Origin of the sequence: Actinomadura sp. KC345 (assembly GCF_004348515.1) — a bacterium.
Taxonomy (GTDB): domain Bacteria; phylum Actinomycetota; class Actinomycetes; order Streptosporangiales; family Streptosporangiaceae; genus Spirillospora.
This window is the reverse complement of the sequence record NZ_SMKH01000001.1, coordinates 1-102,297: the sequence shown is the minus strand read 5'-3', so window position 1 is coordinate 102,297 and position 102,297 is coordinate 1. Positions and strand designations below refer to the sequence as shown.

The following is a 102,297-nucleotide window of genomic DNA, read 5'->3' as shown; positions in this document are numbered from 1 at the left end:
ACGAGACAGTCGTTCCCCCATCGTCGTCCGTGCGGTTTGTCCAGTTCTTCGGCGGGCGGCGGCGGATCGGTTGCATCGCGCCGCGGTGAACGGCTCAGCACGTCCGGTGCGGCTCGGGCGCCCGCGGCCGCTCCGCCTCCTCTGCCGCGCGGGCGATACCGCGGCACATCCCGCCGAAGACCCGGTCGTGGAACGGCCGGAACGCCCACCAGTACGCGTGGCCGGCCAGGCCCCGGGGGTGGAACAGCGCCCGCTGCCCCAGCAGGCCGCGGCCGTCCTCCTCGGACACCCTCAGTTCCAGCCAGGCCAGTCCGGGCACCCGCATCTCGGCGCGCAGCCGCAGCAGCCGTCCCGCCTCGATCTCCTCCACCCGCCAGAAGTCCACCGTCTCCCCGATGCGCAGCCGCCGCGGGTCCCGGCGGCCCCGCCGCAGCCCGGCGCCGCCCACCAGCCGGTCGAGGACGCCCCGCGCCCGCCAGGCGAGCGGGAAGGAGTACCAGCCGCGCTCGCCGCCGATCCCCTCGACGACCTCCCACAGCCGGTCCGGCGGGGCGTTCGCCCGGCACGACCGGTCGTCGGTGTAGAGGCTGCCGCCGGCCCAGTCCGGGTCCGTCGGCAGCGGGTCGCTCGGCGCGCCGGGGACGCCGGCCGACGACCAGCGCGTGGCCACATCCGCCGCGCGGACCCGGCGCAGCGCCAGCGCGACCGAACGATCGAACCCGATCGGCCCGCCGGGCGGGGGCGGGACATACTGGGCGACGTCGTTCTCCGTGCACACGACCTCGTTGCGCAGGGATTCGACCAGCGGGCGGGCGATGCTCCCGGGGACCGGGGTGACGACCCCCACCCACAGGCTGGACGGTTCGGTGAGGTAGCGCAGCATCTCGAACGACGCCGAACCCGAGCCGATGATCATCGCCGCGCGCAGCCACACCGCGGGCGCCCCGCCGCCGAGCATGATCTTCCCGACCTCGGCCCGGGACCGCAGATGCGGCGACAGTTCCTCTTCCGGGTCCATGCCGCCGAGGTAGACCAGCCGCCGGACTCCCGCGTCCCGTGCCGCCCACGCGAAGACGCGGGCCGCCCGGCGGTCGTTCTCGGCGAAACCGCCCGGGCCGCCGATCGCGTGGATCAGGTAGTAGGCGACGTCGATGCCTTCCAGTGCGCGCCGGGTCGCCCCCGGATCGGTGGCGTCGGCCTCCGCGATTTCCACCCGTCCCGGCCACGGATGATCGCGCAGCCGCCGCGCCGAACGGGTCATGCACCGCATCCGGTGGCCGGCGTCCAGCAACTCGGGGACCAGCCGTCCCCCGATGTAGCCGCTGGCACCCGTCACCAGGCACGAGTCTTGGCGATCCACGGCCGCTGCCTACCCGGAGCCGACGTGCGCAAGCGCGGGATGCCCCGATTTTGCCGCCCCACGAGAACGATCCGTGCTCCTATCGCCGGGCCGACGCCAGGTCCCGGAGCCGTCCGGCGGCGGCGGGGGAGTCGGCGAGGGTGAGCGTCAGCCCCTTGTGGCGCAGCAGGCCGGTCGGCTCGGAGCCCGGGACCGGGCGGTGGAAGCGGATGCACACGCCCTGCTCGCTGCTGGAGCCGAAGGTCAGCCCGCCGTCGGCCAGCGACAAGCGGACGCCGATGGCCTTCCAGGCGCTGTAGGGGCCGGACACCTCGGCGCCGGCCACGTTCTCCAGGGGCGACCGCACCTTCCACGGCCCGAAGCGCACCAGCAGCTCGTCGGACGTGATCACCAGCCCGCAGGTGTCCGGCCGGATGCCCAGCAGCGCCAGCGGGCGGAGCAAGCGGTGGTCGAAGGCGAAGTTATAGCGCTCGCCATCGGTTTGCGAAGACATGACAACTCCTCGTTGACCAGGTGTTCCGAGGTGCCTACCCGGCCTGGCGGCGGGTATCGCCGACCGTATGAAGAGCAAGCGAGAAGATGATCCCGATATCGGTGACGAGGTCACGTGGAGCAGTCACGGCTCCACGGCGAAGGGAAAGGTGGAGAAGAAGATCACTGACCGGCGGGAGGAGGCGGGGCGCACGGTCGCGGCCTCGCCCGAGGAGCCGCAGTACGCCGTGCGCAGTGCGAAGAGCGGCAAGAAGGCCGTGCACAAAGGCTCGGCCCTGCGAAGGCGCAAGGGCTCGAAATGACCGGCGAGGACAGGGAGACGACGGCGGCGGAGTTCGGCGAGGCCGTCAACATGACCCCGAAGGAGCTGGAGCGCTGGCTGGAGACCGCGGAGTCGCGGTCGGCCGGGCAGAAGGACGGCGGCGGGGAGTCGACGGGCCACGCGTCCGGACGGAAGACCGTCGAGTTGCTGCGTGCGAACCGGTCGGACCTGACCGAGCAGGACTACGCGCACATGAACAAGGTCGTCGGCTACGTGCGGCGGCATCTCGCCCAGCGTCCGTCCGGCGACGTGAAGGAATCCAGGTGGCGCTATTCGCTGATGAACTGGGGCCACGACCCGCTCAAGTGAAACCGGTCATTCGACGTCCGCCGCCACCACCTTCAGTGAGCGCGGACGCCGTCAGCTTCTCCATGCGCCGGCATGCCCGCCGGTAGAACCTGACCTGGGTGGCCCTGCCGAAGAGGATGAAGCCCAGGCGCACGACGGGGTTCGGGATGGCCGCCCGCTGCGAGAATCCGTGGATGTGGAACTCCACATCACCGGTGTCGAGCCATTTGCGGACCTCCTGGTCCATCTGGCCGCGTTCGAGGTGTCCCTCCAACGTCTGGTAGTTCCACCCCCACACCCGGGCCTGGCGTCCGTTCTCCTCGACGACTCCGTCGACGACGTCGCCGACCCGGAGGCCGAGATAGAAGCGCAGGCCGTAGAACCGGCCTTCGAGCAGCATGTTCCGTCCCGGCTCCGGCGGCCCCGACCGGCAGATCTCCCGGATGATGGCCGGATCGGCGTACTCGTAGTCCCGTACGAGATCCCGGGCGGTCTCCCAGCTCCCTCCGGGGACCGGCGGGCCGGGCGGCTCCACCGGGAGCGGCTGCCGGTAGTCGTCGACATGCCAGCCGCGCTCCGGACGGTGCATGTCGTGCCGGTCCGGATCGAAGTTGAGGGGACGCCGGTGCAGGCCGGCGTGAAGCCGCCGCAGGCGCCGCCGGACGCGTGCGCTCCTTCTCACGGAGGCGTCTTCGCCGGATGGCGGCGCCGCTCCGGGCGCGCGGAACCGGCACGGCGGGGCACACGCTGGACGGCGGTGTAGGTCGCGCCGCGCACCTGCTGGAACAGCCCGGCGGGGCGCAGACCCCGGACGGGGTTGCGGGCGGGGTTGAAGCGCGGTGTGCTTCCATCGCCCCGCGCGGGCCCCTGGAGCCGCAGCTCCCCGAACCGCTCCCACGCGCCGAACTCGGTCGCCACCACCAGATCCAATTGCAGCGGCCGCTCCTCCACGGCCTGCGCGAGCGCCGGAAGATCCGCCGGGACGGTCCGGCCCTTCCGCGCCATGGCGCCGAGCAGGATCCGTCGGTCACCGGCCCGGTACGCGAGCAGGGAACCGTAGAAGGCCGGGCTCCATCGGGCCGCGGGCCGGAGCAGATGGCGCCCCAGCCGGGTATGCCCGGTCGTCGCCAGCAGCAACTCCGCCGTGTCCTCGGCCTCCGTGTCGCCGCCCCCTGGCTGGCGCCATCGCAGTGCCAGACCCAGCACGTCCGGCAGCGCGTCCGGCAAGCCCATCGCGCGGGAAAGCCGCACCTGGCCCCCCAGTTCCGTACGGTCGTCCAGAAGGGGGATTCCCCAGTATCGGGACGTCCCATGCAGGTCGAGGGTGGCGTCGAACACCAGGCCCTCCGGGTGCAGGGGCCGGTCGCGCAGCCGTGCGGCCAGCGTGAAGGTTCGCGTGAACGCCGCCGTGAGCGCCCGGGCGGCGAGGCGCCGCCCGCCGCCGGACGCCTCCGCCCGTTCGGTCTGGACCTCCACGTCGCCGACCATCCGTCCACCGGACAGCTCGGCGACCCGCGTGCAGAAATGCGCCCACATGTGCAGCTGCATTTCCTTCGCGATGCCCAGCTTTCCGTAGAGGAGATCCGCGAACCGGTCGCCGCTTCGCGCCCAGGACTCGATCGTGAACACCAGGTCGCCCTCCCGGACCTCGGCCCGGAATTCGATCTCGCCCGCCTCCATGTGGCCGCTCAGCGTCGCGAACCTGAAGGACACCGGGGTCCGTTCCACTACCCGGACCGGGCAGTTCCACGGCCCCGGCATATGGACGACGTACTCGTCTCTCGGCCGAAGGGGATGGGACGTCCCCGAGGTCTTGTCGAAGACGGCGATCTCCACCGGCGAGGCGGCGTTGAGGTCCTCGCCGAGACGCTCGATCAACTGGGCCGCGGTCAGCGGGCTGCCGGAGATGCGGACCGCGTAACGCCGCTGGTAGATCGGCCCGACACCCTGCCGCGGGTCCTGGACCCCGCCCCCGCCTCGGCGCGGGATCCCGCCGATCTCCGAGGCCGCTTCGCTGCCGAGCCGGCGCCGCGTCACCCGGCGGGACCGCCGCAGCCACCGCCACGTGGCGACGCCCATCCCCGCCGGCCAGCGCAGCGCACGCGCCCGCCGCCGCCACCTCACTCGCACGACGCCCCCCGAAGTCGGCTCGTCCTCCGCCGCCTTGTCGGCCGACAAGCCGCCCATACCCCCTCTGACCAGCCCGAACCCCGCTCCCCGGCGCGGGGCCGCGGTCCGCGCGGTGATCGGAGCCGCCCCTACGCGCGGGCGGTCACCTCCGGAACGGCCACGTTCAGCGCGGGGCGAAGCGCTGGCCGGCGTCCAGGCGGAGGCACTGGCCGTTGAGCATCGGGTTGTCGACGATGGCCAGGGCGAACCTGGCGTATTCCTCGGGGCGGCCCATGCGCTTGGGGAAGGCGGCGTCCTTGGTGAGGGCCGTGGCGAACTCGTCGGGGATGCCCTGGGTGATGCCGGTGGCGAAGAGGCTGGGCGCGATGGCCAGGACGCGGATGCCCAGCGAGCCGAGGTCGCGGGCCATGGTCAGGCACATCCCGGCGATGCCGGCCTTGGCGGCGGTGTAGGCGACCTGGCCGATCTGCCCCTCGAAGGCGGCGATGGAGGAGGTGTTGATGATGACGCCGCGCTCGTCGTCCTCGGGCTCGTTCCCCCTCATGTGGGCGGCGGCGAGCCGGGAGATGTTGAAGGACGCGACCACGTTGAGGTCGATGATCCGCCGGAAGTCGTCCAGGTCGTGGGGCCCCTGTTTGGACAGCGTGCGCTGGGCGATGCCCCCGCCCGCCGTGGTGACGACGGCGTGCAGCCCGCCGAGGGCGGCGACGGCGGCGTCGATCGCGGTCTCGGTCCCGGCGAAGTCGGTGACGTCGACCTCGTGGAACGTCCCGCCCAGGCCCTTGGCCACCTCGCCGCCACCGGATCCGGGACGGTCGAGCACCGCCACGGACGCGCCGCGCGCCGCGAACAACTCGGCGGTGGCGCGCCCCATCCCCGACGCCCCGCCGACCACGATCGCCTTCTTACCGCCGACTTCCATGCTTCCTCCATCCGCCCGCGGACGCGGACCGGCACGACACCGCTGTGACTGGTTCGGGTCAGTATGGGGGCGCCCTACCGCAGCGTCCACCGGCGAAGGCCGCGGCAGACGGCGGCCCGCGGTGGGCCGGGCGCTAGCCTTGGTGGGTGTCGCTGGCCGCTGCCGATGGGTTCGTCGCGTTCGGGGTGTCGCACTGGGCGGTGCTCGGGGTGTTCGCGGTGGGCTGCGCCGGCCTGGTGCTGCTCGGGCGTTCGCAGCGCGTCGTGGAGCCCGGCGGCGGGTTCGGCGGCGAGGCGAGGGGCTTCGGCAAGGCGTACGCCCTGGCGATCGTGTACGTGGTGGTCGGTACCCATGTGTCCGCGTTCCTGCCCGGGGAGTGGAACACCGGTTCGTCACTGCCGCTGCATCTGTGCGACCTGGCGTGGCCGGCCGCCGTCGTCGCGCTGTGGACGCTCGGGCGGCGCGGGTTCGCGCTGACGTACTACTGGGGCCTCACACTGTCGGTGCAGGGGCTCCTGACGCCGACGCTGAGCGGTGGGGACTACCCCGACGTCGAGTACCTGGCCTTCTTCGGGATGCACCTGTTGATCGTGTGGGCCGCGGTGTACCTGACCTGGGGCCTGGGGATGCGGCCGGACTGGCGCGGCTACCGGTTCGCGATCGCGGCCACGCTGGCGTGGGCCGTCGCCGCCTTCGTCTTCAATCTGGTCGCCGGGACCAACTACGGATACCTCAACGACAAGCCCGGCGAGGCCTCGGTGCTGGACCTGCTGGGCCCCTGGCCCTGGTACGTGCTGGCCGAGGCCCTGATCATCCTGCTCGGCTGGGCCCTGATCACCTGGCCGTGGACCCGGACGCCCCCGTCCGCACCCCCTTCCGGCCCGCCCTGAGTACGGCAGCGGGTGTGACCGGTCGCGCCGTCAGGCGTCCTGGCGCGGGAGTCCGAGGACGCGCTGGGCGATGACGTTGAGCTGGATCTCGATCGTTCCGCCGCCGAACAGGACGGACGGGAGACCGAGGTGGTCGACGACGTGACCGCCGCCGGAGACGGTCCCGGCGGGCCCGAGCAGGGAGACCAGCGCCCGGGAGCCGTCCCGCTGCGCGATCGCGTTGAACACCTTCTGCACGCTGATCTCGGCGCCGGGGTCGTGGTCGGACAGCCGGGCCAGGACGCCGCGCAGCGCGAGGGCCGACAGCGCCATCTCGCGGGCGGTGTTGCGGCCCAGCACCCGCACGACCTCCTCGCGGGACGCCGCGTGGCCGCCGCGTTCGAGCAGTTCGCGCACGCTCCGGGCGGAGCCGTGGGTCAGCATGCCGCCCATGCTCAGCCGCTCGTTGGACAGCGTCGTCGTGGCTAGCCGCCAGCCCTTGCCGGGCTCGGAGACGAGGCACTCGTCGGGGACGAAGACGTCGTCGAGGAACACCTCGTTGAACTCGGCGCGTCCCGTCGCCTGCCTCAGCGGGCGGATGTCGACGCCGGGCGTCCTCATGTCGACCAGGAAGTACGACAGGCCGCGGTGCTTGGGCGCGTCCGGGTCGGTGCGGGCCAGGCAGACGCCCCAGTCGGACTCGTGCGCCCCGGACGTCCACACCTTCTGGCCCGTGATCGACCAGCCGCCCTCGACCTTCCTCGCCCGCGTGGACAGCGCCGCCAGGTCCGAACCCGCGCCGGGTTCGCTGAACAGCTGGCACCAGACGATCTCGCCGCGCAGCGACGGCAGGACGAAGCGCTCCTGCTGCTCGGGGCTGCCGTGGGCCAGCAGCGTGGGCAGCACCCATTCGCCGATGACGGTCGTGGGCGGCAGGAGCCCGCGCCGCGCGAACTCCTCGGCGATCACGGACTGCTCGCGGGGACCGGCGGCCAGCCCGTACGGCCGCGGGTAGTGCGGCGCCACCAGCCCGGCCTCGGCCAGGCGGACCCGGCGCGGCCCGCCGCGGGTGGCGTACCGCTCGTTCTCCCCGGGGGTGGCGGGCAGCGTCTCGATCTCGTCGAGGACGCGGCGCACGTCGGCGCGCAGCTCGGGGAACTCGTCCCCGGCCACGAACGTGAAGTCGCGGGCGCCGGTGCGGGCGGCCTCGCCGAGCCGGCGGGCCCACTCCTCCTCGGCGCCGCCGGCGGAGGCGATGCTGAGCGCGCGGCGCTGGTACAGGTGCGCGTCGTGTTCCCAGGTGAAGCCGACGCCGCCGTGCAGCATGACGCACTCGAAGGCCGCGTCGACCCCGGCGGGCAGGGCGGTCACCGCCGCCGCGGCGGCCGCCAGCCGCTGCTGCTCCGCCGGCTGGTGCTCGGCGCGTGCCGCGTCCCACGCCGCGGCACAGGCCGTCTCGGTGCGGACGAGCGTCAGGGCGGCCTTGTGCTGGACGGCCTGGAACGCGCCCACCGGGCGCCCGAACTGCTCGCGGGTCCGGACGTACTCCACGGCCGTGGCCAGGCACCACGCGGCGATCCCGGCCGCCTCGGCGGCCAGCACGGTGGTGACGATCAGGTCGGCACGCGCCTGTTCCGGCGGTTCCAGGACGTCCTCAGGGGACACCCGGTGCGCCGCGAGTTCGAGGCGCCCGACCGACCGGGTCAGGTCGGTCCCCTCGTCGGCGTGCACGACGGCGGTCTCTCCGGGAGCGCACCGGAACCACAGTGCGCCGTGGGCGTCGTCCGCCACGCAGGCCCGGACGACGACCTCCTCGGCCCAGGGCAGGCCCAGCACCGGCAGGGAGGTGCCGTCCACGCGCCAGACGCCCTCCTCCCGCACGGCGACCAGGCCGGGCGTCGTCACCAGCGCGCCCGTGGCGCCGCCCGCGAACGCCTCGACGAGCCGGCTCCGGACCGCCGACTCCGGGGACGCGGCGGCGACGGCGCCGGCGATCGCGGTCGGCAGGAACGGGCCCGGCACCAGCGCCCGGCCGAGCTGCTCGGCCACGACGGCCAGTTCCACGAGCCCGGCGCCCGCACCGCCGTGCTCTTCGGGGAGGTGCACCGCGTGGAGTCCCTGCCGGACGAGGGCGTCCCAGCAGGCGGGGCGTTCGCCCGCCTGTAGCTCGGCCAGAGCGTCGCGGGTCGCCGTCAGGGGGGCGTGGCGGCGGGCGAAGGCCGCCGCCGAGTCGGCCAGTGCGCGGTGATCGTCCTCAATGGGGAGCGGCATGGTCGTAGCTTGCCGAGCGGCCTTCCGGTACTGGGCGCGAGTCCCGGTGAGTGGTCAGGCCGCCGGCCCGCCCAGCCGGGGGCCGAGCAGCATCTCGCAGGAGACGCGGATGTCGACGTCCGCCTCGGTGGGGGAGATCCGCTCGTTGAGGCAGGACAGCAGCACACCGAACCAGCACGATTCGAGGAGCCGCATGAGGCGCTCGTCGGCGGGCGCCGGATCGTCGATGCCGGCGACGTCGAGCAGCATGTCGCGGAACGTGCGGTCCGACGTCAAGGGGCCGCTCGTGGCCGCCTGCGCGGTCTGGTCGGCCTGGAGCACCGCGCGGGTCAGCCGCGGGCGCCGCATCATCTGCTCCCTGGCCCGCACCAGGACCCGGACCACCGCGTCGATCGGGGCCTCCGACGCCGACCGGTTCCGGGACGTCTCCTCCGCGAGCCGTTCGACCTGCCTGCGCTTCACGGCCGTGAAGAGATGGACCTTGGACGGGAAGTAGCGGTACAGGGTGGCGATCGCGACGCCGGCCTCGTTCGCCACATCCTGCATCTGGACCCGTTCGAGGTCGTGCGCGGACCCGAGCTTCCTCGCCGCCCGCAGGATGCGCTCGTAGCGGTCCTTCTGGTTGTCGGAACTGGGTTCCGCCGGTGGCCGGGCATCGGCGATGCGTGGCACTGCGTCTCCTTCGGTCGGTGCCGTCGATTCTGCCGCGCGCACCGGAGCGCGGCGTACTCCCGGCCCGTCCCGGCCCGTCCCGCCCGGCTCCCGTCCGACCCGTCGCCGGTCAGATCCAGCCGCCGTTCTGGCCGATCGCGGCGAGCCGGGCCAGCGTCCCGGCCGACCACGTCTCCGCGGGAGCCTCGGCGGGACGGCCGTCGACCTGCGAGACGAGCTGCTGGGAGATCGTCCGGGCCGCGGCCGCCACCAGCGGCGCGGCGGCCTCCAGCCTGGACTCGGCGTTCCCGGCGAGCGAGACGGCCGCGAGCGGACGGTCCGGGGCGCGCACGGCCGCGGCGACGCAGGAGATGCCGGGACTGTGCTCGCCGCACTCGAAGGCGATGCCGCGGCGGTCGCGGATCCGGGCCAGCTCGTCGTGGAGGGTTCCCAGGTCGCCGATCGTGCGCTGGGTCAGCCGGCGCGGCGAGTCACCGATCCGCGCGCCGACCTCCTCGGCCGGCAGCCAGGCCAGGATCGCCTTGCCGAGCGCGGTGGCGTGGGCCGGGGCGCCGGCGCCCACCTGGGAGGGCACCCTGGCGGCGGACCGGCCGCCCATCTTGTCGAGGTAGCGGACGTGGCCGTGGTCCGGCACGGCGAGATGCACGACGAGCCCGGTCTTGAGCAGCAGCGCGTGCAGCACCGGGGCGGCGGCCGAGCGCAGGTCGACGAACCCCTGCGCGCCGCCGAGCCGCAGCGAGCGCCGCCCGAGCAGGTAGCCGTAGGGCGAGTGCTCCAGCCAGGCCGTTCTCACCAGCTGTTCGAGGATCCGGTGCGTCGTGGATCTCGGCAGGCCCGTCGCGTGGACGACCTCTTCGAGCGTCAGCCGCATCGCCGAGCCCCGGAACGCGTCCAGGATCAGCGTCATCCGCTCGACCATGGACGGAGGGGTCTCCCGCAGGGGCCGCACCGGTCGCCCGGTGGTGGCGGCTGACGCCAACCCGACCACCTCCAAAACTGAAGTGAATTCTGGTTTCTACCTCGTAACGTAGCGCTGACATGCGAGAAAGGGAAGGGGGTCGCGTTGACGTGACCCGTTGACGTGACCCGTTGACGTGACCCGTTGACGTGGCTAGGGGCGGCGGAGGAGGTAGGTGTCCATGATCCAGCCCTTGCGGGCGCGGGCCTCGGCTCGGGCGGTGCGGATCTCGTCGGCGACGGCCCCGACCGGGCCGGAGATGAGGATCTCGTCGGGCGTGCCCAGGTAGGCGCCCCAATAGATGTGGAAGTCGTCGCCGGCCTCGGCGAACGAGCACGCGGCGTCCAGCATCACCAGGACGTCGTCGGCGGTCGCGCCTTCGGCGGCCAGGCGGCGGCCCGTGGTGACGTGCACGGGGCGGCCCACACGGGTGAGGCCGACGCGGTGCCGGGCGGTGAGAGCGGAGATGCTGCTGATCCCGGGGATCACCTCGTAGTCGAACTCGGCGTCGACCTCCTCCAGGCCGGCGAGCGTGCTGTCGTAGACGCCGGGGTCGCCCCAGACGAGGAGCGCGCCGGTCTGTCCGTCGGCGAGCTCGCCGGTGATGAACGACTCGTAGATCCGGGCGCGGCGGGAGCGCCAGTCCTCGACGGCGGCCGTGTAGGCCGGGGAGGTGCGGTCGCGCTCGGGGTCGCGGACCTCGACGATCCGGTGCGAGGGGCGCGCGTGCGCGGCGATGAGGTCGTGCCGCAACCGGGCCAGGTCGTGCTTGGCCTCGCCCTTGTCGACGAGGAGGAACACGTCGGCGGCGGCGATCGCCTTCGCCGCCTGGAAGGTCAGGTGGTCGGGGTCACCCGCGCCGATGCCGATGATCAAAAGCCGCTTCACCTCGACAAGTGTGCCAGAACGGCTGATATAGGCTTGGCGCCGCATTCATCCGAGGAGGCCAGTGGACGCACGTGTCATCACCGTCGTGGGGATCGGCGCCGATGGGTGGGACGGGCTTCCGGAGTCCTCCCGCGCGGCGTTGCGGGCGTCGGGCGTGCTGATGGGCGGGCGCCGCCAGCTCGACCTGGTTCCGGAGGGCGGGGCCGAGAGGGTCGCGTGGCCGTCCCCGCTTCTCCCGGCGCTTCCCGGACTGATCCGGCGGTACGAGGGACGCGCGGTCGCCGTCCTGGCGAGCGGCGATCCGATGTTCTACGGGATCGGCTCCACGCTGGCGGGGATGGTCGGCGCGCACCGGCTGCGGGTCCTGCCGCATCCGTCGTCGATGTCGCTGGCGTGCGCGCGGCTCGGCTGGCCGCTGGAGCTGGTGGACGTCCACAGCCTCGTGGGCCGCCCCGCCGAGACGCTGCACTCGTCCATCGCTCCCGGGCGCCGCCTGCTGGTCCTTGGCGCGGGACGCGACGCCCCACTGGTCGTTGCGGAGCTGCTCACCGGGCGCGGCTTCGCGCCCAGCCGGATGACCGTCCTGTGCGACCTGGGCGCGGAGGGCGAGTCCGCGAGGGGCGGTGTCGCGGGGGAATGGGACGAGCCCGCCGGGTCCGCGCTGAACATCGTCGCCGTCGAATGCGTGCCCGGCCCGGACGCCGCGCCCTTGCCCCGGGCGGCGGGACTGCCCGACGACGCCTTCGAGCATGACGGGCAGATCACCAAGAGCGAGATCCGCGCGATCACCCTGTCGCGGCTCGGGCCGCTGCCCGGCGAGCTGCTCTGGGACGTCGGCGCCGGGGCCGGCAGCGTCGCGATCGAGTGGGCGCGGGCGCATCCGGCGTGCGAGTCGGTCGCGATCGAGCGGGACGCGGAGCGGGCCGCCCGGATCGGCCGCAACGCCAGGACGCTCGGCGTTCCCGGTGTGCGCGTCGTGGAAGGGCGGGCACCGGACGCCCTGGACGGTCTCCCGGCGCCCGACGCGGTGTTCGTCGGCGGTGGTCTCACCGTCCCCGGACTGCTGGAACGCTGCCTGGACGCGCTGAGGCCGGGCGGACGGATCGTCGCCAACGCCGTCACGCTCGAATCGGAGGTCCGGGTCGCCGAGGCCCGCCGCGCCCACGGCGGCGAACTGATCCGCGTCGGCGTCGAGCGGGCCGCGCCGCTCGGCGGGTTCACCGGCTGGCGGCCGGCGATGCCCGTCACCCTCTGGACGACATGGAAGGACGACACATGACCGTGTACTTCATCGGAGCGGGTCCGGGTGCCGCCGACCTCATCACCGTGCGCGGGCTGCGGACCCTGGAATCGACCCCGGTGTGCCTGTACGCCGGGTCGCTCGTGCCGCGCGAGCTGCTGGACGCGTGCCCGCCCGGGGCGCGGCTGATCGACACCGCGAACCTGACCCTGGACGAGATCATCGCCGAGCTGACCGCCGCGCACCGCGACGGCCTGGACGTCGCGCGCCTGCACTCGGGCGACCCGTCGGTGCTCAGCGCGGTCGCCGAGCAGATGCGCCGGCTGGACGCGGAGGGCGTCCCGTACGAGGTCGTTCCGGGGGTGCCGGCGTTCGCCGCGGCCGCGGCGTCGCTGAAGCGGGAGCTGACGGTCCCCGGTGTCGGGCAGACGGTGATCCTCACCCGCACGGCGGCGCGCGCCACGGCGATGCCCGACGGCGAGGACCTCGCCACGCTCGGCCAGAGCGGCGCCACGATGGTGCTGCACCTGGCCGTTCAGCGCATCGAGCAGGTGGTGGCCGAGCTGCTGCCGAACTACGGCGCTGACTGCCCGGTCGCGGTCGTGGCCCGCGCCAGCCGCCCCGACGAGGTGATCCTGCGCGGCACGCTCGCCGACATCGCGGACCTGGTGGCCGAGGCCGGGGTGAAGCGCACGGCGGTGATCGTCGTCGGGCGGGTGCTGACGGCGTCGGCGTTCCCCGGCAGCCACCTGTACTCCGCCGAGCGGGACCGGGGATGCGCCGCGTCCTGATCCTCGGCGGGACGGCGGAGGCGCGGGCGCTCGCCGCCCGGCTCGCGGACGTGCCCGGCGTCCACGTGGTGTCGTCGCTGGCCGGGCGGGTCAGCGAGCCGCGGCTGCCCGCCGGGGAGGTGCACGTCGGCGGGTTCGGCGGCCCGGAAGGACTGGCCGTGTGGCTGCGCGAGCACCGCATCGACCGTCTTGTGGACGCCACGCATCCGTTCGCGGAGCGGATGAGCGCCTCGGCCGCGCACGCGTCGCGGACGGCGGGCGTGCCGCTGATCGCGCTGCGGCGGCAGGGCTGGGACGAGGGTGACGGCGACGACTGGCAACGCGTCCCGTCCCTGGCCGAGGCCGCCGCCCGCCTGCCCGAGGGCGCCCGCGTGTTCCTCACCACCGGGCGGCGCAGCATCCCGCTGTTCGCCGCCCGGACCGACGCGTGGTTCCTCGCGCGGTCCGTCGACCCGCCGGACCCGCCCGTCCCGCCGAACGTGCGGGTGCTGGTCGCGCGCGGACCCTACACGGTGGACGGCGAGCGCGCCCTGGTCCGCGACCACCGGATCGGCGTGCTCGTCACCAAGGACAGCGGCGGCGCGCTGACCCGGGCGAAGCTCACCGCGGCCCGGGAGGCGCGGATACCCGTGGTCATGGTCGACCGCCCGCCCCAGCCCCCCGGCGTGCGGACGGTCAGTGACGCCGCCGGGGCCGCCGCCTGGGTTCAGGGATAGCGGCGGGGCGTGTAGACCATGCCCTGGCCGGTCACGCGGGTCGCGGACGATCCGACGATGACCAGGCAGCGCATGTCGACCTGTTCGGGGTCGAGCTTGCCGAGCGTGGTCACGGTGACGCTCTCGTCGTCGCCGCCGACATCGCGCCCGATCACCACCGGTGTCTCGGGGGAGCGGTGTTCCAGCAGCAGGTCACGCGCCGCTGGAAGTTGGTGCCTGCGGCGGCTCGACGACGGGTTGTACAAGGCCAGCACCAGGTCGGCCTCGGCCGCGGCGGAGAGCCGCCGGGCCACCACGTCCCACGGCTTGAGGATGTCCGACAGCGACATCACGCAGAAGTCGTGGCCGAGCGGCGCGCCCACCCGGCTCGCCACGGCCTGCGCGGCGGTCAGCCCGGGGGCGACCCGCACGGGGACGTCCGCGAACTCGTCCTCGCCCGCGACCTCCAGCACCGCCGCCGCCATGGCGAACACGCCGGGGTCGCCGGAGGAGACGACGGCGACCCGGGCCCCGTCGCGCGCGAGCCGCAGCGCGTGCCGGGCGCGGTCGGCCTCCACCCGGTTGCCGGACGCGTGCCGACGCTGCCGCGCGTTCGCCGGCACCCGGTCCAGGTACGGGCCGTAGCCGACGAGGTCGGTGGCCGACGCCAGGACGTCCTGTGCCTCCGGGGTGAGCCACGGACGGCCTGCCGGGCCGAGGCCGACGACCGTGACGCCTCGGGCGTCCTGCGGCCGGGCCGGGACGGGCGCCGTGAACGACCTGCCCGCCGGGCTGGTCAGCAGCGCGAGCGACATGTACGGGACGTCGGCCGGGTCGACCTCGGCGAGCGGCTCGACCCGCTGCCGGTCGGTGGTGGCGCGCTCCGCGTACCAGGCGTCGCCGAGCCGCCCCGCGTCCTCGAACGCCTGCCTGACCTTGCCGAAGGTACGGCCCAGCTTGAGCACCGCCGCCGCGTCCGTGCCGCGCAGCCGCGCGGCCAGCTCGTCGCCGGGCAGCGTGCCCGGCAGCACGGTGAGCGTCTCCTCGCCTTCCACGAGCGGCCGCCCGGCCGCGGCCGAGGCCCCGCTCAGCGACGTGACCCCGGGCACCACCTCGGTCGGGTAGTGCGGGGCGAGCCGCTTGTGCAGGTGCATGTACGAGCCGTAGAAGAACGGGTCGCCCTCGCTCAGCACGACGACGGTCCGGCCGGCGTTCAGGTGCTCGGCGAGCCGGGCCGCGCAGTCGGCGTAGAACTCCTCCATTGCGCCCCGGTAGCCGCCGGGATGGCCGGTCGTCTCGGTCGTCACCGGGTAGACGAGCTGCTCCTCCACTTGCCCTTCGCGCAGGTGCGGGGCGGCGATCGAGCGGGCGACGCTGCGGCCGTGGCGGGCGGAGTGGTAGGCGACCACGTCCGCCGCGCCGATCAGCCGCGCCGCCTTCACGGTGACCAGCTCGGGGTCCCCGGGCCCGACGCCGACGCCGTACAGCCGTCCGGTCGTGCCTCCGGTCGTCATTCCGCCTCCTGGGCGACGGCGTTGACCGCCGCCGCGGTGATCGCGCTGCCGCCGCGCCGCCCCCGCACCGTCAGGTGCTCCAGGCCGCTCGCGGCGAGCGCGTCCTTGGATTCGGCCGCGCCGATGAAGCCGACCGGGATCCCGATGACGGCCGCCGGGCGCCCCGCGCCCTCCTCCAGCAGTTCGAGCAGCCGGAACAGCGCGGTCGGCGCGTTGCCGACCGCCACCACCGACCCCTCCAGCCGGTCGCGCCACAGCTCCAGCGCCGCCGCGCTCCGCGTGGTGCCGAGCCGCGCCGCGAGCCCCGGCACCTCCGGCTCGCCCAGCGTGCACACGACCTCGTTCGCCGCGGGGAGCCGCGCCCGGGTGATCCCGGACGCGACCATCCGCGCGTCGCACAGGATGGGTGCCCCGTTCAGCAGCGCCGCCCGTGCCCGCTCCACGACGTCCGGCGACCATGCCAGGTCGTCCACGAGGTCTGTCATCCCGCAGGCGTGGATCATCCGGACGGCTGCCCGCGCCACGTCGGCCGGCAGGCCCGACAGGTCGGCCTCCGCGCGGATGGTCGCGAACGACCGCCGGTAGATCTCGGCGCCGTCCCGGACGTAGTCGATCACCGCTGTTCCTCCCCTGGTCCCGCCATCTTCAGGACGACCGGGCCGCGGGGCATCCCGCAGCGCCTTTCGCATCCCGCCCAGTGGACGGGTGTCTCGGGGGCCCGGTCCAAGCCGGACGCCCAGCGCCGGGCCTCACCCTGGACGTCGCCGCGCGACTTCGCGCAGCCGGGGCTTCCCGTGCACGCGGTCACCCCGACCCAGGGCGACGTGGGAACGACCGCGAAGCCCGCCGCAGCGAGCTTCGCCGCGATCACCCGGGCCCCATCAGGGTCCAGGTCGCGTAGCACGACGCTCCGCCACGGCGTCACCCGGACCTCGCCGGTCGCTAAGGCGAGCGCCTCTGCCTGTGCTCCGGACAGCCGTCCGAGCGGCGGGACGACCTCCAGCGCGACCATCCCGTCCCGCTGCTCGGTGATCCCGGCGTACGCGGTCACGGGAGCGGGACGTTCCGGACCCTCCCCGGGTGTCGCGCCCAGCTGTGCGGCGACGAGCCGCACCCCGTCCGGCACTTCCGACAGCCGCCAGGCATCCCCCCGGACATCGAGGAACGCCTCCGCCGCCGCGAGCATCGTCACGATCGGGTCGTCGCCGGACGCGAGGTCAAGCCGGGTGCCTGCCAGCCGGAAGCCGCCGGGACCGAACGTTACATCGGCGTCCGACGCGACGATGTCGCCGGTGCCGTCGTCGAACGCGAACAGGAACCTCCCCGGCAGACCGGCCAGCCGCGGGGTGCCGCAGAGGGCGCGGTCGAGCGCCGTCACCAGCGGGTCCGTGGCGAGGGCGCCGCGCGGCCCGCGCCCGCCGAGCGGGGACGCGACGATGTTGCGCACCCGCTCATGGGACGGCGAGGGCAACAGCCCGGCGTCGGCGAGCAGTGCCGCGAACCGCGCCGGGTCGCGGACCCCGCGCACCTGGAGGTTCCCTCGGGAGGTCAGCTCGATCACATCGGTACCCAGGTCGCGGGCGGCCGGGCCGAGGATGCCGAACTGCGCGCAGGACACCGCACCGCCCGGCGTGCGGACCCGCGCCAGCGGCCCGTCGGCGGCCTCGTGGGTCTGCAGCGCCCCTGGGCAGGCGTCGGCGCGCGGTCTCTCCGCCCGGTTGACGTGCGGCACGTTGACATTCGGCACGTGGAGGATGTTAACCACAGTTTGCAGACGCTCCGCTCTCCCGTACTCTTCTCACCAGGCGATGGCAATGGGAGGAAGCCGGTGTGAATCCGGCGCGGTCCCGCCACTGTGACCGGGGAGCGAACCCCGCTTGAGGCCACTGTCCACACGGATGGGAAGGCCGGGGCGAGCACTGATCCGGGAGCCAGGAGACTCCTGCCGTCGCGACACCCGCAACCGGGGCGAGGACCCCAGGGGGAGGATCAGCCGTGTCCGCTGGCACGCAAGCGCAGGAACACACCGTCCTGCTGCTGTCGACGTCCGACACCGACCTGCTGAGCGCCCGCGCGTCCGGCGCCGCCTACCGGCTCGGCAACCCCGCGCGGCTCGCCGTGGACGACCTGCCCGCTCTGGTGGAGGGCACCGGCCTCGTCGTCGTCCGGCTCCTCGGCGGGCGCCGCGCCTGGGAGGACGGGCTCGACGCGCTGCTCGCGGGGCCCCGGCCCGTGGTGGTCCTCGGCGGCGAGCAGGCCCCCGACGCCGAGCTGATGGAACTGTCGACGGTCAGCGGCGGAGTTTGCGCTGACGCGCACGCCTATCTCGCGCACGGAGGGCCCGGCAACCTGGCCGAGATGCACGCCTTCCTGTCGGACACGGTGCTGCTGACCGGCCGCGGATTCGAGCCGCCGCGCCCCACCCCGACCTGGGGACGGCTGGAGCGCGACTCCCTCGCCGTGGAGGGACCCGTCGTCGGGGTGCTCTACTACCGCGCCCACCACATGGCCGGGAACACCGCGTTCGCCGAGACGCTGTGCGCCGCGATCGAGGAGGCGGGCGGCCGTCCGCTGCCGGTGTTCTGCTCGTCGCTGCGCACCGCGGAGCCCGGGTTGCTCGACACGCTCCGCGCGGTCGACGCGCTGGTGGTGACCGTCCTCGCGGCGGGCGGGTCGCGGCCCGCGACGGCCGGCGCGGGCGGCGACGACGAGGCGTGGGACGTCGGCGCCCTCGCCGAGCTGGACGTCCCGATCCTCCAGGGCCTCTGCCTCACCACCTCCCGCGCCGACTGGGAGGCGAGCGACGACGGGCTGTCGCCGCTGGACGCCGCGTCGCAGGTCGCGATCCCCGAGTTCGACGGGCGGATCATCACGGTCCCGTTCTCGTTCAAGGAGACCGACGAGGACGGACTCACGTTCTACGCCGCCGACCCGGAGCGGGCCGCTCGGGTCGCGGGGATCGCCGTCCGGCACGGCCGCCTGCGGCGCACGCCGCCCTCCGGGCGCCGCCTCGCCGTGATGCTGTCGGCGTATCCGACCAAGCACTCCCGGGTCGGCAACGCCGTCGGGCTGGACACTCCGGCGAGCACCGTCCGGCTGTTGTCCCGGCTGGCGGAGGCGGGCTACGACCTCGGTGAGACCTTCCCCGGCGTGGCCGAGCAGGACGGCGACGCGCTCATCCACGCGCTGATCGCGGCGGGCGGGCAGGACGAGGACTGGCTCACCGAGGAGCAGCTCGCGGGCAACCCCGTCCGCATCTCCGCCGCGTCCTACGAGCGCTGGTACCGCACCCTCCCGGCCGACCTGCGGGACGCGATGGAGCGCCACTGGGGCCCGCCGCCCGGCGAGCTGTTCGTCCAGGACGGCGACATCGTGCTCGCCGCCCTCCGCGCCGGCAACGTCGCCGTCATGGTGCAGCCGCCGCGCGGCTTCGGCCAGAACCCCATCGCGATCTACCACGACCCCGACCTGCCGCCCAGCCACCACTACCTGGCCGCCTACCGGTGGCTGTCGGACGAGTTCGGCGCGCACGCGATCGTCCACGTCGGCAAGCACGGCAACCTGGAGTGGCTGCCCGGCAAGGCGGCGGGCATGTCGGCGTCGTGCGGCACCGACGCCGCCCTCGCGGACGTGCCGCTGATCTACCCGTTCCTGGTCAACGACCCCGGCGAGGGCACGCAGGCCAAGCGCCGGGCGCACGCCGTCCTCGTGGACCACATGGTCCCGCCCATGGCGCGTGCGGAGACCTACGGCGACATCGCCCGCCTGGAGCAGCTCCTCGACGAGCACGCGGCGATCGCCGCGATGGACCCCGCGAAGCTCCCGGCGATCCGCGCGCAGATCTGGACGCTGATCCAGGCCGCGAAACTCGACCACGACCTCGGCCTGGACGACCGCCCCCACGACACCGAGTTCGACGACTTCCTCCTGCACGTGGACGGCTGGCTGTGCGAGGTGAAGGACGCGCAGATCCGCGACGGGCTGCACGTCCTCGGGGAGGCGCCGACCGGGGAGACGAGGGTCGGCCTGGTGCTGGCGATGCTGCGCGCCCGGCAGATGTGGTCGGGACGCGAGACGCTGCCCGGCCTGCGGGAGGCGCTCGGCCTCGCCGAGGACGGCACCGCCGGGCTCACCGAGGTGGACGCGGCCGAGGCCACCGCCCGCGCACTCGTCCAGTCCATGGAGGAGGCGGGATGGGCGGCGGAGGAGGCCGGCCGCATCGCCGCCGAGCACGTTCCCCGGGAACGCCGTGACCTCGTGGCGCGGGTCCTGACGTTCGCCGCGACCGAGGTCGTCCCGCGCCTGGCCCGCACCACCGACGAGGTCGACCACATCCTGCACGCCCTGGACGGCGGATACGTCCCGGCGGGCCCGAGCGGGTCGCCGCTGCGCGGCCTCATCAACGTCCTGCCGACCGGACGCAACTTCTACTCGGTGGACCCGCGCGCCATCCCCAGCCGGCTCGCCTGGGAGACCGGGCAGGCGATGGCGGACTCCCTGCTGGAGCGCTACCGCGCCGACCACGGCGAATGGCCGCGCTCGGTGGGCCTGTCGGTGTGGGGCACGAGCGCGATGCGCACCGCCGGGGACGACGTCGCCGAGGTGCTGGCGCTGCTCGGCGTCCGCCCCCGCTGGGACGAGGCGTCCCGCCGCGTCACCGCGCTGGAGCCGATCCCCACCGGGGAGCTGGGCCGTCCGCGCATCGACGTGACCGTGCGCATCAGCGGCTTCTTCCGGGACGCGTTCCCCCACGTCGTCGCCATGCTGGACGACGCCGTCCGGCTGGTCGCGGGACTCGACGAGCCCGACGGCGACAACCACGTCCGCGCCCACGTCCGTGCCGACACGCGCGAGCACGGCGACGAGCGGCGCGCCACCCTGCGCGTGTTCGGGTCGGCGCCGGGCGCCTACGGGGCCGGGCTGCTCCCGCTCATCGACAGCCGAACCTGGCGCGACGACTCCGACCTCGCCGAGGTGTACGCGGTGTGGGGCGGCCACGCCTACGGCCGCGACCTCGACGGCGTCCCCGCCCGCGCCGACATGGAGAGCGCCTACCGGCGCATCGCGGTGGCCGCCAAGAACGTCGACACCCGCGAGCACGACATCGCCGACTCCGACGACTACTTCCAGTACCACGGCGGCATGGTCGCGACCGTCCGGGCGCTGACCGGCAGGGCGCCCGAGGCCTACGTCGGCGACAGCACCCGCCCCGACGCCGTCCGCACCCGCACCCTCTCGGAGGAGACCGCGCGCGTCTTCCGCGCCCGCGTCGTCAACCCGCAGTGGCTCGCCGCGATGCGCCGGCACGGCTACAAGGGCGCGTTCGAGCTGGCCGCGACCGTCGACTACCTGTTCGGGTACGACGCCACCACCGGCGTCATGGCCGACTGGATGTACGACCGGCTCACCGCCGCCTACGTCCTGGACGAGGAGAACCGCGCGTTCATGGAGGAGTCGAACCCGTGGGCGCTGCACGGCATCGCCGAACGGCTCCTGGAGGCGGCCGAACGCGGCATGTGGGAGCACCCCGACCCGGAGATCCTCCAGGGCCTCCAGGAGGCCTACCTCAAGGCGGAGGGCGACCTGGAGGACGACACCAGCCGCTGAGCCGCCTCCGGATGCCCGGCCCAGTGCAGGTGCAGGTAGGACGCGGTGATCCGGTCGTCGCCGAACCCGTCCGCGCCGTCCCGCCACCGGAACAGCGGCTCCACAGGGCAGTTCCGGGGGGTGTGGGGGGGCGTCCCCCCACAAGGAAACGCCCCCCGGGTCACGGCGGTGCGGTGGAACTCGTGGCCGTGGAACCGTTCCCCGGGGCGGGTGAGCAGCGAGGACGCGACGGCGACCGCCTCCCGGTAGCCGAGCGTCAGCCGGGACGTCATGCGGGCCGCCCCCGGAACGAGCCCGCACATCCGCCGCCCGTCGAGTTCCTCGCACAGGTAGAGGAGCCCGGCGCATTCGGCGGCGACCGGCCCGGCGAACGCGGCCACGGCGTCGCGCATCGGCGCGTTGGCGGCCAGCTCGGCGGCGTGCGCCTCCGGGAACCCGCCGCCGATGACGAGCGCGGCCGTCCCGTCCGGCAGGGCCTCGTCCCGGAGCGGATCGAACACCGCCACGTCGGCTCCCGCGGCGCGCAGCAGCTCCACGTGCTCCGCATAGGAGAAGGTGAAGGCGGGCCCGCCCGCCACGGCGACGACCGGGCGACCGTCCACCGGCACGACGTGATCGGCCGGGTCCCACACCGGGCCCGGCAGCGGGGGAGCGGTGGCCGCGAGCCGCAGCAGCGCGTCCAGGTCGCACGACCGCGCGACCAGCTCGCCGAGCCGCTCCACCGCCCGCACGGCGTCCGGGCCGCGCTCCGCCGCCGGGACCAGCCCCAGGTGCCGGGACGGATTCACCACGGAGTCGTCGCGGCGGACCGCCCCCAGCACCGGCACGCCCGCCGACTCCAGCGCGCTCCGGCACAGCTCCTCGTGCCGGTCCGAGCCGACCCGGTTGAGGACGACGCCGCCGAGCCGCACCCCCGGCTCGAACGTCGCGAACCCGTGCACGAGCGCCGCCACCGACCGGCTCTGCCGCGCCGCGTCCACGACCAGCACGACCGGGGCCGCGAGCAGGTCCGCGACATGCGCCGTGGAGGCGAAGCCCGTGTCGCCCCGCCCGTCGAAGAGCCCCATCACCCCCTCGACCACGGCCACGTCGCAGCCCGCCGCACCGTGCCGGAACAGCGGCGCGACTTTCTCCTCCCCGACGAGCCACGGATCGAGGTTGCGGCCCGGCCGTCCCGCCGCGAGCGCGTGGTAGCCGGGGTCGATGTAGTCGGGCCCGGCCTTGTGCGGGGACACCTTCAGGCCCCGCGACCGCAAGGCCGCGATCAGGCCGGTCGCGACCGTCGTCTTCCCGCTCCCGGACGACGGCGCCGCGATCACCAGCCGGGGGACCGGCCGGGGCGTCACCACTCGATGCCCCGCTGGCCCTTCTGCCCCGCGTCCATCGGGTGGCGGACCTTCCCCATCTCGGTCACCAGGTCGGCGGCCTCGACGAGCCGGTCGGGCGCGTCCCGGCCGGTGATGACGACGTGCTGGTCACCGGGACGGCCGGTGAGGGCGTCGACGACGTCGTCCAGATCCAGCCAGCCCCACTTGAGCGGGTAGGTGAACTCGTCCAGGACGTAGAAGCGGTGCGTCCCGGCGGCCAGGTCGCGCTTGATCTGCGCCCAGCCCTCCCGCGCGTCCGCCGCGTGGTCGTCCTCGGTGCCCGGCCGCTGGATCCACGACCAGCCCTCACCCATCTTGTGCCAGGCGACGGGCCCGCCCTCGCCGCTCTCGCCCAGCACCCGCAGCGCCCGCTCCTCGCCGATGCGCCACTTCGCCGACTTCACGAACTGGAACACCCCGATCGGCCAGCCCTGGTTCCACGCCCGCAGCGCCATCCCGAACGCGGCGGTCGACTTGCCCTTGCCGGGGCCGGTGTGGACGATCAGCAGCGGCCGGTTGCGGCGCTGCCTGGTGGTCAGGCCGTCGTCGGGAACGGACGCGGGCTTGCCCTGCGGCATGTCAGGCCGCCTTTCTGCGGTCGTGCGCGCGGTCGAGGTCGCGGTGCCGCCGGACGATCCCGTCGAGATCGCCGAGCGGGACGAGCCGGGCGCCGAGGCGCCCGGCGAGCCGCCCCGCCAGGCCGAGCCGGACCGGGCCGTCCTCGCAGTCCACGACGATTCCGGCGGTGCCGGTGAGCAGGCCGGCGGCCCGCTCGGCATCGCCTCCGGCGGTGGCGCGGCCGTCCGTGACGACCACGAGCAGCGGGCGCCGCGCCGGGTCGCGCAGCCGCTCCGCGCGCAGCACCTCGGCGGCCCGGACCAGCCCCGCGGCCAGCGGGGTGCGGCCACCGGTCGGCAGCGCCCGCAGCCGCGCCGCCCCGGCCTCCACCGACGACGTCGGCGGCAGCACCAGGTCGGCGTCCCGCCCGCGGAACGTGATCAGCCCGATCTTGTCGCGGCGCTGGTAGGCGTCCAGGAGGAGGCTCAGCACGGCCGTCTTCACCGTGGTCATGCGGCGGCGCGCGGCCATCGAGCCGCTGGCGTCCACGACGAACAGCACCAGGTTGCCCTCGCGTCCCTCGCGGACCGCCTCGCGCAGATCGTCCGGCCGCAGCACCAGACCCGGGCCGGTACGGTCGCGCGCCCGCTGCCGCGGGGCCGCGGCCAGCAGGGTCGCCGTCAGGTGCGGATCGCGGAGCCGCCCGGCCGGACGGCGCGCTCCGGTGACCTTGCCCCGCGTCGTCCGCGCCCGCGACCTGCGTCCCGCCGCGCCGTCCCCGACGCCCGGGACCTCCAGCAGCGGCACCGCGTGCGCCGCGGCCGCCGCCGCGACCGTCCCGCCGTCCGCGTTCCCGGGCCCGTCCGCGCTCCCGGACCCCGGTTCCGCCTCGTTCCGCCCGGTGGGCGGGTCCGTGGGCGGCGCACCGGAGTGGTCACCCCGCTCGTCCGACCCGCCGGAAGGCGGCGGCCCGTCCCCGCCGTCCGGCGGTGCGCCGTCCGGCGGTGCGCCGCCGGGCGGGGTGCCGTCGGGGCCGTCGCCGGGGGAGTCGCCTTCCAGAAGCTCGTCGAGCAGCGACTCGTCCAGCCCCGGCGCGTCGAACGGGTCCCGGCGGCGGCGATGGGGCAGCGACAGGCGGGCGGCGGCACGGACGTCCTCGGCCGTCACCTCGTCCCGCCCCCGCCAGGCCGCGTGCGCCAGGGCCGCGTTCGCCGTGACCAGGTCGGCGCGCAGGCCGTCCACCTCGAAACCGGCGCACACCGCCGCGATCTGCTCCAGCCGCTCGTCGGGCAGCCGCACCGCCTCCAGCCGCTCCCGGGCGAGGCGGATGTCGCCGGCGAGACCGGCCTCGGCGTCGGCCCACCGCGCGGCGAACGCATCGGGATCCGCCTCGAACGCCAGCCGCCGCCGGACGACCTCCGCCCGCTCCTTCGGCTCGCGCGTGGCCTGCACCTCGACCGTCAGCCCGAACCGGTCGAGGAGCTGCGGGCGCAGCTCGCCCTCCTCGGGGTTCATCGTCCCGACGAGCAGGAACCGCGCCGCGTGCCGGACCGACAGCGACTCCCGCTCGACGTAGCAGGTGCCGAGCGCGGCGGCGTCCAGCAGCAGGTCCACGAGGTGGTCGTGCAGGAGGTTCACCTCGTCGACGTACAGGACGCCGCGGTGCGCGGCGGCCAGCAGGCCCGGCTCGAACGCCTTGACCCCCTCGGTCAGCGCCCGCTCGACGTCCAGCGACCCCGCGAGCCGGTCCTCGGACGCGCCGACCGGCAGCTCCACCAGAGCCGCCGGCCGCCGCCCGGACGGTCCGCCAGGATCGTGCGGACCGTCCGGGCAGGACGCGTCGGGCGCGGCCGGGTCGCACGCGAACCGGCAGGCCGCCACGACGTCCACCGCGGGCAGCTGCGCGGCCAGCGCGCGGACGATCGTCGACTTCGCGGTGCCCTTCTCACCGCGCACCAGCACCCCGCCGACGCGGGGCGAGACGGCGTTCAGCAGCAGCGCCAGCTTCAGATCGTCCATGCCGACGACGGCGCTGAACGGATAGGCGGAGTTCAATCAGAAACCTTCCGGTTGACGTGGCGAACGCGCCCGCGGACGAGCCCGGTGGCAGGCCGAGAAGAGGCCCCTGGCCAGGAGCGTTCGTATGACGGAAGCGTGGTGGCAGGGCACGCCGAGGAGGTGCCGTCAGTCGTGCGTCAGCTCGTGCGGGCGGTCGAGCCGCCCGGCGGCGGCACGGGGACCGTGAGCAGCCATGGAACGAAACGGGGAAGGGGGATGTCGCCTGGAGTCGACGGCGTGCTCACGGTGCCTCCACAGGGGATCTAGCGCGTCCCGGACATGAGGTCGCGGCTGCCCGAGTGACCTGGCTCCCGGGATCGTCGTCCCGGATACAGTGGCGCGTCCGCACCGGCATCTCACCGGATTTCCCTCGGTCAACCGTGAAATCAGGCGAACCGTACGATCTCGCTCTCCCGGATGTCAACCCGCGGACCAGCTCAGGAGCCGGAGGCGGCCCCGCCCCGGCGCGCGGGAAACGAGGCCTGGACGGTGAGGCCGCCGTCCGGGCGCGGGAGGGCGGTCAGGGTTCCGCCGTGGGCGAGCACGATCGCGTGCGCTATGGACAGGCCGAGTCCGTGGTGCCCGTCGCCGCGCGCGGAACGGTCCAGCCGCTGGAACGGTTCGAGCAGCCGGGCCACCTGCTCGGGCGGGACGACCGGCCCGGTGTTGCCCACGCTGAGCACGGCCTGCCCGTCCCGCGACCCGGTCGCCACGTCGATGCTCCCTCCGGGCACGTTGTACCGCGTGGCGTTGTCGACGAGGTTGGCCACGAGGCGCTCCAGCAGTGCGGGATCGCCGTCGGTCGCGGCTGGTTCGATCCGCGGGTACAGGCGCGGCCCGTCGGCGGACGCCCCCGGCCGGGCCGCCAGCACCCCTTCGGTGATCGCGGCGAGATCCACCGAGACGCGGCCGTCCAGTCCCCGCTCGCTGATCGCCAGCGTGAGCAGGGACTCCAGCAGCCGTCCCTGCTGGTCGCTGATCGTCAGGATCCGCTCGAACGTCGCACGGAACGCTTCCAGGGTCGGCCGACGGTCGGTGAGCGTCTCCTCCAGCAGCGCGCGTTCGAGCGTGAGCGGGGTGCGGAGTTCGTGCGCGGCGTTGGCGACGAAGCGCTTCTGCGCGTCGAGCGCGGCCTCCAGGCGCCCGAGCAGGCCGTCCACGGTGCCGGCGAGGTCCGTGAGCTCGTCGCGGGGGCCGGTGAAGGCCAGCCGCTCGTTGACGTTGCGCGCCGAGATTTGCTGGACGGTGGTCGTCATCGTGCGCAGCGGACGCAGCACCCGCCCCGCGACGAACCAGCCGAGCGCCAGGGAGACCACCAGCATGATCGCCAAGGCGATCCCGGCCTGGGTGAGGAACTCCTGCGCCTGCGTCTGCTGCTGCCGCTCCCTCCATGCGTTCACCGAATCGGCGGTCGTGGGGGACGTGCCGGGCAGCCGGTACGCGCACTCCGCCGCCTTCATGTCGAAGCACGGCACCCTCACCTTGAAGACCGCGTTCCGCTGGAGGAGCAGGAACGTGATCCCCAGCAGGGCCGCGCCGGAGACGGTGAACAACGTCCCGTACAGCAGCGTGAGGCGCATCCGTACCGTCCGCGGCACCCCGCGCACGAGCGGCCTCATATCCGGTAGCCGCTCTGCGGGACGGTCTCGATCACCGGCGGGGATCCCAGCTTGGCCCGGAGGCGGTTGATCGTCGCCTTGACCGTGGTGGTGAACGGGTCCGCCGCCTCGTCCCAGACGCGTTCCAGCAGTTCTTCGGCGGAGACGACGCGTCCTTCCGCCGCGAGCAGGTATTCGAGCACCGCCAGCTCCTTCGGGCTCAGCGCCAGGCGCAGCCCGGAGCGGGTGGCGACCCGCCGGCCCGGATCGAGGCTCAGGTCGCCGTGCTCCAGGATCGGCGGCAGCGCCGGCTGCGCCCGCCGCCCCAGCGCGCGGATCCGCGCGACCAGCTCGGCGTACGCGAACGGCTTCGGCAGGTAGTCGTCGGCGCCCAGGCTGAGCCCCTCGACCCGGTCGGCGATCGTGCCCGACGCGGTGAGCATCAGGACCCGGGTCCGGCGGTGGGGGCCGGCCACCAGCGCGCGGCAGACGTCGTCGCCGTGCACGCCGGGGAGGTCACGGTCCAGCACGACCACGTCGTAGTCGGTCAGCGCCGTCCGGTCGAGCGCGGCTTGCCCGTCGTGGGCGACGTCCACCGCCATCCCCTCGCGGTGCAGGACCCGGACCACCGATTCCGCCAGCTCCGCGTGATCCTCCGCTACCAGCACTCTCATCACCGGTCAGCGTGCCCGGTTCGCGGTCACAACCGGGTCACAGCCTCTCGCACCGTCACGTGACCGTCCGCTCCCTAAAAATACCCCAGGCAACAGATACCCCTCGGAAAGGGGAACGATGAACAGGCCCTCCATGTGCCTGGCCGCCTCCGCCACCGTCCTCGCCCTGACCGCCGCGGGATGCGGCGGCACCGGCGGCTCCGGGGACACGGCGTCCGGCTCGTCCGGGACGAAGGCGGCCGTCACGGCGGACCAGGGAGTGAAGCACGCGCAGTGCATGCGCGAGAACGGCCTCCCCGGCTACCCCGACCCCGGCCAGGACGGCGGGGCCACGGCGGACCTCCCGGAGCGCGACTCCCCGGAGTTCACGAAGGCGCGGCAGGCGTGCCAGTCGCTGGAGCCGCCCGAGAAGCGGCCCGGAACGCCGGAGAACGCCGAGCTCCAGCGCAAGATGCTCATGTGGGCCCAGTGCATGCGCAAGAACGGCGTCCCGAACTTCCCCGACCCGCAGGACGGGCGCATCCGTGTGAACCGGGGCACTATCGACGCCGACTCACCGCAGTTCGAGAGGGCCGTGCGGGCATGCCGCCCCCTCGAAGCCGGCGGTGCCGAGGGCACCGGCGGCTGAGGGAGGGACCGGATGAGCACAGGGGTGACCGAGCCGGGTCCGGATACGCGTGACGCGCCCGCCCGGCCACGGCGGCGCGGCCGTCGCGGAATGCTCCACGGCGGTGTCGCGCTCGCGGTCGTGGCCGCCGCCGGCGGGGCGGTGCTCGCCGTGGCGGGCCCGTCCGGCGGCGGCGAACCCGCCGCGACCGCCGGCGAAGGAACGTCGTTCGTGGCGGTCCAGGAGGGCCCGCTCTCCTCGCAGGTCGAACAGAGCGGGACGCTCTCGTACGCGGGCGGCGCGGACGGCGCCCCCTACCCGGTGGTCAACCGGGCGAAGGGGACCTACACCTGGGTCCCGGCGTCGGGCACCGGGGTCGGCTGCGCCGAGACGCTGTACAAGGTCGGCCAGAAGCCGGTGGTCCTGATCTGCGGCCGCACGCCCGCGTACCGGAACCTGGCCGTGGGCGACGACGGCAAGGACGTCCGGGCGCTGAACAAGACACTCGTTGACGAGGGCTACGCCGGCGGGTCCGGGCTCGATCCCGGTTCTGGCCACTTCGGCTGGGCGACCGCGACCGCCCTGGAGAAGCTCCAGGGCGAACGCGGCGCCGACGTGACGGGCAGGTTGGACCTCGGCCAGGCGGTGTTCCTGCCCGGTCCGCTGCGCATCGGCGAGGTGACGGCCAAGAACGGCACGGCCGCCGTTCCGGGGCGTCCGATCATGGAGGCGCTGTCGAACCGGCACATGGTGACCGTGGAACTCGATGCCTCCCAGCAGTCCGAGGTCGAGAGGGGCGACCCCGCGCAGATCACGCTGCCGGACAACCGGACCACGCCCGGCGTCGTCAGCCGGATCGGCACGGTCGCGGAGTCCCCGGGTGAGGACGACTCCGGTTCGGAGGCCGCCACGCTCCCGGTCTACATCACGCTCAAGGACCCGGAGGACGCCGGAACCCTCCAGCGGGCACCGGTCCAGGTGCGGATCACCACGGACGGCGTCGACCACGCGCTGATCGTGCCGGTGACCGCGCTCATCGGCCAGGCGGGCGGGGGGTACGCGGTCGAGGCCGCGGCGGGCGACGGCGGCCGGACCCGGATCGTGCCCGTCACGCTCGGCCTGTTCGACGGCGCCAACGGGCGGGTGCAGGTGTCCGGCGGCCTGAAGGCCGGCGACCGAGTGGTGGTGCCGTCGACGTGAGACCGAACGTCCTCGAACTCGAGCGGGTCACCAAGACCTACGGCACGCAGCCGCCCGTCCACGCGCTGCGCGGTGTGAGCTTCACCGTGCGCAGAGGGGAACTGGTCGCGATCGTCGGCCCGTCGGGGTCGGGCAAGTCCACGCTGCTGCACATCCTCGGCACGCTCGACCGGCCGAGCGGGGGCACGCTCCGGATCGACGGGGAGGACGTCGCGGGACTCGGCGACCGGCAGCTCGCCTCGCTCCGCGCGCGCAGCATCGGGTTCGTCTTCCAGCAGTTCTTCCTGTCCGAGCACACCACCGTCCTGGAGAACGTCGCCGACGGCCTGCTGTACCGGGGCGCGGGCCCCGCCGAGCGGCGCGAGCGCGCCGCCGAGGCGCTCTACCGGGTCGGGCTGGAGGACCGGGCGGGCTTCCGGCCGGGCCGGCTCTCGGGCGGGCAGCGCCAGCGCGTGGCGATCGCCCGCGCCCTGGTCGGCCGCCCGGCCCTCGTGCTCGCCGACGAGCCCACCGGCAACCTCGACAGCGGGACGGGCGCGGCCATCATCGAGCTGCTGCACGAGCTCAACGCCGGCGGGGCGACCATCCTCATGATCACGCACGATGGCGGGCTGGCCACCCGGATGCCCCGGCGGCTGCACGTCCTCGACGGGCGGATCGTCGCCGACAGCGCGGCGCGGGCGATGGAGGGCGCATGAGGCTCTCCGACCAGATGCGCGTGGCCGGGGCCGGGATCCGCGCCCGCCGCCTGCGCGCCGCGCTGTCCGCGCTCGGGATAGCGATCGGCACCGCGGCGATCGTCGCGGTCCTCGGGCTGTCCGCGTCCTCGCAGGCCGGGCTCCTCGCCCAGATCGACGAGCTGGGGACGAACATGCTGACCGCCGGCTCCGGCCAGTCGGTCACCGGCGGGAACGCGCGGCTCCCGGTCGCCGCTCCGCAGCGGATCTCCCACCTGCCGGACGCCGAGCGGGTGGCGCACGTCGCCGCCGTCGACGGCGCGAACGTCTACCGCAACCCGCTGATCCCGGAGATCAACACGAACTCACTGCGGGTGCGGGCGGCGAGCCTCAACCTCCCCGGAGTGATCGGGACCGGGGTGGCGGAGGGCCGCTGGCTGAACCCGGCGACCGAGCAGCGGCCGGTCGCGGTGCTCGGCGCGCTCGCCGCGCGGCGCCTCGGGATCGACCGCGTCTACCCCGAGCAGCGGATCTGGCTGAAGGACCAGTGGTTCTACGTCGCGGGGATCCTCAAGCCCGCGACGCTGTCGACCGAGATCGACACCAGCGCCCTGATCGGCTACCCCGCCGCGCAGCGTTACCTCGGCTACGCGACGGTCGACCGGGGGAAGACGGTGGCCGGCCCTCCCACCACGGTCTATGTGCGGGCCCGCACCGGCAAGGTGGAGTCGGTGCAGGGGGTGCTCGCCCAGACGGCGAACCCGGAGTCTCCCAGCGACGTCGACGTCAGCCAGCCGTCCGACGCGCTCACCGCGCGGGCGGCCGCGGAGGGCGCGTTCAACAGCCTGTTCCTCGGGCTCGGGCTGGTGGCGCTGATCGTGGGCGCGGTCGGCGTCGCCAACATCATGATCATCTCGGTGCTGGAGCGGAGATCGGAGATCGGGCTGCGCCGGGCGCTCGGCGCGACCCGGGGCCACATCCGCACCCAGTTCCTGTCCGAGGCGATCATGCTCGCGCTGCTCGGCGGGGTGGCCGGAGTCGCGGCCGGCGCGCTGACCACCGCGGTCTACGCGGGTGCGAAGGGCTGGGCGGTGGTCATCCCGGCCCAGGCGTGGGCCGGCGGCATCGGCGCCGCGATCGTGATCGGCGCGATCGCCGGCCTGCTACCCGCCCTCCGCGCCGCCCGCCTCTCGCCGACCGAGGCGCTGCGGTCGCTGTGAGCGCCCGCCGCACGGCAGAACCCACGGAAAGTCATCACGAGGAGAAGGAGAAGACCATGGCAGGAAACGTGCGATGGGACAGGCGTTCGCTGCTCAGGGGCGGTGCGCTGGTGGCGGGTGCCGCCGCGGCGTCGCCGCTCCTGGGCCGGGCGGCCGCGGCCCAGGACGGCGGTGACGCGGACGCGCTGTTCAAGGCCGGGAAGTTCGAGCAGGCCGGCCGCGCCTACGAGGAGATCCTCAAGCACGACCCCGGGAACGTCCACGCGGCAAGCCGGCGGGGCTACGTCGGGCTGCTGAGCAACAGGTTCTCCGAGGCCGAGAAGTATCTCAAGACGGCCCTCAAGCTGGCGCCCGGCGACAAGGACACCAACCGGCTCATGGCCGACTGCTACTTGCGGCAGGACCGGCTCTCCCTCTCCGCTTCCCACTGGCGGGCGGCGGGCATGGACGTCTTCGCCACCTGGTTCGGGGCGGTCCGCGGCGAGCCGTACCAGGTCCACGGCGACATCGCGCGGCTGCCGTTCCAGCAGCTCGACCCGACTCCGCTGGTCGAGGGCTCGGTCAACGGCGGACCGCCGAAGCCCTACGTGCCCTACACCGGCGCCCCGTGGCTCGGCCTTTCCAAGGAAACGGCCGAGGAGGCCGGGCTGACCCCTGTGGCCAAGCAGCAGATCGACTACCTGGACGGCAAGTCGTGGCAGTACTTCGGGGTGCTGGACTCCTTCGCCCTGGACGGCATCGAACTGCGCAACGTCCCCGTCGTGTGGACGGAGACCGACCAGCCCTCGCCCGGAGGGGCCGACGGCGGCCTGATCGGCACGTGGGTCTTCTACCACCTGCTGACGACCTTCGACTACGCGGGCCGGTCGCTGACCCTCCGGCGCCGCACCCCCGAGACGGCCCGTAGGGCACGCGCCGACGCCGCCCGCGCGGGCGCCGCGCCCCTGCCGCTGTGGCTGGCCCGCGAGCACATGACGCACAGCGTGGGAAGCGTCGCGGGCTCCGGTGACCGGGTGGTGGGCCTGTCCGTCGGCGGAACCGGCGAGAGCGCCGTGGCCATGTCCGAGGAGACGGCCAAGCGGTGGGGGGTCCGCATCGACCACGACCGCCCGCTGGAGACCTTCGCCCACAGCCGCCCGGTCGTCACCTACCCCTGCTACCCGGAGGAGGTCCGCCTCGGCGACGCCTCCGCCGAGGACGTCTACAGCGTGGCGAACCCCGGCCAGGCGCCCGCCCGCAACGGATTCGACGTCCTGACCACGTTCTTCCACTCCTTCTACAAGCCGTACAACATCACGCTCGACTTTACCGGCATGAAGGTCTACGTCGCGCGCGGCAAGGCCGCATGAAGCCGGGCGAGTGGTTGTCACACTGCGGTCTTGCTTGACAGGGCATCCTGCATGATCCTAGTTGTTGCGTATTAACTGCAATAACTGAGGGGATGCATGAGTTCGTCATCGGTGGTCCCGGCGGTCGTGGAGCCGGGGCCCGACCTCGACGATCTGGGAGCGTCCTCCCGCCGGCGCCGGTACCTGCTTCTCCTGCTGGGGCTCCTGGCGGTCTTCTGCGCCACGGTCTTCGCGGCGGTCGGCTTGGGTGCGGTGTCGGTGCCGCCGACGACCGTCCTCAAGGTCGTCGGCCACCATCTGGCCGGCAGCCCCGCCGAGGTGACCTGGGAGCAGGCGCACGACTCGATCGTGTGGCGGGTCCGGTTGCCGCGGGTGCTGCTCGGCGCGGCGGTCGGCGCCGGGCTCGCCGTCACCGGCATGGCGTTGCAGGCGATGGTGCGCAACATGCTCGCCGACCCGTACCTGCTGGGGGTCAACTCCGGCGGCTCGACGGGCGCGGCGGCCGCGATCCTGTTCGGGTTCGGGATCGGGTGGGGCGAGCACGCGCTGCAGATCGCCGCCTTCCTGGGCGCGCTCGCCGCCTCGCTGCTGGTCTTCGTGATCGCGCGCACGGCCGGGCGGATCACCTCGACCCGGCTGCTGATGACCGGGGTGGCCGTCGGCTACGCGCTCTACGCGCTGACCAGCTTCCTGATCTTCGCCTCCGACTCGGCCGAGGGCTCCCGGTCGGTGCTGTTCTGGCTGCTGGGCACCCTGGCGCTCGCGCACTGGTCGGTGCCGCTGGTCGTGGTGCTGGTCGCCGTGGCTCTGGTGACCACCATGCTCACGCTGTGGGGACGCCGCCTGGACGCGCTGGCGATCGGTGACGAGACCGCGCACACCCTGGGCATCTCGCCGACGCGGTTCCGGCTGGTGCTGCTGGTTCTGGTGTCCCTGGCCGTGGGGGTGCTGGTGGCCGCGTCCGGCAGCATCGGGTTCGTCGGGCTGGTGATCCCGCACCTGGCCCGGCGCGTGGTGGGGGCGACGCACCGCCGGGCCGTCCCCGTCGCCGCGCTGATCGGCGCGATCTTCCTGCTGTGGGCGGACATGGCCGCCCGCATGCTGCTGAGCCCGCAGGAACTGCCGATCGGCATCATCACCGCGCTGGTCGGCGCGCCGTTCCTGCTCATCCTGGTCCGCCGCCTGCACGGCGGAAGCGAGTGAGGCGGTCATGATCGAAGGACGCGGGCTCAGCTACGCCTACGGCGCGACGACCGTGGTGCGCGACATCGACGTCCGGGCGGAGTCGGGCCGGATCCTCGGCTTGCTCGGCCCCAACGGCAGCGGCAAGACCACGGTGGTGCGGATGCTCACCGGGATCGTGACGCCGCGCGGCGGCCGGGTCCTGCTGGACGGGCGCCCGCTGGACTCCATCCCGCACCGTGCCCTCGCCCGGCGGATCGCCGTCGTCATGCAGGAGTCGTCCGGCGACCTGCCGATGACCGTGGCCGACATGGTCATGCTCGGACGGGCGCCGCACCAGTCGACGTTCTCCCGCAACAGCGGGGAGGACCACCGGATCGCGGCCGCCGCGCTGCGCAGGGTCGGCGCCCGCCACCTCGCGGACCGGATCTTCGTCCGGCTGTCCGGCGGCGAGAAGCAGCGCGTGATGATCGCCCGTGCGCTGGCGCAGCAGCCCGACCACCTGGTGCTCGACGAGCCGACCAACCACCTCGACATCCGGTTCCAGCACGAGCTGCTCACCATGATCCGAGGGCTCGGCATCACCACGGTCATCGTCCTGCACGACCTCAATCTGGCCGCCCGCTACTGCGACGACGTGCTGATGCTCGACGAGGAAGGTGACGTCGTCGCGCACGGCCCCTGCGCCGACGTCCTGACACCCGGGCTCCTCCAAGGCGTCTACGGCGTCGGCGTCGAGCGCCTTGAGACCACCCGCGGCCTCCAGTTCCTCTTCCACCCGCTCGACGCCGAACCGGCCGACCGCGGCGCCATGCCGATCAACGCACGGAGTGATCTGTCCAGATGAAGCGATACCTCGCCTGGTTCTCGGCCGGCCTGCTGGCCGTCACGCTGACCGCCTGCGGTTCGGCCGGCTCCGGGGACGGCGACCGGTCGAACGCGTCGGGGAGCTTTCCTCTCACGGTCGAGAACTGCGGGGTGGACGTCACGCTGGACGAGCCGCCCTCCCGCGTCCTGATCGTCAACAGCGCTCCGCTGCAGTACCTGTCCACGCTCGGCGTCCTCGACCGGCTCACCTCGCGGGCCGGGAAGTTCCCGCCGGAGTACTACTCCAAGGAGACCCTCGACGCCCTCAACAAGGTCCCCTCCCTCACCGACCGCCTCGGCTCCGACGGGCACCTGAAGATCTCCACCGAGGCGATCATCGCGGAAGAGCCCGACCTCATGCTCGGCCTGCCGGACGGGGTCTCGCGCGAGTCCCTGTCCGCCGTCGGCGTCTCGGTGCTCGACGAGCCGAGCTTCTGCCCCGACGGGATCAAGGACCCCGGCTACGAGACGATCTACGAGCAGATGCGCCTGTACGGCAGGGTCTTCGACCGGCAGGACAAGGCCGAGCAGGCCGTCAGGGACCTCCAGAAGCGCATCGAAACCGTCCAAGCGGACCTGCCCGACCAGAAGGGTCGCAAGGTGGCGGTGCTGTGGCCCTACCGGGGCGAGGGGACGGTCGGGGCCTACGGCGGTCAGAGCATGGCCACCCCGCAGCTCGAGACCCTCGGCGCCCAGAACGTGTTCGCCGCCACCGACAAGCGCGTCTTCGAGGTCTCCATGGAGGAACTGCTGGGCCGCGACCCCGACACCATCATCCTGCTGCACACCGACGGAACCCAGCAGGAGATCAGGCAGGCCCTGCTCGACATCCCCGGCGCCAAGGACCTCCGCGCGGTCAAGAACGACGCGCTCCACGTGCAGTTGTTCAACTTCACCGAGCCGCCCACGCCCCTCGTCCTCGACGGTCTGGAACGCCTCGCGACCTACTTCAAGGGAGAATGACCGGCCCGCTCGACGAGCGGCCCGACAGGGCCGGAGCCCGGCCGGCACCGGGGAAGGCGGGAACCGGCCGGCAGGCGACTGCCGGCCGATCCCCTAATCGATTGATGTCACCTGCGGCTTGCGCCGTCGATGCGCATGAACTGTTCGATATCCCGCAGGTCCGCCTCGGCCATCTCGATGAGACCGGCCTCGGCGAACCACTGGACCCAGGTCGGCGTGATGCCGGGCTCTTCGGCCCAGGCTTCGGCGCTGACCGTGTGCTGCGCGCGGCCCAGCGTGCGCTGGGCCAGCCTCTGCAGTTCCACCCTGGAGACCCAACGCGGCCTCAGGAGGGACTTCGGGTCCACGTTCAGTCGCCCGTCGACCTCGGCGATGTAGACCTGCCAGTAGTGACCGAGCCCGTACGGGCCGTCCCCGCGCTTGCACGGGTTGAGGCGCCGCACCGGCTTCTCGAACACGGGCATCAGTGCCGTGACGGTCAGGCCCGTTTCCTCTAGGACCTCCCCGCAGGCGGCCGCCTTGTAGCTCCAGTGGACGTCGAAGACGTGCCCGCCCACGCTGGACGCGCCGGCGCCGTCCGGGACGTCGCCGATCAGCACGCCCTTGCTCGGGTCGATGACGATGACCGCGACGGAGTGCCCGTCGCACGGTTTCTCGTCGGGGTCGTTCAGTGCAGCAGTGCGCACTGCTACCACTCCCTTTGTCTTGTTTGTTGGGGTTTCTCGCGGCACGGTGCCGCAATGACGACGGTCCGAGGCTGATCATCTTTGGCAAGGGGAAGCGCTCACGCCCGCCCGGTCGAGAACTCGTCGATCATGAGCGGTGGCGCGTCGCGACCGTCCCTGGACGGTCGTGGATGGTGCCCGACAGACGGGTTGCCCTCGCGGCGTCTCAGACGCCGCTAGTGACCAAAAGAGGTGTCAAAAATGCACAAGCCAGTTTCCTTGCCCTCTGGGCCGGGGGAGGGGATCGGCGACGTCCGCCGAGCCCAGCGAATGCACGACGAGCTCAGCACGGGCTTCGCCAACCTCGCCGGCGTCCGGCGGGCGGTCACCGTGTTCGGAAGTGCCCGGACGCGGCCCGGAACGAAGGAGTACGACCTCGCCTTCGACATCGGCGCTCGGCTGGCCGAGGCCGGATACCCGGTGATCACGGGTGGCGGCCCCGGCGTGATGGAGGGCTCCAACAAGGGCGCCAAGCTCGCCGGCGGTACGTCGATCGGCGTGGGCATCGTGCTCCCGATGGAGCAGCGGCTCAACGACCACCTCACGAACGGGTGGACGTGCCGCTACTTCTTCACCCGCAAGGTGTTCTTCGTCAAGAACTCGCAGGCGTTCATCGTCCTGCCGGGCGGGTTCGGCAGCCTCGACGAGCTGTTCGAGGTCCTGACCCTCGTCCAGACCCGCAAGCTCGACAAGCGGCCGATCATCCTCGCCGGTGTGGAGTTCTGGGGCGGCCTGGTCGCCTGGATCAACGAGAAGCTCCTAGCCGAGGGGAAGGTCTCCCCCGGGGACCCCGACCTGCTGCACGTCGTCGACACGGCGGAAGAGGCCGTGGAGATCGTGAAGGCGCACGTCCCTGCCTCCTAGGACGCGGCGTAACGCCAGGGCCCGCCATCCGGGCGGGCCCTGAGTGACTCCGGACTCCCGGTCGGGCGGCATCCGCCGCCCGACCGGGAGTTTCTCGTGTGGAGCCGCGGGTCAGCGTGCCGCCCAGGCTGTGGCGAACAGCTCGTGAAGTGGTGCGGGCGGCAGCAGGCGGAAGAACGGGCCTTCGAGTTCCTTGGTGGCGTTGACGGTGGCCAGGTGGGTCTCCAGCTTGGCCGATTCCAGGGGCAGCTCCGGGGCCTTGATCTCGGTCCAGGCGCCGGGGACGAAGGCCGTGCGGCCGGCGCGGGGCCGCTTGTCCTGCTGGACGACCCCGCGTTCGACGAGCTTCGCCTGGGCCGCCTTGTGTCTGGCGGCGCCCCAACCGTTCCACTTGCGGACGTTCCTGTCGGTGGGACGGGCCAGCGTGAGCAACTGGAGGTAGAGCGCGGCGGCGTCGCGGTCGGTGCCGAGTTCGCCGGCGGCCTCGTCCACCAGCTCGGGAACGCTCAGCAGCGGATCGGCCTCGTAGCCGCCGGCCGGGACGGGGGTGGCCAGCGACCGTTCCACCATGCGCGCCAGCCCGCCGCCGTGCAGCACCCTGACGTGGCGCAGGGCCCACAGGAGGCCCGGCAGGTCGTGGTCCTCGCACAGCCGGACGGCCTGCTCGTACCGGCCGGGGTCGCCGAGCGCGGAGGGACGCAGCGCGGGCACCTGGCGGTCGCTGCGGGCGTCCACGATGAACAGCCCGTCGTCGTAGGCGACCGGGCCGGTCGCGGCGTCGTTGAACGGGTCGTCGCCCTGGTAGGGAAGAGCGGGATGGGTGCCGGGGCCGAACAGGTGCTCCCGGGCGGCCCGGTTGCCCCCCAGGTGCTGGGTGCCGAGCGGGAGGAGCAGGCCCGGCGCGTCCATCCGGGCTCGGAGGCGGCGGTGCAGCTCGGGCACGCCCGCCGTGGCGGGCGTACCCACGGGACGCTCGGTCAGTGCCCAGACCAGTAGCGTGGCCAGAGTGGTGTACGGGTTGCCGCGGACGCGCCGGCCTGGGGAGCCGTCATCGTCGAGGTGGTGGACGCCCAGGGAGCCGTACCGGTTCGCGGCCACCACCATCCGCATGTCGGACGTCGCCATGACCGAACCGGACGGATCGGCCAGATCGGCGGCCCTGGCCGCGTCCAGGGACAGCTCGCGCTCCAGTTCGGCGGCGGTGTCCTCGTCCACCGCGACACCGGCGCCGAGCAGCTCCACCCATACTCCGGCCATCCGCTCGGCCGCCGCGACGGTTCCGCCGTCCGCCCACAGCTCAGCGGGGTCGTCGGGCATCGCCGCGGCGACCAGGCGCCTCCGGCCGTCCGTGCCGAGCTTGTACGACAGGTCCTCGTACGCGCGTGCGATGGCCTTGCTCGCCTGGTAGGGCTTGCCCCGCAGCATCTTCGTGTGGTTCTCGTCCTCGGGCACGTAGTCGGTGCCCAGCAGCCGCTTGCGCGGCAGGCCGTCGAACGCGAGGACGGCCATGGCGCGGCGGACGCCTGCTCGCTCGCTGAACGCCGCGATGGCGGCGGGGTCGAGCGGGAGCGGCCCCTTCTCGTCCAGGAGCTCCAGGAGGCGGTGGATGCGGGCGGAGTCGTCGCGGGTGACGGTGCGGAGGTCGATGTCCGCGGCGTTCTCGGGCTCGGGCGCTTCCGCGGGCTGCACGAAGCGGTACTTCGCGCCGGGGTCGATCCGCTGGTCGGCGGCCGGAGCGGCCGCGACGATCATGGCCTGGCCCGCCGCGCACAGCGGCTCCAGGGCCGCGCCCTCGGCCGTGCCGCGCCGCCACCGGCCGGGCGCCGCGAACGGCTGCTCGGACCAGACGTGCAGGAGCGCGGCGAGCGTGGCCCGCTCGGCGTTCGGGGTGGAGGGCGCGACCAGCCGCCAGGCGGCCGCGTCGATCCGGCCGAGCAGCCCGGTCCAGTCCTGCGGCCGGGCCGGCGGGCTGACCCGCCGGAGCAGCTCGCCGATCTCGCCGCGCAGGAATCGGCCGTCGGCGGCGACGGCGGTGACGGTCGCGGGCTGCCGGGCCGACTCCTCCCGGAAGGCGGTGTGCGGTACGTCCAGCAGCCCGCGCAGCGCGACGAGGAGGTCGGCGTCCGTGGCCTCGGCGGACGGCCGGACCCGTTCGCCCGAGCGGACGGCCGCGATCCGCCGCGAGGCGGCCTCCCGCTTCCACCGCGCCCGCGCGGCGGCCACGGTGACCGCCACGACGTCCTCGACGATCTCGGGTTCGGTGACGCCGGGGAGCACGCGGGCCAGCGCCGCGCGGACGCTCTCCCGTACCGTCGCGTCGTCCTGGCCGTCGCCGTCGCCCGCCGCCTCCAGCAGCGCCCGCGCGGCGGACTCGCCGGCATCGCGCAGCGCACGCGAGGAGCCCGGGTCGCGCGGGAGGAGGAAGTGCCAGAACGCGGGCGGCGGGAACATCCGCCGGTTCTGCGGGTCCGGCTGGATCGTCCCCCCGAGCGCGGAGTGGAGCCACTCCTTGCGGCTGGGGTAGGACCGCACCTCCCACAGCACCGTGCCGTCCTCGGCGTCATGGGAGCGCATCGGCCCGTAGCGGTCGAGGGTCCCGTGGGTGACGACCAGATCGGCGCCGCCCTCGGGCATCCGGACGATCCCCCACGGGTAGCCGCCCCTGCGCCGGCCGCGCGGCAGCGTGCCCCGGCGGCCGTCCGCGCCCTCCACCACGTGGTGGGACGCCTCGGCGCGCCGTTCCGAATCCGGATGCGTGACGCGGAAGCCGGACAGCCCGCCCGCCTGCCCCAGGGGCGAGTCCACCCCGTCGGGGAGCCGGACGAGCGACAGCCGCTCGTAGTCCCACACCATGCCCTCGGGCGGCGGCGCGCTGGCGAAGAACGCCGGGAGGGAGCCGGTCGCGGCCCTTGCGCCGGTCACCGGGTCCACGGCCGCCCACGGGTCCTTCTCGCGGGACTGGACCCGGTTGCTCCACACCGTGTCGCCGTCGGTCATCTGGAACTCGTGGTCGCCGATGCCCTCGCGGCCGCCGCGCCGCAGGACCCGCTGCCCGTCGTGGCGGCCCCCGTCGGCGGTCTCGAACTGGTAGCCCTGCGCGCCGCTCAGGATGTCGAAGCAGGCGTCGAGGCCGAGCGTCTCCTCGGGAGCGAAGACCGCGCCCGGCTCGCTCGCCCAGAACGCGTGGCCGGGTTGGTGGTACCGGTCGCCGGTGGACCAGGCGACCAGGAAGTCGCCGCCCACGTAGTGCACGCTGTGGCGCGTCGCGTCCTCGGGGATCGTGAACGCGCAGGCGGCGCGCCGCCCCCGGTGGTCGACGGCGATCGCGCGGGTCCGGGTGAAGGCGGTGAGCACCGGCCAGGTCGAGGTGACGCCCTCGACGGCGCCCCCGGACGCGGTCAGCTCGGCCACCGCCTCCTCAAGCCCCGGCCAGCCGAGTTCGGCGGGCAGCCCGGCACGCAGCGTCCGCGCAAGCGGACCGGCGAGATCCAGCGCCTCCAGCGCCTCCTCGATCCCGTCGAGCGCCGCGGCGGTGGGCGGGTCCAGCCGCGCGTCCAGATCGTCCATCGCCGCGCCCGCCGTCTCCAGACCCGCGGTGGCGACCTCCTCGATCAGGCGGGAGATCCGCTCGTGGACGCTCTTCTCGACGGCGGCGGTGCCGGGCAGCCGCGTGATGGCCGTGCCGCGCCGGTGCGAGGAGCCGACCGTGCGTTCCAGCACCTTGCCCAGGGTCGGATGGGCGGCGAGCGCGTTCAGGTCGCGGCGCGACTCGCCGGTACGGACGGTCAGCCTCGCCCTGCCCGCCGGATCCTCCACCGGAACCCCCTCGGCCAGGCAGGCGTCCGCCAGATCCGCGTCGAGGTTGGTCGTACGGAAGCGCGACTCCCACAGCCGGACCGGCACACCCTCGGCGCGAAGGCGGGGTGCCAGCCTCGGTACCAGACCGAGCAGCTCGGCGGGCATCGGCTGGACGGCGATGCCGCCGTAGGCGACTTCCACGTGGTTGTAGGTGTGGGTGAACCTCCCGAGCCATCCCGCGAGGCCGCCGGTGGGCGTGACCGTGCCGTCCGCCATCGCGGCGGCGGCACCGGAGGCGTCCAGCACGCGCAGCCAGGCCGAGCCGTCGGTCTTGCCGGTCGGGAACATCGCGGCGAGACCGGCGAGCGCCTCCGGCGCGGGCGGGTGCGTGGCGAACAGCTTGGCCGCCCCGTCCAGCAGGCCGCCGGGGACGGCCTTGCCGCGCGCCTCCGCCAGCACGTCGCCCAGGAGCCGCGCGACCTCGTCCATGGCGACCCCCGCGTCCTTCGCCGAAGCGCGCAGCCGGGTGAGGAGATCGGCCGCCGGGACGCCGCCGCCCCGGTTCCAGGCCAGCACGAACCGGACGAACTCCTCGTGCGCCCGTCCGGCGGGGAAGGCGGCCGCGAGCCACTGCCGGTGATCGCGCAGTTCCCTGGCCGTCAGCGCGCCCGCCTCGGCGAACAGCAGCGCGTTCCGGAGCCGGTACGCCTTGTCGACGGGCAGCGCGTGTTCCGTCTCGGCCGCTCGCGCCCGCCCGTACGCGGTGGCCGCGTGCCGGGGGACGGGCGCGCTCAGCCGCTGCGCCACGGTGTCCCAGAACCAGGGCAGGTGTTCGGGCGGCAGCTCCCTGGCCCGGCGCCCCAGCTCGTCCAGGAACCGGCCCGGCTTGCCGTACGTCCGGCCGATCCCCTTGTCCAGCGCGTCGACGAGCCCCAGCGCGGCCGGTTCCCAGTCGGGCGCGTTGAGCCGCGTCCACTCCAGGTAAAGCACTGAGCCCTTCAGGTCTTGGGGAGGCATGGGAGCTTTGGGAGGCATTCGCGGGATTATGCCAGCACCCTCCGAAACCGGGCGACCACCCGACGCCGGGCCCCGCCACCGTTTTGTATCGGGCGGAACAGAACTTGCGAGACCCGTGTTCATGCCCACACCGAGACGCTCTTCCACCGGTGGTACCGCCAAAGGAGCGGCTCGGGGCGGCTCCCGCCGGCAGGCCGATCGAGATCGTCGAGTACGCGATATACCCGGTCCGCGGTGGGAAGTTCCTGCACGTATCGGCCGTTCACCATCACCTCGAAGGGAAGAGACCATGGGAAACATCGTCGTCGGGAACGAGAACAGCACCCCGATCGAGCTCTACTACGAGGACCAGGGCGCGGGACAGCCCGTGGTCCTCATCCACGGGTATCCGCTGAACGGTCACAGCTGGGAGCGGCAGACGCGCAGCCTGCTCGCCGCCGGGTATCGCGTCATCACCTATGACCGTCGCGGGTTCGGCCGGTCGTCGAAGGTCGGGTCCGGGTACGACTACGACACGTTCGCCGCCGACCTGAACGTCCTGCTGGAGACCCTCGACCTCAGCGACGTCGTCCTGGTCGGTTTCTCGATGGGCACGGGCGAGCTCGCCCGCTACGTCTCGCGGTACGGCCACCAGCGGGTCGCCAAGCTCGCCTTCCTCGCCTCGTTGGAGCCCTTCCTGGTCGCCCGCGACGACAACCCCGAGGGCGTGCCGCAGAAGGTCTTCGACGGAATCGCGGCCGCGGCCAAGGGGGACCGCTACGCCTGGTACACGCAGTTCTTCTCCGACTTCTACAACCTCGACGAGAACCTCGGCGTCCGGATCAGCCAGGAGGTGGTCACCGCCAACTGGAACGTCGCCGTCTCCAGCGCGCCGGTGGCGGCCTACGCGGTCGTGTCCGCGTGGATCGAGGACTTCCGCGCCGACGTCGAGGCGGTCCGCGCGAGCGGCAAGCCGGTCCTGATCCTGCACGGCACCGCCGACAACATCCTGCCCATCGACGCCACGGCCCGCCGCTTCCGCCAAGCCCTGCCCGAGGCGCGGTACGTGGAGATCGAGGGCGCCCCGCACGGGCTGCTCTGGACCCACGCCGACGACGTCAACGCCGCACTGCGCTCCTTCCTCGGCTGAGCCGGCGGGACGGGCGGCCACCCCGATCGCCCGGTCATCGGCCGTCCCCCGTGGCGCGGGTCTCGGGGAGGACGGTGACCTGGGTGAGGCCCGTGCGGGGATGGGGGTGGACGTCGGCGTCCACCCGGTAGACCTCGGCGAGCAGGTCGGGGGTGAGCACTTCGGCGGGTGCTCCGGCCGCGACCAGGCGTCCGTCATGCAGGACGCAGAGGCGGTCGCAGTGCGCGGCGGCGAGGTTGAGGTCGTGCAGGGCGATGACGGCGGTCACGCCGAGGCGGCGGACGAGGCGCAGCGCGTCGATCTGGTGGCGGAGGTCCAGGTGGTTGGTGGGCTCGTCCAGGACGAGCGTCCCGGTCCGCTGGGCAAGGGCCCGAGCTATCAGCACGCGCTGCTTCTCGCCGCCCGAGAGCCGGTTGAAGGGCGCGTCGGCGAGATGCGCGGCCTCCAGTTCGGCCAGTGCTCCGGTGATGACGGCGCGGTCGGTGGCGTCGTCGCCCTGGAACGCGCGCTTGTGCGGGGTGCGTCCCATGGCGACGACGTCGTGGACGGTCAGCTCGAAATCGTCGGGGGTCTCCTGGAGGACGGCCGCCAGCCGTCTGGCCAGGTGCTTGCCGGGGAGCCGCCAGACGTCGTCGCCGTCCAGCAGGACCCGCCCGGAGGTGGGGCGCAGCGCGCGGTAGAAGGTGCGCAGGAGCGTCGACTTGCCGGCGCCGTTGGGGCCGACGAGGCCCACGACCTCCGCCGGGGCCACGGTCAACCGGATCCGGTCCACCAGGGGGCGCCCGCCGATCACGACGGAGACCTCTTCGGCGCGCAGGGTTCCGGGTTCGGCGGGCCGGGGGATCGGCTCGGTGGTCGTCATGCCGCTTTGCGCTTCATGAGGTACAGGAAGAACGGGCCGCCGACCAGGGCCGTGAGGATGCCGACCGGGATCTCCTCGGGGCTGATCAGCGTGCGTGCGGCCAGGTCGGCGGCGATGAGGAAGGCCGCGCCCAGCAGCGCGACCGCGGGCAGTGCGCGGCGGTGGTCGGAGCCGGCCAGCAGCCGGACCATGTGCGGCATGATCAGCCCGACGAAGCCGATCGAGCCGCTGACCGCCACGACCGTTCCGATCATCAGGGCGACCAGGACGAACAGCGCGGCGCGGAACCGGTGCACGTCCAGCCCGAGCGACGCGGCGGCCTCCTCCCCGGCCAGCAGCAGGTTGAGCGGGCGCGACAGGCCCAGCAGGACCGCGGTCCCGGCGAGCACCGCGGCCGCCGGGATCCACAGCACGGTCCAGGTGGTGCCGCCCAGGCCGCCGAGCATCCAGCGCATCGCGGCCTCGGCGCTGCGCGGGTCGTCGGAGGTGAGGACCAGGTAGCCGGCCACCGCCGAGAGCACCTCGGCGGTGGCGACGCCGGCCAGCACCAGCCGGACCGTGGTCATCCGCCCGCCGGAGCGGGCCAGGGAGTAGACCAGGACCAGCGCGAGCAGTGCGCCGCCGAAGGCGGCGAGCGGCAGCGAGAACATGCCGAACCAGGACACGTGGAAGACGACCACCAGCACCGCGCCGACGGTCGCGCCCGACGACACCCCCAGCAGCATCGGATCGGCCAGGGGGTTGCGCACCAGTGCCTGCAAGGCCATCCCGCATACCGACAGCCCCGCTCCCACCACGCCGCACAGCAGCACCCGGGGGAGGCGGACGTCCAGCACGATCGTCTCGCGCACCGGGCTCCAGTCCGGGACGGCCAGCGCCGGATGCACGGTGTGCAGCAGGATGCCCCAGACCTGACCGGGCGGCAGGCTCACCGACCCGGCCGCGATCCCGGCCGTCGCCGCCGCCAGCACCAGTCCCGCCAGCAGCGCCAGCACGAGCGCGTAGGGGATCCCGGGCCGGCGGCGATACGCGCGGCCGGTGACCGCCCCCCGGTCGCCGGAGACGCGAGGCTCGGCCAGGCCGGTCACGCGAAGCGGTCCGGATGCAGTTGCCGGGCCAGCGACTCGACCGCGTCCGCCACCCTCACGCCGGTCACCGTGGACGACAGCGGCAGCACCGCGAACCGCTCGTTCTCGATGGCCGGGACGTCCTTGAGCGCCGGATGCCCCAGCAGGAACGCCTTCTTGTCCTCGGCCGACCGCTCACCGTAGTCGTAGATCAGGACGACGTCGGGAGCGCGCTCGGCGAACTGCTCGAACGAGACGTCCCCGTAGGGCTTGTCCACGTCGGCGAACAGGTTGCCGCCGCCCGCCAGCCGGATCATCTCGTCGCCGATTCCGGCGCCGCCGGCGGTGAAGACGGTCTTGTCGCCGCTGTCGTAGACGGCGACCTTGAGCGGCGCGACACCGGCCAGCCCGCGCTCGACCCCGTCCAGGACGGCGCGCATCGAGGCGATCCGCCTCTCCGCCCGGCCGGGCACCCCGAAGATCTTGGCGACGGTGCGGATCTCCTCCTCGACCGTGGCCATCGTCACCGGCCCCTCCGGGCACTCCTCGATGTTGAGGTGAGAGTCGATCCCCGCCTTCTTCAGCGCCGCCCGGCCGCGGCCCTCCTTCTCCTCGAAGGCGCTCCGCCAGCCGCCGTAGACCAGGTCCGGCTCAGCCGCCAGCAGCCTCTCGTAGGACGGGTACTCCTTGGAGATGACCTCGACGCCGTCGTAGGCGGCCTGGAACTCCGGCAGCACCTCGTCGTCGAGGTAGCCGGTGCCGGCCATCGACTTCTCCAGGCCGAGCGCCAGCATCACCTCGGTCGCGTGCTGGTTCAGCGACACCGCGCGCCGCGGCGGCCGCTGGTAGGTCGTCGTCACCCCGCAGTTGGACACCGTCACGGGGAACCCGGAAGGCACCGGACCGGTCCCGCCTCCGGCGGCGCGCTCCGAAACGCCACCGCATCCGGACACCAGCAGCACCACCGCCACCAGCACCGCCACCACGGGCACCGCCGCCACCGGTGAGGCCAACGCCGCCCGGCACGGTGCCGGGCCCGACGAGCCAATGGGCATACGAGCCCTCCTCTCTGGGGAGATCCGCCCCAGTCCATCGAGGAGGCGACCGCGTGAGTCTCCTGGCTCTCGGGTCAACGCTCGTCCCGGCCTTCCCACCCGCGTTCGCGGGCAGTGGCATGGGTTCGGGATCCGCTCGCCGATCACAGTGGCGGTACCGCGCCGGATTCACACCGGCTTCCTCGTTCCGCCGTCGCCTACACCGCACATCGTGACACATCCGGCATCTCTCCGGGGAGAGACCGGAGCCCACGCCCCCGTCGTCACGGTTAGTGATCATGCGGTCACTAGACTGCCCCCTGTCGGCCGCTCACGGACGAGTCGCCCTCGGCCAGGCCGGAGGGCGGCCCGGACTCGGCGGCGCCGGGCCGTCCCGGGCCGCAGGGAGCAGGGGAAATGGTGTGACAGCGAACGATCCGGACGGTTCCAGCGCCCGCCCGGGGCCAGGCGGGCGCGCCGCTCCTCTCACGTGGCGAGTCGTGATCCTGTGGCTGCTGGGCATCGCGGCGGCCCTCGCGGTGACCGGCATCGTCCTCGACCGGGAGATCGGGCTGGCGCCCTTCCTGGTCTTCCTTCCCACCCTGATCGCCGGACGCGGGACGGTCCGGCAGACCGTCGTCACATCGGTGTGTTCGACCCTGCTCATCTTCGGCGCCCTGCTCCTCAGCCCCCTGGACGCAGCGACCGCGGCGAGCGTGATCGTATTCGCCGTCGTGCTGAACGGCCTGGCCGTGGGCCAGGTCGTTCAGCGCGTCCGCCAGGAGGAAGAGATCCTCCGGCTGCGTTCGGCGGCGGCCGCCCTGCAGCGCCAGATCCTCAACCCGTTCCCGCTCGTCACCGACGAGCTGGTCGTCCACGGCCTGTACGAGCCCGTCGAGGAGGACAGCCGGGTAGGAGGCGACATCTACGAGGTGATGGCCACCCCGTACGGAAGCCGCGTGCTCATCGCCGACGTCCAGGGCAAGGGCCTGCCCTCCATCAGCACGGCCTTCGCCGTGCTCAATTCCTTCCGTGAGGCGGCCCTGACGGAGCTCACCCTCACGGCCGTCGTGGAGGCGCTGGAGAACTCGGTGCTCCGGCGCAACTCGTTCGCCGCCCAGCGGGACGAGATGGAACGTTTCGTCACCGCACTCGTCCTGGAAGTCGGTCCCGAGACGCAGGCCGAGGCCATCAACTGCGGACACGTGCCGCCCTACCTGCTGCAGGACGGCCGTTCCGGGCGGGTCCCCCTTGGCAAGACCTCCCTCCCGCTCGGGCTGGGTTCCCTGGATCCCGAACCGCGGGCCGCCGAGCGGTTCGACTTCCCCCGCGGTTCCACGCTGCTGCTGTTCACGGACGGCGTCACCGAGGCGCGAAATCCGTCCGGGGCGTTCTATCCGCTACGCGAGCGCATGGCCGACCGGGGCGACCTCCGCGCGGCCGACATCGCACCGGCCATCTACCGCGATCTGCAGCAGCACACCCAGGGCAGGCTGGCCGACGACACGGCGCTCCTGGTCCTGCGCAGAAGCGGCTGACCGCCGCGGAGCGGGCGCCTCGCGAGAGCGGATCGGCGACGCCGGTTGGTACCGTGCGAAGTGCCGATGCAACGCCCCTCGACCTGCCGGAGCGCCGCCCCATGACCATGTCCGAATCCCCTCGTCCGCCGCAGCGGACCGTCCCCGGGCGGGGAACACGGGTACGGGCGACGCGTCAGGCGGAGGCGGTCAGCCAGGCGCTGGCCGAACTGCCGGAGTTCCGCAGCGCCCAGGAGATCCACGCCGAGCTGAGACGCCGCGGCGAGCGGGTCGGGCTGGCCACGGTGTACCGGCATCTGCAGGCGCTCCACCAGGACGGCGGGGTCGACGCCCTTCGCGACGAGCGCGGCGAAGTCCTGTACCGGCGCTGCGACACCGGCGCCCATCACCACCACCTGACCTGCCGCTCCTGCGGGCGCAGCGTGGAGGTCGAGGCGGCCGCGATCGAGCGGTGGGCCGAGCAGGTCGCCGCCGAGCACGGGTTCACCGAGATCGACCACACCGTGGAGATCTTCGGACTCTGCCCGGACTGCGCACGCCGGAACGGCTGACCCCCCGGTCTCGCCCCGCGTCAGCGGTCGAGCGTCCGCAGGTACTCGCCGAACTTCTCCAGCCCGTCGATGTTGCGCGGGCCGCTGATGCCCTCGTTGTAGTCGAGGATGAAGATGTTGTCCTTCTCGACCGCGGGCAGGCCGCGGGTGTGCGGCGACTCCTTGAGGAAGTCGATCTTCTCGGCGGCGGGCTGGTCGCCGTAGTCGAGGACCATGATGACCTCGGGCCGGGCCTCGGCGACCGCCTCCCAGCCGACCTGCGTCCAGCGCTCCTGGAGATCGTCGAAGATGTTGCGGCCCCCGGCGGTCTTGATGATGTCGTTGGGGGGCACCTGGCTGCCGGCGGTGAGCGGCTGGTCGGTGCCGGAGTCGTAGAGGAACACCGGTACCGGGTCGTCCTTCGGGGCGGCCCGCTGGACCGCCTCGGCCCGCCCCTTCAGGTCGGCGACGAGCTTGGCCGCCCGGTCCTCGACCCCGAAGATCTGTCCGAGCCGCTGGAGGTCGGTGTACAGCGCGTCGAAGGGCGCGAGCCGTTCGGGGTGTCCCGGGTAGTTGAAGCAGCTCTCGGCGTGCATGAAGCTCTGGATGCCCAGCCGGTCGAGGATCTCCGGCGTGATGCCGCGCTGCGGGCTGAATCCGGAGTTCCAGCCGGCCACGACGAAGTCCGACTTGGCCTGGACGACGATCTCCTTGTTGAGCAGGTCGTCGCCCAGCATCTCGACCTTGGCGTACTCGGCCGCCCACGGGGACTCGCTGACCGGGGGATTGGCGGGCGGCATCACGTAGCCGTGGACGTGCTCGGTGAGCCCGAGGCTGAACAGCTTGTCGGCGCTGCCGCCCTCGTAGGCGACGGCCCGCTGCGGCACGGAGTACTCGACCGTCTCCCCGCACCTCTTCACCTTCCGCTTCGCGGAGGCCGGGTCCGCTTCGACTTCCGCGCCGCAGGCGCTGAGGACGACCATGGCGCCGGCGGCGGCCGCGAGGGCTCGTTTCATGACGTGGACCTTTCGGGAGGAAGGGAGTACAACAGTTGCGGGGAGCCCGACAGCGGGTGCGGGACGACGGTGACCTCGACGCCGAAGACGCCGCCGACGATGTCGGGGGTGAGAACGTCCCAGGGCGTCCCGGCCTTGACGAGCCGTCCCCCGGACAGGACGCCGATCCGGTCGCACACCGCGGCGGCGAGGTTGAGGTCGTGCAGGACGATCAGCACGGTGAGCCCGAGTTCCCTCAGCAGCGACAGCATCTCGACCTGGTGGCGGACGTCGAGATGGTTGGTCGGCTCGTCCAGCACCAGGACCCGCGGTTCCTGGACCAGCGTCCGTGCCAGCAGGACGCGCTGCCGTTCGCCGCCGGACAGGCTGAGGATGCCGCGCCGGGCCAGATGGGAGATGTCGAGCCGCTCCATCGCCGTCTCGCACAGCTCCCGCTCCCGGCGGGTGAGGGGGGCGTTGCCCCGTCCATGCGGTGTCCGGCCCAGGGCCACGACCTCCTCGACGGTGTAGTCCAGATCGACCGCGCCGTCCTGGGTCATCGCCGCGACGAGCCGCGCGCTCCGCCGCAGTGGCAGGTCCGAGAGTTCGTCGCGGCCCAGGAAGACGGTGCCGGAACTGGGGCGCAGGGCGCGGTAGACGCATCGGAGCGCGGTCGACTTGCCGCTTCCGTTCGGCCCGACGAGCCCGACGATCCGCCCGCTCGGCACTTCCAGCGACAGGGCGTCCACCAGGCTGCGGCCGCCGGCCGCGACCGTCAGCCCGACCAGTGCGAGGTCCATCGTCAGCGCCCTCCGAACGCGTAGGCCCGGCGGCGCATCAGCCCGATGAACACCGGTACCCCGACCAGCGCCGTGATGGCGCCCAGCGGCAGTTCGCGCGGGGCCGCCAGCGTCCGGGCCGCCAGATCGACCCACACCATGAAGATCGCCCCCAGCAGCGGGGCCACCGCGAGCACGCGGGCATGGACGGCGCCGACGACCATCCGGACCAGGTGCGGCATGACCAGCCCGACGAAGCCGATGGCGCCGCTCACCGCGACCATCGCCCCGGTGGTCAGCGAGACGAGCACCAGCAGGATCCGGCGGTGCCGGTCGGGGTCGATCCCGAGGCTGGCGGCGGTCTCGTCGCCGAGCGCCAGCGCGTCCAGCACCCGCCCGTACCGGTACAGCGCGAGCACGCCCGGCAGGACGACCGCGGCCACCACGGGCAGCGCGCCCCAGGACGCGGCGCCGAAGCCGCCCATCGTCCAGTACAGGATCATGCTGCTCGCCTCGCCGTCCGGCGCGAAGTAGACGATCACGCTCATCAGCGCCTGGAACCCGAGGGACATCGCCACGCCCGTGAGCACGAGCCGCAGCGGTGAGAGCGTGCCGCGGCCGAACGCGGCGAGGTAGACCAGCACTGAGGCGGCCAGGGCGCCGGCGAACGCACCGGCGGACATCGCGTACACGCCGAGCCCGGCGAGGCCGCCGGTGACGCTGACGCCGACCGCGCCCACGGACGCTCCGGAGGAGACGCCGAGCACGAACGGGTCGGCGAGCGCGTTGCGGACGATCGCCTGGATCGCGACGCCCACCGCGCTCAGCCCCGCGCCCACGAGCGCCGCCAGCAGGACCCGCGGCGTCCGGATCTGCCAGACGATCTGGTACGTCGACGCCTCCCCGGCCTCGACCGTTCCGCCGGTGAGGGCCGCCCACAGGTAACGCGCCGTGTCCGCGGGACCGACCACCGCCGCGCCGAGCCCGATGGCGACCACGATCGACGCCGCCAGGATCAGCGCCAGGACGCCGCACAGCGCCGCCAGCCCCGGGCGTGACGCGATCCGTTCGCGCATCCCGGTACGCGTCGCGGCCGGGGAGAGAGCGGTCGAGGACATGGCACCCATTCGATAATGAAAACGATTTTCAGCGCAGAACGTACCATGCCCCGATCGTCCGGGGGCAAGAGGTGCGACCCTGTGATAGCTATAACGGTAATCATTGTCAGACGCTCCTTCGCCCTCGGGGCGGAGCGCGGGCCGTGCGGCAGGAGACAGCACCCGTGACGACAGCACCGCCCCCGCAGGCCCCCGGCGGGGACGCGCCCGACCGCTCCGTGCTGCGGGACGTGGCGTTCCTGCGCCTCTGGTCCGGGAACACGGCGTCCGGCCTCGCGACCTGGGCGTTGCCGTTCGTCCTCGGGCTCGCGGTGCTGGAGCGTTCCCTGTCCCCGTCCGCGCTGGGTCTCGTGCTCGCCGCCCGCACGGTCGGGTTCCTGGCGGCGGTGCCGGTCGGCGGCGTGCTCGCCGACCGCCGGTCGCGCCGCGAGATGGTGCGGTGGGCGGGGGCGTCCGCCGCCGTCGCGACACCGCTGATCGCACTGGGGCTGGGGCGCTCGGTGCCGCTCATGGCCGTGGCCGCCGCGCTCGCGGGGGCCGGTCAGGGCGCCTGCCGTCCGGCGTTCCAGGCGCTCACCGCCGAGGTGGTGGAGGCCGCGCGGCGGCAACGGGCCAACGCCGCCATGACCCTGGCCGTGCGGGTGACCACGCTCGTCGCCCCCGCCATGGCGGCCCTGCTCGCGGTGGTCCTGGACGCCCGCGGCCTGCTGCTCGGCATCGCCCTGCTCTGGGTGGTGGCCGCGCTGGCGCCCCCGCCGGGCGGTCCGGCACAGGCCGCGGCCGGGCGGTCCCGGCCCGGTTTCCCCGCCGAGTTCGCCGAGGGCGTCGCCGAGGCGCGGCGGCATACGTGGTTCCTGGCCGGCCTGGCCGCGCTGACGGCGGTCATCGCCACCGGCTACTCGGCCACCGCCGTGGCGCTGCCGCTGGTCAGCCGCGACCGGTACGGCAGCGAAGCGGTGCTGGCCGGTGCCGCGACCGCCTACATCGCCGGCGCGCTGATCGGCGCCCTGCTCATCGCGCGCTGGCGCCCCCGGGCCCAGGGCTGGAACGCGTTGGCCGGCCTCGCCCTCTACGCCCTCGCGCCGCTCAGCCTGCTGCTACCCGTGCACCCGTGGGTGGTCATCGCCGCCTACGTCGTCACCGGCATCGGCATCGAGTTGTTCAACGTGCCCTGGTTCACCGCCACGCAGCGGGAGATCGAGCCGGGAAAGCTGGCCCGCGTCTCGTCCCTCGACTTCCTCCTGTCGTACGGGCTCGCCCCGCTCGGGCTCGCCCTCATCGCCCCCGCCATGGACGCCTTCGGCCCCGAACCCGTCCTCGGCGCGTGCGCCGCCGTCTGCCTCCTGGCCCCCGCCGCCGCGGCACTCGTCCCCGGCACCCGCCGCTTCTCCGGCACGCGGCCGGAGTAGACGACGTTTCCTCGGCGGTAATCTTCCCGGAAGCTCCGCAAACGCCCGGCGCTCTGCCGGAACTTCCGCAAAGAGGATCGAATCTGCCATGGGCGCCTTCCACTCGCACGAGTCCGGCGGCGGGTCCGCCTCGCAACGCACCGTCCGGGTGATGCTCGTCGTGATCGTGCTGCTCGCGGTCGTCACGATCGCCGCGCTGGCGTGGATGTGGCCGAGCGGCTCCGATGCCTCGCAGGGGGCGTCCGCGCAGCAGGCCAGGGAGACCGGGACGGTGCTCCGGATCAACCTCAAGCCCTGCCCCAAGCAGGTCGTTCCAGAGGCGGCACCGGAGGGCCAGGCGGCCGGCCGGGCACCGACCGACCCCAGGAGGTGCGGCGAGGCCGTCGTCCAGTTGACGTCAGGGCCGCAGGACGGGCGCGCGGTCAGGACGGAACTGCCCAGCGGCCCCGGCGACCGGGTCTTCGAGGCGGGGGACGAGGTGGTGCTCGTCAGCCTTCCCGGTGTCGGCGAGGGCCCCGCGTACCAGCTGTCCGACCACGACCGGTCCACCGCGCTGTGGGTGGTCGCGGCCGCGTTCGTGCTCGCGGTGGTCGCCTTCGGACGCTGGCGCGGCCTGACGGCGCTGGTCGGGCTGGCCGTCACCTTCGCCCTGCTCGTGCTGTTCCTGATCCCGGCGATCATCGAGGGAAGCCCGCCGATGCCGGTGGCGATCGTCTGCGCGTCGGCGATCATGCTGGCGGTCCTCTATCTCACCCACGGGATCAGCGTGGCGACGTCGGTCGCCGTGATGGGGACGCTCGGCTGCCTCACGCTGACCGGTGTCCTGGCCGCGGTGGCGATCGACCTGACCCGGCTCACCGGCATCATCGACGACAACTCGCTGTTCCTGGACATGGACTACGGCATCAACACGCAGGGGCTGCTGCTGGCCAGCATCATCATCGGCTCGCTGGGGGTGCTCGACGACGTCACCGTGACGCAGTCCATGACCGTCCAGGAACTCGCGCGGGCCAACCCCTCGTACTCCTTCATGCAGGTGTACCGCGCCGCCGCCCGTGTCGGGCGCTCGCACATCGCGTCGGTGATCAACACGATCGTCCTCGCCTACGCCGGGGCGTCGCTTCCGCTCCTGCTGCTGTTCAGCATCGGCGGCCGGTCCGCCGGTGAGGTGCTCACCAACCCCGCCGTGGCCCAGGAGATCGTCCGCAGCGTCGCGGGCACCCTCGGCCTCATCGCGGCCGTCCCGCTCACCACGGCCCTCGCCGCCCTGGCCGCCGTCCACCAGGGCCCCGGCGCCCGGGACGCGTCGTCCCCGACCGAGGCCCGCCCGTCGCCGGACGCCGCGGGCGTGCAGGCCGAGAGCATCTGACGGCATACGGCCGCGCCATCGACATCATCGCCGCGCGGACTGACCATGCGTTCGATAGCCTGCGGTTCCGGCTCGCGCACGCGGTCAGTCGCCGGTTCGTTCCCGAACAGTTCCCCCGCGACGCGCGGTACGTCCCGGAATGGCTCGACCGGGACGCTGCCGGATCGGTTGGCGGACCTGGGCAGGCCACTACTGGTGATCTTCGGCGAGGACGACCGCAGATGGCGATCCTCCTCCGCCTACGACTACCGCGCCGTTCCGGGCGCGAAGGTCGAGATGCTGCCCGGTCTCGGGCACTCGCCCGTGCTGGAGGACCCGCCGGCCACCGCCACCGGGCCGCCACGGCAACCTCCTTCGCCTCCTGCGGCGAGACCGGCGGGATCGGCCCGCCCCTCTCAGGAGGCGGTGGTACGGCGGGCGCCGTGCAGGTGGCGGAGGAGGCCGATCTCGGCGACGTTCTTGGTCAGCTCGATGTTGACCCAGGCCGCCACGTCGCCCATCGTCAGCTCCGCCGCCCACGGCAGCCCGGAGGTCCGGTCGGCGGAGTCGAGGTCGGCGTCGGTGAGCTGCGCCAAGCCGGTCCGCCACTCCTCATGCAGCCCGCGCAGCCAGCCGACCGCCGCCTCGGCACCGCCCGGCCAGGTGATCTGCTCGCGCTCGGGTGCGCCGCCCTTGAAGCAGTGGCCGAGCGTGGTGGTCCACCAGTAGCCGATGTGCCAGGTCACCCACCCGATCGTGACCGCGGGCACGGGATCGGGCTCGGGCACTTGAAAGTCGGCGATCCAGCGCCCCTGCCCGTCCGGCCGGACCGTCCAGCAGTACGGCTCGGGCTCCCAGAGGCAAAGCGCGTCGTCGAGGCCCGGGAGATGGTGTTCGAACAGCGCCCAGGGGATCTCGAGTTGCCGGATCAGCATCTCAGCACGTTCCACGGTCATCCAGCGATCTTGACACGACGCAAGACCCCGGATGACCGCCGCCGGCCCCACCCACCTCGCGGGCCGGCAAGACCGAAGCCCTCCACGCCGGAAACGGCCCCCGGCGACCACCTCAGCCCGCTGGGCGGTGTTCGCGCAGTTCCGCGGAGAGTTCGGCGGAGAACCGTTCGGCGTCCGCCAGGCGGGCACGGATCTTCGCGCAGCGTTCCTCGACCAGGGAGCGGTGGACGGCCAGGCGTTCGGCGAGGCCGGCGCGGGCGGCGTCGCCGGTGCCGGGGGACTGGAGCCGATCCAGGATGTCCAGCAGGTCGCGCATCTCTTCGAGGGTGAAGTCCAGCGGCTTCATGCGCTTGATGACCAGGAGCCGGGTCACGTCGTCGTCGGTGTAGAGGCGGAAACCGCCTTGGGAGCGCGCCGTGGGCAGGGCGAGGCCGACCTCCTCGTAGTGGCGGATGGTGCGCAGGCTCAGGCCCGTCCGGTCGGCGACCTCGCCGATCTGCATGTGCCTGCCGTCCATCGGGGTCCTCCTCGCGCCGCCGGCCTGCCTCGCCGGGGCGGATGATCGTATCGTCGGTCAAGCTTGCCATCATCTGTCTCGTGGTACGGCCGGGCTGCGCGGCGCCGCCGGTGTGCCGGTTCGGACGCGACCGCCCGCGACGATCACCGTGACAGGTCCGGCGGGTCGTGCGTGACGTCCCACCAGGCGGCCGTGTCGGGCGGAAGGACCGCGTTGTGGTTCTCCGTACGGATCGGCCGGCTGCTCAGCAGGAGCGGGCCGCGGGCCGGGATCCGGACGCTCTGGTCACCGGTGTTCACCGCGCACAGCAATCGGGGGCCGTCGCGATGGCCGCTGCGCTCGAAGACATGGCCGCTGCGCTCGAAGACCAGGCAACCGGGCGGCTGGTCCAGCCAGCGCAGCTCACCGTCGCCCAACGCCGGATGCTCGCGCCGGATCCGGAGGGCCTGGCGGTAGAGGTTCAGCATCGAGAAGTCGTCGTCCTGCTGCACCTCGACGGTGAGTGACTTCCACTCGGGCGGCGACGGCAGCCAGCCACCGCCCGGCCCGAACCCGAAAGGCGGCTCGTTGCCGGACCACGGCAGCGGGACCCGGCAACCGTCCCGGCCGCCCTTGATGCTTTCGAGCTGCGGGTCGCGCAGCAGTTCGGCCGGGATGTCGAGCACCTCGGGCAGGCCGAGCTCCTCTCCCTGATAGAGGTACGCCGAGCCGGGCAACGCCAGCGTGAGCAGCGCCGCCGCTCGGGCCCTCCGCCACCCGCGTTCGCCGTCGCCATAGCGGGTGACGTGCCGCTGGACGTCGTGGTTGGACAGCACCCAGGTGGTGGGTGCGCCGACGGAGCCGGTCGATGCCAGGGAGTTCTCGATCACCGAGCGCAGCGCGCCGGCGTCCCAGCCGGTTCTCATGTAGTCGAAGTTGAAAACCTGGTGCAACTCGTCCGGCCGCACGTAGTTGGCCAGCCGTTCGAGCGAGGGCGCCCACGCCTCCGCGACCCCGATCCGCTCGCCCGGGTAGGAGTCGAGCAGCCGCCGCCAGCCTCGATGGATGTCGTGCACGCCGTCCTGGTCGAAGTACGGGACCTTGCCCCGTCCCAGCAGCCGCGACTGCGGCGCGTCACCGACGTCGGGGAGCCCGGCCGCCTTGACCATGCCGTGCGCCACGTCGACGCGGAATCCGTCGGCCCCCAGGTCCAGCCAGAATCGCAGGACATCGTCGAACTCGGCGCGCACATCCGGATGCTCCCAGTTCAGGTCGGGCTGCTGAGGAGCGAACAGGTGCAGGTACCACTGCCCGTCGGGCAGCCGGGTCCAGGCGGGACCACCGAAGACCGACTCCCAGTCGTTGGGCGGCAGTTCGCCGTCGGCTCCCCGCCCCGGCCGGAAGACGTAGCGCTCCCGCGCCTGTCCGGAGACGCCGGCCGCCAGCGCCTCCTGGAACCAGACATGCTGGTCGGAGGTGTGGTTGGGCACGATGTCGACGATGACCCGCAGCCCCAGGCCGTGCGCGTCCCCGATCAGGCCGGCGGCGTCGGCGAGCGTGCCGAACGCCGGATCCACCGAGCGGTAGTCCGTGACGTCGTAGCCGCCATCGACCATCGGCGATGCGTAGAACGGCGTGAGCCACACGGCGTCCGCGCCGAGTGCGGCCAGATAGGGGAGCCGGCTGCGGACCCCCGCCAGGTCGCCGATGCCGTCCCCATCGGCATCGGCGAAGCTGCGCACGTAGACCTGGTAGATGACCGCGTCACGCCACCAGCGCGTGGCGCCCGCGGACTCCGCGGAGCGACGTGTCTCCAGGCCCGTCGGTGAATGAGATCTCGATGGCGGCTCCATAGGAGCGACTGTCTGGAGATCCTTTTGACGCGCAATCGAGGTGACGCAACTCCGGCGCGCAGGCGGGTCCGGGTGCGTGGAGTTGCGTTACGCGGTTCCGTGGTGTGCGCTCACTGTGTGACTCAGGAGACGTTTGATGTTGTGGTCATCGGTGGTGGCCCGGTGGGGGAGAACGCGGCCGCGCGTGCGGTTCGCGGCGGTCTGAGCGTGGCGCTGGTGGAGCACGAGCGGTACGGCGGCGAGTGCTCGTACTGGGCGTGTATGCCGAGCAAGGCCCTGCTGCGACCGGGGAACGCGCTCGCCGCGGCCCGGAGGGTACCCGGGGTGCCGGTCGGTGATCGCCTGGATCCCGGCCCGGTGTTCCAGCGGCGTGACGCGTTCGCCGAGCACTGGGACGACGGCGGGCAGGAACGGTGGGTCCGGGAGACCGGGATCCACCCTGTGCGGGGGCACGGCAGGATCACCGGAGAAGGCGAGGTCACGGTAGGCGATCGGGTGCTGCGGGCCGAGCACGCCGTCGTGGTGTGCACCGGCAGCGTGGCCAGGCTGCCCGAACTGCCGGGCCTGGCGGACGCGCGCCCCTGGACGTCGCGAGAAGCGACGGCGGCGAGCACGGTTCCCGGCCGGCTGGCCGTGCTCGGCGGCGGGGTGGTCGGGGTGGAGATGGCCCAGGCGTGGGCCCGGCTCGGCGCCCGCGTCGAGCTGATCATTCGCGGTGACCGCCCGCTGCCCGCCTTTCCCGAGTTCGCCGGGGACGCGGTCGCCGACGGACTGCGGGCCGACGGGGTGACCCTCCATCTGGGAGCGGACGCCGCGGACGTGTCGCGCGTGGACGGCGAGGTGCGGGTCGGGCTGGCGGACGGGCGGCGCGTGGCCGCCGACGAGCTGCTGGTGGCCACCGGGCGCAGGCCGGCCACCGACGAACTCGGCATGGAGACGCTCGGGCTGGTCTCCGGCGATCGGCTCGACGTGGACGATTCCGGGCTGGTGCGGGCCGTCCCCGGCGGCTGGCTCTACGCGGCCGGCGACGTCACGGGGCGCGCACCGCTGACCCATCAGGGCAAGTACGCCGCCCGCGTGGTCGGCGACGTGATCGCCGCCCGCGCGTCGGGCGCCGATGTCCGGCCGCGGCCGTGGACCGCGTATGCGGCCACCGCCGACCACCATGCCGTGCCGCAGGTGGTGTTCACCGACCCGGAGGTGGCCGCCGTCGGGGTCACCGGTGCGCGGCGGCCGGAGCACCGGGAGGTGGAGATCGACCTCGCCGTCGCGGGTTCGGCGCTCCAGGCGGACGGCTACACGGGCCGGGTACGGATCGTCGTGGACGGCGAACGCGACGTGCTGGTCGGTGCGACGCTCGTCGGCCAGGACGTCGCCGAGATGGTGCACGCCGCCACGGTCGCCATCGTCGGCGAAGTCCCGCTGCAACGCCTCTGGCACGCCGTACCGGTCTTCCCCTCGATGAACGAGGTGTGGCTGCGCCTGCTGGAGGAACTCGGACTCTGACCAGGCGGTCGTCCCGCCGACCGGCCCCCCGACCTCGATCAGCCGGGGGGCCGGGGCCCGCCACCGCGCGCCGGGTGGCCGGATGTCAGGAGCTCTTCGACATGAAGCGTTCGATCTGCTGCACGCCGGCCTCCAGCCTGTCCTTCGGTAGTCCCTCCTTCATCGTTTCGACGAAGTGGAAGGTCAGGGCCGCGGTGCACAGGGAGGCCCTACTCTTCGGCTGGACGCACAGGATCGCCGGGTTCTCGGGGCCGGGCCGGTCCACGGCGAGGGCGACCTCGATCGACCCGGGCACGCGCTGCCAGTTCCCGATGCCCGGTTCCCGCGACAGGGCGGCCTTGTACCGCGGGTTCCCGGTGGTCACCTCCTCGCGGTCGGCGAGCCACATCGCGGCCGCGACCGTCTCGCAGTTCGCCGCGACGTAACCGGGCTGGGGGGCAGGGTTCTTCGGGAACAGATAGCAGGAGGCGTCGGGGTCCTCAACGGTGAGGCCGACCCAGCTCATCTGGGCGGGGTCGTTGAATTCGGGCCCTTCCGGGTAGAGCTTCTGGACTCTGGCGCCGATGTAGTGCCCTTCGCTCGGCTCGCCGGGTGGTCCGCTGGAGCAGGTCGCCTTTCCGGCTTCCGCGACGAAGCGGGAGGCACCCGAACCGGACGGGTGGTGCGGGACCTCGTACACGGCCGCTCCGGCCGGGAGCCTCACCTGTTCGGGGAGCTCGAACCTCGATGGCCGCGAGGTCTTCTTCCACCCGCGCTGCCTGTGCTCCAACGTGCATGGCCGCGTGGTGACGGGCTTGGCCGGGAGGGTGATCTGCTTGGGGTCGGTGGAGGTGGGGACGGTGTACCTCTTCAGTGTCGCGGCGAGTTCGGTGCCGTCCTGGGGGAAGTCCGGTGCGGGCTGCCCGGCCGTCGTGGCGAGCCGACCGAGAACCGAGCGGCCCGCGGCGGGGACCTTGTAGCCGACGAACCGCATGTCGATCTCCACACCGACCTCCCCGGCCCGGCTCCTGATGCGGCGGCCCAGCTCGGCGGGGTCGCCGTCGCAGGCGTCGGTGCCGTGCCCGGTGACCACGATGATGCGGTTGCCCTCCCTGCCGCGGAACGGGTGCCGGCCGGCGAAGTCGTCGATCGCCGCCAGCACTCCGCTGCCCAGCGTGGCCTTGCCCCGTGCCGTGAGCGCCCGGGCCGCCGCGCCGATCTCCTCGCCGTTGCCGATTCCGCTGCCCACCAGAGACCGGGTGTTGTCCGCGTTCCCGCACTCGCCGCCGAACCGGCGCAGGGCCATGGCGTCACGCTCGCCCGCGTTCTGCGCGGCCGAGACGACCGAACGGCGGACCGCCTGGAAGTCGGCCTGCTCGGTGACGGATGCATCGACCAGGAAAGTCGTCCGGTACTGCGGGATCGACTTGACGACGTAGACGGCCACGCCCGCCGCGACCGCCAGAACCCCGGTCACGGCCAGCCCCCACAGCAGCCGGCGCCGGCGCGAGGACGTCATGACCGTCCCCCCGGTCCGGTGGCCCGCAGCGCGTCCAGAGCCTTCTTCAACCCTTCAGCCTGCTGGTTGTAGGTCACGACCGCCGCGCGGTAGGCGGTGAACTCGGCGTCGCGGGATCCGCCGTCCTGGGTGGCCTCCAGCAGACCCCGCCCGGACTGGACGACGCGCCGCTGCTGCGAGGACAGCCGCCGCGCCTTGAGGTGGACGTCCCGCGCCTGCGGCGTTCTCGCCCGGTTCTCCAGCGACTCCAGCGTCGCGCCGACGTCCGCCGATTCGGCCCGGTCGAGCTGGTCGCCGGCGGAGTCGAACCGCCCTCGTCAATGGCGGTCCGGGCGTCCTCCACACGGCCCACCGCGAGGTTCAGCACGTCGGTGACCTTCCTCGCCTCCCGCAGGACGGGCTGGGTGTTGGTGAACCACTCCATGGCGGCGGCCAGCCGGGACGGGTCGGACGCGAAGATCGGAGCGTCACCGCGGATGCCCGCCGAGATCTGCCTGAGCCGTTCACGCTCGCCCTCGGGAACCTGGTAGCCGATCACCTTGAACTCCACTTTCAGGCCGGCCGACTCGAGACGGTCGTGGATCTCACGCTGGACGACCGCGGGGTCGTCCTCGCACGCGTCGGTCCCGTGCCGCGTGACCACGATGAGGCGGTTGACGCGCGTCCCGTGCTGGTCGGCGCCCCAGGCCAGCCGCTTGGAGAAGTCGTCCACCGCTTCGACGACCCCGCGCACCAGCGTCGGCTTCCCGCCCCAGCTCACCTCACCGGTGGCCCGGGCGACCTCTTCGCGGTTGCCGGTGCCGAACCCCACCAGCTGCTCGGTGTTGTCGCCGAAACCGCACTCGCCCCCGAAGGTCCGCAATGCCAGCGCGTCGTCGGCGGCGGCGTTGCCGACCGCCTTGCGAAGGGACGCGGTGACCGCCTCCGGTCCACCCGAGGTCATGGTCCCGTCGATGAGGAACTGCGTCTTGTACGCCGGCGCGAACAACGGCCGCACCCACGTCACCAGCACCCATCCGCCACCGACCAGCAAGACCAGCACGAGCACGACGAGCACCGGGGTGCGGGCACCGGGAGGGACGACGTTGAACACGCGCATGTCGCCGAACGATTGATAGAGCCGGCTATTACCGGAGGACTTCGCCTTCAGCTGCACCGACGGAATTCCGACACCGGGTTCCGGCGTTCGTGAACCGCTCATCGGTCATTGATCTTCTGGTCGCCGCCGGCCTGGTATGTCCGGCCCTTGCCGGACGTCCGGGCCTTCATCCGCACGTTCGCGGGCCTCTCCGCCGAGCCGCCCTGGCCACTGCCGGCCATTCCGTAAACGGCCAGCAGCAGACCGGCGGTACCCACCGCGGCGCCGGCCCATCCCAAGGCGTCCGCTAGCCGGAATCCGACCTGGCTCCAGTACACGGCCAGCCCTAGCAACGCGGCCAGCGCGACACCGGCCCCTAAAAGAACACACAGACGAGTACCCATATCTGCATTGTCGCGTCAGTGACCGTTCTCGTCCCTCACGGCATCAGTGAAAAGGCTCGCTAGAACTGACCAGAAACGGCCACTGTAAGCACTTTTGAGCTTACGCGCGCCCCATTCTCGCGGTTGTCGTCGCCGTGGAAGGTTCGTGCCGTTTCGCCCCGTCGGTGCGGCCGGTGGAAGGCGGAGAACCGCCGGTGGCTACAACGACTCCGGCTGCTCCTCCATGTGGTCGGAGACACGCTGGGAGAGCCGGGCGAATGTGCTGAGTTGGTCTGGGGTCAGGGCGTCGATGAACAGGCGGCGGACGTGCTCGACGTGTAGGGGGGCGGCCTCTTCGATCGCCCGGTACCCGGCCGGAGTGGCGACGATGAATGCTCCGCGCGCGTCCTCGGGGCACTCCTCCCTGGCCACGAGCCCGCGCTTCGTCATCCGCGTGGTCTGGTGGGACATCCGGCTCTTCTCCCACTCCAGGAGTCTGGCCAGTTTCAGAATGCGCATCCGCCCGCCGTCCGTTTCGGTGAGCTTGGCGAGCACGAGGTAGTCGGAGGCGGACATTTTGGAGTCGGCCTGGACGAGGCGGGACAGCCGTCCGATGAGCGTTTCCTGCATGCGGATGAAGCTGTCCCAGGCGGCCTTCTCCTCCGGATCGAGCCAGCGCGGTGTCGCGTTCATGGGCGCAGTGTAACGAATAGTTGACACCTCACCTACTGTGCGGAGCCCGCGAACTCCTCCACCGTGAAGGCGGACGGCCGGTCCCCGGTCAGCCGTCGAACCGCGCGTGGGGCGGGGGGTTCTTCCTCGGCCGCATCCGGACCTGCGGCAGTTCCGGGGCCGGTATTCTCGCCATCCCGTCGCGGTTCCTTCCCGGGCCGCCGTGTCCCACGTAACCGTCGACGCGCCCGAACCGCTCGCCGTGGTTCTCCCACTCCTCCCGGTACTGCCTGATCTCCTCCGTCGATCGGCCCAGGAAGTTCCACCACATGACGACCTCCTCGCCGAAGGGGGCGCCTCCCAGGAGCACGAGCCTGGCCGGTTCGCCGCCACCGTTGGCGATGCGCAGCGTCTCCGACCCCACCCCGGTGTAGCCCATGGCGTCCTTGGGCACGTGGACGCCTTCGAGCGTGACGGACTCTCCCGTGTCCACCAGGAGACCGTGTTCGAACCCGGGATCGACCTCGAGATCGATCTCAGCACCGGGGGACAACCGGAGTTCGGCCCCCACCAGCGGCGTGTACGTGGTCACGGGTGACCGCGAACCCAGAAGCGAACCGAGGAAGACCAGCGCGGACCCTCCGGCGAATTCGACGGGCTCTGGCACGAAACGCTCGAACCCGCGCCCCAGGCTGTGGCGGACCTCCTCCGGCAGGGCGAGCCAGAGCTGGACCCCGTGGAGCCGGCCGGTGGCCGGGTCCGAGGTCTCGGAGTGGCAGATGCCGGCCCCGGCCGTCATCAGATTCATCTCCCCGGGGAGGACGTCCGCGCTGTTGCCGCCGGAGTCGATGTGGGCGATGGCCCCTTCGAACAACCAGCTGACCGTCTGCAGCCCGGTGTGCGGATGCGGCGCCATGTCCATCCCGCCGGTGGCCGCCACGTCGTCCGGCCCGTAATGGTCGACGAAGCACCACGCTCCGATCAACGAACGCTGCCGTTGCGGCAGTGTGCGGCGCACGTTCATCGCGCGCGGTCCGCCCAGCGGCACGGCACGGGCGCCGACGATCTCGACGGGGGCCCCGCCCTCGCGTTCCGCCCTCAACCCGGGCAGGCCGCCCTCGGTGCACAGATGGGGAGCCGGGCGCGCCTCCGGGTTGGTCATCACGATCCCCTGCCTTCCTCGTCGGCACACGGCCCTCGACCGGCATGAACGATCAACCCATAGTAGATGACGCGTCAACTTTCAAGGTCACCTCCGGCACGCTACGGCGGCTGCTCGCCGTGCTGGACGCTCCAGAGCCCGACTGCCCCATCGTCACGCCCTGACCGCCATCGCGGTCGTCGGTCGCCGGGCATGGTCCCATCACCCGGCACTCGTCCGAAGGACGCTGGTTCCAGGAGTTCGCCGCCGCCCCACGGCTTCCACGAAGCGGTCAAGTGCCGCGACTCGGGCCGCTGGATCCCCGAGGGCGGCGGCCCCGTTCGCACCGAGGACGAACTGCGGGGCTGAGCACCGTGACCTCCCACCACGCGTGAGATCTGGCCTCGGGTGGGCGGCGGTCGCCGGTCACTGGATGCCGGCTTCCTTGCATTTGGCCGCGTAGGCGCCCTTGCACAGTTCGGCTGCCTTGACGAAGCCGTCGGCGACGACCTGCTTGACGTTGTCCTTGAAGATTCCGATCGGGGTCAGCAGTACGGAGGGCACGTCCCGCTTGCCCTGGGGGTCGTTCACGGTGGCGCTCGTTTGGCCCTTCTGCCCCTTCATCAGGGCGATGGCGAGCTTGGCGGCGGCGTCGGCCTCCTGCTTGACGGGCTTGTAGACGGTCATGCACTGCGTGCCGTCCAGGATGTTCTGCAGCCCTTGCGGGGTCGCGTCCTGGCCGGTGATGGCGACCTCTCCGCCCCGCTGGTTCTTCTTGACCACCGCGGCCGCGGCGTTGCCGAGGTTGTCGTTGGCGGCCAGGACGCCGTCGATCCGACCCTGCTGCTCGGTCCACATCTGCTCGAAGATGGTCGCCGCCTTCTCCGGGCTCCAGTCCGGGACCGCCTGCTCGGCGACCTTCTTGTACGTGGAGACCGGGTCAAGGATCTTGTGCGCGCCCTGGGAGAACAGCGTGGCGTTGTTGTCGGTCGGTGAACCGTTGAGGTAGACGATGTTGGCCGCCTTGTCCCCCAGGCACTTCTGCAGGCCTTTGCCCAGTTCCTCGCCGACGCGGACGTTGTCGAAGGAGACGTAGTAGTCCGACACTCCGCCCAGCGTCAGCCGGTCGTAGTCGATCGTCTTGACGCCCTGCGCCTGGGCCTTGCGCTGCACCGCCGCCGCGGAGCTGGAGTCGAGGCCGGTCATGAGCAGGACGCCGGCCCCGCTGGTGAGCATCTGGTCGGCGATGGTCTGGAACCGCTGGGTCGAGCCCTCGGCGTTCTGGATGTCGTACTGGACGCCCGCCGCTTTGAACGCCTGTTCCAGGTAGGGCCGGTCGAAGCTCTCCCACCGGGTGGAGGAGGCGGTGTCGGGCAGGATCACACCGACCATGCCCTTGGCCGCCGCGCCCGACGAGGAGTCGCTCGAACCATCGGATCCGTCTCCGCACGCCGTCATGGTGAGGGCCGCCGCCGTCAACGCGGCGGTCAGGCCGGCGACTCTCTTGCGGCGGGCGACGGCCCGGAGGATCAGCGCCGGTGCGTTGCTTGACATGTCAGCTCCAAGGGGTGGAGGCCAGCCCCATCTGGCCGCGAGCCGTCGACGTTCGCTGAACTGTAAGAACCCCGGTTAATCAGCGTCAAGGACAAATACGGCCACATAAGGCCGCTATTAATACGGAGGCCGAACAAATTGCCTAGACTGTCGGCATGGACGAGGCTCCGGGGTCCCTCACTTCGTTGCGGTCTCGCAACCGGCTGCTGGTTCTGGACACCGTCCGGCAGCACGGCCGGATCAGCAGGGTCGGCATCGCCCGGGCGACGGGCCTGTCGCGGACGACCGTCTCCGGCCTGGCCGCCGATCTGCTGGGTGAGGGCATCCTGATCGAGGCGGCCGAGGTGGCACTTCCGTCGGCGGCCCGCGGCGGCCGGCCCGCGACCCCGCTCACGCTCAACCCCGAGGGCGGCGCGCTGCTCGGTGTCCATCTGCGTCACACCGACATCCGCGTGCTGCTGGCCGATCTCTCCGGCGGCATGCTGGGCGAGCGGTACCACCAGGTCGACGTGGACCATCAGCCGGACGAGGCCCTCGACTTCATCGCCGACACCGCCCTCGACCTGGTCACGACGGCGGGACGGGACACGGGGCGCGTCTTCGGCATGGGGGTCGCGGTGTCGGCGCCCGTCCGGTCGCGGTCGCACGCGCTGAGCCTGCCGTCCATGCTGTCGGGCTGGACCGATGCCGACGTCGCCGCGCGTCTGAGCAAGCGCATCGGGCTGCCCGTCCATGTCGGGAACGACGCCAACCTGGGCGCCCTCGCCGAGTGGACCTACGGCGCGGGACGCGGAGTCGACGACCTGATCTACATCATGCTGGCGGACGGGGTCGGCGCAGGGCTGATCATGGACGGCCGCCTCTACCAGGGCGCCACGGGAATGGCGGGCGAACTCGGCCACATCGCCGTGGTCGACCGCGGTTACGTGTGCCGCTGCGGAAACCGCGGCTGCCTGGAGACCGCCGTCGGGGCGCAAGCGCTCACGGCCGCGTTCGCGCACACCCGCGGCCCCGGCACCACCATCACCGACCTGATCGCCCTGCTCGCGGCCGACGATCCGGGCGCGCGGCGAGTGATCACCGACGCCGGTCGCATGATCGGACGCGCGCTGGCGGGAATCTGCGCGATGCTCGAACCGCGGAGGGTCATCGTCGGCGGCGAGGTCGCGGCCGTCGGCCGCCCCCTGCTCGACGGGATCCGCGACGAGCTGATCCACGGCCTGCCCGCGGCCCTCACCCAGGGCATCACCATCAGCGGCAGTCACCTCGGCGACCGCGCCGAGGTCTTCGGCGCGATCGTCCTGGCGACCCGCCGGACCTCCGCCCACCTCCTGGCGCCGCATTTCGACCGGCTGCCCCGTGCTTCGGAAGACCTGCCACCCGCGTGAGGCCGGCCGGTCCCTGATCGCCGCCGTGCGGCCGGGGGATCGCCCTTCGCCCGGTCGACGGGGATGAGCGAGTCGGCCGCGACCAGGCAGAGCAGCCCGCCCGCGATCACGTCGTGATCGCCCGTCCGCCGACGCCGGTGAAGACCCCGTCTATTGCACCTGGGACATCATCCCCGGTGCGGTCGCTCATCACCACCGGCGGCACCGACGCCCGCGTGGTCGGCGCGATGGTCGAACACGACGGCCGCACGGTCCGCGTCATGGCCCGAGGCGGAGTCGTTCTCGCGTCGGGCGGGTTCGACCACGACGCCCCGCTCCGCGAGGAGCACCACCCCTACCTGGACGCCGACTGGAGTTTTGGCGCTGCGGACAACACCGGCGACGGCCTGCGCGCGGGCCGGGACGCCGGGGCGGCCGTCGAGCACATGGACGAGGCATGGTGGTTCCCCACCCTCGCCTGGCCGGACGGGCGCAAGCAGATGCTGCTCAACGAGCGGATGATGCCCGCCCAGTTCATCGTCAACGGCGCCGGCCGGCGCTTCATCAACGAGGCGAGCCCGTACACCGACTTCGGGCATGCGATGATCGCCGGCCGGGAGAGCGGCGTCGAGCACATCCCCTGCTGGCTGATCACCGACATCCGGTCCTGGCGGCGGTACGTGATCGCCGGCCACCTGCCGCTGCCCCGCATCCCGTTCGCCCCGGCTCCGACCGGCCACTCGGTACCGAAGGCGTGGCTGGACAGCGGCGCGGTCAAGCAGGCCGGCAATTGGCCGGAGCTCGCCGCGCGGATCGGCGTCCCGGCCGACGCCCTGGCCGAGACCGCGCGCCGGTACAACAAGCTCGCGGCGCAGGGGCACGACGACGAATTCGGCCGCGGCGACAGCGCCTACGACCACCACTACGGCGACCCGACGCTGCCCAACCCGAACCTCGCGCCGCTGGGCGGCCCGCCGCTCCTCGCGTTCCGGATCGTGCTCGGCGACCTCGGCACGAACGGCGGACTGCGCACCGACGAGCACGCCCGCGTCCTGCGCGAGGACGGCAGCGCCATCGGCGGCCTCTACGCCGTCGGCAACGTGTCCGCGGCCGTGATGGGGCGGACCTACGCCGGAGCCGGCGCCACCATCGGCCCGGCGATGACCTTCGGATATGTGGCGGCCGAGCACATCGCCGGGCGACTCCGGCGCCCGGGCGGCGGCACACCTGCGCGAGAGGAAGAATCCGCATGACCGACCCCGTCAGCGAGATCTACGACGTCGTCGTCCTGGGCACCGGAGCCGCCGGGCTGTCCGCGGCGGTGACCGCCGCCGCGCAGGGAGCGTCGGTGGCCGTGCTGGAGAAGGCGCCGAAGATCGGCGGGACGACCGCGGTGTCCGGCGGCGTCGTGTGGGTGCCCGCCCACGAACGTCCGGACGCACCGGTACCGCTGCCGGTCGAGGACGCGACGGCCCACCTGCGGGCCCTGGCGAACGGCCAGATCGACGAGCACCTGGCCGAGGTGTTCGTCCGCTCGGCCGCCCCGGCGGTCGAGTTCCTCGAAGCGCACACGTCGCTGCGCCTCTCGGTCGCCGACGGGTTTCCCGACTACAAGCCGGAGCACGAGGGCGGCAAACGGGAGGGCGGCCGGTCGCTGAACCCGGCCCCGTTCGACTTCGCCGCCCTCGGCGACTGGGCCGACCGGGTGACAACGTTCCCCGACGACTACAGCAACGTCGGGTTCGACGCCGAGACCCGGGATCGGCTCTGGGGCGGGCGCGGCGGCGCGGACGGGTCCGGCGGGGGCGACATGCGGGTGACGGGCCAGGCCCTGGTCGGGGCGCTGCTGCGCGGCCTGCTCGACCTCGGAGTCGAGCCGCGGACGTCCGCACGCGCCGTCGAGCTGACCGTCGACGACGGCGCGGTCACCGGTGTCGTGGTGGCGGCTCCCGAAGGCAGGCGGACGGTGCGCGCCCGGCGCGGCGTCGTGATCGCGACCGGCGGGTTCGAGTGGGACGCGGAGCTGGTCCGGACCTTCCTGCGCGGCCCGATGAACGGGCCGACATCGCCGCCGAACAACATGGGCGACGGACTGCGGATGTCGATGAAGGCCGGTGCCGCGCTGGGCAACATGCCCCAGGCATGGTGGGTGCCGATCGTCCAGATCGCCGGTGACACGCTCGGCGGCCACCAGCGCAGCCGCAGTGTGCGGCTGGAACGCACCCGGCCGCGCAGCATCATGGTCAACCGGTACGGCCGCCGGTTCACCAACGAGGCCGGCGACTACAACAGCATGGGCGGCGCGTTCCACCAGTTCGACCCGGCGCGGTTCGAGTACCCGAACCTCCCGGCATGGATCGTGTTCGACCACGAGCACCTGGCCGGTACGGCTTCCTCGGCGTCACCGCCGGCGAGGCGGTCCCGGGATGGTTCCACCGGTCCGCCACCATCGCCGAACTCGCGGCCTCCGCCGGGATCGACGCGTCGGCCCTCGTGGACACCATCGGCATCTGGAACTGTGACGTCGCCGAGCTGTACGACCCGGACTTCCACCGGGGCGAGAGCGCCTACGACGGTCACTGGGGCGACACCACGGCGCACCGAGGCGCTTCTGCCGCGGATGCCGGCCGGCGCCGCCGTCGCGAACACCGGCTCGATCGCCGGCTCGCACCACCGAAGGCGCCGCGATCTCGTCGCCGGGCTGCTGGCCACCGCCGGCCGCGACGATGCGCGGCGCTGGTGCGACGAGCACGCCGCCGAGCTCGGCACGGGGTACGCGGTCTCGAAGGACGCGATCATCTGGTACACGCTGCACCGGTCGGTCGAGCTGGCGGAGCGCGGCATCAGGATGAACTGCGTCTGCCCCGGTCTCACCGAGACCCCGATCCTCGCCGATTCGCGACGTGCGCGCGGCGACGCGTTCCTCGACGGGATCCCGATGCCGCTGGGAAGGGTCGCCGAGCCGTCGGAGCAGGCCTCGGTTCTCGCGTTCGTCGGCAGTCCGGACGCGAGCTACCTCAACGGCCAGGTGCTGTGGGTCGACGGCGGCTACATGGCCGGTGTCCAGACCGGGCGGTTCGCCGACACCACCGGCGCGGCGGGCAGGGGCGACGGCTCGTGACCGGCCGCCAGGACCTCGACTACGCCGGACTTCTCCGTCTTGACGGCCGGACACATGTCGTCGTCGGCGTCGGGCCCGGAATCGGCCGCGAGACCGCGTGCGCGCTGGCCGCAGCCGGAGCACACGTCGTCTGCGTCGACGTCGATCCGGCACAGGCGTCCGCGGTCGCCGAGGCGACCGGTGGAACGGCGGCGACCTGCGACGTCACGGAGCCCGGCCGGTTCGATCGGGTCCTGTCGGACACCGCCCGCCGGACCGGCCGCATCGACGGCGTCACCGACGTCGTCGGGCTCGTCCGCTGGACGCCGCTGGCGGGGACCGGCGACGACGACTGGGCCTGGCAGGACGGGATCGTCGCCGGGCAGGCCGTTCGCGTACTGCGGACCGCGGTACCGTACCTGCGCGCCGGCGGCGGTGGATCGCTCACCTTCATCGCGTCGGTATCGGCCCTGGCCAGCGCACCCGGACACGGCCTCTACGGCATGTCCAAGGCGGCGCTGCTGTCGATGGTCCGCACCGCCGCGGTCGAGCTCGGCCCGGAGAGCATCCGTGTCAACGCGGTGTCGCCGGGGGCGACCCTGACGCCGCGCATGGTGGCCGACCCGCGGTTCACGGAGGCGATACGTGACAACTCGGCACGAACCCCGCTGGGGCGACTGGCGTCCCCGGCCCATATCGCCGCCGCCGTGCTGTTCCTGTCCAGCGGCCTCGCCGCCCACGTGACCGGACACAACCTCGTCGTCGACGGTGGGCTGAGCATCACGTGGCCTCTCGCACGCCCCGACCATTCGACCGTCTGACACTGCCGCACATCGACCGGAGCCGAAGCCGGCCACGCCGAAAGGTGTTGAGCTCAGCCGAGGTGGAAGGCGAGCAGCGCGTTGCCGTGCGCGGCGGCGAGGATGGGGCCGTGGGTGCTGAGTTCCCATTGCTTGGTGGAGACAGGGGTTGTTACGGGGTAATTCCAGATGATTTGCCCTGTTCCGGCGTCCCAGGCGTAGAGCCCCGAGCCCTTGGTGCCTGCCACGCCGAGGCAGATCAGCCCGCCGGCGACGATCAGTGGGGCGGTGTCGGGCGCGGGGGTGTTGGCGGACCAGAGACGCCTGCCGGTGCGGGCATCGAGGGCGACCAGTCGTGGGCTGTCCAGGACGTAGGCGTAGCTCCCGTCGACCAGGAAGCCTCCTGCCCGGCCGCCGGGCGAGGTCGGCGTGTAGGTCCATCGCTGCCGGCCGGTGGCCGCGTCCAGGGCGTAGATGGTGGGCCCGTTCAGGTAGACCAGTCCATTGGCCACGCTCACGTTGAGCAAGAGCGCGCCCTTGCCGTCAGGGTCCCTTGCGGCGTTGGGGAGGTCGGCGCTCCAGACCTTCCGGCCGGTGTCGACCGACAGCGCGTCGAGAGTGGTGGGAGAGGGACTGCTGAAGACCAGGTCACCGCTTCCCGGCACCATGAGCATCGTCTCGCGCGGGCTGGTCCACCGGTCCGCGCCCGTCGTGATGTCGAGCGCGACGTGCCGGCTCTCGCCCTTCTTCTCCTGGGCGGCCTCGCCAAGGAGGGTGCGGCCCTGGATGCCGTTGACGACGGTGTACGACGCTTGCGGCCACCGGCGGATCCAGAGCCGGCGGCCGGTGGCGGGATCCAGGCCGGTGATCGTTTGATCCCCGCTGAGGGCCAGCAGTTCGTTGGCCGAGATCATGAGTTCGGGGTACTGGTATTTCTCCGGTGCGTCGTAGGTCCACTTGACCGCCTGGGACTCGTCCATGGCGACGACCGTGCCTTCGGAGTCGGCCGTCGTATAGATGAGCGTCGGCCCGGCGGCCATCTCGCCGGTTTGAGACCAGATCTGCCGTCCGGTGGCCAGCGAGTAGCCGCGGAAATCGTCCTCGAAGACCTTGCGGGCGACCGAGATGATCGATCGAGAGCGGACCACGAGAGTGATGTCGTCCTCGTCTTGGATCGAAATTCGCCACAGCAGCTTCGGCGGAGCGATCCGGTGCCCCTTCGCGCCCTGGGTCGCGGCCAGTGCCGCGGCGGTTCCGCCGCCGATGGCGGCGAGTCCGGCGATGGCGGCCCCGCCGGCCAGCAGCCGTCGCCGGGTGCGGACGCCGGCGACCGTTCGCAGATCCAGGACGAGGGTGTCCTCCCGCCGCCGCAACTCGTCGCCCATGTCATCCGGGAGCCAGCCGGGCGTGACCGGCCGGGCGGCCAGCAGCGCCGGGAGCAGCTTCGCGGGCGGACGCCGGTCGGGATCCCGGCTGAGGCAGGCGCTCACCAGCTGCGCCAGGGAAGCCGGGACGCCGCGCAGGTCGGGTTCCTCGTGCAGGGTCCGATGGATGATCGTAGGGACCGCGTCCTTGCCGAACGGCGGGCGCCCGGTGGCGGCGAAGGCCAGTACGGCGCCGTAGGCGAACACGTCGGCGGCCGGGGTGAGTCGCGTTCCGTGGATCTGCTCGGGGGACATGTAGCCGGGGGAGCCGATGAACTGGCCCTCTTCGGTGAGTGTGGCGGTGTCGGCGGCCTTGCTGATGCCGAAGTCGATGACCTTGGGGCCTTCCTTGGCGAGCAGGATGTTGGCCGGTTTGAGGTCGCGGTGCAGCAGGCCCGCCTCGTGGATGGAGATCAGGGCCTCGCCCAGTCCGGTGCCGAGGGTGCGCAGCGGCGCCTCGGGCATGGGTCCGTACCGCTCGATCGTCTCCTTCAGGCTGAGGCCGTTGACGTACGCGATCGCCAGCCACGGGACGGTGCCGTCGGGTTCGGCCTCGACGACCGGGCTGGTGAACGCGCCGCTGACCTTCTGGGCGGTCTCGACCTCGCCCCGGAACCTGGCGCGGAAAGCAAGGTCTCCGGCGAGCTCGGGCCGCAGGACCTTGATGGCCACCGCCCGTCCCGCCGGGGACGCGCCCAGGTAGACCACGCCCATGCCGCCCTCGCCCAGGCGCCGCAGCAGACGGTACCGCCCGATGCGATCGGGATCGCCGGGCTCCAGCCCCGCCGCCGTCATCGCCCCGCCTGGAAGCGGTAGAGCCGCTTGTGGTCGGTCGCGAAGACCGACGACCCGGACACCGCGACTTCCCAGCCGCGCTGCGTGTCCGCCGGCCCCCGGTGCGCCCACAGTGCCCGGCCATCGGTCCCGGCGACGAGAACGCCCTGGGACGGGCCTGTCGGGTCGTTGAAGGCGGCCGCGACGAGGTCGCCGGTCGCCGCGATGTGTCCCCGGTCGTCGGCGAACGGTTCTGGACCGGCCAGCGTCCACCGGGGGGCGCCGGTCGCCTGGTCGTAGGCCTGGAGAACCTCTTTTTTGAAGATCACGTTGGCGCCTGCGGGAATGACGGTGTCGAATTGCCTGTCGGTGTCCCGCGACCAGACGGGCGTCCCGGCGGCGGCGTCGATCGCCTGGACGGTGTCGCCGAAGTTGCCGAACACCCGACCGCCGGCGACCGCGATGTCAAGGCTCGCCCTTTTCCGGGTGCCGCCCTCGGGCCAGGTGTGGACCCAGCGCTTGCGGCCGGTGACGGGGTCGAGGGCGGCGAGGGAGGGGTCCGTGCTGACGTAGAAGCCGGTCTGGTCGGCGGCTCCGGAAGCGACCAGGCCCTCGACCGGGACCTCCCACTGGATCTCGCCGCTGGTCAGGTCCAGCGCGCAGAGGTTCTTCATCGAACGCACGAGCATCGTGTCGTCGACCACGCCGAGGACGGACCTGGGGGAGACGCCGCGGGGCTTGGGCACGTTCGTGGTCCTGCCGGTCGGGGCGTGGACCATGGTGATCGTCTGGTCCTCGATGTCGCCGACCACACCGCCGAGGACGACGAACGTCGATCCGTGGGCGACAGTGCCCGAGTACAGGGTATTGGCCTTGTCCTCCGTCCAGAGCTGCCGCCCCGAGTCGGCGTCCACTCCGTACATCTCCTGTTCGCCGCCCCACAACACGACACCGTCCGCCACCAGCACCACCGACGCCCCGCTGATGGGCCGCGGCGGGGTGAACGTCCACGCGAGCGGGGGCGCCGCGGCGAGGGGGGTTCCTCGGGGTGCGGGCTTGGCGGGCTTGGAGCCCCCGCGGGTCAACGTCCAGCCGGTCGTCCCCGCGCCGATGCCGACCACGGCGACCGCGGCGGCCAGTCCCAGGATCCGGCGTCGTCCGGTCTTGCCCGCCTCCGCGTCATCGACCCGCAGCGGCGGTGGGGGCGCCGTGACCGGCTCCGACGCCACCCTGTTCGCCTCGGCCTCCCTGGCCGCCACCTCCTGGCGCAGCGCGGGTGAGCCCAACGCCCGGGGATCGGCCGGGGTCGTCGCGGCGAGCACGGACTCCAGCGTGGGGCGTCCGGCCGGGTCCTTGGCCAAGCAGGCGGCCAGCAGTCCACGCAGTGACGCGGGCACGCCGTCGAGGCAGGGTTCTTCGTACATGACCTCATAGAGGACCGCGGCCGAGTCCCGCTCGCCGAACGGCTTGGCGCCCGTGGCCGCGTAGACCAGCACACCCGCCAGCGAGAACACGTCCGCCGGGGGCCCGGCGTCCTTGCTTCCGGCGATCTGCTCGGGAGCCATGTAGGCCAGCGTGCCGATCATGGCGCCGGTGCCGGTGAGCTGCGTGGCGTCGGCGACCTTGGCGATCCCGAAGTCGATGATCTTGGGGCCGTCCTCGGCCAGCAGGATGTTGCCGGGCTTGAGATCGCGGTGCACCAGGCCGGCTCCGTGGATCGCCTGCAGCGCCTCTGCCAGTCCCGCGCCCAGCGCCCGGACGGCGGACTCCGGCAGCGTTCCGACGCTTGCGAGGGCCTCGCTCAGCGTGGGCGCGGGGACGTAGCCGGCGGCGAACCAGGGCTGTGGCGCGTCGGCGTCGGAGTCCAGCACCGGGGCCGTGTAAAGCCCGCTCACCTTCCTCGCGGCGGTGACCTCGCGGCGAAACCGCTCCCGGAAGTCCGCGCTGTCGGCGAACTCCCGCCGGACGAGCTTGAGCGCGGCCAGCCGGGCGCCCGGCGACCGGGCGAGATAGACGATCCCCATCCCGCCCGCGCCGAGCCGGGCGAGAATCCGGTACGGGCCGATCCACGCAGGGTCCCCCGGCTGCAGTGACCGCACGTCCATCTCCACCTCAAATGAACATGTATATCTGTTCAACGAAGGGGACGCCTACAACCCGGCGCGGCTCGACTCCACTGTGAAAGGAACCGGTCCAGCTCCTTCACGCTGGTCGCTTCGTCCTCACGCAGGGGCGCCGAGCGGCGGGTGCTCGAGCACGCTGGGCTTGTACTCGACCAGCTGGATGCGGCCGTCGAAGGTGCGGTGCTCGATCATCTCCAGGGCGACGTCCGGATAGCCGTCGTAGATGCGTTCCGCGCCCGTGGCCCCGGTGATCACCGGGAACATCACGACCCGGAAGCGGTCGACGAGTCCGGCCCGTAGCAGGGACCGGCACAGGCTCAGGCTGCCGATCGTGCTGAGGAGCCCCGAGCCACTCGACTTCATGGCCCGGACGGCCTCGACGGCGTCGTCGCGGACGAGCGTGGAGTTGGCCCACGTCAGCGGCTCTTCGAGTGAGGAGGAGAACACCACCTTGGACGCTTGCGTGAGCTCGTCGACGGACGCCTCTTCTTCGGGCCTGAACTCGTCCTGGCCACTCGGGACCTCGCCGGCGGCGAAGCCCGACATCAGGCGGTAGGTGTTCGCTCCCATCAGGTGGGTCGACTCGGGCTGCTCGCCGAGCCATGCGAGGTACTCCGGGCCCTCAAGGCCCCAGAACCCGGGCCATCCCTCTCCCGACGCGTAGCCGTCGAGGGAGGTGATGAAGTCGACGAGAAGCTCCGACATGGCGGTCTCCTTACGGTTGTGGGTGTACGAGGTTGACCGGCCGGGAGCCGCGAACTCATCGGCCGCGCCGTGGGGTAAATGGGTGCGAGCGCACGACGTTCGCGTCCCGGTCCGGGAGCCCGGCGCGGACCAGAGCGATCGAGACGCCGGGCCCGTTGCTCACATGCCGCCGCCGCTCGTGTCCGACTCGTACGGTCGGTTGTCCGGGTGATACTCCAGCAGACGGTCCGGATCGATCTCGACCAGCAGATCACCGGCGCTGTCGGTGAACACGATCACGAGGCCGATCCGGAGCGACCGCAGCGGCCCGGGCGCACAACCGCCGCGCCTCATCGCCGCCGACGTCACCGGCCTGGAAACCGCGATCGACCGACTCGAAGCCGACCTTCCCGACCTGCGCAACTTCATCCCCCCCCGGGGCGTACTGGCCGCAGCCCACCTGCACTTGGCCCGCACCCTCTGCCGCCGCGCCGAACGCCGCGTCACCACCCTGCGCCGCCAGGACCAGGCCGCCCCGCACCTTGCCGCCTACCTCAACCGGCTATCCGACCTGCTGTTCGTACTGGCCCGCCACGTCAACCGAACCGCAGGCACAGACGACATCGTGTGGGCCCCCCGCTCCTGACGGCACGACTCCCGCACCGGCAACTCCGCGACCGGTGCGCTATTCGTCCTGTCTCGCCTGCTTGGTATCAGAAGGGCTCGCTCGTCCCTTGTGTCACAGCAGTCCGACAGAGAGGGGAACGAGGCTCCGCCGCAGTGTGCAGCGGCCGTAGCCGGTCTCTTCCGCTGTCAATGTCCGGGTGCGGGGGGCGAGCCGAACTCCGCTTCGAGGATCTCGCCGAAGAGATCGAAATGCTTCCAGTCGTTGTTGGTGTGGATGGAAATCGTGTGGTCCCCGCAAGGAGTGCCCATCACGTAGGTGAAGGAGCCGTGATGGCCGCCGCCGACACCGCGCAGAAGCAGCCCGCTCGCGAGCTTCTGTTCGAAGACGCCCAGCCCGTACCGCAGGTCCCAGTGAGTGATCCACGCACTTCCCTTGTTGGAGCGCGTGGTCCACATCTTCTGGTGCTGTGGGGAGGGAAGCAGGCTTCCGGAGGCGAGTGCGCGGTAGCCGCGAATGACGTCGCCGGTGGTCGAGATGATGTTGCCGGCCGCCCAGTAGTGGGATGTGTTGAAATCGGTGGCGTCGAAGGGGGCGAGCGCGGGGTCCTCCATCGGCAGCGAGGTCGCGTTCTCGGCCGTGACCTCGGCCGGATCGGCGTCGAAGAACCACTTGGTGTACGCCTTGGGGTGGAGCCCCTGGATCCTGATCTCCTCCGGGGGCCGCACGTAGGTGTCGGTGAGTCCGAGGGGCCGCAGGACGGTCCGCTCGACCTCGTCGGCGTAGCTGTTTCCCGTGGCCCTTTCGATGATGGCGCCCGCGAGGTGGAAACCGCCGTTGTTGTAAATGAACTTCTCTCCGGGAGCCGCCTCGGGTGGCCGGGCGACCGCCATCGCCAGTAGTTCCTCGATCTGCCACGGGTCGAGGATGTGCTCGGTGAGCCCGGAACGGGTGTGGTAGCGGGAGATCAGTTCTGGATGGATGTTGACGGTGTGCAGTCCACTGGTGGCGTTGAGCAGGTGCCGGACGGTGATGGCACCGCCGTCGTACGCCGTGCCCTCGGTGAGGCCGGGAAGCCACTGGTCCAGGGTGTCCTCGATGCTCAGCTTTCCCTCGGCCTCCAGTTGCAGCATGGTTGCGGCGGTGAACGCCTTGCCGCTGCTACCGGTGTGGAACCGGTCCTCGGGTGTGCGGCGACGCCCCGTCCGGAGGTCGGCGAACCCGGCGGAACCGAACCAAGTGCCGCTCTCGTCGTGCACCTCGGCCACGATGCCGGGGACGCCTTCCTCGGCCACCGCTCGGTTCAGCACCTCCTGCACCTTTGCGTGCTCGGGGTCTGCGGAGTGGGTCATGTGTGTCCTTCCAGGCGCGGGACCGCCGGATCGGCCGGCCCGGTGCTCGTCGTTCCGTCCGTCCACACGATCTCGATCGGACCTGTCGGCGAACTGACGCCGCCCTGATCGGGGCGGGCCCGGTCGTGTCAGGGGGAGATCAGGTGGCGCGGGCACCATCGGGCACCGTCACCTACCGCGACCGCGACGGAGATTCCCGTGCCCGACGTCCATCCACGCCGGTGGCTGATCCTGGGCGCCCTCTGCCTGGGCATGCTGGTGATCGGCATCGACAACATGATCTTGACGCTGGCGATCCCCGCCCTCATGCGGGACGTCGGCGCGAGCCCGGCGGCGGTCCAATGGATCCTGGACGCCTACATCCTCGTGTACGCGGGCCTGGTCCTGACCGCCGGGAGCCTGTCCGACCGCCTCGGGCGAAAGCGGTTCCTCCTGCTGGGGCTGGGGTCGTTGGGTTTCGGCTCGCTGCTGGCGACATTCGCGGCGGAACCCTGGCAACTCGTCGTGTGCCGCGCGGTCATGGGGGCGGGCGCGGCCCTCGCGATGCCCAGCACCCTGTCGATAATGATCAGTATCTTCGGCGCGGACGAGCGCCGGAAGGCGATGGCGATCTGGCAGGCCGTCAACATGCTCGGTCTCGTGGCCGGGCCGATGCTGGGCGGTCTGCTGCTGGAGTACTTCTGGTGGGGCGCGGCGTTCTTCATCAACGTTCCGCTCGCGCTGGTCGGCATCCTCGTAGTGGCGCTCGTCGCACCGGAATCGCGCGGCCCCGCCCGTCCCATGGACGTGCCGGGCGTGGTGCTGTCGATCGCCGGGATGACGACGCTGATCTGGGCGCTGATCTCGCTGCCGCACGAGGGCTGGTCGGTGACGGTGGTCGCCGCCCTGGTCGCCGCGGGCGTCGTCCTCGCGGTCTTCGCGTGGTGGGAGACCCACCGGGTGTATCCGTTGCTGCCCTTGACGGTGTTCAAGGATCGCGACTTCTCCGGTGCGGCCCTGGCCATGGTCCTGGTGGTCTTCACCAACGGTGCGGTGCAACTGGCGTTGACACAGTTCCTCCAGGGTGTGCTGGGATACGGCGCTGTCACCGCCGCGTTCGCGCTGGCGCCGCTCGCCTTGACGATCGCGGTCGGCAACCTGCTGGGCATCAGGCTGGTCGGGCACATCGGCAACAAGCCGTTGATCGTGACCGGTCTGCTGACGCTCGCGGTCGCGTTCGCGGTGCTCGGGATGATCCGCGCGGATGACGGATACCTGCTCGTGGCTCTGGGGCTGGGGCTGATGGGGCTGGGAACCAGCCTCGCCCAACCGGCGATGTACGCCGTTCTGCTGAGCGCCATCCCGCCGAAGCACGCAGGTGTGGGGTCGGGAGTGCTGGACACGCTCAAGCAAGGCGGGATGGCACTGGGAGTCGCTGCCCTGGGCAGCGTGCTGAGCACTGCCTACACCGCGAACCTTCCCGGCGACGTGAGAGGAGCCCCGAGGTCGTCGCTGACCGCGGCGCTCGACCAGGCCGGCCGGACCGGGTCTGCCGAGCTCGCGGCGCAGGCGAGGGCGGCGTTCACGGCGTCCATGTCCACGGTGTTCGTGATCGCCTGCCTGCTCACGATCGCCGGGGCGATCTCCGCCCTGGTGATCCTGCGCGGCGCCTCCCGCCCGGGAGGCGGGGATGGCGAGCCCCGCGACCAGAAGGGCCGGCCCTCCGCGGCGCCGTTGTCATCGGCCAGGCCCAGGGCCGGTTGAAAGGCGGCGGCGCTGGGCCGCCGAGGGCGGTCAGCCGCTCGTCAGGCGGTCGACGGCATCGTGCCGTGGCATCCGGGCGCCCTGGTGAAACGCCTCCTCGTACGCGTCGCGGCCGAGCCGGCCGGCCAGATCGGCGGCGATCTCGCGAAGCTCGGCGTCGCCATGGTCGAAGGCGCCGCGTACGGCCTGGCTCATGCCGAGCGCGATGGCCGCCCCCGTGAGGTCGCCCTCCAGCCGGCGCATCCTGGCCGTCAGCTCGGCGACGGGTGGGACGTGGCGGGACGCGATGGCCGCGCGGACCACCCTCGGCAGGAGCTCCCGTGCCCGCGCCGGGTCGTCCGCCGTCAGCCGGTTCGCCATCCTGGCCGGGGCGAACCAGTCCCCGATCGCCTCATCGGGAAGTGACCCGGCGGCCAGCGCCTCCCCTCGATCGAGCTCCCGATCGGCCTGCCCGGCCTCGCCGCGGCGGCGGTGGAGCTCGGCCAGGCCGGCGTGGACCTCGACCTCCAGAAGCCGCAGGCCACGGTCGTGGGCCCGCCGTCCTGCCAGGCCGAGGTCATGGCGGGCGCCGGCGAGGTCCCCCATGCGCATCCTCTCGGTGGCGAGGCCGACCCGATAGCCGATCTCGTCCTGCGCGCCGAGTTTGGCGGCCAGTGCGATGCTCCGCTCATAGGCGGCGATCGCCTCGGGGTGTTCGCCGCGGATCGAGTGGAGCTGGGCTATCGCGGTCGACGCCAGGGCCGTCATCAGCCGATCCCCCGCCTTCTGGAAACCGCGCAGCGCTGCGGCACGCGCGGTGGCGCCGCCCTCCCAGTCCCCGGTGTCGGCGTGGTGGAACGCCTCCATGAGGTAGGTGCAGGCGCATGACCAGGGGTCGCCGCCGGCCCGGGCCCGGGCCGTCACGCGCTCGGCCGTGGCGGCCCCCTCGCTTCCGAGGATGTGGGCCGCAGGCAACGTCACGAGCAGCAGCATCGGATGACGCTCCAGGGCACCACTGCGCGCACAGTCGTCGATCACGGCGCGGATCCGCGCGCCGTCGGCAGCGGCTTCGCCGCCGCCCGCGAGCACATGGAGCGCGGTGAAGGCCGCCCGGTCGGGCTCGGGGAGTTCGTCCTCCGACCTCAGCACCCTGGCCACGAAGATGTCCGCCCGTGGGTCATGGCGCAGGACGGTGCCGTACCAGTACAGCGGGCCGAGGAGCCGTGCCGCGGCATCCGTCCGCCCGGCGTCGTCCGCGGCGGTGAGCGCGGCGGTGAGGTTGCCGTACTCCGCCTCGAACAGCCGCAGCGAGCCGGTCTGCTCGGCGGACCGCAGCCGTTGCCCGTGCTCATCGGCAAGTCCGGCGAAGTAGCCGACGAACCGGTCCCGCGTCGTCTCCCGCTCACCGGCCGCCGTCAGCTGCTCGGCCGCGTAGGCGCGGATGGTCTCGAGCATCCGGTAGCGGGTGCCGGCCTTCTCGACCATGGATTTGTCCACCAGGGCGCCGAGGAGGTAAATGATCTCATCGTCCGGCAGCGTCCCGTCGCCGCAGACCCCTTCGATGGCGGCGATGCCGGTCTCCGCGCGGAACACCGCCATCCTCCGTGCCAGGATCCGTTCCCGTTCGGTCAGTAGGTCCCAACTCCAGCCGATGACGGCGTGCAGCGTCCGCTTCCGGGCGGTCCGATCGCCGGAGCCGAGCAGCCGGAACCGGTCGCCCAGCCGTTCGGCGATCTGCCCGGCGGTCATCGAACGGAGCCGGGCGGCGGCCAGTTCGAGGGCGAGCGGGAGGCCGTCGAGGCGGCGGGCGATGTCCACCACGGCGGGGGTCGTGGCGCGGTCGAGCTCGAACCCCGGGGAGGCGGCCCTGCCACGGTCGAGGAACAGCCGGACCGCGGCCGACTCGGCGGCGGTGTCGGCGTCGGCGTGCGCGGCAGGGGGGTCCAGGGGTCCGAGACGGCAGAGGGACTCTCCCATGACGTCGAGCGGTTCGCGGCTGGTGGCCAGAATGGTCAGGTTCGGTCGGCCCTGCAGCAGCCGAGCCGCGAATTCCGCGACGGTGCCGATGACGTGTTCGCAGTTGTCCAGGATCAGGAGGGCCCTGCCGTCGCCGAGCAGCTCGGCCACCTGGTCCTCCGGCCGCGCCGCTCGTGCGGTGAACGCGGGACGCGTGGCCGGGGAGCCGAGCGCGCCCAGGACCGCCTCGGCCACCCCGTCCCGCCCGTCCACATCGGCGAGCCGGACGAGCCACACCCGATCGCGCCCGTGCGGCCAGTGCCGAACGGCCGCTTCGAGAGCCAGGCGGGTCTTGCCCACGCCCCCGGGACCGGCCACGGTGATCAGCCGGGCGGCACCGTCCAGCAGTCCCGACAGCAGCTCCAGCTCCTCGTTGCGGCCGACGAAGCCGGTAAGCGGAGCGGGCAGACGTCCGGGCGCCGGCTCCGGCACACGTCGCGGGGCCGGCTCGCCACGCAGTACCGCCAGATGCGCGTGCCGCAGCTCCTGGGACGGGTCGACGCCGAGTTCGTCGGCGAGCGTCCGGCGGACCTGCTCGAACACCGCCAGGGCGTCCGGTCGGCGTCCGACCGCGTGCAGGGCCCTCATCCGCAGCGCGGCGAGCCGCTCGCGCAACGGATGATCGGCTGCGACCGCCTCCAGGTCGGCCAGGATCTCCTGGGGACGACCGAGCCTCAGCTCCGCCTCGAAGCGGTCCTCGACGGCCGCGACGCGCAGCTCCTCCAGGCGCACGCGGGCCGTATCGGCGAAGGGCGCGTCGGGCACATCGGCGAGCGCGCCTCCTCGCCAGAGCCCCAGCGCCTCCTCCAGGGACGCGGCCGCCGCCTGCGAGGCGCCCGCGGCCAGTTCCCGTCGTCCGCGCGCCGCCAGCGCCTCGAACCGGTGCGCGTCCACATCCTCCGCGCGTACCGCCAGCCGATAACCCATCGTCACCGACTCCACGGCCTCGGGGTCGCGCAGTGCCCGCCGCAGCCGGTACACCAGTGCGTACAACGAGCCGTGGGAGTCGACCGGCGCATCCTCGCCCCAGAGGCCGTCGATGAGCGAGTCCCCATGCACGGCCTCACCCGCGGCCAAGGCGAGACGCGCCAGTGTCGCACGCAGCCTTCCGCCGTTGATCTCAAGGACGGATCCATCGTCGGCGAGTGCCTGGACCGGCCCAAGCAGCATTACGCGCACGCTTCCCCCTGACAACGATCCGGACCCTACATCCCCGACGAACCCGTCACAGACCGCTTCACCAACGGACTGGTCTCCGACCTCCTCGACGGCGTCGCACCACGAGACGGCCCAAGTTGGCGGTGTGGCTCTCCGTTTGGCGGACGGGGAGTCGGGCCCGTCCTGCCGGGCGGCCGCGATTGTCTCGCGCTTCGGCGCTACCGAAATTCGCGCTTGAGATGGAGCACCGTTGGGCCGGGCGTCGCGAAGGGCGAGGTGATGGGCATCGCGGTGGGGACGCGGACTGTGATCTCAGATGCCGACCGCCATTGGCGATCGCTGATATCGAACCACCGCACGCGGTAGGTGCCTGGAGTGAGGGCTACCGTGATCTCGGCCGACTTCTCTGGTTGCAGGGCCAGGTACTCCCGGCCGGGAGTGGCGAGTGCGTAGCCGGTGGAGGAGAGGTCGCCCCGGGGCCTCATGGCGAGGAGGTTCATCCTGGCCGCCTGGCGCACGGTGTCGCCCTGGGCGTACCTCGCCGGCTCTAGGAAGTCGAAGGCGGGGTCGGGTCGTGCCGGGTCGCCGATTCCGCAATCGAGCTGGCTTGAGTTCAGGCCGCGGGTGAACGATTTCCAGGCCCATACGGCATCGACGTCACACGGTGCGTAGTGATCGGTGTCGGAGATGACCACCTTGGCTCCGGTCGCGGCCGGTGGGTCGTGGCGGTAGTGACCTGCCGCGGGAAAGCCTGGCATGATCCAGTCCGCCGGTGACGCGAACAGCCAGTCATCGTTTCCTTCGGGCCAGATGGCGGACATTCCGACCGGGTGTTCGGGGTGGCGTTCGGCGGCTTCGTGCCGCTTCACGTACCTGATCACGTTGTACTGCCAGGAGACCGAGCCGCGCCAAGACTCGTTGGCCACCTCGTACAGGACGTTGTCGAGGTCGCCCACGGTGTCGATCACCTTGCGGATGTAGGCCCGCTGCAACGCCCGAACCGCTGGAGAAACGGAACCGGACTGGTAGTCCGCGATGGAATCGATGTCGATCCCGTTGACGTTGTTCTGGCCGTCGAAGGGGTGGCCCGCCATCATCGTGTCGCTGTCGCACACATGCGCGCAGAAACCCTCGAAGAGCATGACGGAGACATACATGCCCCGCTCACGTGCTTCGATGACGCGCGCCCTGAGGCGGTCGAAGTAGGTCTGATCGAACCGGGCGAGGTCGAACTTCGCTCCGCCGTCGTAGGCTTTGCCGCCACCCGTACGAGGCCATGGCTGAGGGGCCACGCAATAAGGGCCGTTGGTGTCCAGGTCAGGGGGGAGCTTGAACTTGAAATGCTCCCATCGCCAGGCGCGGATGAAGTTCAGTCGGCGAGATTGCAGAAAGTCCAGGTACGCCGTCCAGTCGAAAGCTGGACCGGGCCGCGCGCAGGTCTGGAAGCCCGCCCCGTCCTGCACGTTGTTCCACAGGTTCGTCCCGGCGAGATAGACGGGCCTCTCCCGCCCGCCCCTGTTGACCGAAAAGTACCGCGGGTTCGTGCGAGAAACGGTCAGTGGTCCGCCCGCGGAACCGACTCCCGCGCCCGCCTCAGCGGAACCCGCCCGGGCGGTCGGCGTGACGCCGGTGAAGCAGAAGGCGACCAGTGCCGCCAGGGCCGCGATCCGGGCGGGACGACCGGCAACCACGGATGAAACGGAGTTCATGGGGCCTCTTCTCTCGATGGGAACACCATCGGGAACAGCATTTGACGGCTCAAGACTGCCCCTTCGCGTTCCGATCGCGACAGCAACATAAGTAGGTAATGAGACCAGACGAAAGTATCAACGAATGGCGATGAGGTTTTAGGGCGTGATCGCGACGCAGGCCACAAGACCTCAATGGCCAAGGAGTTGTGGCAGATCGAGGCCGCCCTGGCCCTCTTGAGAAAATGTGTCGTGCTCTGGGGGCGATATCTGAGAGTGCGGCCAGCGAGAATTCGTGACCTGCTGCAACCGCATGTACCGGGAGTCGCGGGTACGTGGGGCTGCTCCCGATGACTTCGGAGCGGCCCGGGTGCTTCATACGCGGTTCGAACCGCGAACCGCGCGCCACCGCGCTCGGTCCTGCGGACGTGGAGCGGCGCCCGGTCGCCGGGCCTCCTGCGCCCGGCGGCCCCAGCGGGTGCGCCCCCACGGCTTGAACGTCGACAGCAGTGTGGTCGTCATCAGCAGCATCAGCATGCCGGCCGATCCGGCGATCACACCGTCCTCCAGGAAGCCGATGTCCGCGGCGGAGTCCGCCTCCGTACGCGCCAGCGCCTCTTTGACGGTCTGCGCGATGTAGAGGTAGGCGAAGACGGTCGCGCCGACCGTGAGCACCAGCTTGTCCAGGACCCACCAGTGGTGCAGAACCCGCCATTTGCCGTACAGACCGGTGACCAGGCCGGTGATCAGGGTGCCCAGGGCACACGGGATCATGATCACCGTGTCGCTGAGGTGCATCAGCGCGTAGGCGGCGGGCCGCATAGGCTCCCCGGCGGATGTGCGCGCCGCGATCGCCATCATGAGCATCGTGTACGCGCCGCCGAGCCATCCCACGGAGATCACCACGTGGCAGAACAGCCATGTCTTCCGGGTGCGCGGGCGCATACGCCAGGTCAGCCCGCGCTTGTCGGGGGGTGAGTGGTCGGTCACCGTGTCCTCCTCGGAACGGACGCGCCTGGCTGCCGTCGGCTGTTCCGAGCAGACCACGCGGCGCGATTACGGCGAATCAGAGCTGTCTGGAGGACCGGGGTAGAGGTAGCTCTACTGCCCCTGGCGGCGCCCCGCTTCTACACTGAACGGATCATGGACGACGTCCGAGCCGACGGCGGGCACGGCACGGCCACGGCCCGCACCGCGGCGGTCGCGGCGGCCGCGCTGCGCCGCGCCATGGCCGAGCGTCCGCACCGCTTCCTCCGCTCCTCGGTTCCCTGGCGCTGTGCGTTCTACGCCGCCTCCGGCGTCGTCTCGGGCGCGTGCACGTTGCTGGCGGTGACGGTCACCGTGCCGCTCGGCGTCCTGCTCAGCCCGGTGCTGCTCGGGCTGGTGCTGCTGGCCGGGCTGAGCGTGTCCGGCGTCGCCGTCGGGATGGCCGAACGGCACCGGGTGCGACTGCTCGGCGTCCAGGCGGTCCGATCTCCGCACCGCGTTCTGGGCGATGTGGGGCTGCGCACCTGGCTGCGGGTGCGCTGGCGGGAGCCGGTGACCTGGCGCGAGCTGCGGTACGCGCTGTTGTCGGCCACCGTCCTGTGGCTGCTGGACTTCCTGGCCGTCGCCGCGCTCATCGCGGCTGCCACGCTGCTCCCCGCTCCGCTCTGGTACGCGCTGTTCGCGGACGGCGGCGCCGTGACCGTCCTGAACGTCGTGATCGGCTCCTCCGCCTCCGCGCTGACCGTCACCGGCTTCGCCGCCCTCGTACTGGTGACGAGCGGCTACGTGCTGACCGCATCGGCCGCCGTACGGCTGATGCTCGTACACCGGCTCCTGGCACCCGCGCCGTCACCCGGTGCCGGTGACATGGAGCCGGTGCAGGCGAGCGGCAGGCTGGTGGACGCGTTCGACGCCGAGCGCCGACGAATCGAACGCAACCTGCACGACGGCACACAGCAACGCCTGATCGGGCTGACCATGACGCTCGACATGGCCCGTATGCGGCTGGAGGAAATGTCCCCCGACGGCGCCGGACGCCCGCTCGGCGCGTACCTGGACAAGGCTCAGCACGAGGCCGCCCAGACCCTCGCCGAACTGCGTGAGCTGGTGCACGGCATCCACCCGCACGTGCTGACGGAACGCGGCCTCACGGTGGCCGTGGAAGAGTTGGCGAGCCGCCACACCTTCGCCGTGGACGTCGACCTGCGGATCGCGGGCCGGCTGCCGGACCGCACGGAGAGCACCGGGTACTTCGTGATCAGCGAGGCGCTGGCGAACGTCGCCAAGCACAGCGGCTGCGATCGGGCCCAGGTACGAGGCTGGGTGGCCGGGGGCGACCTGGTGCTGGAGATCGAGGACGCCGGCACCGGCGGTGCCGCGCCGGAGCGCGGCAGCGGGCTGCGCGGCCTGGCGGAACGAGTCGCCGGAGTGGGCGGACGGCTTCTGTTGGCGAGCCCGAGGGGCGGGCCGACGGTGCTGCGTACGGAGATCCCCTGCGTGGCGGCACAGCGGCCGGCGGCGGAACACCCGAACGACAGAACGGCATCCGCAACAGAAGACGACGGCACAACAGACGAGGGAGCGCGATGCGGATCGTCCTGGCGGAGGACTCGGGACTGATCCGAGAGAGCCTCGTGGGGCTCATCGGCCAACTCGGGCACGAGGTGGTGGCGGCCGTCGACAATGTGGACGCCATGACCGCAGCCGTGCACGGCTATGCGCCCGACCTGCTCGTCACCGACGTGCGGATGCCGCCCCGGTTCTCCGACGAAGGGCTGCGGGCCGCGGTCGGCCTGCGCGCCCGACTGGACCGGCTGCCCATCGTGGTGCTGAGCCAGTACGTGGAGACGGTGTACGTCGCCGAACTGCTCGAAGCCGGAGACGCCGGCACCGGCTATCTGCTCAAGGACCGGGTGTCGAACGGCCGGGAGTTCGTCGCCGCGCTGGAGAAGGTGGCCGCCGGGGGCACCCTCGTCGACCCGGAAGTGGTCCGCAGGCTGGTGGCGCGGCGCCGCGATCCGCTCGGTCGGTTGTCGGCGCGCGAACGCGAGGTGCTGGAGCTGATCGCGCAGGGGCGTTCCAACACCGCGATCGGCCGGAAGCTCTCGCTCACCGACGCCACCGTCTCCAAGCACATCGGCGCGATCTTCACGAAGCTCTCCCTGGACCCGAGCGCGGCCGACCACCGCCGCGTGCTCGCCGTACTGAGGTACCTGCGCGGCGGGCCGACACTCTGAACCACCGCCTTCCGTCCACCTTGGGATTCCTGGGTAACGCAGAGCTCCACCGGGTGATGCGGCCCGCCACATCGACGACCCGACGGGGGCTCTTCGACGGCGTCCGCCACGAGCGCGCGTCGGTTCAGGAAGAACAGCCGCAGCTGGATGCGCCATCTTCGAAGGGGAATGCGGTTGCTGGCCATCGCTGTGATCGGTGGCGGGCTCGGCGGGCAGGCGCCGACCCCGACAAGATCGCGCGAGGCAGGCTCCCCCTTCCTTCCGATCCGCCACCGGGCGAGCCCTCAGCAAGCCGCGGGGTGCTCTGTCAGGAGTTCTCGTACGAGAAGACCTGAGTGAGCATCTCCGGGTCATGGCCATCGAGATAGAACCACGCCTCCGCCACCTGTCCGTGACGAATGCGGTAGACAGCGATCTCGTTGCCCGTCACGTGGGCATCACCGCGGCGCGCGGACCAGCGGATCTTGGCCACCACGTGCTCGGCGGTCACCAGAAGGTCGGTGGGCTCCAGCGTGAACGTCCCGTCGGTCACCTCGCGGAGACGGGCGAGGAGCGCCAGCACCGTGTCACGGCCGCGATGGTGACCCGAATAGTCCTCCTCGCCGGGCTCATGCCAACCGACGTCCTCGGCCAGCAAGGAACCCACGGCGTCTAGATCCCACCGCGCGCGGGCCTCGTACAAGTCTCGGACCACCCGCTCGATCTCGCTCCCCATAATCGATCACCATACCGGCACTACCGGGACGCCCCGTTCGTCATTCGACGGCGACCGAGAGCGTGAACGTGACGAACGCCAGATCGCCGCCGGTGGTCGTGATGGCCGGACGGTCGGCCTCGACGCGCAGCCGCAGCGGCCCCTCGGCGGTGCGCAGGAGGTGGCGGCCGGTTTCGGCGCCGTCCCGGTAGGCGATCGCCACCAGTTCGCCCGGTGCGTAGACCGTTTCGAACCCGGCGCGGAAACGCTGCCCGGCCCCCGCCGGTCGCCGTCCGAGCGAGCGTCCATTGACGAGCAACTCCACCTCGTCGGCGTCGCTGTAGACCTCGACGGTAATGGGCGAGGCTTCGAAGCCGGGCCAGGTCCAGCTGGAGACGGTGTCGCTCCACGCCCACGGGCTTCCGCCCCAGGTCTTGGCCCCGGCACCGGCCAGAACTCCATCTGCACTGGTCACGCCGGCGACGCCGCCACCAAGCCCGCGCCCGAAGGTGCCACTACCAGCGGCAACGACGACTCATCGATCAATAAGTGCGGCTGGAGTGCTGAACGGTCACTCTCAACCTGCCGTCCCGTGAAAGCCCGAGGCTAACGGGACTCACGGAGTCTGCGAGGCGTTCTGGAGGCGGTCCAGGGTTGACTCGCCACCCTTCGAATCATACATTCATCCGTCATATGTATGAATGAAAGTAGGTCCGGATGCGGAGCAGGACGGCCGTGGTACTCGGCGGCAGCGTGGCGGGACTGTGCTCGGCCGGAGTGCTTGCGGAGCACTTCGACGAGGTGGTCGTCCTGGAGCGGGACGAGCTTCCGCCGGGCGCGGAGCACCGCCGGGGGGTGCCGCAGAGCAAGCATCCGCATTTCCTCCTCAATTCCGGCCGCCGTGCGATCGGCGAGATCTTCCCCGGGTTCGAGGAGGCGCTGATCGCCGGCGGCGGGATGCATCTGATGCCGTCGATGGACGCGGCCTACTGCGAGAACGACGGCTGGGCCCCGCGCAAGTCCGGATCGATGACGATGGTCTACAGCTCCCGGGTGCTCATCGAACGGGTCCTGCGTGACAAGGTTCGTGAACTGCCGGCCATCGAGATCCGGGAGGGCGTGACCGTCACCGGCCTGCGGTCCACCGGGGGCGGCACCTCGCACGGGCGCGTCGAGGGAGTCGAATACCGCGCCGCCGACGGCGAAGAGGGCTACATGGCCGCCGACCTGGTCGTCGACGCGCTGGGGCGCGGGTCCTCGGTCATCGACTGGCTCGGCGCGGCCGGCTGGTCCGTGCCGCCGGAAAAGACCCTCGACGCCAAAGTCACCTACATCTCGCGGTGGTACGACCTGCCTCCCGCCGGCCGGCGTCCCGGATCGTGGTGGTGGAAGCACCTGGTCATCACTCCGACGCAGGACACCGGCGACCACCCCGAGGAGCACGAATTCCTCAGCAACTTCTTCCCGATCGAGGGCGACCGCGCCATCGTGTGCATGGGGTCGTGGGGCATCCGGATGCCGCGCAAGACCGACGCATTCGAGGCCGCGCTGACCCGTGTGAGGGCCACGGCCTTCGGCCAGGCGGCGCGTGCGTGCACACCGACCTCCGACGTGCATCTGACTCGTGCGACCGGCAACAAGTGGCGCCGCTTCGACCTGGTCGACGTGCCCCCGATCGGGCTGGTCTGCGTCGGTGACTCGATCTGCGCGTTCAACCCGTTCTACGCCCAGGGGATGAGTTCGGCAGCCCGCTCCGCGCTCATCCTCGGTGAGATGCTGCGCGGCCGCGACGCGGTGGATCTGGCCTTCTTCCGCGAGTTCCTCGACCGGCAGAAGAAATCCCTCGACGTGCCCTGGATGCTCGCGATGGCGCGTGACCAGGCCTACGGCTTCGCGACCGGGACCGAGGTCGCCGCCCCCTGGCGGCGCAGGCTGGCCGCGCGCCTCAGCTGGCCGATCTTCAACGCCATCAACGCCACCAGCCGCGAGGACGCCTACGTCGAGGAGACCTTCGCCCAGGTGTTCAACCTCGACAAGTCGCTCAAGGAGATGCTCACCGACCCGAGGTTCTGGTTCGGCCTCGCGCGCTACAAGGCGCGCCAGCGGATCGGCCGCACGGTGGTGCCCGGCGGGTTCGACGCCCGGCGCGACCCGCCGGGCACCGACTTCACCGGCTACCGCGGACCGGGGCGTGCGTCGTCCAGTGGAGCCCGCCGCGGTGACGACCGCGTCGGTACCTGACCCCGGAGGCGAGGAATGGACCACACCTGTGACGCGGCGGCCGCGCGTGTCGCCGAGAGACTCGGCTTCTCCTGCCACGACGCCGATCCCGTGATCGACTTCCGCAACCCGCTCGGCCTCGAGAACGGCACCATGCCGGTTCTTGAGCTGCTCGTCATCGGCGGGGCCGTGTTCGCGCTCGTCCACGCGTGGCGGCGGTGGCGGCGCGACGGCGATCCGGTCAACATCTCGCTGTGGTTCGCCTCGGTCGTGTACCTGGCCGTGATCGAGCCGCCGCTCTACTTCCCCGGCTGGTTCGGCCTGGAGGAGCACGTCGGGTTCATCTTCTCCCACAACGTGTTCACCGTGCAATTCATGTACGACCGGCTGCCGCTCTACATCGTGGCCTTCTACCCCGCACTGTCGCAGCTCGCCTACGAGCTGGTCCGGACCCTGGGCGTCTTCGCGCGGCGCGGCCCGCTGCTCGGCTCGATGGCGGTCGCGTTCGCCTGCCAGGTCTTCTACGAGATCTTCGACCACCTGGGGCCCCAGCTGAAGTGGTGGGCCTGGAACACCGACAACGAGACGATCAACCAGCCGGCGCTCGCCTCGGTGCCGATGAACAGCATGCTCCTGTTCGCCTCCGTCTCCTTCGGCGCCCTGACCTACCTCGTCTTCCGCCTGGTCGGGGAGAAGGACGGCCGCGGCACGCTCACCGGACGGCGGATCGGCCGGCGTACCGTCGTCGCCGGCGCCCTGACCCCGCTGGCGATGATCATCGTGAGCGCGCCCAGCGGGGCCTTCCGCGGTGAGGACCGGCTCGGGATCCAGCGGGCCATCCTCGGCGCCGAACTCGCCGCGGTCTGGATCGTCGGCCTCTTCCTGCTGGTGGACGCCTGGCGCGCGGTGCGCGCCGACACGGTGACCCCGGTGGCGTCGCCGCTGTTCGCGCGGACCTATCCGGCGCTGTACCTGGGCGTCCACGTCGTCCTGTGGCTGATCGCACTGCCGGCGTACTTCGCGGCGACCAACGGCGTCACCGAGCAGGGCACGCCGACCGGCAGCCTGTGGTACGCCGCGTTGTGCACCGTCGCCGCAACCGGATTCATTCTGGTCGCTCTCCGTGCGACCAGGGCACGATCGGTCGCGGCGCCTGTGCGATCCTAGGGTCATGGCGCGCCACGGCTGGGGAGGCCGGCCTCCCGCATCAGATGTCGAGGCCCGGCAGCGCATCATCGACGCGACCGCCCGCTGCGTCGACAGGCACGGCGTCATCAAGACGACCCTCTCCGACGTCGCGAACGAGCTCGGTGTCACCCGCCAGACCGTCTACCGGCACTTCGACCGGATCAGCGACATCATCGGTGAGGTCGCGGCCCAGGGCGCGGAGTCGTTCGTCGATCAGCTGATCGCCCACCTCCAAGGGATCGGCGATCCGGCCGAGGCCGTGGTCGAGGGCATGGTCTTCTGCGTGCGGACCATCCCGACCGAGCCACGGCTGAGCCTGCTGCTGCAACTCGGGGACTCAAGCGCCTTCGGCCGCGGCGCCACCACCGCGGACACCATCGCCTACGGCGCCAAGATGCTGCGGCGCTTCCCCGTCGACTGGGCGGCCGCCGGCATCGGCGAAGACGACCTCTACGGTCTCGCCGAGATCATCATGCGACTCCTGACATCGCTGTTGCAGCACCCGAGTCAGCTGCCGCAGGACGAAGCCCGGCTCCGCGCCCTCCTCGACCGCTGGCTGGCTCCCGCGATCAACACGGGCATGAGGTTCCCCCGGAGCACGGACTGCTGACCCGAGGTCACCGGCGATCATCAGGAAGGATGTTCGCCATGCCGTCACTACACCCGCCCGAGTTCCGCCACCCCGCGGTCGAGCTGGCCCGACCGTCTACGCGGTCACCAGCCTGCACCCCGCCACGCCGCACCCGATGAGCTCGCGCCTGGATCCGGCAGCACATCGCGACGATCGCCTGCGGGTACACCTCGATCCGCTCGCGACCCGCCAGTTCCAGCCCCTCGGCCACGGCCGGGAGAGTGCGCTCGCGGAAATGCCGGTGGCTGTGGAACGGCATCACCAGGAGCCCGTCGGCGACCTCGGGTCATCACCGGTCCCAGCGCGCCGAGCAGGACCGGCGGGAGGCCGTAGGGGTTCGGTCCGGGGACGAACGTCGGGGGCATCAGGGTGTGCTTGGTGAACTCGCCGCGAAAGTCGAGCGGGGTGCCGTCCTGCCAGGAGTTCAGTCCCGCACGCCATCCGCGGCCACCGTCTCTACGCCGCCGACCATGTGATCGCGCTGCGGCGCGGTGAGGCGGCCGGGCTGCGCTGGGTGGATGTGGACCTGGAGCACGGCACCGCGACCATCTGCCGGCAGCTGCGGCGGCGGAACGGCCGCCTGGAGGTGTGCCCGGCCCAAGACCGCGCACAGCGCCCGCGTCATCGCGCTGGACCGCACCACGACCGCGGCGCTGCGGATGCACCGGGATCGGCAGCGTGCGGAGGTCGCGGCCTACGGGGGACGGTACCGCGACAGCGGGTATGTGTTCACCAACCTCAACGGTGACCCGGTCTCCCCAGGGAGGCTCACGACGGCAAACATGCGCCGCCATCCAGGCGGTCAGCCTGTAGGAGGGCGGCCTGGCGTCGGGTGTCGGCATTACTTCCCGGCAGACCGGCGCGGTCCTCGGCGTGGCGGTGCTCAGAGCCGTCGTCCGCACCCGGTAGCCCGGTAGCGCCTCCTTCGAGGAGGGAATCAACAGCGCCCTCGTGGTGGCCGGCGCCGTCACCTTTGGCCACAGCCGTGTGGACCGGCCTGTGGCTGGTCAGGAGCTCACTCCGGTAAGGCTCACGCTCCACCAGCCCATCATGGCGCACGGCATTCCAGCATCACACCAGGCCCCGGCTGCGCCCCTTCAGGAGGAGCCATCACCCGACTGAAAAGGTTCAGTGTCCGCGCGTCCGGACGCGGGGGCCGGAAGAGAAGTCCGAACCCGCCCGTGCAACAAGCCACACCCAACCGACTGACACCCGGCCGTCCCGTCACTTGGCCTCCCCCGCAGTCGGGCATCGACGCTTGCCATTTCTCGCCGGACGGCCACCCTCCGCCAGCGCCAACACCGCCTCATCTGCTGAGATCCATCAGAAGGATGCCGTTGCCCTCGCCCTCGGCACCGCCCTCCACTTTCAGTCCGAAGGCCATTTGCGTGCCGTCGGGAGACACGACCGGGTTGTTGGCCCCGAAGCCCTTGTAGTGGTTGAACGTGGTCATCCGCTCGAACGTTCCGGAGCCATCCAACGGAAGGCGCCAGATGTCGACCAGGCCGGGGAACAAGGTGATCGCGAGGTCTCGCTCGACCATCAGGTAACGGCCGGACGGGTCGATGCCTTCCGCTTCCTCGTAGAACAGCGACCACGACGTGTGATCAGCGACGGCGCCGGTGTCGAGGTTGACACCCATGGCCTGTCCGCCCTTATGGAAGTAGGCGCTGAAGATCAGTTCGTCGTCGGAGTCGGCGTCCCCATCGGGCAGGGATCGGAAGTCCTGCGCCTCGACGGCGGGCGTGTCCAGGGAGACATCGCGCTTGTCGAGAGCGATCCGCCGATCGGCGATCCGCGGCCGGCCGTTGCGGTAGACGATTCGACCCGTCAGGATCTTCGACTTGCCCACCAGGGCTTCGATTATCACGTTCGGTTTAGTGAAGTCGATGGTCGACTGGTTCCACGCGATGCGGGTGGAACCCGGTTGCTTGGATACCGCGATGCCTTCCCAGCAGCTCTCGCCGAGACGGACCGGGGCACGTGTGCCCAAGGGCCGCTGGAGCACCCACAGTTCACCGCGGAAGCGGTCGCCCTCGGGACCGTCGGCGCTGCGCTCAGTCACCGCGCACAGGGCGACGTCGCCGTTAATCAGGTGGTGCGCCCGTAGCACCCCCTTGTGAAGCACAGACGTCTCAGTCAGATTGCGGCTCGCACCGGTCGCCAGGTCGTACTCCCAAAGGTCACCGAACGGAGCATCGAGGAAAACCAGGCGCTTCCCGTCGGGAGACCAGTCGGCCCGCTGCGGTGCGCCGTCGTCCGGCAGCTGGATGTCGAGCAGCCGGATGTGGTCGGGCAGGTGATCGACCGGCGAGCCATCAAGGGTGCCCTTGTTCGGATCGAAGTTCACCCCCGACAGCCGACCCACAGCCGTGACAGGCGACGTGTCCGTGTCCGCTGCCGCCATGACCGGCAGTACGTGAACCTGAACCAGCAGGCACGTCAGGACGACCGCTCCCGCGAGCGTGGTTAAGTGACGAATCCTCATGTTCGCCAGCCTGGCGGTTCGACGGCGTCGCGGCAAGAAGCTTCTTGCGTCTCGCAATAGGGTCACGCTGGCCCTCGGCCGCTGTTGCCGCTGAGTGTGGACGGCATGATCGCAGCGTCCGGGGTCGGCGGTGCGTGGCTTGGTCATTCAGCCGGGCGGGAGCGATGCCTGGATCTTTGCTGACGGTTCCTATTTCCGGGGTCCCGACGCGTCATGACCGCCGTCGATGTCCTGGTCCGGTCGGTGTCGGCGTGTGCAGGAAGGAACCCGCGGTGAGATCGGCGCACTCGGTGGACGCCACGCGCGGTGGGGAGGTTCACGGCCCGGCGGTCGAGCCGAGCCTGGCGCCAGGCGCTGAGAGTCGGCTCGATCAGGGTCCAGCAGGGCGTCGGAGACATCGGATGGGTATTGGCGGCTCCACGAAGAGGCCGAATACTCCCGGCAGGGCGCGGCCGATGTGGCGGGCTGGGTCTATCCGGAGTTGGTGGCGCGTTGGACGGCCCGCTACTACGCGACGGAACGCGAAACCGTCGAGCAGGTGGTGACCGACCTCGACGACCTCACCACCCGGCGACTGACCGATCCGGTCAGTCGGCGGGCCCCGGACCCTTGCCCGCGTCGGTCGAGGGAGTGCCCGGTTTCGTGGGCGTCCCGGGCGTCGTGGGCCGGCCGGAGTCGGGCTGGTCGAAGGCTTTACGGACGGTCTCCATGGCGGAGGTGAGCTCACTCGGGATCACAAGGAACGTGTTCCCCTCGCGGGCGAGCTGCGGGAGGGTCTGCAGATACTGGTAGGCGAGGATGGCCGGGCTCGGATTGCCGGCGTGGACGGCGGCGAAGACGGTCTCGATCGCGCCCGCCTGCCCCGCCGCGGTGAGAATACGAGACTCCCGGTCGCCCTCGGCTCGCAGGATGGAGCTCTGCTTCTCGCCCTCGGCGGTGAGGATGGCCGATTGGCGGGCACCTTCGGCGGTGAGAATCGCGGCCCGCTTGTCACGTTCGGCGCGCATCTGCTTCTCCATCGCCTCCCGGATGGTCGGTGGCGGGTCGATGGCCTTGACCTCGACCCGGTTGACGCGGATCCCCCACTTACCGGTGGCCTCGTCGAGCACGCCGCGCAGCCCCGCGTTGATGGTGTCACGGGAAGTCAGCGTCATCTCCAGGGCCATCCCGCCGATGACGTTGCGCAGCGTGGTGGTCGTGAGCTGCTCGATCGCCTTGATATAGCTGGCGATCTCGTACTGCGCCGCCTGCGGGTCGGTGACCTGGAAGTAGATGACGGTGTCGATATAGACCACGAGGTTGTCCTCGGTGATCACCGACTGTGGGTCGAACGACACGACCTGCTCGCGCAGGTCGATGCGCGGCCGCACCTTGTCCACGAAGGGGATCACCACGTGGATGCCCGCGCCCAGGGTGCGCTGGAAACGGCCCAGCCGTTCCACGTTGGACGCGTGCGACTGCGGCACGATCCGCACGGCGCGCACGATCAGCAATACGATCAGCACCGCGGCCACGGCGCCCACGATGAACCCGGTCATGTCAAACTGCCTCCCTGCGGATGGACGAGCGCGGTCGCACCTTCGATCGCCAGTACCTCGACGCGTGTTCCCTCGGCGATGGTCAGGTCGGGGACGTACGGGCGGGCCGTCCATTCCTCGCCGCCCAGGCGTACCAGCCCGCTGTCACGGTCGATGGGCGAGAGGGCTACCGCCTCCTGGCCGATCAGAGCCGCGGTCCCGCTGCGCAGCGCGGGCGCCCGGTTGACCAGCCTCTTGGCGTACGGCCGCACGAGCCCCAGCCCGGCCGCGGCGACCAGCGCGAATACGCCGAACTGCCAGAGCGGCCCAAGTCCCAGCCCCGCGGCACCGGCCCCCGCCAGCGCGGCCAGCGCGATCAACCCCAGGTCGATCGTCACGGTGAGCAATTCCAGGACGCCGAGCACGGCGGCGACCGCCAGCCAAATCAACCACGCGTATTGCGCCAACGCAAACCCCCTCATGCCGCCCTTTCCCCATATCGCCCCGTGAAACACAAAGCTCAACCAGGGGCAGATGATCGACAAGAGAAGGGTCAAATCGACCGCCCTCCGGGAGGCGGCTGCTCACCTCGCTCGCTTTGATGGCCTCGGCATGGCGGCGATGCCAGGCCGCCTGCGTGTGATGCCACCGCCGCGCCGTTGCGGTGCACCACGGCGCGCAACGTTCGTGGGTCAGGGGGCCTGCTCATGCCGGTGCGCAGCCGACCAGGCCGCCACAGCCCGCAACTCCTCGGCCCGGCGCCTGCAGGACAGCGCCTGCTTACAAATGCGGCCGGGTCAGGCCGATGGCGGCGCGGCGGCCGCGCCTTCACCGCCGCCTGCAGCGCCGCTCGCCGGTCCCCGATCTGCGCGGCGCGCACCTGGCCTGCTCCGCGCGCTCGCGTCCCCAGTTGCGCAAGGTCTCGGGCGAGCGAATGCCCAGCTTCACCGCCACCGCCCGCAAGGCCGCGGTCTCGTTGTCGTAGTCCGCACGGACCTCGTGACCATCCGCACCGCACGGTGACGCAACTCAGGGGGATAAGGGGACAGACGTGCCATGACTCGATCCTCTCCAGGCAATCGAGCCTCCAGCAAACCCGGGGCGCTTCATACCGGGCCGCATAGTGCGCGGCCATGCGGGCCGCCGGGCGCGAAATGCGCGCGTATCTCCTCGTGCTGCCGCTGCGGTCGAGTATCCCGGGCGCTCCGGTGACTGGCGCGGCGTGGTGGCGCGCCCCTCGTGCAACTGATCACACCGCGGGCACTGCCCGTAGGGCAGCCGACGCCCGAACGGCAACGGCTCGTGAGCGTGATCGACCAGCCCGCGTGCGGCGCGGTCGGCGCGCCGTGCATCACAGCGCGGGCACTGGCCGGGCGGCCGCAATGGGCTGGAGTGCTCCCGACATCGACGGGCGCCGCTTCACGTGTTTCGTCACCAACACCCGGCGCGGGTAGCTCGCCCATCTGGAGTTGCGTCACCGTCGCCAGGCCCGGGCCGAGGACCGCATACGCTGCGCCAAGGACACCGGCCTGCGCAACCTGCCCCTGCACGGCTTCGCCGCCAACCAACTCTGGCCTCGTGGCGCTGGCCGCCGACTCCGGCTCCGGCCGACCCGCCACTGACCCTAGACCGACCCAACCCACCTCATGGAAGATCGAGGTTAGTTCGACACCGGGATGTAGAAGTCACTTTCCCGTTTACTCGCAAACCCGCGTCCACCCCACACCTCATCATGCGTTTCGGCCTCCTGCTTTCGGCCGGTACACGAAACTTGTGTTGCAAGCGGGCGTGCCGACGTATGAGGGCGCCTACGGCCACACCGTCACGCAACGTGAAACCCCCCAGAGAAGCCCAACCGACGAGCAGCCCGCGACGGTTCTTACTATCCGCTGCAGTGGGTCGATGATGTTGTACTTGAGCATGGTTTTCAGACTTTCGGTCATGGTGTCACTTCTCGCCGCTGTGATTGTTCATGCCCCGTCTTCAGGTGCGCGAGTCGCCCCTTCTGTGATCCTCATCGGAACGTGTTCTGACCGTGAACGGTGTCGATGTGGGGATGGTGCAGGTCGAAGGCGGGCCGTTCTGAACGAATAAGTGGAATGGACGCGAAGTTGTGGCGTGGTGGCGGACAGGAGGTGGCCCATTCCAAGGAGTTGCCGTAACCCCAGGGGTCGTCGACGTGCACGTCCTGGCCTTTGCGAGCGGTGCGCCAGACGTTCCACAAGAACGGGAAGGTTGACAGTCCCAGCAGCGCAGCGCCAGCCGAGGACACCAGATTGAGTGTGGAAAACTCGTCCGGATAGTCGGCGTAGCGGCGAGGCATACCGTTGGCGCCGAGCATGTGTTGCACAAGGAAAGTGGCGTGGAAGCCGATGAATAGCATCCAAAAGTGAATCTTTGACAGTCGTTCGTCGAGCATTTTGCCGGTCATCTTGGGCCACCAGAACGAGAACCCGGCGAACATCGCGAACACCACGGTGCCGAACAATACGTAATGAAAATGCGCGACGACAAAGTATGAGTCGTGAACATGGAAGTCCAAGGGCGGTGAGGCCAAGATCACGCCGGTCAGGCCGCCGAACAGGAACGTCACCATGAACCCGATCGCCCACAACATCGGGGCCTCAAGGACGATCTGCCCGCGCCACATGGTGCCGACCCAGTTGAAGAACTTGATGCCAGTAGGCACGGCGATCAGGAAGGACATAAAGGAGAAGAACGGCAACAGCACCCGCCCCGTGGCGAACATGTGGTGGGCCCAGACCGTCATCGACAGCCCGGTGATCGTAATGCTGGCGAAGATCATGCCGATGTAGCCGAACAGGGGTTTGCGGCTGAAGACGGGGATTACCTCAGTGACGATGCCGAAGAACGGCAGTGCCACGATGTAGACCTCGGGGTGGCCGAAGAACCAGAACAGGTGCTGCCACAGCAGTGCGCCACCGTTGGCTGGGTCGTAGATGTGCGCGTCGAGGTTGCGATCAGCCCACAGTGCCGCAAGCGCGGCGGCGAGTACCGGAAAGGCCATGAGCACCAGGATCGAGGTGAACAGCACGTTCCAGGTGAAGATCGGCATCCGGAACATGGTCATACCGGGGGCACGCATGCCGATGATGGTGGTAATGAAGTTGACCGCACCGAGGATCGTGCCGAAACCTGACATGATCAGGCCCGCCGTCCACAGGTCGCCGCCCACCTCAGGGGAGCGCGTCTCATCGGACAGCGGTGGGTAGCCGGTCCACCCGAAACTGGCGGCTCCCTCGCTGGTCAGAAAACCGGAAATAGTAACCAAAGCACCGAAGAAGAACAACCAGAAGCTCAGCGCGTTCAGTCGGGGGAAGGCCACGTCCGGTGCACCGATCTGCAACGGCATGATGACGTTGGCGAACCCGGCGAACAGCGGAGTAGCAAAAAAGAACATCATTATTGTGCCGTGCATGGTAAACATCTGATTATAGTCGTAGTTGCTCATCACCTGCAGTCCAGGTTCGGCCAGTTCTGAACGAATGAGCATCGCCAACAATCCGGCCAGGGAGAAGAATCCGAACGAGGCGATCAGGTACATGTAACCAATCTTTTTGTGGTCGGTGGTGGTCAGCCATTCGACCGCCACCTTGCCTTTGACCGCCCGTGCCGGCGCGGTCAGTGAGGTCGGCGGCTCAGTGGCCGACCGCTGCGAATCTGTCACCGGAACACTCCTAGGGCTATACGATGAGCTGAGTGCGAATAATGTCCCGCTTCAGCACCTGCTCGGCGATGTCGGTCGGAAGGTTTGGTGTGTGGCGTGCGGAGCCTTGACAGGCTGCCCCCTGTTGTGCGCTGACGAGCCCGAAAGCCGCTCCTCGGACGGTGCTGCGGTGCCGGCGGTGACCTGCGCGCCGGTCGTCCCGGGCCGGCAGGGCGGCTGCATCAGCGACGTCACGGCCGCCACCATGAAGCTCACCGCCGCTAGCATCACCGCCGCCACGAGCACCGCCACCCGCGGTGGCCGCCACGAGACCTCCGCCCCCTTTTCCCCTGGCGGAGGGGACCCGGTGAGCATGGATGCTAACCGAGGGTCCTGCCGATGGAGGTCAGAGCAAAGTCGCCGCAGCACCGCTCGCTCGTACGCCGACAAATCCATGGCTGTCACTCCTGCCCCGGAGCGTTGTTCGACCTAGGTTCCACCTGCACCATCAGCGGAGACAGTCGTCGCAGACGCCTGTGCGAGCCCTGCATGCTGCCCCAGCGCCCCCTACCCCGGTCATCGCCCCAAAACGTCACGGCTGTAAAGTCGGTGGAAACGAAAGACCTAAGGAGCACCGCAATACGTCAAGAACTGTATGCTTTTCTGCTCTGGAACTCTTTCGATGGAATCGGCGGATAAGACTTATGCGAGGAGAATGCGGTGATGCAGGAGGTGGAAGCCTGCTCGGCCGGATCTGTCTCTTGATCAGCTTGGTCTTGGTGCTGACGCCCTCGGTTCCGCCGTTGCGGTAATCGCTGGAGAGCGACACGGCGTCTGGGTCGAGTCGTAGGCCGCGGGTGAACGAGTGTACGTGCGCAGGTTCACCTTCTCGGCGGCGCTGCTCCACTCTTGCAGCCGGTTCCTGTTGTTGGCGGCGGGGACCGAGAGTGGGCGAAGGCGTGGACCAGTGCGGCGAAACGCTCATCTCCGGGCAGGCGTCAGTGGTCTTCGCGAGGATTTCGTGCCGGTCGGGCTTGAGATTACCGGGTCGGGCGAGCAGGAGCCGGGCGAGGCGGCGGGGTGACAGGCCGGGACGGTCGTCCTCGACACGGCCCTGGGTGATGTAGCGGTAGAGAAGGCTCTGGGTGCCGGTGTAGCCGCGTTCGCGGATCTCGCGCAGGAGTTGCGGGACCGGGAGCGCGGGGTCCTCGGTCAATCCGGGTCTTTGCTGGTGACAGGAGATCAGGCCCATCGGCGCCAAGACCTCGCTCACCTGTCCCCGAAGTTCGTCGGTGTGTGGACCATGATGACGAAGTCGTCCGCATAGCGGACCAGCCGCCAGGGCGCCAAGCCCGGATCCGTCGGCGTTCGCGATTTTCCGGCCGCGGGCCTCACCCGAATCAGCTCGCTCTCGTCCGTCACATCGTCGGTGACCAGGCCAGACAGGGTCCCTTGATCACCTCTCAGCGTGACGGGCTGACACCCTCCGCTACCACCGAAACCGCGACAGAGCCGTTACCTGGACAGGCCGGCCGGAGCTGCGACGACCGGTTGCCCAAGCAGGTGCGGGCCTGTGCCAGCGCGGTCGCGCCCGGCATTCTGTTTCAGCTCGGCCAGCGAGTCGATCTCTAGCACCGGAACGAAGTGGCTGCGGCGAAACCACCAGATCTCCCTTTCACCCCGCCCTTTTCGTGCGCGCCCTCGATTCCGGGCGGCACTAAATCCCGATCCCGTAGTGCGACCGGAACGCCGCCCACCGATCGGCCCTCATCCCGGCCCGGGTGAGCCCTAGGATCTGCGCGACCGCCGCCTTGGGAGTTGTCGTACCGGATCCTGCCGAATGGCACCCCACCAACACCTCGAACGCGTGGACGCGGCCCTTGAAGGACGCCTCCTGCCCACCGGACATGAAAGCCGGTGCACCGCCTTGCCTGGACGCCTGCCGATCCAGACCGTGACATCACCGAAAGCGGCCTCGGCGCCGCGCTGGGGGGTCTGGGTAATGAACGCCTCGACCGGCCTCCGTCAGCTACGAAGCATTTGAATTTCTGTTCACCCAGGCGAGCGGGTTTGACACCCTCGCTACCGGGCCTCCGCCGATGTCCCGGGCGGTGGCGGCGCGGCAGGGCAATGGCCTTCTCGGCGGGTCAGCTGTTGTCGCGGGCGTTGCGGATCATGTCGCGCACTCGGTCGACCACCGCCACCATCGGGCCGGCCAGCATGTTCTTGCTCGCGGATTCGACGCCGGGACGCGGACGGGTGGGCGCGGTGGCCTCGGCGGCGCGGACGGCAGCGGCGAAGCCCTTGAGCTGGGCCGGGCTGAACTCGTCCTTGAGGCGGTCGAACTCGTAGCGTTCCTCGGCGCGGGCGTGGGTCAGGACGTCGATGCGGAGCTTGTCGAGCGACTTCAGGAACGCGGGGTCGTCGGTGTCCATGCCGTCCAGTTCGGACAGCAGTTCCTTGGCCTCGCGCTCTTCGGCCAGCCGGTCGTCGACGATGCCGTCGCCGCCGGGGAACCGCCGGGCCATCGGATGGACGATCTCCTCTTCGGCCGTCTCGTGGATGGCCAGCAGTTTCACGAGATCTTGGAAGGCCTTCCTGCGTTCGGTGCCTTCAGAGTTCATGACCTGGTCGAACAGGTCCCTGATCCGGCCGTGCTGGGCACGCAGCAGGTCGACGACGTCCTCGGTGGTCTCGGCGTTGGCGGGTGTGGTCTGCATCAGCGATCCCTCCCTCGGTGAAAGTGCCGCCCGGACGGCGATGGACGTGTGGGTACCCGGTTCTGGAATCGGTAAGCGAGGGGCGCCTCGTCAACGCCCGCGATGATGGCGCGTGCCTGCGGACCTGCGACGCGAGTCGAAGACATGGCAAAAACTTGTCCGCCATGTGAAAAGCCTGTGGGAACCGCGATAAGCCGGGTACGGGCGTGAGCCAGAAGCCGTGCCAGACCGGACAGGAAGGGTGAGCCTGGTGGCGTTCAACCCGCTCGAACACCGCGGTATCCCGCTGGACGACCAGTTGCGCAATTGGGGCCAGCTGGACGTCGCGCCCGTCGATCCCGACACCTCCGATCCCTACACCAAGTGCCGCATCATCGCGATGAACGGCATCGAGGTGGAGGCGATCATGTTCAGTCACCACTTCAA

83 protein-coding genes, 3 pseudogenes and 3 riboswitches are annotated in these 102,297 nt (G+C 71.6%); of the genes and pseudogenes, 35 read left to right on the top strand and 51 right to left on the bottom strand.

Annotated elements, in window-relative coordinates:
• Positions 1 to 94 precede the first annotated feature (94 nt).
• Together E1281_RS00445 and E1281_RS00440 are read right to left on the bottom strand one after the other, a co-directional pair.
• A complete protein-coding gene (locus E1281_RS00445) occupies positions 95 to 1,360 on the bottom strand; it encodes an SDR family oxidoreductase (protein ID WP_243716425.1) in 1,266 nt (421 codons plus the stop codon).
• 79 nt (positions 1,361 to 1,439) lie between these two features.
• Positions 1,440 to 1,853, bottom strand: a complete 414-nt coding sequence (locus E1281_RS00440) for a hypothetical protein (protein WP_207943011.1) — start codon at positions 1,851 to 1,853, stop codon at positions 1,440 to 1,442.
• Between the two features lie 67 nt (positions 1,854 to 1,920).
• Between E1281_RS00440 and E1281_RS00435 the strand changes: the two genes are divergently transcribed.
• Positions 1,921 to 2,154 carry a DUF2945 domain-containing protein gene (locus E1281_RS00435; protein ID WP_131875064.1) on the top strand — a complete coding sequence of 78 codons (234 nt, stop codon included), beginning with the start codon at positions 1,921 to 1,923 and terminating at the stop codon, positions 2,152 to 2,154.
• Entirely contained in the window at positions 2,151 to 2,483 is a 333-nt protein-coding gene (locus E1281_RS00430) for a DUF3140 domain-containing protein (protein ID WP_131875063.1), read from the top strand. The genes E1281_RS00435 and E1281_RS00430 overlap by 4 nt, the downstream gene beginning before the upstream one ends.
• Here the strand turns inward: E1281_RS00430 and E1281_RS00425 are convergent.
• The 3 genes from E1281_RS00425 to E1281_RS00415 form a co-directional block, all read right to left on the bottom strand.
• Positions 2,476 to 3,144, bottom strand: coding sequence for a DUF1990 family protein (locus tag E1281_RS00425; RefSeq protein WP_131875062.1), 669 nt, complete (start codon positions 3,142 to 3,144; stop codon positions 2,476 to 2,478). The genes E1281_RS00430 and E1281_RS00425 overlap by 8 nt on opposite strands.
• On the bottom strand, positions 3,141 to 4,649 hold the full coding sequence (locus E1281_RS00420) for a DUF1990 family protein (RefSeq protein ID WP_131875061.1): 1,509 nt from the start codon (positions 4,647 to 4,649) through the stop codon (positions 3,141 to 3,143). The genes E1281_RS00425 and E1281_RS00420 overlap by 4 nt, the downstream gene beginning before the upstream one ends.
• Positions 4,650 to 4,755: 106 nt before the next feature.
• A complete protein-coding gene (locus E1281_RS00415) occupies positions 4,756 to 5,514 on the bottom strand; it encodes an SDR family NAD(P)-dependent oxidoreductase (protein WP_131875060.1) in 759 nt (252 codons plus the stop codon).
• 146 nt (positions 5,515 to 5,660) lie between these two features.
• On the opposite strand from E1281_RS00415, the gene E1281_RS00410 reads away from it, so the two are divergent.
• Complete coding sequence (locus E1281_RS00410; protein ID WP_207943010.1) at positions 5,661 to 6,404, top strand: TIGR02206 family membrane protein; 744 nt, start codon at positions 5,661 to 5,663, stop codon at positions 6,402 to 6,404.
• 30 nt (positions 6,405 to 6,434) lie between these two features.
• Here E1281_RS00410 and E1281_RS00405 read toward each other — a convergent pair whose 3' ends face one another.
• From E1281_RS00405 to cobF, 4 genes are all read right to left on the bottom strand, one after another.
• The gene (locus E1281_RS00405; protein WP_131875059.1) at positions 6,435 to 8,654 is read right to left on the bottom strand and encodes an acyl-CoA dehydrogenase; all 2,220 of its coding nucleotides are present in this window, start codon (positions 8,652 to 8,654) and stop codon (positions 6,435 to 6,437) included.
• A gap of 54 nt (positions 8,655 to 8,708) precedes the next feature.
• Positions 8,709 to 9,326, bottom strand: a complete 618-nt coding sequence (locus tag E1281_RS00400; RefSeq protein ID WP_131875058.1) for a TetR family transcriptional regulator — start codon at positions 9,324 to 9,326, stop codon at positions 8,709 to 8,711.
• A gap of 109 nt (positions 9,327 to 9,435) precedes the next feature.
• Positions 9,436 to 10,305 carry an IclR family transcriptional regulator gene (locus tag E1281_RS00395; RefSeq protein ID WP_243716423.1) on the bottom strand — a complete coding sequence of 290 codons (870 nt, stop codon included), beginning with the start codon at positions 10,303 to 10,305 and terminating at the stop codon, positions 9,436 to 9,438.
• A 132-nt stretch (positions 10,306 to 10,437) separates the two neighbouring features.
• Positions 10,438 to 11,172, bottom strand: coding sequence for a precorrin-6A synthase (deacetylating) (gene cobF, locus E1281_RS00390; RefSeq protein WP_207943009.1), 735 nt, complete (start codon positions 11,170 to 11,172; stop codon positions 10,438 to 10,440).
• A 61-nt stretch (positions 11,173 to 11,233) separates the two neighbouring features.
• Between cobF and cbiE the strand changes: the two genes are divergently transcribed.
• Genes cbiE through E1281_RS00375 form a run of 3 tightly spaced genes read left to right on the top strand, consistent with a single transcriptional unit; the run spans position 11,234 to position 13,919 of the window.
• The gene (gene cbiE, locus E1281_RS00385; protein WP_243716421.1) at positions 11,234 to 12,451 is read left to right on the top strand and encodes a precorrin-6y C5,15-methyltransferase (decarboxylating) subunit CbiE; all 1,218 of its coding nucleotides are present in this window, start codon (positions 11,234 to 11,236) and stop codon (positions 12,449 to 12,451) included.
• Positions 12,448 to 13,203 carry a precorrin-4 C(11)-methyltransferase gene (gene cobM, locus E1281_RS00380; RefSeq protein WP_131875056.1) on the top strand — a complete coding sequence of 252 codons (756 nt, stop codon included), beginning with the start codon at positions 12,448 to 12,450 and terminating at the stop codon, positions 13,201 to 13,203. The genes cbiE and cobM overlap by 4 nt, the downstream gene beginning before the upstream one ends.
• Positions 13,188 to 13,919 (top strand): cobalt-precorrin-6A reductase, encoded by a 732-nt coding sequence (locus tag E1281_RS00375; RefSeq protein ID WP_131875055.1) that lies wholly within the window; start codon positions 13,188 to 13,190, stop codon positions 13,917 to 13,919. Before cobM ends, E1281_RS00375 begins: the two co-directional genes overlap by 16 nt.
• On the opposite strand, the gene E1281_RS00370 is transcribed toward E1281_RS00375, so the two are convergent.
• Genes E1281_RS00370 through E1281_RS00360 form a run of 3 tightly spaced genes read right to left on the bottom strand, consistent with a single transcriptional unit; the run spans position 13,910 to position 17,159 of the window.
• Positions 13,910 to 15,412 (bottom strand): precorrin-2 C(20)-methyltransferase, encoded by a 1,503-nt coding sequence (locus E1281_RS00370; RefSeq protein ID WP_131875054.1) that lies wholly within the window; start codon positions 15,410 to 15,412, stop codon positions 13,910 to 13,912. The two genes, E1281_RS00375 and E1281_RS00370, sit on opposite strands and share 10 nt — an antisense overlap.
• The gene (locus E1281_RS00365; protein ID WP_207943008.1) at positions 15,409 to 16,029 is read right to left on the bottom strand and encodes a precorrin-8X methylmutase; all 621 of its coding nucleotides are present in this window, start codon (positions 16,027 to 16,029) and stop codon (positions 15,409 to 15,411) included. The genes E1281_RS00370 and E1281_RS00365 overlap by 4 nt, the downstream gene beginning before the upstream one ends.
• Entirely contained in the window at positions 16,026 to 17,159 is a 1,134-nt protein-coding gene (locus E1281_RS00360; RefSeq protein ID WP_207943007.1) for a precorrin-3B synthase, read from the bottom strand. The genes E1281_RS00365 and E1281_RS00360 overlap by 4 nt, the downstream gene beginning before the upstream one ends.
• A gap of 71 nt (positions 17,160 to 17,230) precedes the next feature.
• A riboswitch (cobalamin riboswitch) is annotated at positions 17,231 to 17,354 on the top strand.
• Between the two features lie 53 nt (positions 17,355 to 17,407).
• On the opposite strand from E1281_RS00360, the gene cobN reads away from it, so the two are divergent.
• Entirely contained in the window at positions 17,408 to 21,019 is a 3,612-nt protein-coding gene (cobN, locus tag E1281_RS00355; protein ID WP_131875052.1) for a cobaltochelatase subunit CobN, read from the top strand.
• Here cobN and E1281_RS00350 read toward each other — a convergent pair.
• The 5 genes from E1281_RS00350 to E1281_RS00330 all read right to left on the bottom strand — a co-directional run bounded on the left by E1281_RS00350 (position 20,974) and on the right by E1281_RS00330 (position 27,274).
• On the bottom strand, positions 20,974 to 22,341 hold the full coding sequence (locus E1281_RS00350; RefSeq protein ID WP_131875072.1) for a cobyrinate a,c-diamide synthase: 1,368 nt from the start codon (positions 22,339 to 22,341) through the stop codon (positions 20,974 to 20,976). The genes cobN and E1281_RS00350 overlap by 46 nt on opposite strands.
• Before the next feature lie 20 nt (positions 22,342 to 22,361).
• Entirely contained in the window at positions 22,362 to 22,964 is a 603-nt protein-coding gene (gene cobO / locus E1281_RS00345; RefSeq protein WP_131875051.1) for a cob(I)yrinic acid a,c-diamide adenosyltransferase, read from the bottom strand.
• Between the two features lies 1 nt (position 22,965).
• Positions 22,966 to 24,963 (bottom strand): VWA domain-containing protein, encoded by a 1,998-nt coding sequence (locus E1281_RS00340; protein ID WP_207943013.1) that lies wholly within the window; start codon positions 24,961 to 24,963, stop codon positions 22,966 to 22,968.
• Positions 24,964 to 25,280: 317 nt separating this feature from the next.
• A riboswitch (cobalamin riboswitch) is annotated at positions 25,281 to 25,409 on the bottom strand.
• 30 nt (positions 25,410 to 25,439) lie between these two features.
• Positions 25,440 to 26,609 (bottom strand): HAMP domain-containing sensor histidine kinase, encoded by a 1,170-nt coding sequence (locus tag E1281_RS00335; protein WP_207943006.1) that lies wholly within the window; start codon positions 26,607 to 26,609, stop codon positions 25,440 to 25,442.
• 8 nt (positions 26,610 to 26,617) lie between these two features.
• Positions 26,618 to 27,274: a response regulator transcription factor gene (locus tag E1281_RS00330; protein WP_131875048.1), complete on the bottom strand. Its 657-nt coding sequence runs from the start codon at positions 27,272 to 27,274 to the stop codon at positions 26,618 to 26,620.
• 118 nt (positions 27,275 to 27,392) lie between these two features.
• Between E1281_RS00330 and E1281_RS00325 the strand changes: the two genes are divergently transcribed.
• The 8 genes from E1281_RS00325 (at position 27,393) to E1281_RS00290 (ending at position 35,339) form a co-directional block, all read left to right on the top strand.
• Positions 27,393 to 27,902: a hypothetical protein gene (locus E1281_RS00325; protein ID WP_131875047.1), complete on the top strand. Its 510-nt coding sequence runs from the start codon at positions 27,393 to 27,395 to the stop codon at positions 27,900 to 27,902.
• A gap of 12 nt (positions 27,903 to 27,914) precedes the next feature.
• Positions 27,915 to 29,081 (top strand): peptidoglycan-binding protein, encoded by a 1,167-nt coding sequence (locus tag E1281_RS00320; RefSeq protein ID WP_131875046.1) that lies wholly within the window; start codon positions 27,915 to 27,917, stop codon positions 29,079 to 29,081.
• Entirely contained in the window at positions 29,078 to 29,779 is a 702-nt protein-coding gene (locus tag E1281_RS00315; RefSeq protein WP_131875045.1) for an ABC transporter ATP-binding protein, read from the top strand. The genes E1281_RS00320 and E1281_RS00315 overlap by 4 nt, the downstream gene beginning before the upstream one ends.
• Positions 29,776 to 30,978 carry an ABC transporter permease gene (locus E1281_RS00310; RefSeq protein WP_131875044.1) on the top strand — a complete coding sequence of 401 codons (1,203 nt, stop codon included), beginning with the start codon at positions 29,776 to 29,778 and terminating at the stop codon, positions 30,976 to 30,978. Before E1281_RS00315 ends, E1281_RS00310 begins: the two co-directional genes overlap by 4 nt.
• Before the next feature lie 56 nt (positions 30,979 to 31,034).
• Positions 31,035 to 32,327 (top strand): aspartyl protease family protein, encoded by a 1,293-nt coding sequence (locus E1281_RS00305; RefSeq protein ID WP_131875043.1) that lies wholly within the window; start codon positions 31,035 to 31,037, stop codon positions 32,325 to 32,327.
• A gap of 96 nt (positions 32,328 to 32,423) precedes the next feature.
• Positions 32,424 to 33,530 carry an iron ABC transporter permease gene (locus E1281_RS00300; RefSeq protein ID WP_131875042.1) on the top strand — a complete coding sequence of 369 codons (1,107 nt, stop codon included), beginning with the start codon at positions 32,424 to 32,426 and terminating at the stop codon, positions 33,528 to 33,530.
• 7 nt (positions 33,531 to 33,537) lie between these two features.
• Positions 33,538 to 34,356: an ABC transporter ATP-binding protein gene (locus E1281_RS00295; RefSeq protein ID WP_131875041.1), complete on the top strand. Its 819-nt coding sequence runs from the start codon at positions 33,538 to 33,540 to the stop codon at positions 34,354 to 34,356.
• Positions 34,353 to 35,339 (top strand): ABC transporter substrate-binding protein, encoded by a 987-nt coding sequence (locus E1281_RS00290; protein WP_131875040.1) that lies wholly within the window; start codon positions 34,353 to 34,355, stop codon positions 35,337 to 35,339. Before E1281_RS00295 ends, E1281_RS00290 begins: the two co-directional genes overlap by 4 nt.
• A 107-nt stretch (positions 35,340 to 35,446) precedes the next feature.
• On the opposite strand, the gene E1281_RS00285 is transcribed toward E1281_RS00290, so the two are convergent.
• The gene (locus tag E1281_RS00285; protein WP_165958719.1) at positions 35,447 to 36,025 is read right to left on the bottom strand and encodes an NUDIX domain-containing protein; all 579 of its coding nucleotides are present in this window, start codon (positions 36,023 to 36,025) and stop codon (positions 35,447 to 35,449) included.
• Between the two features lie 309 nt (positions 36,026 to 36,334).
• Between E1281_RS00285 and E1281_RS00280 the strand changes: the two genes are divergently transcribed.
• Positions 36,335 to 36,928, top strand: coding sequence for a TIGR00730 family Rossman fold protein (locus E1281_RS00280; protein ID WP_243716419.1), 594 nt, complete (start codon positions 36,335 to 36,337; stop codon positions 36,926 to 36,928).
• A gap of 111 nt (positions 36,929 to 37,039) precedes the next feature.
• Here the strand turns inward: E1281_RS00280 and E1281_RS00275 are convergent, their stop codons facing one another.
• Positions 37,040 to 41,743: a hypothetical protein gene (locus E1281_RS00275; RefSeq protein ID WP_207943005.1), complete on the bottom strand. Its 4,704-nt coding sequence runs from the start codon at positions 41,741 to 41,743 to the stop codon at positions 37,040 to 37,042.
• Positions 41,744 to 42,032: 289 nt separating this feature from the next.
• On the opposite strand from E1281_RS00275, the gene E1281_RS00270 reads away from it, so the two are divergent.
• Positions 42,033 to 42,872, top strand: a complete 840-nt coding sequence (locus tag E1281_RS00270) for an alpha/beta hydrolase (protein ID WP_131875036.1) — start codon at positions 42,033 to 42,035, stop codon at positions 42,870 to 42,872.
• Positions 42,873 to 42,906: 34 nt separating this feature from the next.
• Here E1281_RS00270 and E1281_RS00265 read toward each other — a convergent pair whose 3' ends face one another.
• From E1281_RS00265 to E1281_RS00255, 3 genes are read right to left on the bottom strand one after another with little or no spacing between them, the layout of a single operon-like run.
• Positions 42,907 to 43,734, bottom strand: coding sequence for an ABC transporter ATP-binding protein (locus E1281_RS00265; RefSeq protein ID WP_131875035.1), 828 nt, complete (start codon positions 43,732 to 43,734; stop codon positions 42,907 to 42,909).
• The gene (locus E1281_RS00260; protein WP_347813260.1) at positions 43,731 to 44,822 is read right to left on the bottom strand and encodes an iron ABC transporter permease; all 1,092 of its coding nucleotides are present in this window, start codon (positions 44,820 to 44,822) and stop codon (positions 43,731 to 43,733) included. Before E1281_RS00260 ends, E1281_RS00265 begins: the two co-directional genes overlap by 4 nt.
• Positions 44,819 to 45,856: an ABC transporter substrate-binding protein gene (locus E1281_RS00255; protein ID WP_131875034.1), complete on the bottom strand. Its 1,038-nt coding sequence runs from the start codon at positions 45,854 to 45,856 to the stop codon at positions 44,819 to 44,821. The genes E1281_RS00260 and E1281_RS00255 overlap by 4 nt, the downstream gene beginning before the upstream one ends.
• Before the next feature lie 34 nt (positions 45,857 to 45,890).
• Positions 45,891 to 46,076, bottom strand: a riboswitch (cobalamin riboswitch).
• Between the two features lie 259 nt (positions 46,077 to 46,335).
• On the opposite strand from E1281_RS00255, the gene E1281_RS00250 reads away from it, so the two are divergent.
• Entirely contained in the window at positions 46,336 to 47,373 is a 1,038-nt protein-coding gene (locus E1281_RS00250) for a PP2C family protein-serine/threonine phosphatase (protein WP_207943004.1), read from the top strand.
• Between the two features lie 101 nt (positions 47,374 to 47,474).
• Positions 47,475 to 47,924 carry a Fur family transcriptional regulator gene (locus tag E1281_RS00245; RefSeq protein ID WP_207943003.1) on the top strand — a complete coding sequence of 150 codons (450 nt, stop codon included), beginning with the start codon at positions 47,475 to 47,477 and terminating at the stop codon, positions 47,922 to 47,924.
• A gap of 20 nt (positions 47,925 to 47,944) precedes the next feature.
• On the opposite strand, the gene E1281_RS00240 is transcribed toward E1281_RS00245, so the two are convergent.
• From E1281_RS00240 to E1281_RS00230, 3 genes are read right to left on the bottom strand one after another with little or no spacing between them, the layout of a single operon-like run.
• A complete protein-coding gene (locus E1281_RS00240) occupies positions 47,945 to 48,919 on the bottom strand; it encodes an ABC transporter substrate-binding protein (RefSeq protein ID WP_131875032.1) in 975 nt (324 codons plus the stop codon).
• Positions 48,916 to 49,698, bottom strand: a complete 783-nt coding sequence (locus E1281_RS00235; RefSeq protein WP_131875031.1) for an ABC transporter ATP-binding protein — start codon at positions 49,696 to 49,698, stop codon at positions 48,916 to 48,918. Before E1281_RS00235 ends, E1281_RS00240 begins: the two co-directional genes overlap by 4 nt.
• A gap of 2 nt (positions 49,699 to 49,700) precedes the next feature.
• On the bottom strand, positions 49,701 to 50,753 hold the full coding sequence (locus E1281_RS00230; protein WP_243716429.1) for an iron ABC transporter permease: 1,053 nt from the start codon (positions 50,751 to 50,753) through the stop codon (positions 49,701 to 49,703).
• 260 nt (positions 50,754 to 51,013) lie between these two features.
• Here E1281_RS00230 and E1281_RS00225 point away from each other — a divergent pair, with 260 nt between their 5' ends.
• The 3 genes and pseudogenes from E1281_RS00225 to E1281_RS42775 all read left to right on the top strand — a co-directional run.
• Positions 51,014 to 52,204, top strand: a complete 1,191-nt coding sequence (locus E1281_RS00225; protein ID WP_131875069.1) for an MFS transporter — start codon at positions 51,014 to 51,016, stop codon at positions 52,202 to 52,204.
• 88 nt (positions 52,205 to 52,292) lie between these two features.
• Positions 52,293 to 53,573, top strand: a complete 1,281-nt coding sequence (locus E1281_RS00220; RefSeq protein ID WP_131875029.1) for a YibE/F family protein — start codon at positions 52,293 to 52,295, stop codon at positions 53,571 to 53,573.
• Between the two features lie 45 nt (positions 53,574 to 53,618).
• Positions 53,619 to 53,891, top strand: a pseudogene (locus E1281_RS42775) (alpha/beta fold hydrolase); the annotation flags it as partial.
• Positions 53,892 to 53,968: 77 nt separating this feature from the next.
• Here the strand turns inward: E1281_RS42775 and E1281_RS00210 are convergent.
• The 3 genes from E1281_RS00210 to E1281_RS00200 form a co-directional block, all read right to left on the bottom strand.
• Positions 53,969 to 54,508: a DinB family protein gene (locus E1281_RS00210; protein WP_131875028.1), complete on the bottom strand. Its 540-nt coding sequence runs from the start codon at positions 54,506 to 54,508 to the stop codon at positions 53,969 to 53,971.
• A gap of 112 nt (positions 54,509 to 54,620) precedes the next feature.
• Positions 54,621 to 55,025: a MerR family transcriptional regulator gene (locus E1281_RS00205; protein WP_131875027.1), complete on the bottom strand. Its 405-nt coding sequence runs from the start codon at positions 55,023 to 55,025 to the stop codon at positions 54,621 to 54,623.
• A gap of 143 nt (positions 55,026 to 55,168) precedes the next feature.
• Positions 55,169 to 56,857 (bottom strand): glycoside hydrolase family 13 protein, encoded by a 1,689-nt coding sequence (locus tag E1281_RS00200; RefSeq protein ID WP_131875026.1) that lies wholly within the window; start codon positions 56,855 to 56,857, stop codon positions 55,169 to 55,171.
• Between the two features lie 72 nt (positions 56,858 to 56,929).
• Here E1281_RS00200 and E1281_RS00195 point away from each other — a divergent pair, with 72 nt between their 5' ends.
• Positions 56,930 to 58,363, top strand: coding sequence for an NAD(P)/FAD-dependent oxidoreductase (locus E1281_RS00195; RefSeq protein ID WP_347813259.1), 1,434 nt, complete (start codon positions 56,930 to 56,932; stop codon positions 58,361 to 58,363).
• Between the two features lie 85 nt (positions 58,364 to 58,448).
• Here E1281_RS00195 and E1281_RS00190 read toward each other — a convergent pair whose 3' ends face one another.
• The 6 genes from E1281_RS00190 to E1281_RS00160 all read right to left on the bottom strand — a co-directional run bounded on the left by E1281_RS00190 (position 58,449) and on the right by E1281_RS00160 (position 64,689).
• Positions 58,449 to 59,861, bottom strand: coding sequence for a VWA domain-containing protein (locus tag E1281_RS00190; RefSeq protein ID WP_131875024.1), 1,413 nt, complete (start codon positions 59,859 to 59,861; stop codon positions 58,449 to 58,451).
• 73 nt (positions 59,862 to 59,934) lie between these two features.
• Positions 59,935 to 61,017 carry a hypothetical protein gene (locus E1281_RS00185; protein ID WP_131875023.1) on the bottom strand — a complete coding sequence of 361 codons (1,083 nt, stop codon included), beginning with the start codon at positions 61,015 to 61,017 and terminating at the stop codon, positions 59,935 to 59,937.
• A 41-nt stretch (positions 61,018 to 61,058) separates the two neighbouring features.
• Positions 61,059 to 61,343 carry a hypothetical protein gene (locus E1281_RS00180; protein WP_131875022.1) on the bottom strand — a complete coding sequence of 95 codons (285 nt, stop codon included), beginning with the start codon at positions 61,341 to 61,343 and terminating at the stop codon, positions 61,059 to 61,061.
• A 198-nt stretch (positions 61,344 to 61,541) separates the two neighbouring features.
• Complete coding sequence (locus E1281_RS00175; RefSeq protein ID WP_131875021.1) at positions 61,542 to 62,015, bottom strand: MarR family transcriptional regulator; 474 nt, start codon at positions 62,013 to 62,015, stop codon at positions 61,542 to 61,544.
• A gap of 88 nt (positions 62,016 to 62,103) precedes the next feature.
• A complete protein-coding gene (locus tag E1281_RS00170) occupies positions 62,104 to 63,156 on the bottom strand; it encodes a pirin family protein (RefSeq protein WP_131875020.1) in 1,053 nt (350 codons plus the stop codon).
• A gap of 405 nt (positions 63,157 to 63,561) precedes the next feature.
• Positions 63,562 to 64,689 (bottom strand): substrate-binding domain-containing protein, encoded by a 1,128-nt coding sequence (locus tag E1281_RS00160; protein WP_131875019.1) that lies wholly within the window; start codon positions 64,687 to 64,689, stop codon positions 63,562 to 63,564.
• A 155-nt stretch (positions 64,690 to 64,844) separates the two neighbouring features.
• Between E1281_RS00160 and E1281_RS00155 the strand changes: the two genes are divergently transcribed.
• From E1281_RS00155 to E1281_RS00135, 4 genes are all read left to right on the top strand, one after another.
• Positions 64,845 to 66,077 carry an ROK family transcriptional regulator gene (locus E1281_RS00155; protein ID WP_131875018.1) on the top strand — a complete coding sequence of 411 codons (1,233 nt, stop codon included), beginning with the start codon at positions 64,845 to 64,847 and terminating at the stop codon, positions 66,075 to 66,077.
• Between the two features lie 176 nt (positions 66,078 to 66,253).
• Entirely contained in the window at positions 66,254 to 67,309 is a 1,056-nt protein-coding gene (locus E1281_RS00150; RefSeq protein WP_207943002.1) for an FAD-binding protein, read from the top strand.
• Entirely contained in the window at positions 67,306 to 69,177 is a 1,872-nt protein-coding gene (locus E1281_RS00145; protein WP_207943001.1) for an SDR family oxidoreductase, read from the top strand. Before E1281_RS00150 ends, E1281_RS00145 begins: the two co-directional genes overlap by 4 nt.
• Complete coding sequence (locus tag E1281_RS00135; protein WP_207943000.1) at positions 69,174 to 69,977, top strand: SDR family oxidoreductase; 804 nt, start codon at positions 69,174 to 69,176, stop codon at positions 69,975 to 69,977. The genes E1281_RS00145 and E1281_RS00135 overlap by 4 nt, the downstream gene beginning before the upstream one ends.
• A 53-nt stretch (positions 69,978 to 70,030) precedes the next feature.
• Here E1281_RS00135 and E1281_RS00130 read toward each other — a convergent pair whose 3' ends face one another.
• The 3 genes from E1281_RS00130 to E1281_RS00120 form a co-directional block, all read right to left on the bottom strand.
• On the bottom strand, positions 70,031 to 72,175 hold the full coding sequence (locus E1281_RS00130) for a serine/threonine-protein kinase (protein WP_131875016.1): 2,145 nt from the start codon (positions 72,173 to 72,175) through the stop codon (positions 70,031 to 70,033).
• On the bottom strand, positions 72,172 to 74,253 hold the full coding sequence (locus E1281_RS00125) for a serine/threonine-protein kinase (RefSeq protein ID WP_165958718.1): 2,082 nt from the start codon (positions 74,251 to 74,253) through the stop codon (positions 72,172 to 72,174). Before E1281_RS00125 ends, E1281_RS00130 begins: the two co-directional genes overlap by 4 nt.
• A 123-nt stretch (positions 74,254 to 74,376) precedes the next feature.
• On the bottom strand, positions 74,377 to 74,982 hold the full coding sequence (locus E1281_RS00120; RefSeq protein ID WP_131875014.1) for a dihydrofolate reductase family protein: 606 nt from the start codon (positions 74,980 to 74,982) through the stop codon (positions 74,377 to 74,379).
• A gap of 265 nt (positions 74,983 to 75,247) precedes the next feature.
• Here E1281_RS00120 and E1281_RS00115 point away from each other — a divergent pair, with 265 nt between their 5' ends.
• Positions 75,248 to 75,607 (top strand): ATP:cob(I)alamin adenosyltransferase, encoded by a 360-nt coding sequence (locus tag E1281_RS00115; protein ID WP_207942999.1) that lies wholly within the window; start codon positions 75,248 to 75,250, stop codon positions 75,605 to 75,607.
• 167 nt (positions 75,608 to 75,774) lie between these two features.
• Here the strand turns inward: E1281_RS00115 and E1281_RS00110 are convergent, their stop codons facing one another.
• Positions 75,775 to 76,938, bottom strand: a complete 1,164-nt coding sequence (locus tag E1281_RS00110; RefSeq protein ID WP_131875012.1) for a serine hydrolase domain-containing protein — start codon at positions 76,936 to 76,938, stop codon at positions 75,775 to 75,777.
• Between the two features lie 198 nt (positions 76,939 to 77,136).
• On the opposite strand from E1281_RS00110, the gene E1281_RS00105 reads away from it, so the two are divergent.
• Positions 77,137 to 78,681 carry an MFS transporter gene (locus tag E1281_RS00105; protein WP_131875011.1) on the top strand — a complete coding sequence of 515 codons (1,545 nt, stop codon included), beginning with the start codon at positions 77,137 to 77,139 and terminating at the stop codon, positions 78,679 to 78,681.
• Positions 78,682 to 78,711: 30 nt separating this feature from the next.
• Here the strand turns inward: E1281_RS00105 and E1281_RS00100 are convergent, their stop codons facing one another.
• The 3 genes from E1281_RS00100 to E1281_RS00090 all read right to left on the bottom strand — a co-directional run bounded on the left by E1281_RS00100 (position 78,712) and on the right by E1281_RS00090 (position 84,512).
• Positions 78,712 to 81,846, bottom strand: coding sequence for a BTAD domain-containing putative transcriptional regulator (locus E1281_RS00100; RefSeq protein ID WP_243716414.1), 3,135 nt, complete (start codon positions 81,844 to 81,846; stop codon positions 78,712 to 78,714).
• 206 nt (positions 81,847 to 82,052) lie between these two features.
• A complete protein-coding gene (locus E1281_RS00095; protein WP_131875009.1) occupies positions 82,053 to 83,543 on the bottom strand; it encodes a DUF6298 domain-containing protein in 1,491 nt (496 codons plus the stop codon).
• A gap of 354 nt (positions 83,544 to 83,897) precedes the next feature.
• A complete protein-coding gene (locus E1281_RS00090; protein WP_131875008.1) occupies positions 83,898 to 84,512 on the bottom strand; it encodes a hypothetical protein in 615 nt (204 codons plus the stop codon).
• Positions 84,513 to 84,665: 153 nt separating this feature from the next.
• On the opposite strand from E1281_RS00090, the gene E1281_RS00085 reads away from it, so the two are divergent.
• Together E1281_RS00085 and E1281_RS00080 are read left to right on the top strand one after the other, a co-directional pair.
• Complete coding sequence (locus tag E1281_RS00085) at positions 84,666 to 86,129, top strand: sensor histidine kinase (protein ID WP_131875007.1); 1,464 nt, start codon at positions 84,666 to 84,668, stop codon at positions 86,127 to 86,129.
• On the top strand, positions 86,096 to 86,746 hold the full coding sequence (locus tag E1281_RS00080) for a response regulator transcription factor (RefSeq protein ID WP_131875006.1): 651 nt from the start codon (positions 86,096 to 86,098) through the stop codon (positions 86,744 to 86,746). Before E1281_RS00085 ends, E1281_RS00080 begins: the two co-directional genes overlap by 34 nt.
• A 307-nt stretch (positions 86,747 to 87,053) precedes the next feature.
• Here the strand turns inward: E1281_RS00080 and E1281_RS00075 are convergent, their stop codons facing one another.
• Both E1281_RS00075 and E1281_RS00070 read right to left on the bottom strand, forming a co-directional pair.
• Positions 87,054 to 87,461: a nuclear transport factor 2 family protein gene (locus tag E1281_RS00075; RefSeq protein WP_131875005.1), complete on the bottom strand. Its 408-nt coding sequence runs from the start codon at positions 87,459 to 87,461 to the stop codon at positions 87,054 to 87,056.
• A gap of 40 nt (positions 87,462 to 87,501) precedes the next feature.
• A complete protein-coding gene (locus E1281_RS00070; RefSeq protein ID WP_131875004.1) occupies positions 87,502 to 87,915 on the bottom strand; it encodes a DUF4982 domain-containing protein in 414 nt (137 codons plus the stop codon).
• A 242-nt stretch (positions 87,916 to 88,157) separates the two neighbouring features.
• On the opposite strand from E1281_RS00070, the gene E1281_RS00065 reads away from it, so the two are divergent.
• Genes E1281_RS00065 through E1281_RS00055 form a run of 3 tightly spaced genes read left to right on the top strand, consistent with a single transcriptional unit; the run spans position 88,158 to position 91,458 of the window.
• Complete coding sequence (locus E1281_RS00065; protein ID WP_207942998.1) at positions 88,158 to 89,681, top strand: hypothetical protein; 1,524 nt, start codon at positions 88,158 to 88,160, stop codon at positions 89,679 to 89,681.
• Between the two features lie 15 nt (positions 89,682 to 89,696).
• Complete coding sequence (locus E1281_RS00060; protein ID WP_131875003.1) at positions 89,697 to 90,827, top strand: hypothetical protein; 1,131 nt, start codon at positions 89,697 to 89,699, stop codon at positions 90,825 to 90,827.
• 4 nt (positions 90,828 to 90,831) lie between these two features.
• Positions 90,832 to 91,458 (top strand): TetR family transcriptional regulator, encoded by a 627-nt coding sequence (locus E1281_RS00055; protein WP_131875002.1) that lies wholly within the window; start codon positions 90,832 to 90,834, stop codon positions 91,456 to 91,458.
• A 7-nt stretch (positions 91,459 to 91,465) separates the two neighbouring features.
• Here the strand turns inward: E1281_RS00055 and E1281_RS41035 are convergent, their stop codons facing one another.
• The 5 genes and pseudogenes from E1281_RS41035 to E1281_RS41625 form a co-directional block, all read right to left on the bottom strand.
• Positions 91,466 to 91,690, bottom strand: a complete 225-nt coding sequence (locus tag E1281_RS41035; RefSeq protein ID WP_207942997.1) for a hypothetical protein — start codon at positions 91,688 to 91,690, stop codon at positions 91,466 to 91,468.
• A 1,095-nt stretch (positions 91,691 to 92,785) separates the two neighbouring features.
• Positions 92,786 to 93,967 (bottom strand): PD40 domain-containing protein, encoded by a 1,182-nt coding sequence (locus E1281_RS00040; RefSeq protein WP_165958717.1) that lies wholly within the window; start codon positions 93,965 to 93,967, stop codon positions 92,786 to 92,788.
• Positions 93,968 to 94,554: 587 nt separating this feature from the next.
• The gene (locus tag E1281_RS00035; protein WP_131875000.1) at positions 94,555 to 95,505 is read right to left on the bottom strand and encodes an SPFH domain-containing protein; all 951 of its coding nucleotides are present in this window, start codon (positions 95,503 to 95,505) and stop codon (positions 94,555 to 94,557) included.
• Positions 95,502 to 95,933: an NfeD family protein gene (locus tag E1281_RS00030; protein ID WP_243716412.1), complete on the bottom strand. Its 432-nt coding sequence runs from the start codon at positions 95,931 to 95,933 to the stop codon at positions 95,502 to 95,504. The genes E1281_RS00035 and E1281_RS00030 overlap by 4 nt, the downstream gene beginning before the upstream one ends.
• Positions 95,934 to 96,372: 439 nt before the next feature.
• Positions 96,373 to 96,542 (bottom strand): annotated as a pseudogene (locus tag E1281_RS41625) (IS3 family transposase); the annotation flags it as partial.
• 342 nt (positions 96,543 to 96,884) lie between these two features.
• Here E1281_RS41625 and E1281_RS00025 point away from each other — a divergent pair.
• A pseudogene (locus tag E1281_RS00025) lies at positions 96,885 to 97,080 on the top strand (IS1380 family transposase); the annotation flags it as partial.
• 418 nt (positions 97,081 to 97,498) lie between these two features.
• On the opposite strand, the gene ctaD reads toward E1281_RS00025, so the two are convergent.
• From ctaD to E1281_RS00005, 3 genes are all read right to left on the bottom strand, one after another.
• On the bottom strand, positions 97,499 to 99,130 hold the full coding sequence (gene ctaD, locus E1281_RS00020) for a cytochrome c oxidase subunit I (protein ID WP_243716427.1): 1,632 nt from the start codon (positions 99,128 to 99,130) through the stop codon (positions 97,499 to 97,501).
• 613 nt (positions 99,131 to 99,743) lie between these two features.
• Positions 99,744 to 100,424 carry a hypothetical protein gene (locus tag E1281_RS00010; protein WP_131874998.1) on the bottom strand — a complete coding sequence of 227 codons (681 nt, stop codon included), beginning with the start codon at positions 100,422 to 100,424 and terminating at the stop codon, positions 99,744 to 99,746.
• A gap of 874 nt (positions 100,425 to 101,298) precedes the next feature.
• Positions 101,299 to 101,871, bottom strand: coding sequence for a hemerythrin domain-containing protein (locus E1281_RS00005; RefSeq protein ID WP_131874997.1), 573 nt, complete (start codon positions 101,869 to 101,871; stop codon positions 101,299 to 101,301).
• Positions 101,872 to 102,297 lie beyond the last annotated feature (426 nt).

Coding starts and splice junctions, on each gene's coding strand:
- E1281_RS00440 (WP_207943011.1), bottom strand. CDS start 1,853: ATGTCTTCGCAAACCGATGGCGAGCGCTATAACTTCGCCTTCGACCAC.
- E1281_RS00435 (WP_131875064.1), top strand. CDS start 1,921: ATGAAGAGCAAGCGAGAAGATGATCCCGATATCGGTGACGAGGTCACG.
- E1281_RS00430 (WP_131875063.1), top strand. CDS start 2,151: ATGACCGGCGAGGACAGGGAGACGACGGCGGCGGAGTTCGGCGAGGCC.
- E1281_RS00420 (WP_131875061.1), bottom strand. CDS start 4,649: ATGGGCGGCTTGTCGGCCGACAAGGCGGCGGAGGACGAGCCGACTTCG.
- E1281_RS00415 (WP_131875060.1), bottom strand. CDS start 5,514: ATGGAAGTCGGCGGTAAGAAGGCGATCGTGGTCGGCGGGGCGTCGGGG.
- E1281_RS00405 (WP_131875059.1), bottom strand. CDS start 8,654: ATGCCGCTCCCCATTGAGGACGATCACCGCGCACTGGCCGACTCGGCG.
- cobM (WP_131875056.1), top strand. CDS start 12,448: ATGACCGTGTACTTCATCGGAGCGGGTCCGGGTGCCGCCGACCTCATC.
- E1281_RS00375 (WP_131875055.1), top strand. CDS start 13,188: ATGCGCCGCGTCCTGATCCTCGGCGGGACGGCGGAGGCGCGGGCGCTC.
- E1281_RS00370 (WP_131875054.1), bottom strand. CDS start 15,412: ATGACGACCGGAGGCACGACCGGACGGCTGTACGGCGTCGGCGTCGGG.
- cobO (WP_131875051.1), bottom strand. CDS start 22,964: ATGCCGCAGGGCAAGCCCGCGTCCGTTCCCGACGACGGCCTGACCACC.
- E1281_RS00340 (WP_207943013.1), bottom strand. CDS start 24,963: ATGGACGATCTGAAGCTGGCGCTGCTGCTGAACGCCGTCTCGCCCCGC.
- E1281_RS00330 (WP_131875048.1), bottom strand. CDS start 27,274: ATGAGAGTGCTGGTAGCGGAGGATCACGCGGAGCTGGCGGAATCGGTG.
- E1281_RS00325 (WP_131875047.1), top strand. CDS start 27,393: ATGAACAGGCCCTCCATGTGCCTGGCCGCCTCCGCCACCGTCCTCGCC.
- E1281_RS00320 (WP_131875046.1), top strand. CDS start 27,915: ATGAGCACAGGGGTGACCGAGCCGGGTCCGGATACGCGTGACGCGCCC.
- E1281_RS00310 (WP_131875044.1), top strand. CDS start 29,776: ATGAGGCTCTCCGACCAGATGCGCGTGGCCGGGGCCGGGATCCGCGCC.
- E1281_RS00305 (WP_131875043.1), top strand. CDS start 31,035: ATGGCAGGAAACGTGCGATGGGACAGGCGTTCGCTGCTCAGGGGCGGT.
- E1281_RS00300 (WP_131875042.1), top strand. CDS start 32,424: ATGAGTTCGTCATCGGTGGTCCCGGCGGTCGTGGAGCCGGGGCCCGAC.
- E1281_RS00295 (WP_131875041.1), top strand. CDS start 33,538: ATGATCGAAGGACGCGGGCTCAGCTACGCCTACGGCGCGACGACCGTG.
- E1281_RS00290 (WP_131875040.1), top strand. CDS start 34,353: ATGAAGCGATACCTCGCCTGGTTCTCGGCCGGCCTGCTGGCCGTCACG.
- E1281_RS00280 (WP_243716419.1), top strand. CDS start 36,335: ATGCACGACGAGCTCAGCACGGGCTTCGCCAACCTCGCCGGCGTCCGG.
- E1281_RS00275 (WP_207943005.1), bottom strand. CDS start 41,743: ATGCCTCCCCAAGACCTGAAGGGCTCAGTGCTTTACCTGGAGTGGACG.
- E1281_RS00270 (WP_131875036.1), top strand. CDS start 42,033: ATGGGAAACATCGTCGTCGGGAACGAGAACAGCACCCCGATCGAGCTC.
- E1281_RS00265 (WP_131875035.1), bottom strand. CDS start 43,734: ATGACGACCACCGAGCCGATCCCCCGGCCCGCCGAACCCGGAACCCTG.
- E1281_RS00255 (WP_131875034.1), bottom strand. CDS start 45,856: ATGCCCATTGGCTCGTCGGGCCCGGCACCGTGCCGGGCGGCGTTGGCC.
- E1281_RS00245 (WP_207943003.1), top strand. CDS start 47,475: ATGACCATGTCCGAATCCCCTCGTCCGCCGCAGCGGACCGTCCCCGGG.
- E1281_RS00240 (WP_131875032.1), bottom strand. CDS start 48,919: ATGAAACGAGCCCTCGCGGCCGCCGCCGGCGCCATGGTCGTCCTCAGC.
- E1281_RS00235 (WP_131875031.1), bottom strand. CDS start 49,698: ATGGACCTCGCACTGGTCGGGCTGACGGTCGCGGCCGGCGGCCGCAGC.
- E1281_RS00230 (WP_243716429.1), bottom strand. CDS start 50,753: ATGCGCGAACGGATCGCGTCACGCCCGGGGCTGGCGGCGCTGTGCGGC.
- E1281_RS00220 (WP_131875029.1), top strand. CDS start 52,293: ATGGGCGCCTTCCACTCGCACGAGTCCGGCGGCGGGTCCGCCTCGCAA.
- E1281_RS00210 (WP_131875028.1), bottom strand. CDS start 54,508: ATGACCGTGGAACGTGCTGAGATGCTGATCCGGCAACTCGAGATCCCC.
- E1281_RS00205 (WP_131875027.1), bottom strand. CDS start 55,025: ATGGACGGCAGGCACATGCAGATCGGCGAGGTCGCCGACCGGACGGGC.
- E1281_RS00200 (WP_131875026.1), bottom strand. CDS start 56,857: ATGGAGCCGCCATCGAGATCTCATTCACCGACGGGCCTGGAGACACGT.
- E1281_RS00190 (WP_131875024.1), bottom strand. CDS start 59,861: ATGACGTCCTCGCGCCGGCGCCGGCTGCTGTGGGGGCTGGCCGTGACC.
- E1281_RS00180 (WP_131875022.1), bottom strand. CDS start 61,343: ATGGGTACTCGTCTGTGTGTTCTTTTAGGGGCCGGTGTCGCGCTGGCC.
- E1281_RS00175 (WP_131875021.1), bottom strand. CDS start 62,015: ATGAACGCGACACCGCGCTGGCTCGATCCGGAGGAGAAGGCCGCCTGG.
- E1281_RS00170 (WP_131875020.1), bottom strand. CDS start 63,156: ATGACCAACCCGGAGGCGCGCCCGGCTCCCCATCTGTGCACCGAGGGC.
- E1281_RS00160 (WP_131875019.1), bottom strand. CDS start 64,689: ATGTCAAGCAACGCACCGGCGCTGATCCTCCGGGCCGTCGCCCGCCGC.
- E1281_RS00155 (WP_131875018.1), top strand. CDS start 64,845: ATGGACGAGGCTCCGGGGTCCCTCACTTCGTTGCGGTCTCGCAACCGG.
- E1281_RS00145 (WP_207943001.1), top strand. CDS start 67,306: ATGACCGACCCCGTCAGCGAGATCTACGACGTCGTCGTCCTGGGCACC.
- E1281_RS00130 (WP_131875016.1), bottom strand. CDS start 72,175: ATGACGGCGGCGGGGCTGGAGCCCGGCGATCCCGATCGCATCGGGCGG.
- E1281_RS00120 (WP_131875014.1), bottom strand. CDS start 74,982: ATGTCGGAGCTTCTCGTCGACTTCATCACCTCCCTCGACGGCTACGCG.
- E1281_RS00110 (WP_131875012.1), bottom strand. CDS start 76,938: ATGACCCACTCCGCAGACCCCGAGCACGCAAAGGTGCAGGAGGTGCTG.
- E1281_RS00100 (WP_243716414.1), bottom strand. CDS start 81,846: ATGCTGCTTGGGCCGGTCCAGGCACTCGCCGACGATGGATCCGTCCTT.
- E1281_RS00095 (WP_131875009.1), bottom strand. CDS start 83,543: ATGAACTCCGTTTCATCCGTGGTTGCCGGTCGTCCCGCCCGGATCGCG.
- E1281_RS00085 (WP_131875007.1), top strand. CDS start 84,666: ATGGACGACGTCCGAGCCGACGGCGGGCACGGCACGGCCACGGCCCGC.
- E1281_RS00080 (WP_131875006.1), top strand. CDS start 86,096: ATGCGGATCGTCCTGGCGGAGGACTCGGGACTGATCCGAGAGAGCCTC.
- E1281_RS00075 (WP_131875005.1), bottom strand. CDS start 87,461: ATGGGGAGCGAGATCGAGCGGGTGGTCCGAGACTTGTACGAGGCCCGC.
- E1281_RS00065 (WP_207942998.1), top strand. CDS start 88,158: ATGCGGAGCAGGACGGCCGTGGTACTCGGCGGCAGCGTGGCGGGACTG.
- E1281_RS00060 (WP_131875003.1), top strand. CDS start 89,697: ATGGACCACACCTGTGACGCGGCGGCCGCGCGTGTCGCCGAGAGACTC.
- E1281_RS00055 (WP_131875002.1), top strand. CDS start 90,832: ATGGCGCGCCACGGCTGGGGAGGCCGGCCTCCCGCATCAGATGTCGAG.
- E1281_RS00040 (WP_165958717.1), bottom strand. CDS start 93,967: ATGAGGATTCGTCACTTAACCACGCTCGCGGGAGCGGTCGTCCTGACG.
- E1281_RS00035 (WP_131875000.1), bottom strand. CDS start 95,505: ATGACCGGGTTCATCGTGGGCGCCGTGGCCGCGGTGCTGATCGTATTG.
- E1281_RS00005 (WP_131874997.1), bottom strand. CDS start 101,871: ATGCAGACCACACCCGCCAACGCCGAGACCACCGAGGACGTCGTCGAC.